Source organism: Pseudomonas sp. GW101-3H06 (assembly GCF_059424605.1).
The window spans coordinates 1,032,091-1,145,482 of sequence record NZ_JBWKZO010000001.1 but is presented as its reverse complement, the minus strand read 5'-3'; the positions used below and the strand labels follow the sequence as shown (position 1 = coordinate 1,145,482).

Annotated in this window: 107 protein-coding genes and 2 pseudogenes (1 of these 109 cut by a window edge); 57 read left to right on the top strand and 52 right to left on the bottom strand. The window is 59.4% G+C overall.

Annotated features, from left to right (window positions below):
• The first annotated feature begins 225 nt into the window (after window positions 1-225).
• A complete protein-coding gene (locus AC07ZE_RS05185) occupies window positions 226-543 on the top strand; it encodes a DUF3509 domain-containing protein (RefSeq protein WP_207261943.1) in 318 nt (105 codons plus the stop codon).
• Here the strand turns inward: AC07ZE_RS05185 and AC07ZE_RS05180 are convergent.
• Window positions 540-1,040 carry a phosphate-starvation-inducible protein PsiE gene (locus AC07ZE_RS05180; protein WP_137806260.1) on the bottom strand — a complete coding sequence of 167 codons (501 nt, stop codon included), beginning with the start codon at window positions 1,038-1,040 and terminating at the stop codon, window positions 540-542. The genes AC07ZE_RS05185 and AC07ZE_RS05180 overlap by 4 nt on opposite strands.
• Before the next feature lie 356 nt (window positions 1,041-1,396).
• Between AC07ZE_RS05180 and AC07ZE_RS05175 the strand changes: the two are divergent.
• A pseudogene (locus AC07ZE_RS05175) lies at window positions 1,397-1,636 on the top strand (YebG family protein); the annotation flags it as partial.
• A 189-nt stretch (window positions 1,637-1,825) separates the two neighbouring features.
• Here the strand turns inward: AC07ZE_RS05175 and AC07ZE_RS05170 are convergent.
• On the bottom strand, window positions 1,826-2,845 hold the full coding sequence (locus AC07ZE_RS05170) for a Glu/Leu/Phe/Val dehydrogenase family protein (protein WP_175389546.1): 1,020 nt from the start codon (window positions 2,843-2,845) through the stop codon (window positions 1,826-1,828).
• A 183-nt stretch (window positions 2,846-3,028) separates the two neighbouring features.
• Between AC07ZE_RS05170 and AC07ZE_RS05165 the strand changes: the two genes are divergently transcribed.
• Window positions 3,029-3,832, top strand: a complete 804-nt coding sequence (locus tag AC07ZE_RS05165; protein ID WP_207261939.1) for a SirB1 family protein — start codon at window positions 3,029-3,031, stop codon at window positions 3,830-3,832.
• A 117-nt stretch (window positions 3,833-3,949) separates the two neighbouring features.
• On the opposite strand, the gene maiA is transcribed toward AC07ZE_RS05165, so the two are convergent.
• Genes maiA through hmgA form a run of 3 tightly spaced genes read right to left on the bottom strand, consistent with a single transcriptional unit; the run spans window position 3,950 to window position 7,210 of the window.
• Entirely contained in the window at window positions 3,950-4,585 is a 636-nt protein-coding gene (gene maiA, locus AC07ZE_RS05160) for a maleylacetoacetate isomerase (RefSeq protein WP_207261937.1), read from the bottom strand.
• A 12-nt stretch (window positions 4,586-4,597) separates the two neighbouring features.
• A complete protein-coding gene (gene fahA, locus AC07ZE_RS05155) occupies window positions 4,598-5,902 on the bottom strand; it encodes a fumarylacetoacetase (RefSeq protein ID WP_207261934.1) in 1,305 nt (434 codons plus the stop codon).
• 3 nt (window positions 5,903-5,905) lie between these two features.
• Complete coding sequence (hmgA, locus tag AC07ZE_RS05150) at window positions 5,906-7,210, bottom strand: homogentisate 1,2-dioxygenase (RefSeq protein ID WP_207261931.1); 1,305 nt, start codon at window positions 7,208-7,210, stop codon at window positions 5,906-5,908.
• Window positions 7,211-7,389: 179 nt separating this feature from the next.
• Between hmgA and AC07ZE_RS05145 the strand changes: the two genes are divergently transcribed.
• Entirely contained in the window at window positions 7,390-8,211 is an 822-nt protein-coding gene (locus tag AC07ZE_RS05145; protein WP_207261929.1) for an IclR family transcriptional regulator, read from the top strand.
• A 10-nt stretch (window positions 8,212-8,221) separates the two neighbouring features.
• Here the strand turns inward: AC07ZE_RS05145 and AC07ZE_RS05140 are convergent, their stop codons facing one another.
• The 7 genes from AC07ZE_RS05140 to AC07ZE_RS05110 form a co-directional block, all read right to left on the bottom strand.
• A complete protein-coding gene (locus AC07ZE_RS05140) occupies window positions 8,222-10,771 on the bottom strand; it encodes a LuxR C-terminal-related transcriptional regulator (RefSeq protein ID WP_207261927.1) in 2,550 nt (849 codons plus the stop codon).
• Between the two features lie 140 nt (window positions 10,772-10,911).
• Entirely contained in the window at window positions 10,912-12,282 is a 1,371-nt protein-coding gene (locus tag AC07ZE_RS05135) for a DUF1329 domain-containing protein (RefSeq protein ID WP_207261925.1), read from the bottom strand.
• Window positions 12,283-12,305: 23 nt separating this feature from the next.
• Entirely contained in the window at window positions 12,306-14,099 is a 1,794-nt protein-coding gene (locus AC07ZE_RS05130) for a DUF1302 domain-containing protein (RefSeq protein WP_207261923.1), read from the bottom strand.
• A gap of 537 nt (window positions 14,100-14,636) precedes the next feature.
• A complete protein-coding gene (locus AC07ZE_RS05125) occupies window positions 14,637-15,548 on the bottom strand; it encodes an SDR family oxidoreductase (protein WP_207261921.1) in 912 nt (303 codons plus the stop codon).
• Window positions 15,549-15,726: 178 nt separating this feature from the next.
• The gene (locus tag AC07ZE_RS05120) at window positions 15,727-16,626 is read right to left on the bottom strand and encodes an alpha/beta fold hydrolase (RefSeq protein ID WP_207261919.1); all 900 of its coding nucleotides are present in this window, start codon (window positions 16,624-16,626) and stop codon (window positions 15,727-15,729) included.
• Window positions 16,626-17,408, bottom strand: a complete 783-nt coding sequence (locus AC07ZE_RS05115) for a class II aldolase/adducin family protein (RefSeq protein ID WP_207261917.1) — start codon at window positions 17,406-17,408, stop codon at window positions 16,626-16,628. The genes AC07ZE_RS05120 and AC07ZE_RS05115 overlap by 1 nt, the downstream gene beginning before the upstream one ends.
• A gap of 232 nt (window positions 17,409-17,640) precedes the next feature.
• Window positions 17,641-18,096 (bottom strand): flavodoxin, encoded by a 456-nt coding sequence (locus tag AC07ZE_RS05110; protein WP_207261915.1) that lies wholly within the window; start codon window positions 18,094-18,096, stop codon window positions 17,641-17,643.
• A gap of 130 nt (window positions 18,097-18,226) precedes the next feature.
• Here AC07ZE_RS05110 and AC07ZE_RS05105 point away from each other — a divergent pair, with 130 nt between their 5' ends.
• Window positions 18,227-18,703, top strand: a complete 477-nt coding sequence (locus AC07ZE_RS05105; RefSeq protein ID WP_207261913.1) for a PAS domain-containing protein — start codon at window positions 18,227-18,229, stop codon at window positions 18,701-18,703.
• 54 nt (window positions 18,704-18,757) lie between these two features.
• Window positions 18,758-19,363 (top strand): hypothetical protein, encoded by a 606-nt coding sequence (locus tag AC07ZE_RS05100; protein ID WP_137806244.1) that lies wholly within the window; start codon window positions 18,758-18,760, stop codon window positions 19,361-19,363.
• A 2-nt stretch (window positions 19,364-19,365) separates the two neighbouring features.
• Here AC07ZE_RS05100 and AC07ZE_RS05095 read toward each other — a convergent pair whose 3' ends face one another.
• Window positions 19,366-20,325, bottom strand: a complete 960-nt coding sequence (locus AC07ZE_RS05095; protein WP_207261911.1) for a MerR family transcriptional regulator — start codon at window positions 20,323-20,325, stop codon at window positions 19,366-19,368.
• A gap of 232 nt (window positions 20,326-20,557) precedes the next feature.
• Here AC07ZE_RS05095 and AC07ZE_RS05090 point away from each other — a divergent pair.
• The 6 genes and pseudogenes from AC07ZE_RS05090 to AC07ZE_RS05065 all read left to right on the top strand — a co-directional run.
• Window positions 20,558-20,707, top strand: a pseudogene (locus AC07ZE_RS05090) (antibiotic biosynthesis monooxygenase); the annotation flags it as partial.
• A gap of 131 nt (window positions 20,708-20,838) precedes the next feature.
• On the top strand, window positions 20,839-21,537 hold the full coding sequence (gene folM, locus AC07ZE_RS05085; RefSeq protein ID WP_207261908.1) for a dihydromonapterin reductase: 699 nt from the start codon (window positions 20,839-20,841) through the stop codon (window positions 21,535-21,537).
• On the top strand, window positions 21,530-22,276 hold the full coding sequence (locus tag AC07ZE_RS05080) for a hypothetical protein (protein WP_207261906.1): 747 nt from the start codon (window positions 21,530-21,532) through the stop codon (window positions 22,274-22,276). Before folM ends, AC07ZE_RS05080 begins: the two co-directional genes overlap by 8 nt.
• 46 nt (window positions 22,277-22,322) lie before the next feature.
• On the top strand, window positions 22,323-22,619 hold the full coding sequence (locus tag AC07ZE_RS05075) for a DUF1244 domain-containing protein (protein WP_207261904.1): 297 nt from the start codon (window positions 22,323-22,325) through the stop codon (window positions 22,617-22,619).
• On the top strand, window positions 22,612-22,950 hold the full coding sequence (locus tag AC07ZE_RS05070; RefSeq protein WP_207261902.1) for a HopJ type III effector protein: 339 nt from the start codon (window positions 22,612-22,614) through the stop codon (window positions 22,948-22,950). The genes AC07ZE_RS05075 and AC07ZE_RS05070 overlap by 8 nt, the downstream gene beginning before the upstream one ends.
• Before the next feature lie 191 nt (window positions 22,951-23,141).
• Entirely contained in the window at window positions 23,142-24,392 is a 1,251-nt protein-coding gene (locus tag AC07ZE_RS05065; RefSeq protein WP_207261901.1) for a 2-aminoadipate transaminase, read from the top strand.
• Window positions 24,393-24,473: 81 nt separating this feature from the next.
• Here the strand turns inward: AC07ZE_RS05065 and trxB are convergent, their stop codons facing one another.
• Window positions 24,474-25,430: a thioredoxin-disulfide reductase gene (trxB, locus tag AC07ZE_RS05060; protein ID WP_095193879.1), complete on the bottom strand. Its 957-nt coding sequence runs from the start codon at window positions 25,428-25,430 to the stop codon at window positions 24,474-24,476.
• 315 nt (window positions 25,431-25,745) lie between these two features.
• On the opposite strand from trxB, the gene cysZ reads away from it, so the two are divergent.
• Window positions 25,746-26,498, top strand: a complete 753-nt coding sequence (gene cysZ, locus AC07ZE_RS05055; RefSeq protein ID WP_207261899.1) for a sulfate transporter CysZ — start codon at window positions 25,746-25,748, stop codon at window positions 26,496-26,498.
• A 40-nt stretch (window positions 26,499-26,538) separates the two neighbouring features.
• Window positions 26,539-27,738: a glycosyltransferase family 4 protein gene (locus AC07ZE_RS05050; RefSeq protein WP_207261897.1), complete on the top strand. Its 1,200-nt coding sequence runs from the start codon at window positions 26,539-26,541 to the stop codon at window positions 27,736-27,738.
• A 60-nt stretch (window positions 27,739-27,798) separates the two neighbouring features.
• Here AC07ZE_RS05050 and AC07ZE_RS05045 read toward each other — a convergent pair whose 3' ends face one another.
• The 3 genes from AC07ZE_RS05045 to AC07ZE_RS05035 all read right to left on the bottom strand — a co-directional run bounded on the left by AC07ZE_RS05045 (window position 27,799) and on the right by AC07ZE_RS05035 (window position 30,198).
• Window positions 27,799-28,902 carry an NADH:flavin oxidoreductase gene (locus AC07ZE_RS05045; protein WP_095193883.1) on the bottom strand — a complete coding sequence of 368 codons (1,104 nt, stop codon included), beginning with the start codon at window positions 28,900-28,902 and terminating at the stop codon, window positions 27,799-27,801.
• Window positions 28,903-29,106: 204 nt separating this feature from the next.
• Complete coding sequence (locus tag AC07ZE_RS05040; protein WP_207261895.1) at window positions 29,107-29,589, bottom strand: glutathione peroxidase; 483 nt, start codon at window positions 29,587-29,589, stop codon at window positions 29,107-29,109.
• A 123-nt stretch (window positions 29,590-29,712) separates the two neighbouring features.
• On the bottom strand, window positions 29,713-30,198 hold the full coding sequence (locus AC07ZE_RS05035) for an FKBP-type peptidyl-prolyl cis-trans isomerase (protein ID WP_095193885.1): 486 nt from the start codon (window positions 30,196-30,198) through the stop codon (window positions 29,713-29,715).
• On the opposite strand from AC07ZE_RS05035, the gene AC07ZE_RS05030 reads away from it, so the two are divergent.
• The 3 genes from AC07ZE_RS05030 to yihG are packed head-to-tail and all read left to right on the top strand — an operon-like array spanning window position 30,167 to window position 33,556.
• Entirely contained in the window at window positions 30,167-30,493 is a 327-nt protein-coding gene (locus AC07ZE_RS05030) for a DUF3565 domain-containing protein (protein WP_095194069.1), read from the top strand. The genes AC07ZE_RS05035 and AC07ZE_RS05030 overlap by 32 nt on opposite strands.
• A gap of 57 nt (window positions 30,494-30,550) precedes the next feature.
• Entirely contained in the window at window positions 30,551-32,650 is a 2,100-nt protein-coding gene (gene pta, locus AC07ZE_RS05025; RefSeq protein WP_207261893.1) for a phosphate acetyltransferase, read from the top strand.
• Window positions 32,651-33,556 (top strand): 1-acylglycerol-3-phosphate O-acyltransferase, YihG family, encoded by a 906-nt coding sequence (gene yihG / locus AC07ZE_RS05020; RefSeq protein WP_207261891.1) that lies wholly within the window; start codon window positions 32,651-32,653, stop codon window positions 33,554-33,556.
• A 98-nt stretch (window positions 33,557-33,654) separates the two neighbouring features.
• Here the strand turns inward: yihG and cysN are convergent, their stop codons facing one another.
• The 3 genes from cysN to AC07ZE_RS05005 form a co-directional block, all read right to left on the bottom strand.
• Window positions 33,655-35,553, bottom strand: a complete 1,899-nt coding sequence (gene cysN / locus AC07ZE_RS05015; protein ID WP_095193888.1) for a sulfate adenylyltransferase subunit CysN — start codon at window positions 35,551-35,553, stop codon at window positions 33,655-33,657.
• Window positions 35,554-35,562: 9 nt separating this feature from the next.
• Window positions 35,563-36,480, bottom strand: a complete 918-nt coding sequence (gene cysD, locus AC07ZE_RS05010; RefSeq protein WP_008054388.1) for a sulfate adenylyltransferase subunit CysD — start codon at window positions 36,478-36,480, stop codon at window positions 35,563-35,565.
• A 253-nt stretch (window positions 36,481-36,733) separates the two neighbouring features.
• The gene (locus AC07ZE_RS05005; RefSeq protein ID WP_207261889.1) at window positions 36,734-37,492 is read right to left on the bottom strand and encodes a Nif3-like dinuclear metal center hexameric protein; all 759 of its coding nucleotides are present in this window, start codon (window positions 37,490-37,492) and stop codon (window positions 36,734-36,736) included.
• 102 nt (window positions 37,493-37,594) lie between these two features.
• Between AC07ZE_RS05005 and algW the strand changes: the two genes are divergently transcribed.
• From algW to AC07ZE_RS04990, 3 genes are all read left to right on the top strand, one after another.
• A complete protein-coding gene (gene algW, locus AC07ZE_RS05000; RefSeq protein ID WP_207261880.1) occupies window positions 37,595-38,755 on the top strand; it encodes a Do family serine endopeptidase AlgW in 1,161 nt (386 codons plus the stop codon).
• Window positions 38,756-38,842: 87 nt separating this feature from the next.
• Window positions 38,843-40,948 (top strand): TonB-dependent siderophore receptor, encoded by a 2,106-nt coding sequence (locus AC07ZE_RS04995; protein ID WP_207261869.1) that lies wholly within the window; start codon window positions 38,843-38,845, stop codon window positions 40,946-40,948.
• A gap of 12 nt (window positions 40,949-40,960) precedes the next feature.
• Complete coding sequence (locus AC07ZE_RS04990) at window positions 40,961-41,680, top strand: DUF4198 domain-containing protein (RefSeq protein ID WP_207261867.1); 720 nt, start codon at window positions 40,961-40,963, stop codon at window positions 41,678-41,680.
• Between the two features lie 121 nt (window positions 41,681-41,801).
• Here the strand turns inward: AC07ZE_RS04990 and hisC are convergent, their stop codons facing one another.
• From hisC to AC07ZE_RS04940, 10 genes are all read right to left on the bottom strand, one after another.
• Window positions 41,802-42,854 (bottom strand): histidinol-phosphate transaminase, encoded by a 1,053-nt coding sequence (hisC, locus tag AC07ZE_RS04985; protein WP_207261859.1) that lies wholly within the window; start codon window positions 42,852-42,854, stop codon window positions 41,802-41,804.
• Window positions 42,855-42,856: 2 nt separating this feature from the next.
• A complete protein-coding gene (hisD, locus tag AC07ZE_RS04980) occupies window positions 42,857-44,182 on the bottom strand; it encodes a histidinol dehydrogenase (RefSeq protein ID WP_207261857.1) in 1,326 nt (441 codons plus the stop codon).
• A gap of 126 nt (window positions 44,183-44,308) precedes the next feature.
• Window positions 44,309-44,944, bottom strand: a complete 636-nt coding sequence (gene hisG, locus AC07ZE_RS04975) for an ATP phosphoribosyltransferase (protein ID WP_095193897.1) — start codon at window positions 44,942-44,944, stop codon at window positions 44,309-44,311.
• Window positions 44,945-45,072: 128 nt separating this feature from the next.
• Window positions 45,073-46,338, bottom strand: a complete 1,266-nt coding sequence (gene murA, locus AC07ZE_RS04970) for a UDP-N-acetylglucosamine 1-carboxyvinyltransferase (protein WP_207261855.1) — start codon at window positions 46,336-46,338, stop codon at window positions 45,073-45,075.
• 22 nt (window positions 46,339-46,360) lie between these two features.
• The gene (locus AC07ZE_RS04965) at window positions 46,361-46,600 is read right to left on the bottom strand and encodes a BolA family protein (RefSeq protein WP_207261847.1); all 240 of its coding nucleotides are present in this window, start codon (window positions 46,598-46,600) and stop codon (window positions 46,361-46,363) included.
• Window positions 46,601-46,714: 114 nt separating this feature from the next.
• Window positions 46,715-47,020, bottom strand: coding sequence for an STAS domain-containing protein (locus tag AC07ZE_RS04960; RefSeq protein WP_207261846.1), 306 nt, complete (start codon window positions 47,018-47,020; stop codon window positions 46,715-46,717).
• Window positions 47,017-47,670: an MlaC/ttg2D family ABC transporter substrate-binding protein gene (locus AC07ZE_RS04955; protein ID WP_207261844.1), complete on the bottom strand. Its 654-nt coding sequence runs from the start codon at window positions 47,668-47,670 to the stop codon at window positions 47,017-47,019. Before AC07ZE_RS04955 ends, AC07ZE_RS04960 begins: the two co-directional genes overlap by 4 nt.
• Window positions 47,671-47,681: 11 nt before the next feature.
• A complete protein-coding gene (gene mlaD / locus AC07ZE_RS04950; protein ID WP_008054374.1) occupies window positions 47,682-48,149 on the bottom strand; it encodes an outer membrane lipid asymmetry maintenance protein MlaD in 468 nt (155 codons plus the stop codon).
• A complete protein-coding gene (mlaE, locus tag AC07ZE_RS04945) occupies window positions 48,149-48,946 on the bottom strand; it encodes a lipid asymmetry maintenance ABC transporter permease subunit MlaE (protein ID WP_095193902.1) in 798 nt (265 codons plus the stop codon). The genes mlaD and mlaE overlap by 1 nt, the downstream gene beginning before the upstream one ends.
• A complete protein-coding gene (locus AC07ZE_RS04940; RefSeq protein WP_207261842.1) occupies window positions 48,946-49,758 on the bottom strand; it encodes an ATP-binding cassette domain-containing protein in 813 nt (270 codons plus the stop codon). Before AC07ZE_RS04940 ends, mlaE begins: the two co-directional genes overlap by 1 nt.
• Window positions 49,759-50,032: 274 nt before the next feature.
• Between AC07ZE_RS04940 and AC07ZE_RS04935 the strand changes: the two genes are divergently transcribed.
• From AC07ZE_RS04935 to AC07ZE_RS04890, 10 genes are all read left to right on the top strand, one after another.
• Window positions 50,033-51,007, top strand: coding sequence for a KpsF/GutQ family sugar-phosphate isomerase (locus AC07ZE_RS04935; protein ID WP_095193904.1), 975 nt, complete (start codon window positions 50,033-50,035; stop codon window positions 51,005-51,007).
• A complete protein-coding gene (locus AC07ZE_RS04930) occupies window positions 51,007-51,531 on the top strand; it encodes a KdsC family phosphatase (protein ID WP_137806219.1) in 525 nt (174 codons plus the stop codon). Before AC07ZE_RS04935 ends, AC07ZE_RS04930 begins: the two co-directional genes overlap by 1 nt.
• Before the next feature lie 7 nt (window positions 51,532-51,538).
• On the top strand, window positions 51,539-52,111 hold the full coding sequence (gene lptC, locus AC07ZE_RS04925; RefSeq protein ID WP_207261833.1) for an LPS export ABC transporter periplasmic protein LptC: 573 nt from the start codon (window positions 51,539-51,541) through the stop codon (window positions 52,109-52,111).
• Window positions 52,098-52,646: a lipopolysaccharide transport periplasmic protein LptA gene (gene lptA, locus AC07ZE_RS04920; protein ID WP_207261831.1), complete on the top strand. Its 549-nt coding sequence runs from the start codon at window positions 52,098-52,100 to the stop codon at window positions 52,644-52,646. The genes lptC and lptA overlap by 14 nt, the downstream gene beginning before the upstream one ends.
• Window positions 52,646-53,371 carry an LPS export ABC transporter ATP-binding protein gene (lptB, locus tag AC07ZE_RS04915; protein ID WP_095193908.1) on the top strand — a complete coding sequence of 242 codons (726 nt, stop codon included), beginning with the start codon at window positions 52,646-52,648 and terminating at the stop codon, window positions 53,369-53,371. Before lptA ends, lptB begins: the two co-directional genes overlap by 1 nt.
• Before the next feature lie 180 nt (window positions 53,372-53,551).
• Window positions 53,552-55,045 (top strand): RNA polymerase factor sigma-54, encoded by a 1,494-nt coding sequence (locus tag AC07ZE_RS04910; protein WP_207261822.1) that lies wholly within the window; start codon window positions 53,552-53,554, stop codon window positions 55,043-55,045.
• Between the two features lie 74 nt (window positions 55,046-55,119).
• Window positions 55,120-55,428, top strand: coding sequence for a ribosome hibernation-promoting factor, HPF/YfiA family (gene hpf / locus AC07ZE_RS04905; protein ID WP_007941242.1), 309 nt, complete (start codon window positions 55,120-55,122; stop codon window positions 55,426-55,428).
• Window positions 55,429-55,440: 12 nt separating this feature from the next.
• Complete coding sequence (gene ptsN, locus AC07ZE_RS04900) at window positions 55,441-55,905, top strand: PTS IIA-like nitrogen regulatory protein PtsN (RefSeq protein ID WP_095193909.1); 465 nt, start codon at window positions 55,441-55,443, stop codon at window positions 55,903-55,905.
• 2 nt (window positions 55,906-55,907) lie between these two features.
• Window positions 55,908-56,765 carry an RNase adapter RapZ gene (rapZ, locus tag AC07ZE_RS04895; RefSeq protein WP_207261820.1) on the top strand — a complete coding sequence of 286 codons (858 nt, stop codon included), beginning with the start codon at window positions 55,908-55,910 and terminating at the stop codon, window positions 56,763-56,765.
• A gap of 15 nt (window positions 56,766-56,780) precedes the next feature.
• The gene (locus AC07ZE_RS04890; RefSeq protein WP_207261818.1) at window positions 56,781-57,056 is read left to right on the top strand and encodes an HPr family phosphocarrier protein; all 276 of its coding nucleotides are present in this window, start codon (window positions 56,781-56,783) and stop codon (window positions 57,054-57,056) included.
• Between the two features lie 148 nt (window positions 57,057-57,204).
• Here AC07ZE_RS04890 and pmbA read toward each other — a convergent pair whose 3' ends face one another.
• Window positions 57,205-58,551 (bottom strand): metalloprotease PmbA, encoded by a 1,347-nt coding sequence (pmbA, locus tag AC07ZE_RS04885; protein WP_207261816.1) that lies wholly within the window; start codon window positions 58,549-58,551, stop codon window positions 57,205-57,207.
• A gap of 108 nt (window positions 58,552-58,659) precedes the next feature.
• On the opposite strand from pmbA, the gene yjgA reads away from it, so the two are divergent.
• Window positions 58,660-59,184, top strand: coding sequence for a ribosome biogenesis factor YjgA (yjgA, locus tag AC07ZE_RS04880; RefSeq protein ID WP_008054354.1), 525 nt, complete (start codon window positions 58,660-58,662; stop codon window positions 59,182-59,184).
• A 47-nt stretch (window positions 59,185-59,231) separates the two neighbouring features.
• Here yjgA and tldD read toward each other — a convergent pair whose 3' ends face one another.
• The 8 genes from tldD to mreB all read right to left on the bottom strand — a co-directional run bounded on the left by tldD (window position 59,232) and on the right by mreB (window position 70,442).
• On the bottom strand, window positions 59,232-60,674 hold the full coding sequence (tldD, locus tag AC07ZE_RS04875; protein WP_207261814.1) for a metalloprotease TldD: 1,443 nt from the start codon (window positions 60,672-60,674) through the stop codon (window positions 59,232-59,234).
• Window positions 60,675-60,686: 12 nt separating this feature from the next.
• On the bottom strand, window positions 60,687-61,541 hold the full coding sequence (locus AC07ZE_RS04870) for a carbon-nitrogen hydrolase family protein (protein ID WP_207261806.1): 855 nt from the start codon (window positions 61,539-61,541) through the stop codon (window positions 60,687-60,689).
• Between the two features lie 82 nt (window positions 61,542-61,623).
• Entirely contained in the window at window positions 61,624-65,427 is a 3,804-nt protein-coding gene (locus tag AC07ZE_RS04865) for a YhdP family protein (RefSeq protein WP_207261804.1), read from the bottom strand.
• 75 nt (window positions 65,428-65,502) lie between these two features.
• Entirely contained in the window at window positions 65,503-66,960 is a 1,458-nt protein-coding gene (gene rng, locus AC07ZE_RS04860; protein ID WP_095193921.1) for a ribonuclease G, read from the bottom strand.
• A gap of 57 nt (window positions 66,961-67,017) precedes the next feature.
• The gene (locus AC07ZE_RS04855; protein ID WP_207261802.1) at window positions 67,018-67,614 is read right to left on the bottom strand and encodes a Maf family protein; all 597 of its coding nucleotides are present in this window, start codon (window positions 67,612-67,614) and stop codon (window positions 67,018-67,020) included.
• Window positions 67,615-67,657: 43 nt separating this feature from the next.
• Complete coding sequence (gene mreD, locus AC07ZE_RS04850) at window positions 67,658-68,149, bottom strand: rod shape-determining protein MreD (RefSeq protein ID WP_207261800.1); 492 nt, start codon at window positions 68,147-68,149, stop codon at window positions 67,658-67,660.
• The gene (mreC, locus tag AC07ZE_RS04845) at window positions 68,149-69,261 is read right to left on the bottom strand and encodes a rod shape-determining protein MreC (RefSeq protein WP_207267762.1); all 1,113 of its coding nucleotides are present in this window, start codon (window positions 69,259-69,261) and stop codon (window positions 68,149-68,151) included. The genes mreD and mreC overlap by 1 nt, the downstream gene beginning before the upstream one ends.
• A 143-nt stretch (window positions 69,262-69,404) precedes the next feature.
• Window positions 69,405-70,442: a rod shape-determining protein MreB gene (mreB, locus tag AC07ZE_RS04840; protein ID WP_002555108.1), complete on the bottom strand. Its 1,038-nt coding sequence runs from the start codon at window positions 70,440-70,442 to the stop codon at window positions 69,405-69,407.
• A gap of 211 nt (window positions 70,443-70,653) precedes the next feature.
• Here mreB and gatC point away from each other — a divergent pair, with 211 nt between their 5' ends.
• The 6 genes from gatC to AC07ZE_RS04810 all read left to right on the top strand — a co-directional run bounded on the left by gatC (window position 70,654) and on the right by AC07ZE_RS04810 (window position 75,875).
• The gene (gatC, locus tag AC07ZE_RS04835) at window positions 70,654-70,941 is read left to right on the top strand and encodes an Asp-tRNA(Asn)/Glu-tRNA(Gln) amidotransferase subunit GatC (RefSeq protein WP_007976465.1); all 288 of its coding nucleotides are present in this window, start codon (window positions 70,654-70,656) and stop codon (window positions 70,939-70,941) included.
• A 16-nt stretch (window positions 70,942-70,957) separates the two neighbouring features.
• Window positions 70,958-72,409 carry an Asp-tRNA(Asn)/Glu-tRNA(Gln) amidotransferase subunit GatA gene (gene gatA / locus AC07ZE_RS04830; RefSeq protein WP_207261798.1) on the top strand — a complete coding sequence of 484 codons (1,452 nt, stop codon included), beginning with the start codon at window positions 70,958-70,960 and terminating at the stop codon, window positions 72,407-72,409.
• Window positions 72,410-72,419: 10 nt separating this feature from the next.
• Complete coding sequence (gene gatB, locus AC07ZE_RS04825) at window positions 72,420-73,865, top strand: Asp-tRNA(Asn)/Glu-tRNA(Gln) amidotransferase subunit GatB (protein WP_207261796.1); 1,446 nt, start codon at window positions 72,420-72,422, stop codon at window positions 73,863-73,865.
• A gap of 149 nt (window positions 73,866-74,014) precedes the next feature.
• Window positions 74,015-74,386, top strand: a complete 372-nt coding sequence (locus AC07ZE_RS04820; protein WP_207261794.1) for a septal ring lytic transglycosylase RlpA family protein — start codon at window positions 74,015-74,017, stop codon at window positions 74,384-74,386.
• Window positions 74,387-74,436: 50 nt separating this feature from the next.
• A complete protein-coding gene (locus AC07ZE_RS04815; protein WP_207261792.1) occupies window positions 74,437-75,498 on the top strand; it encodes a calcium/sodium antiporter in 1,062 nt (353 codons plus the stop codon).
• Window positions 75,495-75,875, top strand: a complete 381-nt coding sequence (locus tag AC07ZE_RS04810) for a carboxymuconolactone decarboxylase family protein (RefSeq protein WP_207261786.1) — start codon at window positions 75,495-75,497, stop codon at window positions 75,873-75,875. Before AC07ZE_RS04815 ends, AC07ZE_RS04810 begins: the two co-directional genes overlap by 4 nt.
• A 109-nt stretch (window positions 75,876-75,984) precedes the next feature.
• Here AC07ZE_RS04810 and AC07ZE_RS04805 read toward each other — a convergent pair whose 3' ends face one another.
• The 5 genes from AC07ZE_RS04805 to kdgD all read right to left on the bottom strand — a co-directional run bounded on the left by AC07ZE_RS04805 (window position 75,985) and on the right by kdgD (window position 82,632).
• On the bottom strand, window positions 75,985-76,926 hold the full coding sequence (locus AC07ZE_RS04805; protein ID WP_095193930.1) for an AEC family transporter: 942 nt from the start codon (window positions 76,924-76,926) through the stop codon (window positions 75,985-75,987).
• Window positions 76,927-77,122: 196 nt separating this feature from the next.
• Window positions 77,123-78,676: a galactarate dehydratase gene (gene garD, locus AC07ZE_RS04800; RefSeq protein WP_207261785.1), complete on the bottom strand. Its 1,554-nt coding sequence runs from the start codon at window positions 78,674-78,676 to the stop codon at window positions 77,123-77,125.
• 11 nt (window positions 78,677-78,687) lie between these two features.
• Complete coding sequence (locus AC07ZE_RS04795; RefSeq protein ID WP_207261784.1) at window positions 78,688-80,052, bottom strand: MFS transporter; 1,365 nt, start codon at window positions 80,050-80,052, stop codon at window positions 78,688-78,690.
• Window positions 80,053-80,206: 154 nt separating this feature from the next.
• Complete coding sequence (locus AC07ZE_RS04790) at window positions 80,207-81,646, bottom strand: aldehyde dehydrogenase family protein (protein WP_207261783.1); 1,440 nt, start codon at window positions 81,644-81,646, stop codon at window positions 80,207-80,209.
• Between the two features lie 74 nt (window positions 81,647-81,720).
• Window positions 81,721-82,632 carry a 5-dehydro-4-deoxyglucarate dehydratase gene (gene kdgD, locus AC07ZE_RS04785; protein ID WP_007976489.1) on the bottom strand — a complete coding sequence of 304 codons (912 nt, stop codon included), beginning with the start codon at window positions 82,630-82,632 and terminating at the stop codon, window positions 81,721-81,723.
• Between the two features lie 532 nt (window positions 82,633-83,164).
• On the opposite strand from kdgD, the gene AC07ZE_RS04780 reads away from it, so the two are divergent.
• Entirely contained in the window at window positions 83,165-83,554 is a 390-nt protein-coding gene (locus AC07ZE_RS04780) for a hypothetical protein (RefSeq protein ID WP_207261782.1), read from the top strand.
• 414 nt (window positions 83,555-83,968) lie between these two features.
• Here the strand turns inward: AC07ZE_RS04780 and AC07ZE_RS04775 are convergent, their stop codons facing one another.
• The 4 genes from AC07ZE_RS04775 to AC07ZE_RS04760 all read right to left on the bottom strand — a co-directional run bounded on the left by AC07ZE_RS04775 (window position 83,969) and on the right by AC07ZE_RS04760 (window position 88,537).
• Window positions 83,969-84,718 (bottom strand): FadR/GntR family transcriptional regulator, encoded by a 750-nt coding sequence (locus AC07ZE_RS04775; RefSeq protein WP_175391458.1) that lies wholly within the window; start codon window positions 84,716-84,718, stop codon window positions 83,969-83,971.
• A 178-nt stretch (window positions 84,719-84,896) separates the two neighbouring features.
• The gene (locus AC07ZE_RS04770; RefSeq protein ID WP_207261781.1) at window positions 84,897-86,624 is read right to left on the bottom strand and encodes an ABC transporter ATP-binding protein/permease; all 1,728 of its coding nucleotides are present in this window, start codon (window positions 86,622-86,624) and stop codon (window positions 84,897-84,899) included.
• Window positions 86,625-86,721: 97 nt separating this feature from the next.
• On the bottom strand, window positions 86,722-87,282 hold the full coding sequence (locus tag AC07ZE_RS04765; protein WP_095193936.1) for a response regulator transcription factor: 561 nt from the start codon (window positions 87,280-87,282) through the stop codon (window positions 86,722-86,724).
• Window positions 87,275-88,537 (bottom strand): ATP-binding protein, encoded by a 1,263-nt coding sequence (locus AC07ZE_RS04760; protein ID WP_207261780.1) that lies wholly within the window; start codon window positions 88,535-88,537, stop codon window positions 87,275-87,277. Before AC07ZE_RS04760 ends, AC07ZE_RS04765 begins: the two co-directional genes overlap by 8 nt.
• A 316-nt stretch (window positions 88,538-88,853) precedes the next feature.
• Between AC07ZE_RS04760 and AC07ZE_RS04755 the strand changes: the two genes are divergently transcribed.
• The 9 genes from AC07ZE_RS04755 to AC07ZE_RS04715 all read left to right on the top strand — a co-directional run bounded on the left by AC07ZE_RS04755 (window position 88,854) and on the right by AC07ZE_RS04715 (window position 100,794).
• On the top strand, window positions 88,854-89,570 hold the full coding sequence (locus AC07ZE_RS04755) for an SIMPL domain-containing protein (RefSeq protein WP_095193938.1): 717 nt from the start codon (window positions 88,854-88,856) through the stop codon (window positions 89,568-89,570).
• 429 nt (window positions 89,571-89,999) lie between these two features.
• Window positions 90,000-91,625 carry an ABC transporter substrate-binding protein gene (locus tag AC07ZE_RS04750; RefSeq protein WP_207261779.1) on the top strand — a complete coding sequence of 542 codons (1,626 nt, stop codon included), beginning with the start codon at window positions 90,000-90,002 and terminating at the stop codon, window positions 91,623-91,625.
• A 303-nt stretch (window positions 91,626-91,928) separates the two neighbouring features.
• Complete coding sequence (locus AC07ZE_RS04745) at window positions 91,929-93,530, top strand: ABC transporter substrate-binding protein (RefSeq protein WP_207261778.1); 1,602 nt, start codon at window positions 91,929-91,931, stop codon at window positions 93,528-93,530.
• Window positions 93,531-93,703: 173 nt separating this feature from the next.
• Window positions 93,704-95,137, top strand: a complete 1,434-nt coding sequence (locus AC07ZE_RS04740) for an OprD family porin (RefSeq protein WP_207261777.1) — start codon at window positions 93,704-93,706, stop codon at window positions 95,135-95,137.
• Window positions 95,138-95,217: 80 nt separating this feature from the next.
• A complete protein-coding gene (locus tag AC07ZE_RS04735; protein ID WP_207261776.1) occupies window positions 95,218-96,813 on the top strand; it encodes an ABC transporter substrate-binding protein in 1,596 nt (531 codons plus the stop codon).
• A gap of 73 nt (window positions 96,814-96,886) precedes the next feature.
• On the top strand, window positions 96,887-97,897 hold the full coding sequence (locus tag AC07ZE_RS04730; RefSeq protein ID WP_095193943.1) for an ABC transporter permease subunit: 1,011 nt from the start codon (window positions 96,887-96,889) through the stop codon (window positions 97,895-97,897).
• Between the two features lie 11 nt (window positions 97,898-97,908).
• Window positions 97,909-98,835 carry an ABC transporter permease subunit gene (locus AC07ZE_RS04725; RefSeq protein WP_095193944.1) on the top strand — a complete coding sequence of 309 codons (927 nt, stop codon included), beginning with the start codon at window positions 97,909-97,911 and terminating at the stop codon, window positions 98,833-98,835.
• Window positions 98,836-98,845: 10 nt separating this feature from the next.
• Window positions 98,846-99,814: an ABC transporter ATP-binding protein gene (locus tag AC07ZE_RS04720; RefSeq protein ID WP_207261773.1), complete on the top strand. Its 969-nt coding sequence runs from the start codon at window positions 98,846-98,848 to the stop codon at window positions 99,812-99,814.
• The gene (locus AC07ZE_RS04715; protein ID WP_207261764.1) at window positions 99,814-100,794 is read left to right on the top strand and encodes a peptide ABC transporter ATP-binding protein; all 981 of its coding nucleotides are present in this window, start codon (window positions 99,814-99,816) and stop codon (window positions 100,792-100,794) included. Before AC07ZE_RS04720 ends, AC07ZE_RS04715 begins: the two co-directional genes overlap by 1 nt.
• Before the next feature lie 179 nt (window positions 100,795-100,973).
• Here the strand turns inward: AC07ZE_RS04715 and AC07ZE_RS04710 are convergent, their stop codons facing one another.
• A complete protein-coding gene (locus AC07ZE_RS04710; RefSeq protein WP_207261762.1) occupies window positions 100,974-101,228 on the bottom strand; it encodes a hypothetical protein in 255 nt (84 codons plus the stop codon).
• A 238-nt stretch (window positions 101,229-101,466) separates the two neighbouring features.
• On the opposite strand from AC07ZE_RS04710, the gene AC07ZE_RS04705 reads away from it, so the two are divergent.
• Both AC07ZE_RS04705 and AC07ZE_RS04700 read left to right on the top strand, forming a co-directional pair.
• Complete coding sequence (locus AC07ZE_RS04705; RefSeq protein ID WP_207261760.1) at window positions 101,467-101,808, top strand: nuclear transport factor 2 family protein; 342 nt, start codon at window positions 101,467-101,469, stop codon at window positions 101,806-101,808.
• A gap of 130 nt (window positions 101,809-101,938) precedes the next feature.
• Window positions 101,939-102,169 carry a DUF6124 family protein gene (locus tag AC07ZE_RS04700; RefSeq protein ID WP_207261758.1) on the top strand — a complete coding sequence of 77 codons (231 nt, stop codon included), beginning with the start codon at window positions 101,939-101,941 and terminating at the stop codon, window positions 102,167-102,169.
• Between the two features lie 131 nt (window positions 102,170-102,300).
• Here AC07ZE_RS04700 and AC07ZE_RS04695 read toward each other — a convergent pair whose 3' ends face one another.
• Window positions 102,301-103,884, bottom strand: coding sequence for a peptide chain release factor 3 (locus tag AC07ZE_RS04695; RefSeq protein ID WP_180204405.1), 1,584 nt, complete (start codon window positions 103,882-103,884; stop codon window positions 102,301-102,303).
• Between the two features lie 294 nt (window positions 103,885-104,178).
• On the opposite strand from AC07ZE_RS04695, the gene AC07ZE_RS04690 reads away from it, so the two are divergent.
• The 7 genes from AC07ZE_RS04690 to AC07ZE_RS04660 all read left to right on the top strand — a co-directional run bounded on the left by AC07ZE_RS04690 (window position 104,179) and on the right by AC07ZE_RS04660 (window position 110,736).
• Window positions 104,179-104,928: an ABC transporter permease gene (locus tag AC07ZE_RS04690; RefSeq protein ID WP_259331930.1), complete on the top strand. Its 750-nt coding sequence runs from the start codon at window positions 104,179-104,181 to the stop codon at window positions 104,926-104,928.
• 20 nt (window positions 104,929-104,948) lie between these two features.
• Entirely contained in the window at window positions 104,949-105,842 is an 894-nt protein-coding gene (locus AC07ZE_RS04685; RefSeq protein ID WP_207261755.1) for a glycine betaine ABC transporter substrate-binding protein, read from the top strand.
• A 12-nt stretch (window positions 105,843-105,854) separates the two neighbouring features.
• Window positions 105,855-106,508: an ABC transporter permease gene (locus AC07ZE_RS04680; protein ID WP_207261753.1), complete on the top strand. Its 654-nt coding sequence runs from the start codon at window positions 105,855-105,857 to the stop codon at window positions 106,506-106,508.
• Window positions 106,505-107,662 carry an osmoprotectant ABC transporter ATP-binding protein OsmV gene (locus tag AC07ZE_RS04675; RefSeq protein ID WP_207261751.1) on the top strand — a complete coding sequence of 386 codons (1,158 nt, stop codon included), beginning with the start codon at window positions 106,505-106,507 and terminating at the stop codon, window positions 107,660-107,662. The genes AC07ZE_RS04680 and AC07ZE_RS04675 overlap by 4 nt, the downstream gene beginning before the upstream one ends.
• A gap of 262 nt (window positions 107,663-107,924) precedes the next feature.
• On the top strand, window positions 107,925-108,290 hold the full coding sequence (locus AC07ZE_RS04670) for a hypothetical protein (RefSeq protein ID WP_207261749.1): 366 nt from the start codon (window positions 107,925-107,927) through the stop codon (window positions 108,288-108,290).
• A gap of 375 nt (window positions 108,291-108,665) precedes the next feature.
• On the top strand, window positions 108,666-109,067 hold the full coding sequence (locus AC07ZE_RS04665; RefSeq protein ID WP_207261747.1) for a hypothetical protein: 402 nt from the start codon (window positions 108,666-108,668) through the stop codon (window positions 109,065-109,067).
• Window positions 109,068-109,572: 505 nt separating this feature from the next.
• The gene (locus AC07ZE_RS04660; RefSeq protein WP_207261745.1) at window positions 109,573-110,736 is read left to right on the top strand and encodes a type III PLP-dependent enzyme; all 1,164 of its coding nucleotides are present in this window, start codon (window positions 109,573-109,575) and stop codon (window positions 110,734-110,736) included.
• 87 nt (window positions 110,737-110,823) lie between these two features.
• Here the strand turns inward: AC07ZE_RS04660 and AC07ZE_RS04655 are convergent, their stop codons facing one another.
• Window positions 110,824-111,570: a tetratricopeptide repeat protein gene (locus AC07ZE_RS04655; RefSeq protein WP_207261743.1), complete on the bottom strand. Its 747-nt coding sequence runs from the start codon at window positions 111,568-111,570 to the stop codon at window positions 110,824-110,826.
• Window positions 111,567-112,247: a Fe2+-dependent dioxygenase gene (locus AC07ZE_RS04650; protein WP_207261741.1), complete on the bottom strand. Its 681-nt coding sequence runs from the start codon at window positions 112,245-112,247 to the stop codon at window positions 111,567-111,569. The genes AC07ZE_RS04655 and AC07ZE_RS04650 overlap by 4 nt, the downstream gene beginning before the upstream one ends.
• A 206-nt stretch (window positions 112,248-112,453) precedes the next feature.
• Between AC07ZE_RS04650 and AC07ZE_RS04645 the strand changes: the two genes are divergently transcribed.
• Window positions 112,454-113,392, top strand: the beginning of a protein-coding gene (locus AC07ZE_RS04645; protein ID WP_207261739.1) for a TonB-dependent receptor. It continues 1,386 nt past the right edge of the window; only the first 939 of its 2,325 coding nucleotides appear in the window; it begins with the start codon at window positions 112,454-112,456; the stop codon falls past the right edge of the window.

Genomic DNA, 113,392 nt, shown 5'->3' with positions numbered 1-113,392 from the left:
TAAATGCAGCTGACAAACCGCCTTCGCGAGCAAGCCCGCTCCCACAACGAGGGGGGCCAGCCTCCCATTTATTGTCCGACAATCCATCCGGCATGCCCCTTGCTACGTCCCTGTTGCAAGCATTGATGACGAAATGGCTATGGAATGGCCGATGGTCTGGTGTTGCGAACTAATCCCGATCTCGACCGGTCAACAACTGCACGTTCAATCAGGCGGTGACGCATCATGGACAACCCCTTTCAGCTCATTACCGATGCCTTTGCAGCGGACTATCAGATCAACCTGAGCATTCAGGGCCTGGACGGCAGCATCATGCTGACCCTGTCCAACGGTGGTCACGTCGTCGCAAAGCGCATGATCAGTGCCGAACAACGCAACGATCCCGAGCGCCTCAAGCGCCTGGTGCAAAGCATTCAGTTCGGCATCGCCATCGAACAGGGCCATAGCGCAGTGGCGATCCTCGAAGCCATGATCGATGGCGGCACACCCAACCCGCCGCCACCAATGGCCAAAGGTAGACCCCGACCTGCCATGGGCCTTTAAATTTCGCCCTTTTCCACTTCAGGATGCTCACTGGAACCCGTACCGATCTTGCGATGCGGGTTTTCAATTTTCACCGATGGAAATTGCGACGAAGCGTAACGCACCACCAGAATCGCAAACGCCAGCAGCAGAATCCCGCCGCACAGGTAAATGATCCCCAGGTCCGGCGGGTTGTGGTGCGACACATTGGAAATCAGCAAGCGTGTCAACGCGGTGATGGCCACGTAAATCAGGAAGCGCACCGGCATGTGATTGGTCTTGAAATAAATCCCGACCATTGCCCCCAGCTCCAGGTAGATGAACAGCAGCAAGATGTCATCGATCTTGATGTGCCCTTCTTCGATCATCCCCAGAAACTCCATCACCGCCGCCCACGCGGTTACGGCACCGATGGCGAACAGCGCCAGGTAGTGAAAGGTCTCGACGAACAGGTTGCCCAGGGACTCCGCCAGTTCATGCACGCTCTGGCGCAGGTTTTCGGCCCAGTTGATTTTCACGATGATGCTTCCTTAGGTCGGTTTGACCGGATAATGCGGGTTGGACTTTACGTTTGTTCTACGCAGAAGCTGTTTTATGCAGAAGCTTTTTATGCAGAAACAGGGCCACGCCATCATGGCGAGCCGCCGCGGATTGCGCTCCGTGGCGTTTGGTCGCACCTTTATTGGCCGACACAAAATCTGTGGGAGCCGGGCTTACCCGCGATTGGGGCGACTCGGTCCCGATGACAAACCCCAAAACCGGTCTACATTAAAAAGCCACTACCCAAACCCCAGCGATTCGCTTATCCTTTTCGCTGTATATAAATACAGTAGTCGAATCAGACAACCCAATGTGAAGGCATGTGAGGTGGTGAATGGCCGTCGAAGTGGTATACCGCAGCAGCCGAGATCTGGAGCGCTTGTTCATGGATAAAGCCGAAGCTGACCGTCATGACAAAATGCTCGAGCTGGCCGAATTGCTGGCTGAAGTGTTGCACAAAGCCGTTCCGTCCCTGACCGAACAGCAAGTGGAAGAAGCCGGGATCTACATGGCGAAAAATCGCGATGTGTTTGCCAAGGCGTTCAAGAGCCAGCCGGACGCCTTGTCCGAGTTGCTCAGCGCGCCTGTAGAGGTTGCGAAAACGGTTGAAGTGGCGGCTCCCGTCGAAGAGGCGGTCGTTGAGCCGGTTGCCCCGGCCAAGCCCGCCAAGGCCGCCAAAGTCGCAAAATAAACAACGCCTGAATTGAACAGGCCCTGAGCCGAATGACTCAGGGCCTTTTTCATTTTCAAAACCCAAGATCTTCTATCGATACAAGACTTTTTCCGCGAGTTCGTCCGCCACCCGCGCCGGCGAACGTTTTTCCGCCTGGGCATGGGCAAACACTTCGGTCAGTCGCGAGCTGATTTTCGACAGGTGCGCGGTGATGGTCGCCAGCTCTTCTCCCCGGTGTTTAAGTGACACATAGATCAGACCGCCGGCATTGATCACATAATCGGGCGCATACAAGATGCCGCGACGTTCCAGTTGATCGGCAACGTCCAGATGGGTCAGCTGGTTGTTCGCCGAACCCGCCACCGCCGAGCAGCGCAGTTGCGTCACGCTGTGACTGTTAAGCACGCCGCCCAGTCCACAGGGTGCAAGAATGTCGCACGGTGTGCTGAGCAGCGCATCGTTGGCAATCGGGTGAGCGCCGAGTTGTTCCATGGCCAGTTGCACCTTGCCGTGGTCGATGTCGCTGACCAGCAGTTCGGCACCTGCGGCATGCAACTGTTCCGCCAGCGCAAAACCAACGTTGCCCAAGCCTTGAATGGCCACGCGCAAGCCTTCGAGATTGTCGCTGCCTAACCGCGCCATGGCAGTGGCGCGAATGCCGGTGAACACGCCCATTGCGGCGTGAGGGGCCGGGTCGCCCGCCGACGTGGTGCTGGTGACGTGCTGGGTTTGCTGGGCGATGCAATCCATGTCTGCCACTGACGTGCCACTGTCGATGGCAGTAATGTAACGACCGTCGAGCTGGTTGATACAGCGCCCGAAGGCTTCGAACAGCGCGGCGCGATCGGCCACGTGAACGGGACGAACGATGACCGCCACGCCGCCGCCCTGGGCCAGGCCGGCCAGTGCGGCCTTGTAGCTCATGCCTTGGGCCAGGCGCACGGCATCCTCGACCGCTGACTCGTCGCTGGGGTAGGCAAGGTAACGACAACCACCCAGGGCGGGCCCCAGGCGACTGTTATGAATGGCAATGACCGCCTTCAGCCCGGTGGCCGGGTCGACGCTAAGATGTAGCGATTCAAGGCGAGTGCTTTGCATGAGAGCGAACATCGTAAGGCTCCCGAATCACTTCTTGTAGTCGCCAGTATAGGCTTGCGCACAAAAATTGCAGAAGCGCACCGGAATAACCGAAGCGCCCAATCAGACATTCGGAAATAACCACTGAGCCCCCTTGAGCTGCACTGGACGAATGGCACAGACGGGGCTAAAACGAGGCATTGCCCGGAGATTTTGATGACCCCGCGCCAATCGTTTTTCGCCTGTCTGCAACGTTCACCGCCCGCGCTGTTCGAGGCGGCGCTTTGGATTGCCGCCGAACATGACAGCGAAGTGAATCCCGAAGCGCTGCTGTTGGATTTCAAGACGCTGCAACAACGTATCAGTGGCAGTCTGCCGATGTTGCCGGTGAGCGAACTGGCGCAACCCCTGCTGCGGCGCATGAATGATCTGGGGTTTGCCCAGGAAGACTTCACCCCCCTGCGTCCGCAAGTGGCGCTGCTCAATCGCGTGCTGGAACGCCGGCGCGGGCAACCCCTGGCCTTGGGGCTGATTGCGCTGGAATTGGCCAGGGGCCTGGAAATCCCTCTGGTCGGCGTCAATTTCCCCGGCCATTTTTTACTGCGCGTTCCGGGTGCCGACCACCTGCTCGATCCGTGCGGCGGCCGTCGCCTTTACCCCAACGATTGCCGGGAATTGCTGCAACGCCAGTACGGCCCGAACATGAAGCTCAGTGCCGAACACCTGGTCACTGCCGAGCCCGTGCAGATGCTGCAACGACTGTCGCGCAACCTGCGCCAGCTGCACCTTTCCAATGACGATTACATCGGTGCCCTGGTCGATGCCGAGCGCGTGCTGGAACTGGGCAACGGCACCGCCGCCGACTACCTGGCCCGGGCCAGCCTCTACCAACGGCTGGATTGCCCCAACGCCGAACGCTTCGACCTGGAGCATGCCCTGTTGCTCAGCGACGACCCGATCCAGCGAATTCGCCTGACGGAGCGGCTGGGGCATCTGCCGCCCAATTCCATCGTCCACTGATCGCAGCCCCTTGTGGGAGCGAGCCTGCTGGCGAAAGCGATTTTCCAGTCACATCGAAGCTGGATTTGCCTCCGTCTTCGCGAGCAGGTTCGCTCCTACAGGGGGTGGTGTGGCGCGCTATGGAGTATCTGGCTGATTCGCCGGATGCGCCTTGATGAACGCCGGGTGCGTAACGGCCAGAGCGGCCACGCGACGAATCCGCGGCCAGGCTTGCAGGGAAACGTTGAAGCGTTCAGCCGCGTACAACTGTGGAATCAGGTACACATCCGCCAGCCCGGGTTGCGGACCAAAACAGTAACCGTCGTCACCGATCAACTGCTCCACGGCGGCCAGTCCCTGACTGATCCAGTGGCCGATCCACTCTCCAACCTGCGTTTCATCATGCCCCAACTGCCGCAGCCGATTGAGCACGCTGACGTTGTGCAGCGGATGCACATCGCAGCCGATCAACGCCGCCACGCCGCGCTCACGGGCGCGGGCAGCGAAGTCTTTGGACAGCAACGGCACCTGTGGATAACGCTCATCCAGGTACTCGATGATCGCCGGTGACTGGATCAGCAGTTCGCCTTCATCGGTGCGCAGGGCCGGCACGCGGCCTTGCGGGTTGATGCCAAGATACGGCGGCTGGCGATGTTCGCCACCGGGCGGCGCGATCAGGTTGACCGGCCGTGCCTGATAATCCAGGCCCTTCAATGCCAGTGCGATACGCACCCGATAGGACGAGGTCGAACGGTAGTAGGTATAGAGTTCCATGCCCCGTTCCCCTCAGCGCGCCGGCAACACTTTGCCACGGCACTCGCCGAAGCCGATGGAGGCAAAGCCCTCGCGGCTGCAACGGCCACGCAGGATAATTTCATCGCCGTCTTCAAGGAACTTGCGCACCTCGCCCGACGCCAGTTCGATCGGCTTTTTACCGCCCTCGGTGATTTCCAGCAGGCTGCCGAACTGACCGTTTTCCGGCCCCGACAAGGTGCCCGAGCCGAACAGGTCGCCGGCCTGCAACTGGCAGCCGTTGACGCTGTGGTGCGCGACCATTTGGGCCACGGTCCAGTACATGTGTTTCGAGTTGCTCAGGGTCAGGCGATGGGCCGGCAGGTTCTGCTCGCGCATGGCTTCGGTCAGCAGCAGCACTTCCAGTTCGATATCAAAGGCACCGGCGGCCTGATCACGTTTATCGAACAGGTACGGTAGCGGCTGCGGATCACCTTCCGGTCGCGCGGGTTGGGCGCGACGGAATGGCTCCAGCGCTTCGGCGGTCACCACCCACGGCGAAATACTGGTGATGAAGCTCTTCGACAGGAACGGACCCAGCGGCTGGTATTCCCAGGCCTGGATGTCCCGCGCCGACCAGTCGTTGAGCAGGCAGAAACCGGCGATGTGATCGGCGGCATCACCAATGGCAATCGAGTCACCCATGTCATTGCCCTGGCCTATCCAGATGCCCAGCTCCAATTCATAGTCCAGGCGCGCGCAGGGACCAAAGGTCGGCTCGGAATGGCCGGCCGGCAAGGTCTGGCCTTTCGGGCGACGCACATCGGTACCGGACGGTCGAATGGTCGAGGCACGGCCGTGGTAGCCGATCGGCACGTACTTGTAGTTAGGCAGCAAAGGATTGTCCGGACGGAACAATTTACCGACGTTCTGCGCGTGTTCGATGCCGACGTAGAAGTCGGTGTAGTCGTTGATTTTCGCCGGCAGGTGCATCTCGCAATCCGCCGCCAGTGGCAGCAATTTAGCGCCTTGGGCCTCGATCTTGCCGTGCAGGGTGCTGCCCTCGCTCAACAATTCCAGCAGACGCTCACGCAGGGCTACGCGCGCTTCACGGCCCAGTTCGAAGAACGCATTCAACTGACCGCCACGGGTGGCTTCGACGGCGGTTTTTGCTGCTCCGTCAAACAGACCGGCATCGAGTGCGGCCTGCAGATCGAAAATATGCTCGCCAATGGCCACGCCGCTGCGCGGTGCCGAACCTTTCACACTGAACACGCCCAGTGGCAGGTTTTGCAGCGGGAAATCCGCATGGCCGTTGGCGGAGGCAACCCAGCTGCGAGTGATGGAAGTCTGCGTCATGGGTTATCTCCGGGTTGGGTCGAAAGTGGCGGGCAACGTGGCCCAGCAAGCGTCGTAGTGGGTTTGCAGTTGCGGACAATCGAGGGCGAATCGGCTCGGACGCAGCACTTGGCTGGTCTCGAACATGAAGGCCATGGTGTTGTCGATTTTCGCCGGTTTGAGGTCCGCGTTGATCGCCTTGGTGCAGGTTTCGCCGTCAGGCCCGTGCGCACTCATGCAGCTGTGCAGCGACGCGCCGCCGGGGACGAAGCCTTCGGCTTTGGCGTCGTACTCGCCCTGGATCAGCCCCATGAATTCGTTCATCAGGTTGCGGTGGAACCACGGTGGACGGAAGGTGTTCTCGGCAACCATCCAGCGTGGCGGGAAGATCACGAAATCGAGGTTGGCCAGACCGTGGACGCTGGTCGGCGAAGTCAACACGGTGAAGATCGACGGATCCGGGTGATCGAAGCTGACGGTGCCGATGGTGTTGAAACGGCGCAGGTCATATTTGTATGGCACGTTGTTGCCATGCCAGGCGACCACGTTCAGCGGCGAATGATCGAGCTCGGTGCCCCACAACTGGCCGAGGAACTTCTGCACCAGGGTGGTGGGTTGCGCGAGGTGTTCGTAACGGGCAACCGGGGTGAGGAAGTCCCGCGGGTTGGCCAGGCCGTTGCTGCCGATCGGCCCCAGATCCGGCAAGCGTAGGGGCGCACCATGGTTCTCGGCGATGTAGCCGCGGGCCTGCGGATCAAGCAGCTCCACGCGGAATTTCAAACCCCGTGGCAGTACGGCGATTTCCAGCGGCTCCAGTTCCAGCACGCCGAGTTCGGTGGCAATCCGCAGTCGCCCCAGTTGCGGCACCAGCAGCATTTCACCGTCGGCGTTGAAGAACACTCGCTCCATGGACCGATTGGCGCGGTACTGCAAGATGCTGATCCCGGCCGGTTTATCCGCGCCGGAGTTGGCGGCCATGCTCACCAGGCCATCAATGAAATCGGTCGGCTCGGCGGGAATATCCAGGGCATTCCAGCGCAGGCGATTGGGGGTTACTTCACCCAGTGGCCCGCCAGCCAGTTGCCGATCGAGTTTGACGAATGCCGGATGATTGGCCGACGGCTGGATACGGTACATCCAGGTCCGTCGCGCTTCGCTGCGGGCCATGGTGAACGCGGTGCCGGAAAACAGTTCGGTGTAGAGGCCGTAAGGGGCTTTCTGTGGCGAGTTCTGGCCGACCGGCAACGCACCGGGCAACGCTTCGCTACTGAATTCGTTGCCGAAGCCTGACTGATAAGCCAGTGCTGGCGTCGATGAATCGAGGTTCATGGAGCCTCCTGAACAGGGAGTGGGTCATGGCCTGTCGCTCTGCGGAAGAGGTCTGGGCACGCCAAAGTTGTTTTTATCGTAATTCAATTACGAATAACGTAATTTGATTGGTATTGACCGTCAAGCTATAAAGACGCCCATTCATCCCCGGAACTCATCCCTTGAAAGACGGCGCCACCATGCAAAAGCCCGCCAGCGACAGCAACGGCAAACAGAAAGTCCGCTCCGCCGAGGTGGGTACCGACATCCTCAAGGCGTTGGCCGAGTTGTCGCCCTCGACATCACTCTCGCGCCTGGCCGAACACGTGCAAATGCCGGCGAGCAAGGTCCACCGCTATTTGCAGGCACTGATCGCCAGCGGCTTCGCCGAACAGAATCCCGCTACCAACCATTACGGGCTGGGTCGTGAAGCCTTGCGTGTCGGGCTGGCGGCACTCAACAGTATGGACGTGCTGAAAGTGGCCGCCCTGCCCTTGGCCGAACTGCGCGACGACTTGAATGAAACCTGTTTTCTGGCGGTATGGGGCAATCAGGGCGCGACCGTGGTGCACATCGAGCCGGCGGTGCGAGCCGTGACGGTAGTGACCCAATTGGGCTCGGTGTTGCCTTTGCTCAGTTCTTCCACAGGTCTGGTGTTTGGCGCCTATCTGCCCAAAAGGGAAACCATCGAGCTGCGTGAGCAGGAACTGCAAGCCCAGACCGCCCACGCCTTGGCAGACGATCAGGTTTATGCCGCCATGTGCGAGCAGATCCGCGCACGCGGCCTGCACCATGTGCATGGGTTGCTGATGCCCGGTGTCGATGCCTTGTCGGCGCCGGTATTCAACGCGATGGGCAATGTGGTGGCGGTATTGACGGTGGTTGGCCCGACATCCCTGTTTCAGGCCGACGAAGATGGTCCGGCAGCGCAACGTTTGCTGGCAGCGGCGCGCGCGGTGAGTTGGCGCATGGGTCATGAGCCGACCACCGGCAATTCTCAGGTTCCACGCAATCTCCTGTAGGGGGAATGCGTCAACCTTGCGCAATCAAGCCCAGCTTCTTCGCCATGGCCACGGCTTGAGTCCGGCGTTCAACACCCAGCTTGCTGTGAATGCGTCGCGCATGGGTTTTCACCGTGTGCAATGAGATAAACAACTGCTCGGCGATCTGTTGGTTGGAATTGCCCTGGGCGATCAGGCCGAGCACCTCCAGCTCTCGCCCGCTCAACGGGTTGGTATCCAGGGGCGCCACCGGCTCGTCGTCCGCACCCAGGCGACTGAGCAATGCCGGCTGACGCAACCGCAGTTCGTTCAACGCCTGCTGCAAATGGCAACGCCTGACCAATTCCAGCCCCGCCTGTAACGCCGACTTCGCCCTGTCAGGCTCGCCGATCAGGTCCGCCACTTCGCAGATTGCAAACTGCAATTCCGTTTCCAGCGCCAGCATCCCATGCTGTTGCGCGCGTTCGAGCAAAACCTTGAGCGGCTCCAGTGGTTGCGTGGCCAGGTGCAGATGGGTTTCGGCCAGTACCAGCAAATACTCGACCCGGGCAATCAGCCCCACCGTGGCCGGGGGGGCCTGTCGGGCATCGGCCCCACGGTAGTGACGGGCCACGCGGGTCAAGGTTTCATGGGCCAATTGCGGTCGACCTTGCTGCAACCAGAAGTGACTGCTGATTTGCAATAGAACGCCGCGATACACCGTATCGGGAATCTGCCGCTGCTGCATCAAGCGCTCGGCCTCGCGCAAGCGGTCAAACGCGTGGGCGTAATTGCGTTGATTGGCCGCCACCTGGGCCTGCCCGAGAAAGCCATACAACGCGCGCTTATCCAGACTGTGCAGACAATCCTGAAGACCATTACTGAAGCACTCGGCGGCCATTTCGTCTTGTCCCTGGCAGAGCGCCAGACGCCCGCGACGCAAGGCGATTCGCCCCAGCAGCGGCGTTGGACGGTCAGCCTGTCGGCACAACATTTCATGAACATCGGCCAGCAGGTTCTCGGCGCGCCGGGGAGCGCCGCGCTGTTCCAGCAATTGCGCGTGATCGAGTTCGAGCAGCCCTTCGAACAGCAACGAGCCTTGCGCCCGAGCCAGGCACAGCGCCTCCCGGTTCAAGGCCTGCGCGGCATCGAGTTCGCCATTGAGCAGCGCCTGTTGAGTCAACCCGGACAGGCATAACAAGCGGGCCGGCCAGGCATCCGCTGCCAACTCGGCCAGCGCATCGACAAAGTGCCCGTGCGCCGCCGCCATGCGCCCCTGCAAATGCATCAACCAGCCTTGTTGCGCCTGCCAGCGTGCCAACAGCTGCCGTTGCAGGGCGGCCGTCGGTTGCGGGGCGAAGCGCGCCATTTGCTCGATGCACAGCGCCGCCTGGTCGAAACGGCCGGCAAACAACAATGCTGCAGTGATCAGACCGACCAATTGCGGCGACCCGAGGGTCATTTCCTGCCCCTGGTGCTCATGCAGATTCAGCAAGAGGCGCACATTCTCGCAGCGGAACAAATGCTCGAAGCTGAAATGCTGCAACAAGCTGACCGCGGCTTCGAACTCCTCGGCCAATAACGCCTGCTCGAATGCCCCCTGCCAATCCTCCTCGGCGCAGAACCACTGGCACGCGCGCCGATGCCACGAGCGACTGGCCGACCCCTGCTCTTCACGCATGGCACGGGCCAGTGGCAGGAAGACGCGCAACCAGTCAGCGGAATCTTCCCAAGGCTCGATGAAACACCCCATGTCCTGCAAGGTCTGCAACGCCTTCGCGCCTTCACCGGCACCGAACAGATGCTCGCACAGCCCGGCATTGAATCGCGGCAAATGGGCCAGCACCTGCCAGACTTCGACCAACTCCGGGGGTAACGTGTTGAACAGTTCATGTTGCAAGTAATCGAGCAGCGTCGCCGAACGCTCCTGCTTGTCTTGCCCGGCTGCCCACTGACAGCCATCGAGCAGGGCGATGCGCACGCCGGCACACCAACCGCCGCTGCGCTGGATGATTCTTCTGGCGACGCTGCTCGCCCGTGACGGTTCTACGTGGCCGAGCAACTGTTCGACGTCTTGCTCGGTAAACGCCAGTGCCTGCCCGTCGCACTCGTACACCTCATCATCGAGCAACAAGCGTGGCCAGTTGCAGGACGGCCGTCGACGCGAGCCCAGCCACCAACTCAATGACGGGCTTCTGACAGCCAGTAAACGGTCAAGCAGGCGGTCGAGTTCAGGGTTGGGGGCGCGGCAATAATCATCGATAAACAGCCAGGTCGGCGTTTGCAAGCGGGCCAGGTGCTCCAGCAATGCAAGCTCGTCCGATGCAGCCAGTCCCAGCGCATGCGCCAGCCGCTGCCGGAAATCGGCCACACTCAACGACTCGCCCGCCAACGGCAACCAATACACCCGACAATGTCCCGACGCCCGCAACAGGCACTCTGTGAGCAGCGCACTCTTGCCGCTGCCAGCCGGCGCACAGAGCAATTTCACCCGTGCCGTGGACGCCAGCAATGGCTCGACCAAGCGTTCGCGGGACAGGTGATGGGAACACAAGCGAGGCAGAAGTCCAGGACGGTCCAGACACGTCGTCATGGCAGTCATAGTGGTGCGCCTATTTATAGTTGTGGCGCCACCCTAGCCCCCTCCCGAGCGCTTGTTGAAGAAGTATTCAGCGGGTTGATTTGCAGCCATAAAAAAGGTGACCGCGAGGTCACCTTTTTGTGTAGGAGCCTGTAGGACGATTACCTCACCCCCGTGCTCCGCAGGGCTGCCGGCGTGTAGTCCCCGGCTTTGGCCGCGATGTTGAATTCGAAGCTGCGCTTCTCTTCGTTTTTCATCCCCAAGGCGATGTAGCGACCGGCAATCAGATCATACAGTGCCTCGACCGTGTAGGCCGGCACCTGATGATCGTAGTAGAACTGCGCATGTCCTTCGGCCACACGCCAGAGCTGACCGCGACCGTCATAGTGGTCAGCCAGCGCCACCTGCCAGGTGTCTTCGTCGAGGTACATGTGACGCTTGGCGTACACATGCCGCTCGTTGGGCTTGACCGTGGCGACGACCTCCCAGACCCGGTGCAATTCATAGCGGGTCAGGTCCTGGTTGATATGGCCGGCCTTGATCACATCGGTGTATTTCAGGTTCGGCGAATCCAGTTTGTAGCTGTTGTACGGAATGTACATTTCTTTCTTGCCGATCAGCTTCCAGTCGTAGCGGTCCGGTGCACCGGAAAACATGTCGAAGTTGTCGGTGGTGCGCAGGCCGTCGGACGAAGTGCCCACGCCGTCATAGGCCACTTGCGGTGCACGCCGCACACGGCGCTGGCCGGCGTTGTAGATCCAGGCCTTGCGCGGTTCCGTGACCTGATCGAGGGTCTCGTGAACCAGCAGCACGTTGCCCGCCAGCCGCGCAGGCGCCGTCACCTCCTGTTTGAAATAGTTGAGTACGTTGTCATCGCTGCCCGGCTTCAGGTCCCCCAACAATGACGGCACGGCCACCTCGTCCTTGAAGCGGATGACGGTGAAATCGCCATTGGATTGCGGCGTTGCTTGAGTAATGGTGCGACGCAGATTGCCACCGTGATAACGGGTGATGTGGTTCCAGATCACTTCAACGCCGTTCTTCGGAATCGGAAAGGCGTAGTAGCGATTGCCGGTGAAATTGGCCAGGCCGTTACCGTCGTTGGTCGGAATGACATTCAACGCGCTGCGCTTGGCCGAGTCGTAGATTTGCGGCGGCAGCGCCGCGGTGCGGTGGCTCGGATAAACCGGAATCTTGTAAGTCTCGGGGTAGCGCTTGAACATCGCGATCTGACCGTCCGAGAGCTTGTCCTTGTACTTGTCCACCGTTGCCGCCGTGATGATGAACAGTGGTTTTTCATTGGCGAACGGATCAGCCAGGAAGCCCTTGCTGTCCACCGCGCCAGCGTTTTTCGGGATGCCGCCGGTCCACGGCGGGATCGAGCCGTCGGCGTTGCCGGCCTTCTCCGCACCCAGCGGTGTGAGGCTGGTGCCCAGTTTGTTCGCTTCCTCCGGTGACACCGCTGCCATCACGTTGACGGCCAGCAGACTCAGGGCCAGGACGGTGCCGAATTGCAGAATCATCTTGCGCATGGAAATCATCCTTCTCAGTCAGATCAGAAGTTCACGCCAAAGCTCAACGCCACGAAGTCGCGGTCTTCGAGCACGTTGTAGTCACCACCGAAGAAGTCGGTGTAACTGAGGCTTGCGGTGTAGGTGTTGCGGTAGTCCGCATCGACGCCGAGGCTGACGGCCTTGGCACCTTCGTTGAACAGCCCGTTGGGGCCGTACCCGGCGACGTCGTGGGACCACGACAGGTTGGGCCGGAAGTTGATCCCGGCGATCACGTTGTTGTAATCGAGGATCGCCCGGGCGCGATAACCCCACGAAGTCGAGGTCACGAAACCGTCGGTATCGCCGCCGAAACCATACTGGCCGTACACCGAGTCGCGGCCATAACGCAGCTTGCTGCGGGCCTCCAGGCCACCGACATGCACCACCGCCGCTTCGCCTACCAGTGTCAGGCGATCCGCGCCGGCGATCTGATCGACAAAGTGCGTCAAGGTGCTCTGGATCTGCGTCACTTCCTTGCGCCGATAGCCTTTGTTGTCGGCGCCAGGGGTGGTGGCGATCGGTGAAGCGGCGCCGCCGGCAATCGGGTTGAGCATCGCCAGGGTCAGGTCGTTGGTGTTGACCTGCACCGGTGCGTTGGGGCGATAGCTGATCTCGCCGGTCCACGCCGTGCCGGTGGGCAAGGTGGTGGAGAAACTCGCGCCGTAGAGGCGAATGTCTTCCGGGTATTCGAGGTAGTATTGACCGCGCCCGAGCATCACGCTTTGCGCCAGGCCCGAGCCGCTGCCGGGCGCGATACGGTTGGCGGCCGCGACGATCCCGGGAATGCTCGCCAGCGTAGAGGGGCCTGCCGTTGTCGTGCCGACGTTCGGTGAGCGGCTGTGGTAGTTCATGAAGTACAGACCGTACTCGGTGTCATCCCCCAACCAGCGTAGCGCCGTACCCCATTGCCCCGAATCCCGCGCATCGCGGTCCTGACCGCGAGGAACGACAACCCCTTCCCGGGTGACCTCGAAACCCTGGCCAAAGGCCGCGGCAATCGGCTGCAACGGCGCAATGGCCGGGCTGGCGACGGTGTAGCCCTTGTCGCACCCGTCCGCCACCACATCGACGCCGAAGAAGGTGCCGCAGTTGTCGACGACAGTCTGGTCCCACTCCAGTTGATAGAAGCCTTCAACCGTCAGCTTGTCCGTCAGGCCCTGTGACGCGAACAACATGTTGACTGGAATCAGACCTTCCTTGATCTCGGCACCGGGACGGCGAAACGCTGAAACGTCGACCGGGTTGATGCTGTTGATCGAGTTGCCGATGAAGGTACTTTCGCCCCAACTGACCACCTGCTTGCCCGCACGCGCCGTGCCCGGCAATTCGCCGATGGAGTAGTTGTGATAGACGAACGCATCGAGGATTTGCCCACCGGAAGACTTGGCGCCTTCCTTGCGATTGTGATCACTGATCGGCTTGAACGGCCGGTCTTCGTCCTTCAGCTCGAAGTCGTACCAGTACTTGCCACGGACAAATACACCGGTGTCGCCATACTTCAGTTCGAGGTCGTGAATGCCCTTGAAAATCTTCGAGAAGGTTTCGCCCTTCCCGAAGTTCTGACGCCCGTCGTCACCGGTCGAAGCCTGCCCGCTGCCGCCGTTGACGGTACCCACCAACGCATCGTCGGCATCACGCATGCCCCAACTTGCACCGACCGACAACGAAGAGTCGAACGTCCCCTCGATTTCCCCGATGTTGAAAGAAACAGCCTGCGCCTGGGCACAGCAACCCAAGGCAACCGCAACGGCCAGCGCCTGCGGTGTGAAGATGGCGCGCATTGTTGTTTTTGTCATGCGTCTTCCCCGGTGAGTGACAGAAGGCCTCACCCTACTGCCGCCTGCCGGGGTCGATAAGCGCACCAAGGAGGTATTCGTGGTGTACCTCCAAAGGATGACTGGCTGCGTGGGACGCGGTATTGCGCGGAGCATGGATCGGCTGGATGGCACGCCATCAGCCACACGCATACGCCAGGGGATGCTGATGCCAGGTAGAACATTCAACTGTTGCGCGCCCCGTAACAGTGCATGTCCGCAATCGCTATTTTTCCTTTGTCGGCAAAGACTTATTCTGATCAGGCTTTCACGGTAAACAGCCTGAAAGCGCGAAGCAAAAGCGTGTAATTCGTCTACGCTATTGCGACAGATCTCAGATGATTTGAAGGTTTCGAGTCATCCCCCCGCGTACACCGACGTTGATTTGTAGCTCCTGGATCCAACGTCTTGCTTTGGCCGCTGCGTTTGCAGCGGCCTTTTTTATGGGCGGGGTTTCAGGCGAAGGGACTTTTAGAAAGGGTGGCAGGAGCCATGAAGGTCCTGCCGGATGAAGCGAGATCAGATCGAATACTTCTGCAAATTCCCCATCATTTCCTTCAGCGCCTCAATGTTGTCCTTCGGATGCGCCGCGCCCTCGAAATCACAGATCTGCTGCCAGTGCGCCGCCACGTCTTCCGGGGAGAAACCGACCCGTGGGTCGAAGCCCGCACCGAGGCTGCGTTCCCAGCGGACTTTGCCCATCCAGCCGCCACCAACTTCGAACAGGCCGGAGGTTTCCTGGCAGTTTTCGCTGGCCAGGTACACCACGAGTGGGCTGACCAGTTCCGGCTTGAGTTGTTCGAACACTTGCGGCGGGATCAGGCCTTCGGTCATGCGGGTGCCGCCGGTGGGGGCGATGGCGTTGACCAGGATGTTGTTCTTGCGGCCTTCGATGGCCAGGGTACGGGTCAGGCCGTAGAGGCCGAGTTTGGCCATGCCGTAGTTGGACTGGCCGAAGTTGCCGTAGATGCCCGACGTGGATGCGGTGAAGATCACCCGGCCGTAGTTTTGCTCGCGCATGTGTGGCCAGGCGGCGCGGGTCACTTTGTAGGCGCCTTCGACGTGAACGCGGTAAACCAGGTCCCAGTCGCCATCGTCCATTTTGTGGAAGGTTTTGTCGCGCAGGATCCCGGCGTTGTTGACCACGACATCGACGCGACCGAAAGCGTCGAGGGCATGTTGAACAAGCTTGTCGCCGTCGGTGACCGAGTCGTGGTTGGCCACGGCGGTGCCGCCGGCCTCGCGGATTTCCGCGACCACGCGATCTGCCGCCGAAGCGTTGGCACCTTCACCTTGCGTTGAGCCGCCAAGGTCATTGACCAGCACTTTGGCGCCCTGTTTGGCGAACAACAACGCATGCGCCCGTCCCAGGCCGCCACCTGCACCGGTGATGATCACGACTTTATCTTCGAAGCGCACAGACTCATTCATGGGGAACTCCAGCAGGCCAGGGACATTGCCTCGGAGTTTCAGGCACGGCGCTGCGGGTCACAATGAACAGGGGGAGGCTGAATGGTGTGCGATAAGGCTGGGGGATGATTGAGGGCACAACAGGTGAACACAAAACCTGTGGCGAGGGGATCCTCGCCACAGATAAACACCTGCTTGATCAGGAACAGGCCACCTTGAGCGGTGATATCAACTGATCGCGAAACGCCAGGTAGTGTTTGAGCACCTGGCACGGCGCTTCAATCTGCGGGTAATGCCCGATGTCGCTCAACAACACCGCATCGGCGTCGGGGATCAGCTCCCGGTAACGCGCGACCATGTGTGCGCCGGAGATCGGGTCGACCTCGCCATCGATCACCCGCAGCGGCACTTCGCCGCGCTGCATTGCACCCACCCAGCGCTCGCGCTGTACGCGTCGCTCGGGAATGTAGGCGATCAATTTATGCATGATGCGCGGGCCGTGATTGTTTTCGATCAGGCTCCAGAAATCATCCATCTCGCTTTCACTGGGGCGTGTGTGTGGACCGAAGATCTTGCGGAAACTCTTCACCAGCCCATCACGACTGAACGCGCGGCCGATCATCCAGCCCAGGGGACTGAGCAGCAGTTTTTGCATCAGGACCGGACGATGGGTTTCCGGAAACAACCCGCCATTGAGGAAGACACAACTTGCGATACTGATCAGCGACTCATAATGCCGGGCCAGCAACTCCTGGGCCACGCTGTCGCCGTAGTCATGGGCCAGCAAGTGCACCGGTTGCCCGATATTCAGATGATCCAGCAGCGCCTGTTGCAGATCGGCCTGTTCCAGCAGGCTGTATTCGTGGTTCACCGGTTTGGCCGAGTCGCCGAAACCGAGCATGTCGCAGGCGATCACCCGATAGCGCTGGGTCAGCGGCTGCCACAGGTAATGCCAGTCCCAACTGGCGCTCGGGAAGCCATGAATGAGCAACAGCGGTTCACCCTGCCCGGCCGTCCAGTAGCGGATGGTCTGGCCACGAAACACAAATGACTGGCTGCGCTTGCGCCAGATACACAGCGGGATCTCGGCAAGGGCCATTAGAGTTTATAACCCGGGTCTTGTTTATCGAGTTTGCGCAGCAGCGCTGGCCAGGCCAGCGCGCCGCCCATGCCTTGAGCACTTTTGGTGACGCCTGCGATCATCGCCTTGGCGCCCGCCAGAATCTGCGGTTCGATGGCGATCAGCTCCGCGCCACCGGTCTGCGCCATGACCTGGATATCGCAGGCGCGCTGGAAGGTGAACATCATCAGGAAGGTGTCGGCGATGCTGCTGCCGCAGGTCAGCAGGCCATGGTTGTGCAGCATCAGGAAATTGTTTTCGCCAAGGTCGGCTTGCAGACGGGCCTTTTCCTCGTGGTTAAGCGCAACACCTTCGTAAGCGTGATACGCCAGGCTAGAAAGGACGAACAGCGACTGCTGGCTGATCGGCAACACGCCCTGTTTCTGCGCTGACACCGCAACACCGGACGCCGTGTGGGTGTGCAGCACGCAGACGACATCGTGACGGACTTCATGCACTGCACTGTGGATGGTGTACCCGGCCGGGTTGATCTCGTAGGGGCTGTCCATCAGTTTGTTGCCGGCCTGATCAACCTTGACCAGACTCGATGCGGTGATCTCATGAAACATCAGCCCGAACGGATTGATGAGGAAGTCTTCGGTACCCGGAACCTTGGCGGAAATATGGGTGAAGATCAGATCATCCCAGCCATGCTGGGCCACCAGGCGATAACAGGCCGCGAGGTCGACACGGGTCTGCCATTCGGCCGGGCTGACCAGGTCTTTGACACTCTGGGGCGATTGGAGGGGCGTTGCGCTCACGGTTAGGAACCTCGGTTTTTATTATGGAGTGTTTCCAATGACTACCGAGTCTAGTCAGCGCTTCGGGTTCGCGTAGTTGCGTTGGCAGCCAGCTTGATGGCCGTAGGAGTCAGTGGGTCAGGAAGTTTGGATCCATGTCAAATGGTCGCCGCCAGAGAAGGTGCGGGGCGTGCTTTGCGCAGCCCCGTCAGAACCATGACGCCCCTCTGGCAGGAACGTCAGGTGGAGTCGATCAGCCGCGCAAAGCGCCCACCAATTGCGCCAGCCAGGGCTCAGCGTCCGCTTCCGGGGTCACGCTTTCACTGGCGTCCAGGCGCAACATCGGCAGAACTTCACGGATGCCCAGTTCACCGAACAACTCTCGCATCAACTCGCCGCCGCCGCAGAACGTATCGCCATAACTCGCATCGCCCAGACCGATCACCGCGCCCGGCAAACCACGCCATGCGGCAGGCAGCTGGTCACGAAGGGCGAAATACAGTGGCTGCAGGTTATCCGGCAACTCGCCCATGCCGGTCGTCGAGGTCACGGCCAGGAAGGCTTCGGGGCCAAAGGCCTGTATATCGGCCAGGCCTGCACGCGGGTTGTGCCAGGTTTCGAAACCGGCGGCGTTCAAAATGCTGGCGGCATGCCGGGCGACTTCTTCAGCCGTGCCGTACACCGAGCCGGAAATGATGGCGACTTTCATCAATCTGATCCTGAAGCTGAGTAAAAGACCGGGATATTAACAGCACGGCCGGGATTGTTCTTTTAGAATGCCTAAGAGGTGTTCTCAATTGAGAACGCCACCTGAAAACCAACAAGGAAGGGTTTGACTGATGATCAACGCAAAACTGCTGCAACTGGCCATCAACGCGTCCAACGACGGCATCGTGATTGCCGAAAAGGAAGGCGATCAAGACAAGATCCTGATTTACGTCAACCCGGCGTTCGAACGCCTGACCGGTTATACCAGCGAAGAAATCCTTTATCAGGATTGCCGTTTCCTGCAATCCGGCGACCGTGATCAGGATGCGCTACCGAAGATTCGTGACGCCTTGAACAGCGAGGGATCGTGCCGGGAAATTCTGCGCAACTATCGCAAGGACGGCACACCGTTCTGGAATGAGCTGTCCGTTTCGACGGTGAAAAACCCGAGCGACGGACAGGTTTATTTCATCGGCGTACAGAAAGACGTGACCGTACAGGTCAAGGCACAGCAGCGGGTAGCGCAGCTTGAAGCGCAATTGGCTGAAGTCCAGGCCGAGCTTGCCGCACTCAAGGCGACGAACGGCATAAACAAATCAGCGAATTAGTTGTCACTTACTACAATCACCAATGACTTTGTAAATATTTCTTTCGAGCTAGCCATGCAACGCGACGCGCTCCTGACCCAGGACGAGCTGGATTTCATCCAGACCATGCAACATAACCCGCAACTCAATGTGCGGGACGCAACGTCGAGCCTGCTCGTTAACGGTGGTTCGCAAATCCGTGACTTGCTCACGCGCCTCGCCGCTCATGAGCAAGTCACTATTCACGCCAATTTCGAAAACCAGCAAATGACCTTTCCACTGCATCTGGTGGAAGACGAATTTCATGCGTTGCATCTGCGTCTGGGTGTGCCGAGTATCTACGAGGACGGGCCACTGGTCCGGCCATGGCGATTGGTACTGGAAGAACCGGTAGCGCTGGAAAACGCCAAGGGTCAGCCAGGTACGATGTGGGTGCACGAAGTGTCGTTCAAAGGGGTTTTGCTGGAAGTTCGCAACAAGACCAAGGCACCGAAGCATTTCGCCTTGTGGTTCAGCCCTTCAGGTTACGAGCGGATCGCCTTGCGCGGCACGCTTGAGAAGGAAACCGAGAACGGCTTCTATGCCTACCAGTTGAGCCAGGATGACACGGATGAAACCGAACGCCTGCGCCAATACATCCTGCAACAGCATCGCTTGACCCATCCCGCCCTGCATCTCTGACTTCAAGTATCCAGGTTACCCGCCAGAAACTGTTTCAGTCGCTGGCGCATGACCAGGCCTTCGTTCCCCAGGCAACCGATCGACGACCCAGCCAGGCTTTCCTGAGCCAGATCGGACAGATCTCCAGCCAGCAGCACCGGACAATCCAGACTCATCGCCAGGCGATTCAAGCGTCGAGGCAAATCGGGAGTCGGTACGTGATTGGAAAACAGCACCAGTGCCTGGGGTTTGATCCTTTCGCAGACCAGCGTTAACTCGTCGAATGGCTGGCCGATGGTCAACACGCGCACACCGGTTTGACCGCTGCTCAGGAACAGCGCGGCAATCAGTAACTCCAGTTCCCGACACTGGCCTGCCAGGGCGCTGACGATGACTCGCCGGGGTTGCTTGTCACGGATCAACAGCAAGCGCTGCAAAACCCGTGACCGCAAAAAACCGTCCAGGAACAGCCACTCGCTGGTCCGACCGAACGAGTCCTGGCGTTGCAACAATTGCTTCCAGAGCGGGACCAGGATGTCCTGAAACACCACCGGCTGGGAGTAAGTGGAAAAGATCTGCCCGTAGACCTGCTCCAGCTGAACGTCGTCAAAAGCACTTACCGCAGCCTGAACCTGCTGCTGCCATTGCGCGTAATCGGCTTGTACGAGGTCTCTGGGGATGATGTGCGACAACGCCTCGAGCGGTGCCGCCTTGGCCAGGATCTTGCCGATCTTGCTGACCGCCACGCCGCGCTCGATCCAGTCGAGAATGCTGCGCACACGCTCGATATCGGCCATGGAATAGAGGCGATGCCCGCTTTCGGTGCGAGTCGGTACGATCAGGCCGTAACGTCGCTCCCATGCACGAAGCGTCACCGGGTTGACGCCGGTCAGCCGCGCCACTTCACGAATGGGGAACAGCTCTTCCCGTTCAAGAGAGAGCGCAGGCGACTCACCGGGAGCAACGTCAGTCGGGACAGGCATCAACGGTTCTACATCCGTGTTTTATTTGGATCCCATTGTACCCCCGCCTCCCCGTCAGGGTTCAAGAAATTGATTGTTACGATGACCACAGACGTCACGGATAGAATCAGGAATAGTTGTTGCGTGCCCCCCCCAAAAAAAACGCAGCCCACCACCCCGGCGCTGCGCCTGGCGAAGTTCCTACCCGGAGCGACGCATTCGTTTACGGAGGTACATGATGCCTACCTCCCCCGTGCTGAGCCGGGTATTCATCAGCCCCCTGTGCCTGACGCCATTAATGGCCTACTTCTTTATTCCGCTTTCGACCGGTGTGCTGGCAGGCTGGCTGCACAAAAATGCGTCGACACCTTCCTTGACTGCTGAAACGGCCAGCGATCACTGACTGCACCGTCGTTCTCGCCTGATAGCAAAGGATCGCTACGGGCGGGAGATGCTCCCCGCGAGCGGGAAAACTTCAGTTATGCTGCACGAACTTAGCCCGTGCATAGACCTACTGAAGCTGATCGCAGAGTTATGAATAGTCCAATCCTTGTCACCGGTACCAGCAAGCGCGTCGGTCTCCAACTTGCCACTACACTGGCCGAGAGTGGCCACACTGTCATCTGCGTCAGTCGCTCCACCAGCCTGGCGACACCCCATCCGAACATGTTGCCATTCCAGGCAAACCTTGAACTGCAGAGCGATCGCGAGGCGCTGATCGCCTATATCAAGACCAACTTCGACAGTTTACGTGCAGTGATCCACAACGCCTCACTGTGGCTCGACGATGGCCTGGAGAACCTGAACACCATGTTCAAACTCCATGTCGAAGCGCCCTACCATTTGAACCTTGAACTGGGAGAGCATCTGCAGCGACTGGAACGATCCGACATCATCCATATCTGCGATGAGACTTCTTCGAGGGGCAGCAAGAACCATATTGGCTATGCCGCCACCAAATCCGCGCTGCAAAACATGGTGCTGTCCTTTGCTGAAAAATACGCACCCGGTGTCAGAGTGAACGCCATCCTTCCCGGTTTGCTCATGCTCAAGGACGACAGTACGCCGGAGTACTCACAGCGAACCCTGAAGAAAGCCCTTCTCGAATTCGAGCCCGGCGCACAACCCCTGATCGACGCTGTCATGTTCTTGCTCAACACCAACTACAGCACTGGAAGCAGCGTCGTCATCAATGGCGGACGTCACATCAAGAAAGGGATCGTGAATGATTGACTCGAAAAAACTGATCTATCTTCCACGAAAAATAAAGTGGTCTCTGATCACGGCATTGTCGATCCTGCTGGTGGCAGCACTTTATGTATCCCTTGCCTTTGTAGGCGTTCCCGATCATAGCGACTGGATCCTGCTGTCCCTGTCAGTGGCACATACGGCCGGCACAGGGCTGGTCATTGCACTGATTCTGGTCTTTGGCGAACGTGAGGCCAACCTGGATTACCTGACCACCAAGACACAACACGTGTTGTTGAAAAATATGCCAGCGACCCTGGGGCACATCGAGGACTCACACGGTCAGAAACTGACCGTAACAGTCTCTGCAATCAACAATATCTTTGGGGCCAACTACACGCTCAAAAACGAAAACATCCAGACTAAAATGTGGATTGGCTTCAACGTCGAACGCATCATCGTGGCCTACTACCTGAAAACCACCGAATCGGTAGACACCATCAAGGACATTTTCCAGTACACCTTTGGTGGTGCCAAATCGGTGGGTTACAAAATCAACTATGAGCCCGCCACCATCAAAAAAACCGGAGAAAAGATTCTATCCATCTGGTGCATATGGCCCGGCGAGCAAGAAGGGAATAATCTTTCCACCGACCTGCTGAACAACCCGGACAAAAAGTTGTTCATCATTCAAGACATCGCAATGATGACGCAGTCGTTCATCCGGACTGCCGAACGCAACTCGGTGAACATCTTCACTGACGCCGACCCCGCGCCTTTGTAACCTTCCTTACAACGACTTTGCCTCATAGCGTGCAAGAGACCCCCATATGAACGATCAACAACGCCTGGAACTTGAAGCCGCCGCTTTTCGACGGCTGGTGGCCCACCTGGACAGCCGCAAGGATGTGCAGAACATCGACCTGATGAACCTTTCGGGTTTCTGCCGCAACTGCCTGTCCAAGTGGTACAAGGCGGCCGCCGACGAACGCCAGATTGAGGTCAGCCTCGACGAAGCCCGCGAAGTGGTTTACGGCATGCCGTACGCGCAGTGGAAAGCCCAATATCAGCAAGAAGCCAGCGCCGACCAGCAAGCGGCGTTCGCCAAAGGAAAAACCCATGAGTGATTTGAACACCCTGCGCGCCAGCCTCAACAGCGGCGAACACGCTTTCGCCGATACCCTGGCATTCATTGCCGCCGGTTACGACTACCAGCCCCAGGCTTTCAACAATGGTGGCGTGGAAAACGCTGCAGGGCAGAACGAAGGTTCGTGCAAGACCCTGGGCCTGGCGCTGCTGGAAGGCCTGAGCGATGACGAAGCCCTGTTGGCGTTCGGCGAGCATTACCGCTCGGTGTTGGCGACGCCTGAAGGCAGCGATCACGGTAATATCCGTGCTCTGATGGCCCACGGTCTGGCCGGTGTGAAGTTCGCGCAGCAACCGCTGACTCGTCGCTGAATCAAACCCGGCTTTGAACCTGAACTGGACCCTGTGGGAGCGAGCCTGCTCGCTCCCACAGGGTCGAGACGCAGGTTTTAACCACATATCCCGACTTTTAAGATTGACCCGGCGACTTTATTTCGTTTGCCCGGTACCTGCGCTCACGGCTTAGATAAAAAGAAGTCCTCCCACTTCCGAGCCGGTCATCCATGAGCAGCGAAACCATCAGTCAGTCGATCAACATCGTTCACCCTGTCACGCTCAGCCACGGCAAAAACGCCGAGGTCTGGGACACTGATGGCAAACGCTACATCGACTTCGTCGGCGGCATCGGTGTACTGAACCTGGGCCATTGTCATGCGCGCATCGTCGAGGCGATTCGCGAGCAAGCGACCCGGCTGACTCATTACGCGTTCAATGCCGCGCCCCATACGCCCTACATCGAACTCATGGGTCGCCTGGCAGCGTTTATACCGGTGACCTACCCGGTCAGCGGCATGCTCACCAACAGCGGTGCCGAAGCGGCCGAGAATGCGTTGAAGATCGTCCGAGGCGCCACCGGCCGCACGGCGGTCATTGCCTTCGATGGCGCCTTCCACGGTCGCACCCTGGCCACCCTCAATCTCAACGGCAAAGTCGCGCCCTACAAACAGAAAGTCGGTGTATTGCCAGGACCGGTGTACCACCTGCCCTTTCCCAGCCAGGACAATGGCGTGACCTGTGCCGAAGCGCTCAAGGCCATGGAGCGCTTGTTCAGCGTCGAAATCGATGTCGAGGACGTGGCCTGCTTTATTGTCGAACCGGTGCAGGGCGAGGCGGGTTTCCTGGCCATGGACGTAGCGTTCGCCCAGGCGCTGCGGCGCTTGTGCGACGAGAAAGGCATTGTGCTGATCGCCGATGAAATCCAGTCCGGTTTCGGTCGTACCGGCCAGCGCTTCGCGTTTTCGCGACTGGGTATCGAACCGGACCTGATCCTGCTTGGCAAAAGTATCGCCGGCGGCGTGCCACTGGGTGCTGTGGTCGGACGCAAGTCGCTGCTCGACAACTTGCCCAAGGGGGGGCTGGGCGGCACCTATTCCGGCAACCCCATCGCCTGTGCCGCCGCACTGGCGACCCTGGACGAAATGACCGATGCCCATCTGCAAGCCTGGGGTACGCAGCAGGAAGAAGCGATTGTCAGCCGCTACCAATCCTGGCGTGATCGCAACCTGTCACCCTACCTCGGGCGCCTGACCGGTGTTGGCGCGATGCGCGGGATTGAGCTGGCAAAGGCCGATGGAACACCGGCTTCGGCGCAGTTGACGCAACTGCTGGCTCTGGCGCGAGAAGCCGGGTTACTGCTGATGCCCAGCGGCAAATCGCGGCACATCATTCGGTTGCTCGCACCGCTGACGACCGAGGCAGCGGTTCTGGAGGAAGGCCTCGACATTCTTGAGGCGTGCCTGGCGAAATTGACCTGAACTAAAAGTCCCACAGGGTTGATTACATTTCTTGTAAGCACAAAAAAACCGGCCGAAGCCGGTTTTTTTGTTTCTACAGAATCAAGCGTTCTGCAGATTGTCGAGATAACGCTCGGCATCCAGTGCCGCCATGCAACCGGCGCCGGCCGAGGTGATGGCTTGACGGTAGACGTGGTCAGCCACGTCACCCGCCGCGAAGATACCTTCGAGGTTGGTGGCCGTCGCGTTGCCGTCACGGCCGCCGTGGACAACCAGGTAACCGTCTTTCAAGGTCAACTGGCCTTCGAACAACGAAGTGTTCGGGGTATGGCCGATGGCGATGAACACGCCGTCGACTTTCACTTCGTCGAAGCTGCCGTCGTTGTTCTTCAGACGAGCACCGGTGACCCCCATGTTGTCGCCCAGGACTTCGTCCAGGGTGGCGTTCAGCTTCAGGATGATCTTGCCTTCGGCAACCCGTGCATTGAGCTTGTCGATCAGGATCTTCTCGGCGCGGAAGGTTTCACGACGGTGAATCAGGGTCACGGTGCTGGCGATGTTGGCCAGGTACAGGGCTTCTTCAACAGCGGTGTTGCCGCCGCCGACCACAGCCACTGGCTTGTTGCGATAGAAGAAACCGTCGCAGGTGGCGCAGGCAGAAACGCCTTTGCCCATGAACGCTTCTTCCGACGGCAGGCCCAGGTAACGAGCGCTGGCGCCGGTGGCGATAATCAGGGCGTCGCAGGTGTAGGTCGCGCTGTCGCCGATCAGGGTGTACGGCTTGGCAGCGAAGTCCACGGCATTGATGTGATCGAAGACGATCTCGGTTTCAAAGCGCTCGGCGTGCTCTTTCATGCGCTCCATCAACGCCGGGCCGGTCAGGCCGTGGACATCGCCCGGCCAGTTGTCGACTTCGGTGGTGGTGGTCAGTTGACCGCCGGCTTGCATGCCGGTGATCAGCAGTGGCTTGAGGTTGGCACGGGCGGCATAGACTGCGGCGCTGTAACCGGCAGGGCCGGAACCGAGAATAATCACTCGCGAATGACGGACTTCAGACATGACCTGCTCCTGTTGACCGGCCCGGAACACCTGGCGCGGAACGCCGGGTTCCCGGCGGGAATAAAAAAGGACCATTGAAAGCACTTGGGGAAGGCTTGAACTCGACAGTCCTGTAAAAAGATTGGGTGCAGCGTATCGAGGGGGCGAAGATTAAGGAAATACGGTTTAACAATCCAGCTCATAGGTGGTCTCTATCCCGTCGGCGTGACGAACAGGACGCCTTTGTTACAGTTAATGTCGATGCCGCTGCCGCGCTTTCGCCCGTCAGGTAAAGCCGGTAAGGTCGGCCCGTTTTCCCTCTGCTCGGAGCACGTTATGCCCGCCCCCGTTCTGTCCGGCCCGCAATACCTGCGTGAGGGCCTGAAACTGGTTCTCAGCCCCAGCTTGCGCCTTTTTGTATTGCTTCCACTGATGATCAACCTGGTGCTGTTCGTCGGATTGATCTATCTGGCCGGCCATCAGTTCAGCCTGTGGGTCGATACGCTGATGCCGTCGCTGCCCGATTGGCTGAGTTTCCTCAGTTATGTGCTGTGGCCGCTGTTTGTGGTGCTGGTGGTGTTGATGGTGTTTTTCACGTTCACCATGCTCGCCAACATCATCGCCGCGCCGTTCAACGGCTTTCTGGCGGAAAAGGTCGAGGTGGTGGTGCGCGGCACCGACGACTTCCCGGCCTTCAGCTGGGGCGAACTGGTCGCCATGATTCCGCGAACCCTGGCCCGGGAAATGCGCAAGCTCGGTTATTTCCTGCCCCGTGCGATCGGTCTGTTCATCCTCTCCTTCATCCCGGTGCTGAACATCATCGCTGCGCCACTCTGGCTGCTGTTCGGGGTGTGGATGATGGCAATCCAGTACATCGACTACCCGGCGGACAACCACAAGCTGGGCTGGAACGAGATGCTCGCCTGGCTGCGGCAGAAGCGCTGGCAGAGCATGAGCTTCGGCGGCAGCGTTTATCTGGTGCTGCTGATTCCGGTGGTGAACATCCTGATGATGCCCGCAGCGGTGGCCGGGGCAACCTTGTTCTGGGTGCGCGAGCGTGGGGCCGAGAACCTGGTGACCCAGCGCTGATCCATTCATAAATGCATCATCTGACCGTCACAACGACGACATGGCTTCAGCTGACACTGGGGCCATGACGACAGCTCTGCATATCACCCTGATCACCGAAACCTTCCCTCCCGAAATCAACGGCGTGGCCAACACCCTTGGTCGCTTGTGCGACGGTTTGCGCGCGCGCGGGCATCAGGTGGAATTGGTGCGACCGCGCCAGGGCTGCGATCAGTCGGCCGGCAGCGACGATGAATTGTTGCTGTGCCGTGGCTGGCCGCTGCCGGGTTATCCCGGCCTGCAATGGGGGCAGTCGTCGATGCACAAACTGCTCAGGCGTTGGAAGCGTCATCGCCCGGATGTCCTGTACATCGCCACCGAGGGGCCGCTCGGCTTGTCAGCTTTACGCGCGGCACGTCGGCTGGGCATTTCGGTGGTCAGCGGCTTTCACACCAACTTCCAGCAGTATTCCAGCCAGTACGGACTTGGTTTGCTGACGCGCCTGCTGACCCACTACCTGCGCTGGTTCCACAATCGCTCGACCCTGACGCTGGTGCCCAGTGTCAGCCAGCGCATGGAGCTGGAGCGACGGCAATTCGAGCGTCTGGCGCTGCTGTCCCGAGGCGTTGACAGCCAGTTGTTTCATCCGGCTAAACGCTTGAATGCGCTGCGCGAACAATGGCGACTGGGCGAGAACGACATTGCCGTCATCCATGTAGGACGTTTGGCACAGGAGAAAAACCTGGGTTTGCTCAAGCGCTGTTTCGACACGCTGAAGGCGACTTATCCACAGCGCACTCTGAAGCTGATCGTGGTGGGCGACGGTCCGCAACGCCTGCTTATGGAAAGCGAAATGCCCGACGCAATTTTCTGTGGCACCCAACGAGGTGAAGCGTTGGCCAGTCATTATGCATCGGGAGATGTGTTTCTGTTTCCGAGCCTGACTGAAACCTTTGGCAATGTGGTGCTCGAGGCTCTGGCGTCCGGGCTGGGGGTGGTGGCTTACGATCAGGCAGCGGCGGCGCAGCATATTCGCCATGGCTACAACGGTGTGTTGGCGATGCCGGGGGACGAAGAAGCCTTCTGCGATGCGGCGGCGTGGATGCTGGAAAAGCGCGAGACCTTGCGCTGCATGAGGCTCAATGCACGTCAACATGCCAGTCGCCAGGGTTGGGCGGCGATTGTCGAGCAGTTCGAGGGGCAGTTGCGCGGGGCTTGTGTGGGGGAGTTGGCGATCCCGAATGCACCGACTGTCCCCTGACATCTTCGGTGATATTGAGTCCGTCATCGCCAGCAGGCTGGCGATGGGGCTTGATCAGGCTTAAACCAGCGTCATCAACGCCTCACGGCTGAACGGCAGGATGTCGTCCTCACGGCCGTCGCGCACTTTCTGCGCCCAGTCCGGATCCACCAGAAGCGCTCGACCGACAGCCACCAGATCGAACTCATCGTTGTTCAAACGCTCCAGCAGTTTTTCCAGGCTGGCCGGTTGGGCGACCTTGTCGGTGTTGACCATGAACTGCAGAAACTCGCCGTCCAGGCCGACACTGCCGACGGTGATGGTTGGCTTGCCGGTGAGTTTGCGGGTCCAGCCGGCCAGGTTCAGTTCGGAACCGTCAAATTCAGGCTCCCAGAAGCGGCGTGTCGAGCAGTGGAAGATATCCACGCCGGCGTCGGACAACGGCTGGAGGAACTCGCCCAACGCTTGCGGTGTTTGCACCAGTCGCGCGGTGTAATCCTGCTGTTTCCACTGGGAGAAGCGGAAAATGATCGGGAAGCCTTCGCCCACGGCCGCGCGCACGGCTTGAATCAACTCGATGGCGAAACGCGAGCGGTTGGCCAGGCTGCCACCGTATTCATCGGTGCGCTGGTTGCTGCCTTCCCAGAAGAACTGGTCGATCAGGTAACCGTGGGCGCCGTGGATTTCCACGCCATCCATGCCGATGCTCCGGGCATCCTTGGCTGCCTGGGCGAACGCCGCGATCACGTCTTGAATATCCTGTTTGGTCATCCCGTGAACCACGACCTGACCGTCCTTCACTTTTTCCGACGGTCCGTAGCCCGGTACGCTGGCGTCCGGCTCGGTGCCGATACGGCGCACACTGCCCACATGCCACAGTTGCGGAACGATCTTGCCACCTTCAGCGTGTACCGCGTCGACGACTTTTTTCCAACCCGCCAGCGCCGCGTCACCGTAGAACTGCGGAACGTTCGGATAGCCATTGGAAGCCTTGTGACCGACGGTGGTGCCTTCGGTGATGATCAGACCAACGCCGGCCGCGGCGCGACGACGGTAGTACTCGATCACTTTGGAATTGGGTACGCCACCCGGCGAAAACGAGCGGGTCATCGGTGCCATGACGACACGGGTCGGCAGTTCGAGGGTGCCGAGGTGGAACGGTTTGAACAGGGCTTTGACGGGCATGGGAACGCTCCACGGGAGATGAACTTTATGACGGTTATAATATGGAGGTCCGCACGCGCTGAACAGCACTATTGATTTGGGTGATAAACGATCAAAAGAGCGTAGGAGCAACGCTTGCCCGCGATAGCGGTGTGTCAGCCTGCATGCAGGTTGAATGGGTCGCCGTCATCGCGAGCAAGTTTTGCTCCTACAAGGGAGGGGATATCAGCTCAGGGCTTTTTCAATGGCCTGGACGACGGCGGGATCATCCGGTGCCGTACGCGGTGAAAACCGCGCCAGCACACGTCCATCCTTGCCCAGCAGGAACTTTTCGAAGTTCCAGGTAATGTCACCGGGGAATTCGGCACCCTCTCCCGCCAGCAGCTTGTACAGCTGATGACGATCGTGACCGTTGACGTCCAGCTTGCTGGACAGCGGGAATGTCACGCCATAGTTGAGGCTGCAAAATGCCTGGATCTCTTGTTCGGAACCCGGTTCCTGCCCGGCAAACTGATTGCACGGCAGGCCCAATACGCTGAAACCCTTGCCCTTGTATTGCTGGTAGAGGTTTTCCAGCGCCGCGTACTGCGGGGTCAAGCCGCATTTGGAGGCAACGTTGACCACCAGCACGACGTGCCCCTTGAAAGGTGCCAGAGGTAGCACCTGACCATCCAGGGCTGTCAAATTAAGGTCGTGAAAAGCACTCATGACGTACTCCAGATTCCCGTGTTCTTCTCGAAACAGCCACTTGGCAGTGTCACATGAGACAGCCGCAGACTAAAAAGGCGCCCTCGGGGCGCCTCTCCAGTCATCTGAGCTTAGCGCAGAAAATCAGTGATGATGGCCACCTTCGCCATGGACGTGACCATGGGCGATTTCTTCCTGGCTGGCATCACGGATGGCGACGATCTTGACCTGGAAGTTCAGGCGCTGACCGGCCAACGGGTGGTTGCCGTCTACGGTGACGTCGTCGCCGTCCAGATCGCGGATGGTCACGATCTGCATCTGGCCGTCCGGAGCGGAAGCGTGGAACTGCATGCCCACTTCCAGCTCGTCGACGCCTTCGAACATACTGCGGCTCAGGGTGCTGACCAGTTCGGCAGCGTATTCGCCGTAAGCATCTTCAGGTTCAACGGCAACGGTCAGTTCTTCGCCGACTGCCTTGCCTTCCAGAGCCTTTTCCAGGCCCGGGATGATGTTGCCTGCGCCTTGCAGGTAGACCAGCGGCGCGCCGCCGGCGGAGCTGTCGATGACCTCACCAGCGTCGTTGGTCAGGGTATAGTCGATGGAGACAGCCTTATTGGCGGCGATCAGCATGGGGCGAGACCTTTTGCAAAAGAATAATGAAAGACCCAGTTTAGCGAAGCAATCGCCCGAAAGCGAACACAACCCGGACAGACGGGACGTGACGATCACCGGTTTCCATCAGGACGAGGACGGCCATTGGGTGGCCGAGCTTTCCTGCGGCCATACCCAACACCTGCGCCACCAGCCACCCTGGCAATCCCGGGCCTGGGTCATGGATCCTGCACGGCGCCTTGAAAAAATAGGCCAGCCCTTTGATTGCGGTTGGTGCGCACAAGGCATGGTTAGCGATAACCTTGGCGACTGAAATTCGGTAGTCGATCAGCCATAGGTCGTCGCCATTGCGCTCCCTTAGAGAATCCGCATGCAAACTTTTTTTATCGCACCCACCGATTTTGGCGTGGGCCTGACCTCCATCAGCCTCGGGCTGGTGCGTACCCTTGAGCGCGCCGGCCTCAAGGTCGGCTTCTTCAAACCGATTGCCCAACCGCATCCGGGTGACACGGGGCCCGAGCGCTCCACCGAACTGGTGGCCCGCACCCACGGACTGAAACCGCCGCAGCCGCTGGGTCTGGCCCATGTCGAACGGATGCTCGGCGACGGTCAGCTGGACGAATTGCTCGAAGAGATCATCACCCTTTATCAGCAGGCCGCCATCGGCAAGGACGTGTTGATCGTCGAGGGCATGGTGCCAACCCGAAGCGCCAGCTATGCCGCGCGGGTCAATCTGCATCTGGCCAAGAGCCTCGACGCCGAAGTGATCCTGGTGTCGGCGCCGGAAAACGAAGTGCTGACCGAACTGTCCGGTCGTGTGGAATTGCAGGCGCAGTTGTTTGGCGGCCCGAAAGATCCGAAAGTCCTCGGCGTGATCCTCAACAAGGTCAAGACCGAGGAGAGCATGGAGGCGTTCGCCGCGCGCCTGAAGGAACATTCGCCGCTATTGCGCAGTGGCGATTTCCGTCTGCTGGGCTGCATCCCGTTCCGGCCGGAACTGAACGCCCCACGCACTCGCGACGTGGCCGACCTGATGGGCGCGCAAGTGCTCAATGCCGGCGACTATGAAACCCGGCGCATGACCAACATCATCATTTGCGCGCGCACCATGCGCAATACCGTGGAACTGCTCAAACCCGGCGTGCTGGTGGTGACCCCGGGCGATCGCGACGACATCATCCTCGCCGTCAGCCTCGCGGCCATGAACGGCGTGCCGTTGGCCGGCCTGCTGCTGACCAGCGACACCCTGCCCGACCCGCGCATCATGGACCTTTGCCGTGGCGCCTTGCAGGCCGGATTACCGGTGTTGTCGGTGAGCACCGGTTCCTACGACACCGCCAACCAGTTGAACGGCCTGAACAAGGAAATCCCGATCGACGACCGCGAACGCGCGGAGATCATCACCGACTTCGTCGCCAGCCATCTGGACGCCAACTGGTTGCACCAACGCTGTGGCACGCCACGGGAGATGCGCCTTTCCCCGGCAGTGTTCCGCTACCAGTTGATCCAACGCGCGCAGAACGCCAACAAGCGCATCGTCCTGCCAGAAGGCAGTGAGCCGTTGACCGTACAAGCTGCGGCGATTTGCCAGGCCCGTGGCATAGCCCGCTGTGTATTGCTCGCCAAGCCAGCCGACGTCGAAGCGGTCGCTCGCGCCCAAGGCATCGAGCTGCCACCGGGGCTGGAGATCCTCGATCCGGACCTGATCCGCGAGCGCTACGTCGAGCCGATGGTTGCACTGCGCAAAAGCAAGAGCCTCAACGCACCGATGGCCGAGCAGCAATTGGAAGACACCGTGGTGATCGGCACCATGATGCTGGCACTGGATGAAGTCGACGGCTTGGTGTCGGGCGTCATTCACTCCACCGCCAATACCATTCGCCCTGCCCTGCAGCTGATCAAGACGGCGCCGGGCTGCACCCTGGTGTCGTCGGTGTTCTTCATGCTGTTTCCCGAAGAAGTGCTGGTCTACGGCGACTGCGTGATGAACCCGCACCCGAGTGCCACTGAACTGGCGGAAATCGCCTTGCAAAGCGCCGACTCGGCGGCGGCATTCGGCATCACCCCACGGGTGGCGATGATCAGCTATTCCAGCGGTGAGTCGGCCAGCGGCGAAGAAGTCGAGAAGGTCCGCGAAGCGACATTGCTCGCCCATGAACAGCAACACTCGCTGCTGATCGACGGGCCGTTGCAGTACGATGCCGCCGCCAACGAAACCGTGGCCCGGCAATTGGCGCCGAACAGCCAGGTGGCCGGTCGCGCGACAGTGTTCGTGTTCCCGGACCTCAACACCGGCAACACCACCCACAAAGCCGTGCAGCGCAGTGCTGATTGCGTCAGCCTCGGGCCGATGCTGCAAGGCTTGCGTAAACCGGTGAACGACTTGCCGCGCGGCGCGCAGGTCGATGACATCGTCTACACCATCGCGCTGACCGCGATCCAGGCTGCCAACCGACCAATGGATGTTTAAATGCTGGATTTTCTACCTGCACCCGTGCGCGGTGTGATCGCCGCGCTGCTGTTGGCGCTGAACACGATGTTGCTCTGCTCGTTTCTGTTTTGTGTGGCGCTGGTCAAAGTGTTGCCGTTTGCCCCCACCCAGCGCTTGGCGCGCTGGCTGATGAGTCATACTCATGAAGCCTGGATCAGTATCAACAAAGGCTGGATGAATCTGGTTTGCCGCACCCGCTGGCACCTCAGCGGCCTGCAAGGCCTCGACTACCAGCACTCCTACCTGATTACCAGCAACCACCAGAGCTGGGTCGACATTCTGGTGCTGCAGTACGTGCTCAATCGGCGTATCCAGCCGCTGAAGTTCTTCCTCAAGCAAGAGCTGATCTGGGTGCCAGTGATTGGACTGGCGTGGTGGGCGCTGGGCTTTCCGTTCATGAAACGCTACTCCAAGGCGTATCTGGAAAAGCACCCGGAAAAGAAAGGCAAAGACCTGGAAACCACTCGCAAGACCTGCGCGAAATTCCGTGATAACCCGGTCGGCATTTTCAATTTCGTTGAAGGCACGCGCTTCACCGAAGGCAAGCATGCCCAGCAGCAGTCATCGTTCAAATATCTGCTCAAACCCAAGGCCGGTGGCATTGCGTTTGTGCTGGATGCGATGGGTGAGCAGCTTGAATCGATCGTCAACGTGACCATCCACTACCCGGCCGGTCGCCCCGGCTTCCGGGACTTGCTGTGCGGGAACGTGAAGGATGTGGTGGTGCATTTCGAAGAACTGAAGATTGCGCCGCAGTTCATCGGCAAGAACTACGACCAGGACGGTGAGTACCGCTTGCAGTTCCAGGGCTGGATCAACCAGTTGTGGCAGGACAAGGATGCGTTGTTGGGGCAGATGCATCGGGAGTATCCAGCTAAGTCCTGAGGCGCCTGTACTGGCCTGCTCGCGAAGGGGCCCTCCCAGACATAAAAAAAACCCGCCGATGATCACTCATCGGCGGGTTTCTTTTTACTGGCCAGAGCTTAGATCGCGCCGCGTTTACGCAACAGTTCCAGCACCTGCTTGACGCCCTCTTCCAGCGACACGGACTGAGTGTCGATCACCAGATCGGCATCCAGCGGCACGTCGTACGGGAAGGATTCGCCCGGGATGTTATCCCCGGCCGCCGCGTACAGGCCTTGCGGATCACGCTCTGCACAGACCGTCGGCGAAGCCTGGACGTAGACCGTCAGCAGACGCTCCTTGCCGATCAGCTCCCTCGCCTGCTCACGCCCTTCAGCACTCGGCGCAACGAAGGCCGCCAGGGTCAGCAGACCGGCTTCGTTGAACTGACGCGCCACGTGCGCGGCACGACGCCAGTTCTCTGTACGCCCGGCGCGATCCTGTGGCAGACCTTTGTTCAGGTCGTGACGCAGGTTCTGGCCATCGAGCACAAACACTGCACGGCCCAGGTCGAACAGCTTGCGTTCAACGGCGTAGGCCAGGGTGCTTTTGCCCGCGCCCGACAAGCCGCTGAACAACACGGTGGCCGGTTGCTGGCCGAAGCGCTGAGCACGTTCTTCGGTGGCAACGTGAGCCAGTTTGCCGTGGTGCGTGCTGGTGCCATGCGCCACCGGTTGCGCAACGATCATGCCCGCGCCGACGGTGCCATTGGTCAAGCGATCGATGATGATGAACGCGCCGGTGGTGCGGTTGCTGTCATAACCGTCGAGGGCAATCGGCGCGTCGAGCGCGATCTTGACCTTGCCGATCTCGTTCAGCTGCAACGCGCTGGCCGGGCCTTCTTCCAGGGTGTTCACGTCGACCTTGTTGACGATGCTGGCGATAGAGCCCGGCACGTAACTGGTGGCGCGTTTGATGTCGTACTTCTTGCCCGGCAGCATCGGTTCTTCAGCCATCCACACCAACATCGCTTCGAAACTGTCGGTGACGGGCGGGACGTTGTCGGCATGGACCAGCAGGTCGCCACGGGAGATGTCGATTTCGTCTTCCATGGTCAGCGTGACTGCCTGACCGGGACCTGCGTGTTCCAGTTCACCTTCGAAGGTGACGATGGATTTCACGCGGCTGCTCTTGCCCGAGGGCAACACCACGACTTCGTCGCCCTTCTTGACGATGCCGCTGGCCAGGGTGCCGGCGAAACCACGGAAGTTCAGGTTCGGACGGTTGACGTATTGCACCGGGAAACGCAGGTCGGTGAAGTTGCGGTCGCCCGCCACTTCCACGGTCTCGAGAATTTCCATCAGCGACTGGCCGGTGTACCACGGCGAACGCTCGGACTTGTTCACCACGTTGTCGCCCTTGAGGGCTGACATCGGCACGAAGTGCATGCTGGTCGGCTTCATCTTCAAGCCTTCGGCGAACTTCAGGTAGTCGGCCTTGATCGACTCGAACACGCCTTGATCGAAGTCCTTGAGGTCCATCTTGTTGATGGCGACGACGATGTGCTTGATACCCAGCAAAGAAGCGATGAAGCTGTGGCGACGGGTCTGGGTCTGCACGCCGTAACGGGCGTCGACCAGGATGATCGCCAGGTCACAGGTGGACGCACCGGTGGCCATGTTGCGGGTGTACTGCTCATGGCCGGGCGTGTCGGCGATGATGAATTTGCGCTTGGCGGTGGAGAAATAGCGGTAGGCGACATCGATGGTGATGCCTTGCTCACGCTCGGCCTGCAGACCGTCGACCAGCAATGCCAGGTCGATATCTTCACCGGTGGTGCCGACTTTTTTCGAGTCGCGGGTAATCGCTTCCAGGTGATCTTCGTAGATCATCTTGGAGTCGTGCAACAGACGCCCGATCAGGGTGCTCTTGCCGTCGTCGACGTTACCGCAGGTCAAAAAGCGCAGCAGCTCTTTACGTTCGTGCTGGCCCAGGTAGGCGAGGATGTCCTCGCTGATCAAATCAGATTGATGCGACATGACAGCCCCTTAGAAATAACCTTGACGTTTTTTGTCTTCCATCGAGCCTGCACCATCGTGGTCGATGACACGGCCCTGGCGCTCGGAAGTTCGCGTCAGGAGCATTTCCTGAATGATGTCCGTGAGGCTTTCGGCCTCGGACTCCACAGCGCCCGTCAACGGGTAGCAGCCAAGGGTACGGAAACGCACTTTCTTTTTGACGATGCGGGCTTTGTCTTCATCGCTCAGGTGTTCGAGGATGCGCTCGTCGTCGATCATGATCAGCGTGCCGTTCTTCTCGATGACTTCACGCTCGGCGGCGAAGTACAGCGGCACGATCGGAATGCCTTCCAGATAGATGTACTGCCAGATGTCCAGCTCGGTCCAGTTCGACAGCGGGAAGACGCGGATCGACTCGCCCTTGTTGACCTTGCCGTTGTAGACGTTCCACAGCTCGGGACGCTGGTTTTTCGGGTCCCAGCGGTGCTTGCTGTCGCGGAACGAGTACACGCGCTCCTTGGCGCGGGATTTCTCTTCATCGCGACGGGCACCACCGAAGGCAGCGTCGAAACCATGCTTGTCCAATGCCTGTTTCAGGCCTTCGGTCTTCATGATGTCGGTGTGCTTGGCACTGCCGTGGGTGAACGGGTTGATGCCTTGCGCAACGCCTTCCGGGTTGACGTGGGTGATCAGGTCCAGGCCCAGCTCGGCAACCATCTTGTCGCGGAAGCTGTACATCTCCTGGAATTTCCACTGGGTGTCGACGTGCATCACCGGAAACGGCAGCTTGCCGGGGAAGAAGGCCTTGCGTGCCAGGTGCAGCATCACGGCGGAGTCTTTACCGATGGAGTACAGCATCACCGGGTTGTCGAACTCGGCGGCCACCTCGCGGATGATGTGGATGCTTTCCGCCTCCAGCTGTTTCAGATGCGTCAGTTTGTCGACCATGGCTACTCACGAAATCTTTCTTATGAACGGCCAGCGGGCCGTGTTCGAGCGAGGAATCCTAGCACAGCGACCGCTTCTAATCAGGGCACCGACTAGATCGAAAGGGTATATGAATATGCCTGCCCGTTTGGGCAGCGCAGGCCACTGTGGGAGCGGGCTTGCTCGCGAAGGCGGTGTGTCAGTCAACACATCCGTTGAATGTTAATCCGCGTTCGCGAGCAAGCCCGCTCCCACATTTGATCCATGGTGTTCTTCAGATCGGATTCGGGCAATCGATAAAGATGTGCTCAAGGGCAAACCGTCGCGCCAGGTAATCGCCCAGCGCCTGCACGCCATAGCGCTCGGTGGCGTGGTGGCCGGCGGCGATAAAGCTGATGTCGTTTTCCCGGGCACTGTGGAAGGTTTGTTCGGAGGCTTCGCCGCTGAGGTACAAATCGACACCCGCCAGGACCGCCTGATCGATGTAGCCCTGGCCGCCACCGGTGCACCAGCCGACGCGGCGAATCATCGCGCTGCCTTCGACCAGCAATGGCTCACGGCCCATGACTTCCTGTACGCGACGGGCGAAATCACGCGGCGTCATGGGATCGTTCAACGAACCGACCAGACCGACGATTTTCAGATTGTCGGGATCGAGCGGGCCTTCGACAGTGATGTCGAGCTGACGCGCCAGTTGCACGTTGTTGCCGACATCCGGGTGCAGATCCAGCGGCAAGTGATAGGACAACAGGCTGATGTCGTGCTTGAGCAGAGTCTTCAAGCGACGTTGCTTCATACCGGTGATGCACGGGTTTTCGCCCTTCCAGAAGTAGCCGTGGTGTACCAGCACCAGATCGGCGTTGGCTTCAACCGCGGCATCGAGCAACGCTTGGCTCGCCGTGACGCCACTGACGATGCGCATTACTTGTGGCCGGCCTTCGACCTGCAGGCCGTTGGGGCAATAATCGGCAATCCTGGCGCTGTTGAGGTAACGGTCGGCTTCTTCGACGAGTGTGCTCAGGGCGACGGCCATAAAAGACTCCTAAATATCCCGTTCAGAGGCGCGCGTGGCCTCGTATAATGCGCGACATTATGGGCGGTCTCTAACCGCCTGCAACCTTTCAGGACGTGCTTAATGCTCAAGGCGCTGCGTTTTTCCGGCTGGCCGTTGTTGGCCGGCGTGCTTGTCGCTCTGTTAATCATCCAGCGTTACCCGCAGTGGGTCGGGCTTCCGAGCCTAGACGTCAACCTGCAACAAGCCCCGCAAACCACCAGCATGCAACAGGGTCCGGTGTCCTACTCCGACGCAGTGACCACCGCCGCGCCCTCGGTGGTGAACCTGTACACCACCAAAGTCATCAACAAACCCAGCCATCCGCTGTTTGAAGACCCGCAGTTCCGCCGTTTCTTCGGCGACAACTCGCCCAAACAGAAACGCATGGAATCGAGCCTCGGCTCCGGTGTGATCATGAGTCCGGAAGGCTACATTCTGACCAATAACCACGTGACCAGCGGCGCCGACCAGATCGTGGTGGCCCTCAAGGACGGACGTGAAACCCTGGCCCGGGTGATTGGCAGCGACCCGGAAACCGACCTGGCAGTGTTGAAGATCGACTTGAAGAATCTTCCTGCGATTACTGTTGGCCGTTCCGACAATATCCGCATCGGCGACGTGGCGCTGGCCATCGGCAACCCCTTCGGCGTCGGCCAGACCGTGACCATGGGCATCATCAGCGCCACCGGGCGCAATCAGTTGGGCCTGAACAACTACGAAGACTTCATTCAGACCGATGCAGCCATCAACCCCGGCAACTCCGGTGGCGCGCTGGTGGACGCCAACGGCAACCTGACCGGCATCAACACCGCGATTTTCTCCAAGTCCGGCGGCTCCCAGGGCATCGGTTTCGCGATTCCGGTAAAACTGGCGATGGAGGTGATGAAGTCGATCATCGAACACGGACAGGTGATTCGCGGCTGGCTGGGCATTGAAGTGCAACCATTGTCCCAGGAACTGGCGGAATCCTTTGGTCTGTCGGGACGTCCAGGTATCGTCGTCGCCGGGATTTTCCGCGACGGCCCGGCGCAGAAGGCCGGCCTGCAATTAGGCGATGTGATCCTCTCCATCGACGGCGAACCGGCCGGCGATGGTCGCCGTTCGATGAACCAGGTCGCACGGATCAAGCCGACCGATAAGGTCACGGTGTTGGTGATGCGCAACGGCAAGGAACTCAAGCTCACGGCAGAAATCGGCCTGCGTCCGCCACCCGCGCCGCTCAAGGAAAAAGAAGAGAACTAAAACTGGCCCGAGAATCTCGGGCTATTGGCAGACATTCTCATTAGACATGTTATATTGTTTCAATTACTGCAATTGGAACAACATAACATGTCGTCTCGAACAAAGGCTTCCCTCGTCGGATTCGCCTTCGGCCTGCTGGGAAATCCGCTCTTGGCCGAAGAATCCCGAACCCTCGAACTGGACGCCATCAGCGTCACTTCCGATTACGAATCCCCCACCGGTCCGGTCAATGGCTATCGCGCCACCCGCTCTTCCAGCGCGACAAAGACCGACACGGCCATCCGCGACATCCCGCAATCGATCAGCGTGATTCCTGCCAGCGTGCTCACGGACCTGGGCAGCACCAGCGTCGAACGCGCACTGGATTTTGCGGGTGGCGTTTCGAAGCAGAACAACTTTGGCGGCCTGACGCTTTACGAATACAGCGTGCGCGGCTTTACCACGTCGGAGTTTTACAAAGACGGTTTCAGCGCCAACCGCGGCTATCCGAGCACGCCGGACGTGGCCAACATCGAACGCATCGAGGTCCTCAAAGGCCCGGCGGCCAGCCTCTATGGGCGGGGCGATCCTGGTGGCACGGTGAACATTGTCACCAAGAAACCACAGGCCGACGCCTTCGCTACGCTGCAAACCAGCGCTGGCAGTTGGGATCGCTACCGAACCGCGCTGGACGTCAACACACCGCTGGATGAAAACGGCAATGTGTTGTCACGGGTCAATCTCGCCGTCGAGGACAACCACAGCTTCCGTGATCACGTCGACAGCCAGCGAGTGTTCGTGGCGCCCTCCTTCAGCTGGCAACTGAATCCCGAGACCAGCCTGTTGGTGGAGAGCGAATTTGTCCGGCACAGCTCCACCTTCGACCGGGGCATCGTCGCGCCGAACAACACCTGGAGCGGCGTTTCCCGTTCGACCTTCCTCGGCGAGCCCAATGACGGTGACATCGACAACCACAACAATCTGCTGCAGGCCGCGCTCGAACATCAGCTCAACGACACCTGGACGTTGCGTCTGGCCAGTCACTACAAGGAAGGCAAGCTCTGGGGTTTCGCTTCCGAGTCGCGCCCGCTGAATGCTGACGGTCATACCGTCAACCGTCGCTACCGCGAGCGTGACAACAACTGGCACGACAGCATCACCCAGCTCGAACTGCGCGGTCTGTTCGACCTCGGTGACTGGCAGCACGAACTGCTGATCGGCAGTGAGTACGAGAACTATCGCAAGGACGAGCGGGTCACGACCATTGCTGGCGGCCCCTATGCCATCGACATCTACAACCCGATCTACGGCCAGCCGAAACCCAACGGCGCGCACTCTGGCACAGACTTCTTCGAACACGTCGAAAGCCGAGCGCTGAACCTGCAGGATCAAATCATCTTCACCGACAAGCTGCGGGGCATGCTTGGTGCGCGCTTCGAACAGTTCGAGCAGCGCATCGACGACCACTCCCGCAGCGCCTCCAGTCGCCAGCGTCACGATGCCCTGACCCAACGGGCCGGGCTGCTCTATCAATTGACACCTGAAGTGGGCCTGTTCGCCAATGCCTCCACCTCGTTCAAACCCAATAACGGCCTGGACGCCGCCGGCAAATCCTTCGACCCGGAAGAAGGCGTCGGCTATGAAGTCGGCATCAAGAGCGAGCTGTTCGATCAGCGCGTGAGCAGCACCCTCGCCGCTTTCCATATCGAGAAGGAAAACGTCCTCGCCCTTGATCCAGGCACCGACACCAGTCGCGCCATGGGCAAGGCGCGCAGCCGCGGTTTCGATTGGCAAGTCGCCGGGCAAGTTACTGATGCGGTAAGGGTGATCGGCGCCTTCGCCTACATCGACGCTGAAGTCACCCAGGGCGACAAGGTCATTCCCACAGGCAGCCGAATTCTCGGCGTGGCCAAACGCAGCGGCAGCCTGTTGGGCGTTTACGAATTTCAGGACGGCCATCTGCGCGGTTCGGACGTCGGCGCAGCCTTCACTTATGTGGGCGACCGCTCGGGCGAAGCCGGTAGCGACTTCGAGCTGCCGGCCTACCACACCGTCGACCTGCTCGCCCATTACAAGGCCAGCGAAAACGTCACGGTGGGGCTGAACCTGAACAATGTTTTCGACGAGAAATACTTCGAGCGCTCGTACAGCAACTACTGGGTAAACCCCGGTGAGCCGCGCAATTTCACCGTCAGTCTGACACTCACTCTGTAAAAGGACGCCCCTATGCACCCTCTCAAACCCCTGGCGCTACTCGGCTTGCTGTTCGCCACTCAGGTCTCGGCCCATGGTCTTTGGACCGAACAACGCCGCGGTAACATCGAAGTGATCTACGGCCATGGCGCTGAAGACAATGCGTTCAAGGCCCAGAAAATCAGCGGCGCCTGGGCCTACGACGGCAATGGAAAAATGATTCCGGTCACGGTGCAGCGCCTGGCCGATCACGCACGCCTGCAACCGCTGAAACCACCCGCCGTCATCGCGGTGGCACTGAACAACGGCATGTGGTCGCAAACCGCTGACAAAAAATGGATCAACGAGGGACGCAGCAAAGTGCCCGGCGCCATCGAGGCCACGGAAACATTCAAGTACAGCCTGGCGATTTATCAGCCGGGGGCGAAGCTGCCGAAACTTGATCAGATCAAGTTGCTGATCCAGCCGGAAGTCGATCCGCTGACCGTCGGACCGGGCCAGTCGTTGCCGGTCCGGGTGTTACTGGATGGCAAACCGGCGGCAGGTGTGAAGCTGGTTGGCGACTATCGGAACGCGCCGAACACCCTGACCACCGAAACCGATAAGGACGGTCGGGCGCAGGTGCTGGTGCGTAATGAAGGGTTGAATGTGATCTCGGCGCAGGTGGAAGTGCCGGTGAAGGACAGCGCGGATGTGAATAGCCGAGGGTTGTTCAGTTCGCTGACGTTCCTGGGCGAGCCGCATCACGAGTAAAGCCATTACAAAAAAACTGTGGGGGCGAGCCTGCTCGCGAAAGCGGTTTAACCGTCAACGATGATGTTGAAGGTTATGGCCTCTTCGCGAGCAGGCTCGCTCCCATAGTTCCTGTACTGGTTTAAAGGTCGCCGAGGCCGTCGATCAAGGCCTGATTCTGCTCCGGCGTACCAATCGAGATCCGCAGGAACTGCGCAATCCGCTCCTGCTTGAAGTGCCGCACGATCACGCCCTGCTCGCGCAGCTTCGCCGCCAGCCCCGCCGCATCGTGCTGCGGGTGACGGGCAAAAATAAAGTTCGCCGCCGACGGCAGCACTTCAAAGCCTTTGGCCTGTAATTGCGCGACCACCCATTCACGGTGCTCGATCACCAGACGACAGGTCTTGTCGAAATACTCACGGTCCTCGAAAGCCGCCGCCGCGCCGACATTCGCCATGCGATCCAATGGATAGGAGTTGAAGCTGTTCTTGATTCGCTCCAGCGCCTCGATCAGGTCCGGATGCCCCACCGCCAGGCCGACACGCAGACCGGCCAGCGAACGGGACTTGGACAAGGTCTGCGTCACCAGCAGATTCGGATAACGGTCAACCAGACTGATCGCCGTTTCCCCACCAAAGTCGATATAAGCCTCGTCCACCACGACCACCGAGTCCGGGCTGGCCTTGAGGATCTGCTCGACAGCGTCCAGCGCCAAGAGGCAACCGGTCGGTGCGTTCGGGTTGGGGAAGATGATCCCGCCGTTCGGTTTGGCGTAATCCGCCGGGTTGATCTGGAATTGCTCATCCAGCGGCACCGCGTCGAACTTGATGCCGTACAACCCGCAGTAAACCGGATAGAAGCTGTAGCTGATGTCCGGGAACAACAGCGGCTGATCGTGCTGCAGCAAGCCGTGGAAGATGTGCGCCAGGACTTCGTCGGAACCGTTGCCGAGGAATACCTGGTTGCTCTGAACGCCGTAGTATTTGGCCACGGCGTTTTTCAGCACGTCACTGTTCGGGTCCGGGTACAGGCGCAGGTTGTCGTTCAGTTCGGTCTGCATCGCAGCCAGGGCCTTGGGCGACGGACCGTACGGGTTTTCGTTGGTGTTGAGTTTCACCAGTTTTGCCAGTTTCGGCTGCTCGCCCGGTACGTAAGGCACCAGATTCTTGACGAACGGGCTCCAGAATTTACTCATGCTCAGTTCCCCTGCTTGTCGTCAATGATGCGGTACTCGGCGCTGCGCGCATGAGCGCTCAGCGATTCGCCACGGGCCAGCACCGAGGCGGTCTTGCCCAGCTCGGAAGCCCCGGCTTCGGAGCAGAAGATGATCGACGAACGCTTCTGGAAATCGTACACACCCAGCGGCGAAGAGAACCGCGCCGTACCGGAAGTCGGCAATACGTGGTTGGGACCTGCGCAGTAGTCGCCCAGGGCTTCGGAGGTGTGGCGGCCCATGAAGATCGCGCCGGCGTGGCGGATCTGCGGCAACCAGGCCTGCGGATCGGCGACCGATAACTCAAGGTGCTCTGGCGCGATGCGGTTGGCCACTTCCATGGCCTGTTCCATGTCACGCACCTGAATCAGCGCGCCACGGCCATTGATCGAGGTTTCGATGATCGCGGCGCGCTCCATGGTCGGCAGCAGTTTGGTAATGCTGGCGGCGACCTGGTCGAGGAATGCGGCATCCGGGCTGACCAGAATCGCCTGGGCGTCCTCGTCGTGCTCGGCCTGGGAGAACAGGTCCATGGCGATCCAGTCCGGATCGGTCTTGCCGTCGCATACCACGAGGATCTCCGACGGGCCGGCGATCATGTCGATACCGACCTGGCCAAACACGTGGCGCTTGGCTGTGGCGACATAGATATTTCCTGGGCCCACCACCTTATCGACCTTCGGCACGCTTTCGGTACCGTAGGCCAATGCAGCGACCGCTTGCGCGCCACCAATGGTGAACACGCGGTCCACACCGGCGATGCAGGCAGCGGCCAGCACCAGTTCGTTGATTTCACCGCGCGGGGTCGGCACCACCATGACCACTTCGGCCACACCGGCAACCTTGGCCGGAATCGCGTTCATCAGTACCGACGACGGGTACGACGCCTTGCCGCCCGGAACGTACAAGCCGGCGCGGTCCAGCGGCGTGACCTTTTGGCCCAGCACGGTACCGTCTGCTTCGGTGTAGCTCCAGGAGTCCTGTTTCTGCTTTTCGTGATAGCTGCGCACGCGGGCCGCGGCTTTTTCCAGGGCCTCGCGCTGCTCAACGGTGATACGTGTGAGCGCCAGCTCCAGACGTTCGCGCGGCAGGATCAGGTCGGCCATGGATTTCACGTCCAGGCCATCGAACTGGCGGGTGAAATCCACCAACGCCGCATCGCCACGCTCGCGCACGGCTTTAATGATGTCCAGCACGCGCTGATTGACCGAGTCGTCAGACACACTTTCCCAGCTCAGCAGATGATCCAGATGATGTGCGAAATCCTGGTCAGCAGCGTTGAGTCGGCGAATTGCAGTCGGTGCGGTCATAGCGTGAGCCTCATAGAATTGGCAAAAACTCAGGCGCCCTAACTTAGCAGTCGTTTCCGCTTGGGCACCTGAGAATTCTGGCTATGAGGCGGATAGACGGGCGCGCCTTGCGGTCGCGCAGGTGAATCAGCCGCGGTGTCGAGACTCCACTGCCTTGCGCAGGGTGTCGATCAACGCCTGGATACGGGCGTGCTGCATTTTCATCGAAGCTTTATTGACGATCAGCCGGGAGCTGATGGCGGCAATGAAATCCTGTGGCTCCAGGCCGTTGGCCCGCAGCGTGTTGCCGGTGTCGACGACGTCGATGATCTTGTCGGCCAGACCGATCAGCGGTGCCAGTTCCATCGAGCCGTACAGCTTGATGATGTCGACCTGGCGGCCCTGTTCGGCGTAGTAACGCTTGGCAACGTTGACGAACTTGGTGGCGATACGCAGGCGGCCCTTGGGCTCGATCGCACCGACCTTGCCGGCGGTCATCAGTTTGCACTGGGCAATCTGCAGGTCCAGCGGCTCGTACAGGCCCTGGCCACCGTATTCCATCAGCACGTCTTTACCGGCGACGCCCAGGTCGGCGGCACCATGCTCGACATACGTCGGCACGTCGGTGGCACGCACGATCAGCAGGCGTACATCTTCCTGGGTCGTGGGGATGATCAGCTTGCGGCTCTTGTCCGGATTCTCGGTCGGCACGATGCCCGCTTCAGCCAAAAGCGGCAGGGTGTCGTCAAGGATGCGGCCCTTGGACAGTGCGATGGTCAACATGGGAAACGTCAGTCCTTATCAGGCTACTGATGCCCGGTCGCAAACGGCGCCGGACACGCATCGAGGCTGTTAAAGCCTCGACTTGAAACAAAACCAACGGGCACATCCATATGCCCATGCCGCAGAAACTAGCCCGGAACGCGACGGATCTTGGCGCCCAGCATCTGCAGTTTCTCTTCGATGCACTCGTAACCACGGTCGATGTGGTAGATGCGGTCGATCAGGGTGTCACCTTCGGCGATGAGCGCCGAGATCACCAGGCTGGCCGAAGCACGCAAGTCGGTGGCCATGACTGGCGCGCCCTTGAGCTTTTCGGTGCCGGTGACAATGGCGGTGTTGCCTTCGACCTGGATCTTGGCGCCCATGCGGTGCAGTTCGTAAACGTGCATAAAGCGGTTTTCGAAGATCGTCTCGATCACAGCGCCGGTGCCTTCGGCAATGGCGTTGAGGGAGATGAACTGCGCCTGCATGTCGGTCGGGAACGCCGGATACGGAGCGGTCCGCACGTTGACGGCTTTAGGCCGCTTGCCGTGCATGTTCAGCTCGATCCAGTCCTCACCGCAGTTGATTTCTGCGCCCGATTCACGAAGTTTTTCCAGCACGGCTTCGAGGATGGTCGGATCGGTGTCCTTGACCTTCACACGACCGCCGGTCACGGCAGCGGCAACCAGGTAGGTGCCGGTTTCGATACGGTCAGGCATCACTTTGTAAGTGGTTGTGTGCAGACGTTCGACGCCATCGATGGTGATGGTGTCGGTGCCCGCGCCGGAAACCTTGGCGCCCATGGCGTTCAGGAAGTTCGCCAGGTCGACCACTTCAGGTTCGCGCGCGGCGTTTGCCAGTACGCTGCGACCCTTGGCCAGCGCGGCGGCCATCATGATGTTTTCGGTACCGGTCACACTGACGGTGTCGAAGAAGAAGTGCGCACCGCGCAGGCCGCCTTCAGGGGCCTTGGCCTTGATGTAGCCGCCTTCGACGTCGATGATCGCGCCCATGGCTTCCAGGCCGCGGATGTGCAGGTCAACCGGACGCGAACCGATGGCGCAACCGCCAGGCAGTGCGACTTCCGCCTCACCGAAACGGGCAACCATCGGGCCCAGTACCAGGATCGACGCACGCATGGTTTTAACCAGTTCGTACGGAGCGATCAGGGTCTTGATGGTGCGTGGATCGATTTCGACGGCCAGTTTTTCGTCGATCACCGGCTCGATCCCCATGCGACCGAACAGTTCGATCATGGTGGTGATGTCGTGCAGGTGCGGCAGGTTGGCAACGGTCACCGGACCATCGCACAGCAGGGTGGCAGCCAGGATCGGCAGGGCAGAGTTCTTTGCCCCGGAGATGCGGATTTCGCCGTCAAGACGAGCACCGCCAGTAATAATCAATTTATCCATAAGAATCTCGACGCCCTTGGGCTCAGGTGCGCTCGGCCCAGGCCGCGCTGCTGAAAAATTTCATAGTGACCGCATGGATGCTGCCATCGGTGATCCATGGGTTCAAATGGGCATAGATCTGCTGCTGACGCTTGACCGGGCTCAACGCCGCCAGTTCATCGCTAATCACATTCAGCTGGAAATTGCAGCCTTCGCCTTCAACTTCCACCCTTGTATTAGGCAGCTTTCCTTCAAGGAAGCTCTTCACTTCTACGGCCTGCATGCTCAACCTCAATCGGCGCCCTGTGCGCGCGGGTCGGACATCATACAAAAAAGCCCCTCGCCTGCGAACCCCGCGAAGCAGGACTCTGACGGGGGGCTTCTTTATCGATGCGGGTTAGGAATGCGCCAATAGCTCGGTCAGCTCACTGACCTGAGCAATTTCGCGCATGTCTTCTGGCATCTCGCGGATGCTCAGCGACTTGCCGGCCGCCTGAGCATCGCGCATGAAACACAGCAACAAGGATAGACCGACGCTGCTGGACTTGGTCACCGCTGAACAATCGACCACCAGAGACGCGGCCTTGCTCGCCTTGATCAACGCCTGCCCCTGCTCTCGCAAGCCTGGGCCGGTGCGGTAATCCAGCACGCCGCTGAGCCGCAGCTCGCCGGCTTCGTCCATCAGGACTGCCGACTCACTCATTGGGTTTGTTTCTCGGTGGATTGTTCAGCGGTTTCCTTGGCCTTGGCGACTTCCCCGGCCCAACCGTTGATGGTCTTGTCCAGGTCATTGCCATTGCGCTGCATCGCATCGGCGAACTGATCGCGGAACAATTTGCCGATGTTGATGCCGTTGATGATGACGTTACGCAGTTTCCACTCGCCACCGACCTTTTCCAGGGTGTAGGACACCGGATAGACCGCGCCATTGCTGCCTTTGACGGTCATGCCGACGCTGGTGCGCTCGCCCGACTCGTCCTTGGCAGGATCAACGGTGATGCCCTGATTGTTGTATTCGAGCAAGGCATTGCCATAGAACTGAAACAGACCCTTTTTGAAGTTTTCTTCAAAGGTCTTCATTTGCTCAGGCGTGGCCTTGCGCGAGTATTTGACCGTCATGATGCTCTTGGAAATACCCTCGGCATCCACGACAGGCCCGACAATGCTGTTGAGCGCCGCATAGAAATCCTGCGGATCCTGCTTGTACTTTTCTTTGTTTGCAGCCAGATCGGCCAGCAAACGGTTGGTGGTGTCCTGTACCAGTTCGTGCGCGGAAGGCGCCGCCGCGGCGTTAGCCATCAACGGCAAGGCCGCGAGTAATACCAACAGGCCACGTCGCAAGGTAGAGATCATTTAAACATTCCTCATTTGGCGTCTTTGCTAACGGTATTGAGAAGGAACTTGCCGATCAGGTCCTCGAGTACCAGCGACGACTGGGTATCGTGGATGGTCCCGCCATCCTTGAGCAGGGCTTCTTCCCCGCCCACGCTGATACCGATGTACTTCTCGCCCAGCAGGCCAGCGGTCAGGATAGATGCAGTGGAGTCGGCAGGCAGGTTATCTACGCGCTTTTCCAGTTGCATGGTCACTCGACCGGTGAAGCTGTCGCGGTCCAGATCGATTGCCGTGACCTTGCCGATGGTCACTCCGGCCATGGTCACTTTAGCTCTGACAGTCAAACCGGCGATATTGTCGAAATACGCATAAAGTTTATAAGTTTCGGTGCTCGGGCTCGGGGACAGGCCGCTGACCCGCAGCGCCAGCAACAGCAAAGCCAGGATGCCAGCCAGCAAGAAAAGGCCGACACCGATTTCCAGGGTGCGGTTTTGCATCAGAAATCTCCAAACATCAAGGCGGTCAAAATAAAGTCCAGGCCGAGGATTGCCAGAGAGGCATACACCACGGTCTTGGTAGTGGCACGACTGATCCCTTCGGAAGTGGGCTCGCAGTCATAGCCTTGGAATACGGCAATCCAGGTCACGACGAAGGCAAACACCATGCTTTTGATGATGCCGTTGAGCACATCGTCAGCAAAGGTCACGCTGTTTTGCATGTTCGACCAGTAGGAGCCTTCATAAACGCCCAGCCAGTCGACGGCTACCCACGAACCGCCCCAGATGCCCACCACGCTGAAGATCATCGCCAGCACCGGCAGGGAAATGAAGCCGGCCCACAGGCGTGGGGCAATGATGTACTTGAGCGGGTCGACCCCGATCATTTCCAGGCTGGACAACTGTTCGGTGGACTTCATGTTGCCGATCTCGGCGGTCAACGCCGAACCGGCACGCCCGGCAAACAGCAAGGCCGTCACCACCGGACCCAATTCGCGCAACAGGGTCAGCGCAACCATCTGCCCTACCGCCTGCTCCGAACCGTAGCTGGACAGGATATTGAAGCCCTGCAGCGCCAGCACCATACCGATGAAAATCCCGGAAACCACGATGATCACCAGCGACATCACGCCGACGGAATGAAGCTGCTTGACCAGCAGGCCGAAACCACCGCCGATGCCGCCGCGGCCGAGCAATGCGTGAAACAGGAACAGGGTCGAGCGACCGAACACCGCAACGGTGTCGATTCCGGCCAGACCGAACCGACGTACGCGTTCTATTAATGAAATTCTGCGCATCAGCGGCGCTTCCCCAGGAGATCTGCGCGGTAATCCGGCGCTGGAAAGTGGTACGGAACCGGGCCGTCGGGATCGCCAGTCATGAACTGACGGATGCGCGGGTCGTCCGATTTCATCAGTTCATCAGGCGTGCCCTGCCCCAATACCTGCCCATCACCCACCACATAGATGTAATCGGCAATGCTCGCCGTCTCGGCCAAGTCGTGGGAAACCACGATACTGGTGATCCCCAGCGCATCGTTGAGCAGGCGGATCAGGCGCACCAGCACCCCCATGGCGATAGGGTCCTGGCCGACGAAGGGCTCGTCATACATGAGAATCTGCGGATCAAGCGCAATCGCCCGCGCCAGCGCCACACGACGCTTCATGCCGCCGGACAGTTCGTCGGGCATCAGCTCGATGGCGCCACGCAAGCCAACGGCCTGCAATTTGAGCAGGACGATATCGCGGATCATCTCTTCCGGCAGCTGGGTATGAATGCGCAGCGGAAAGGCCACGTTCTCGAACACATCGAGATCGGTAAACAGCGCACCACTCTGAAATAGCACGCCCATGTGCTTGCGGGCATCGAACAGGTCGCTGCGCGAGAGCTTCGGCAGGTTCTGACCGTTGACCCAGACTTCGCCCTTGGTAGGTCGCAACTGCGCGCCCATCAACCGCAGCAGCGTAGTCTTGCCACACCCTGAAGGCCCCATGATGCCGGTGACCTTGCCGCGGGGAATACGGATATCGACGTTATTGAAAATGCTGCGCGCACCGCGCTTGAAGGTCAGTCCCTTCAGCTCGACCGCGTAGGCGTTATCGGCACTCATCTAAACTCCTTGCGATGCAGCCTCTCACTCGGACGCCTGACTTCCTGACGAAAGCACATACTCCCGGGCGGGCCGAACTGGCGGCGAACTATATCACTGCAAACGCCACGCGCCCAAGGTCATTGCCCGACCAAGTTCAGCAATATGAACAGCCAAACGCTTCATTTAGACGGATTAAGCAATAAGGAATGACAATGCGCGACGAACTTGCGTGAGGGTTTCGATCATAACCGCTATAATCGCCGCCTTTTCATCAGGCTAAACGATTTCCGACATGAGCCAATCCAGCGACCTGATTCAATCCGCCCAACGTACCATCCGCCTCGAAGTGGAAGCCGTACAAGGCTTGCTGCCGCACATCGACGCAGATTTCGTACGCGCTTGCGAAATGATTCTGGCCAGCAAAGGCCGCGTAGTCGTGGTCGGCATGGGCAAGTCCGGGCATATCGGCAGCAAGATCGCTGCAACCCTGGCCAGCACCGGCACCACGGCATTTTTTGTTCACCCGGCGGAAGCCAGTCACGGTGACATGGGCATGATCACACGCGACGACATCATCCTCGCGCTGTCGAACTCCGGCTCCACCAATGAAATCATCACCCTGCTGCCACTGATAAAGCGCCTGGGCATCCAACTGATCAGCGTGACAGGCAATCCCGATTCGCCGCTGGCCAAGGCCGCCGAGGTCAACCTCAATGTGCATGTCGAGCATGAAGCCTGCCCACTGAACCTGGCGCCCACCTCTTCGACTACCGCCGCGCTGGTCATGGGCGATGCCCTGGCCGTGGCCCTGCTGGAAGCCCGTGGGTTTACTGCCGAAGACTTCGCCTTTTCCCATCCCGGCGGCGCATTGGGCCGCCGCCTGCTGCTGAAAGTGGAAAACGTCATGCACGCCGGGCAAGAGCTGCCACAGGTTCAGCGCGGTACCCTGCTCAAGGATGCCCTGATGGAAATGACCCGAAAGGGACTGGGCATGACTGTAATCCTTGAAGCAGACGGCAAACTGGCCGGGATCTTCACCGACGGTGATTTGCGCCGCACCCTGGATCGCACAATCGATATCCACAGCGTCACCATCGATCAGGTCATGACCGCCCACGGCAAGACCGCCCGCGCCGAAATGCTCGCCGCCGAGGCCCTGAAAATCATGGAAGACCATAAAATCAACGCGCTGGTGGTGGTCGATGGCGAGGACCGCCCAGTCGGCGCCTTGAACATGCACGACTTGCTGCGCGCGGGAGTAATGTAATGAACACGGACCTGCTGAAGCGCGGCCAACAGATCAAACTGGCGGTGTTCGATGTCGACGGCGTCCTCACCGACGGACGCCTGTACTTCCTCGAAGACGGCAGCGAATTCAAGACGTTCAACACCCTCGATGGCCAGGGCATCAAGATGCTGATGGCCGCCGGCGTCCAGACAGCCATTATCAGCGGCCGCAAGACCCCGGTGGTCGAGCGGCGAGCGAAGAACCTCGGCATTCCACACCTGTACCAGGGACGCGAAGACAAATTGGTGGTGCTTGACGAGCTACTTGGCCAACTCAACCTAAGCTATGAACAGGTTGCCTACCTTGGCGACGACCTGCCTGATCTGCCGGTGATTCGCCGCGTAGGCTTGGGAATGGCAGTCGCCAATGCCGCCAGTTTCGTGCGCGAACACGCCCATGGCATCACCCAGGCCCGCGGCGGCGAAGGTGCCGCCCGCGAATTCTGCGAATTGATCCTGCGCGCCCAGGGCCGCCTCGATGCGGCCAATGCCGCGTACCTGTGAGCCAGACATGCTGAGCAAAAAGATTCGCAACATCCTGGTATTCGGTTGCATCGCGGCGATTTTCGCCGCGGTCGGCTACTGGAACATCAGCCCGGAACGCTTCCTCGACAAGCCTGCTGTGCAAGTCGACAACAGCGCAATCGACTATTACGCCATCAATGCCCACAGCGTGCAGTTCCTGCCAGATGGCAAACTGCAATACGAAATGACGTCGGACAAGGTCGAACACCTCAAAGCCACCCAAGTGACCTTGCTGACCAATCCCGACCTGAACATGTTCCGCGGTACCGAGTTCCCGTGGCACGTCCAGAGCGAAAAGGGTGAAGTCAACCCCGATGGCACACAGGTCGAACTGATCGATTCGGTACGCATCACGCGTTTCGACGAGAAAAACCGCAGGACCCTGATTACCACCACTCGCATGACAGTGTTCCCGCAGCAGCAATATGCGCAGACCGAGCAACCCGTTAGAATCGACGGCGCTGGTGGCGTATCGACAGGCAACGGAATGAAAGCGTACTTGAAAGAAAGCAGGATACACCTGCTCTCGAACGTAAGAGGACAGTATGAGGCTCGTTAAAACCCTCCCTATTTTGCTCAGTCTGGGCGCGGCACTGGGAAGCGTGAGCGCCTGGGCTCTGCCGGATGACCAACAGCAGCCTATCCGCATTCAGGCCGACGACGCCCAGCTGGACGACAAGAACGGTATCGCCACCTACACGGGCGACGTGATCATCACCCAAGGCTCGATGAAGGTCACAGGCAACAAAGTGACCATGACCCGCGCATCTAACGGCGATATCGATGTGGTGACGTCGGTGGGCAACCTCGCCTACTTCGAACAAGTGCAAACCGCGGGCGATGCCAAGCCTGTTCAAGGCTGGGGCGTGACCATCCAGTATCATGCAACGCAAAACCGCGTTGTGCTGATCGATCGCGCCAAAGTCGTCGACAAGGACAACAACGTCACCCAGGGCGAAAAAATCGTCTACGACACCGTTAAAAAGCTGGCCAGCGCCGGTCGCGCCACAGGCAGCAAAGTCACCGAAGCGCGCCCACGCATCGACATGGTGATCCAGCCGAAAAAGAAAACCGACGAGCAAAAGGCCCAGTAATGGCAACTCTGAAAGCTCAGCATCTGGCCAAGAGCTACAAGAGCCGCCAGGTCGTGCGTGACGTGAGCCTGTCCATCGACAGCGGTCAGATCGTCGGCCTGCTTGGCCCCAACGGCGCCGGCAAGACCACCTGCTTCTACATGATCGTAGGCCTGGTAAGGGCCGATCAGGGCCGCGTCCTGATCGACGACCTGGACGTCAGCCACCAGCCTATGCACGGTCGCGCGAAGGCCGGTATCGGCTATCTGCCGCAAGAAGCGTCGATCTTCCGCAAACTGTCGGTGGCCGACAACATCATGGCCATCCTCGAGACCCGCAAGGAACTCGACAAGGCCGATCGTCGCCAGGAGTTGGAAAGCCTGCTGCAGGAGTTCCACATCAGCCACATCCGCGACAACCTCGGCATGAGCCTGTCCGGTGGCGAACGCCGCCGCGTGGAAATCGCCCGCGCACTGGCCACCAACCCGAAATTCATCCTGCTCGACGAACCCTTCGCCGGCGTGGACCCGATTTCGGTGGGCGACATCAAACAGATCATCCACCACCTCAAGGCCAAGGGCATTGGCGTGCTGATCACTGACCACAACGTCCGTGAAACCCTGGATATCTGCGAAACAGCCTATATCGTCAACGATGGCCAACTGATCGCCGAAGGCGACTCCGACACCATCCTGGCCAACGATCTGGTCAAGGAAGTGTACCTGGGCCATGAGTTCCGCCTGTAAGCACTGAGCTGGCTAGTCGACCGAGCGCTTGTCTCGATAAAAATCAATACTTTTTTATTGTTACAGCGCTCTAGGCAAGCACCGCAACTTCGGGCATATAATTTGCTTATGTTTGGCGCTCCGGCGCCCCTGTAGTGGATGGCGCATGTGCGCCGGCGAATAAGGTGTTAAGCCCCTGCCATGAAACCATCGCTAGTCTTGAGAATGGGCCAGCAGCTGACGATGACACCGCAGCTGCAACAGGCCATCCGCCTGCTCCAATTGTCGACCCTGGACCTGCAGCAGGAAATCCAGGAGGCCCTGGAGTCCAATCCGATGCTCGAGCGCCAGGAAGAAGGCGACGACTTCGACAACACCGACCCCTTGGCCGACAACGCCGAACAGAAGCCCAACACCGACATCCAGGAACCCTCCTACCAGGAAAGCGCGCCGACGGTTGATAACCTCGACGAAGGCGACTGGAACGAACGCATCCCCAACGAACTTCCTGTCGATACGGCATGGGAAGACGTCTACCAGACCAGCGCCAGCAACCTTCCCAGCAACGATGATGACGAGTGGGACTTCACCACCCGCACATCAGCCGGTGAAAGCCTTCAAAGCCACTTGCTCTGGCAGCTGAACCTGGCCCCGATGTCCGACACTGACCGGCTGATTGCCGTGACCCTGATCGACTGCATCAACAATCAGGGCTATCTGGACGAAACGCTCGAGGAAATCCTCGAAGCCTTCGATCCGGAACTGGACATCGAACTGGACGAGATCGAAGCCGTCCTGCACCGCATCCAGCAATTCGAACCCGCCGGCATCGGCGCCCGTAACCTGGGTGAATGCCTGTTGCTGCAATTGCGCCAGCTGCCTGCCAAAACACCCTGGCTGGCCGAGGCCAAACGCCTGGTCACCGATTACATCGACTTGCTCGGCAGCCGTGACTACAGCCAGCTGATGCGCCGCATGAAGCTCAAGGAAGACGAACTGCGCCAGGTCATCGAACTGGTCCAGAGCCTCAATCCGCGCCCGGGCTCGCAGATCGAGTCCACCGAAGCCGAATATGTGGTCCCGGACGTGATCGTGCGCAAGGACAACGAGCGCTGGCTGGTAGAGCTCAACCAGGAGTCTGTGCCACGACTGCGGGTCAACGCCCAGTACGCAGGCTTCGTGCGCCGCGCCGATACCAGTGCCGACAACACCTTCATGCGCAATCAGCTGCAGGAAGCCCGCTGGTTCATCAAGAGCCTGCAAAGCCGCAACGAAACCCTGATGAAAGTAGCCACCCAGATCGTCGAGCATCAGCGCGGCTTCCTGGAGTATGGCGACGAGGCGATGAAGCCGTTGGTCCTGCATGACATCGCTGAAGCGGTCGGCATGCACGAGTCGACGATCTCACGGGTGACCACGCAGAAATTCATGCATACCCCCCGGGGTATTTATGAACTGAAATACTTTTTCTCCAGTCACGTCAGCACCTCCGAAGGCGGCGAATGCTCGTCCACGGCGATCCGCGCGATCATCAAAAAACTGGTTGCCGCGGAAAATCAGAAAAAGCCGTTGAGTGACAGCAAGATCGCTGGTTTACTGGAGGCACAAGGCATTCAGGTGGCTCGCCGCACCGTCGCCAAGTACCGCGAATCCCTCGGGATCGCGCCTTCGAGCGAACGCAAGCGATTGATGTAGAGCCACGCCACAGCGTTCCAGTGGCAGATCATCTGATCTGCCGCTTTATGCACTGGCAACGAAGGAGAAGCTGTATGCAAGTCAACATCAGTGGACACCAACTGGAAGTGACCGAACCTCTTCGCACCTACATCGGCGAAAAACTCGAACGATTGGAGCGACATTTCGACAAGATCACCAACGTGCAGGTCACGATGACGGTCGAAAAGCTGAAGCAGAAAATCGAAGCCACGCTGCATATTCCCGGCAATGAAGTGGTCGCGAACGCGGAACATACCGATATGTACGCGGCGATCGACGCCTTGACCGACAAGCTGGATAAACAACTCAAAAAGCATAAGGAAAAGACCCAGAGCCTCCTCCAGGGCGCTACCGGTCGTTAACACTCCCAACCCATGATCCGACTTGAAAGCATCCTGACCCCCGGCCGTTCCCTGGTGAACGTGCCGGGCGGCAGTAAAAAGAAAGCCCTAGAGCAAATTGCCAACCTTATCCATCGCGAAGTGCCGGATCTGGAGATGCAAGATGTCTTCGAGGCTTTGATCGCCCGCGAAAAACTCGGCTCGACCGGTTTTGGCAACGGCATCGCCATTCCTCATTGCCGCCTCAAGGGATGCAATGCGCCCATCAGCGCCTTGATGCACCTGGATGCCCCTATAGATTTCGACGCCATCGACGGCGCGCCGGTTGACCTGCTGTTTGTGCTACTGGTCCCGGAAGCCGCCACCGATGCGCACCTTGAGTTGTTGCGCCAGATTGCCAGCATGCTCGACCGCAAGGACGTGCGCGACAAACTGCGCAGCGCCCCGAGCAATCAAGCCTTGTATCAGGTTGTCCTGGACGAGCAAAACGGGCAGTAATCATGCGCTTGATCATCGTCAGCGGCCGATCCGGCTCAGGTAAAAGCACCGCCCTCGATGTGCTCGAGGACAACGGCTACTACTGCATCGACAACCTGCCTGCCGGGTTGCTGCCGGAACTGGCCGAACGTGCGTTGATTCATACCGAGCTGTCACAGCCGCTGGTTGCCGTATCCATCGATGCGCGCAACCTGCCAAGCCATCTATCGCGGTTTCCCGAGCTGCTGGAAGAAGTACGCAGCCGTCACATCCAGTGCGATGTGCTGTATCTGGATGCCGACGAAGAAACCCTGCTCAAACGCTTCTCGGAAACCCGCCGTCGCCACCCGCTGAGCAGCGCCAATCGCTCGCTGGCCGAAGCAATCACCGACGAAACGAGCCTGCTCGGCCCCATTGCCGACCTGGCCGATCTCAAGATCAATACCACCAACCTGAACCTGTATCAGCTGCGCGATACCATCAAGCTGCGCCTGCTGAACCAGCCGGAGCCAGGAACAGCGTTCCTGGTGGAGTCTTTCGGCTTCAAGCGCGGCATGCCGGTCGACGCCGACCTGGTGTTCGATGTGCGCTGCTTGCCCAACCCTTACTGGAAACCGGAGTTACGCGCGCAGTCCGGACTTGATCAGCCGGTGGCCGAGTACCTGGCGGCACAGCCGGATGTCGAAGAGATGTTCCAGGACATCTCCACGTACCTGCTCAAATGGCTACCCCGCTTTGCTGCCAGCAACCGCGCGTATGTCACCATTGCCATCGGTTGCACCGGCGGGCATCACCGCTCTGTCTACCTGACCGAACGTCTGGGCAAGACCCTGCAGCAATCCCTGAAGAACGTCCAGGTCCGCCACCGCGACCTCAGCTAAAGGATTCACATCGCGATGCCTGCTCTGGAAATCGAAATCATCAATAAGCTGGGCTTGCATGCCCGGGCGTCTGCAAAGTTCGTTGGGGTTGCCGGCCAATTCAAGGAATGCACGATCAGGGTTGGACGCACACCAGAATCCACCGTCGACGGCAAAAGCATCATGGCCATGATGATGCTCGCCGCCGGCAAGGGCACCAAAATCCATCTGAGCACGGAAGGCGAACAGGCACAGGAGGCGATGGAAGCACTGGTGGCCTTGATCAACAATTACTTCGACGAAGGCGAGTAAACGCCGCGGCTTTGTGGCGAGCGCCGCATCCATCACCTTCATCAAGCAAAACAGCGCTCTTGTTTCTGTGTTGCCCGGGATTGCGTGAAGAACCAAAAAAAGGCGTGCCACCCATTGGGTGGCACGCCTTTTTGTATCACGGGAAGAATTAACTGCCCGCTACGGTCATCCGCTCGATCAACACCGAACCGGTGCGGATGTTGCTGCGAAGTTCGAGATCATTACCGACCGCGACAATCTGTTTGAACATGTCACGCATGTTGCCGGCGATAGTCACCTCCTGGACCGCGAACTGGATTTCACCGTTCTCGACCCAGTAACCCGCCGCGCCACGGGAATAATCGCCGGTGACCATGTTCAAGCCCTGGCCCATCAGCTCGGTCACCAACAGCCCGCGGCCCATGCGTCGCAGCAAGGCCGCCTGATCTTCATCTCCATGGGTGACGAACAGATTATGCACGCCGCCGGCATTCGCGGTGCTCGGCATGCCGAGTTTGCGACCGGAGTAGGTGCCCAGCACGTAAGACACCAACTCGCCTTTTTCGACGAACGGCTTGGCGTAGGTTGCCAGGCCATCACCATCGAACGCCGCACTGCCCAAGGCACGCATCAGGTGCGGACGTTCATCGATGGTCAACCACTCCGGAAACAGCTTCTGCCCCAGGGTGCCTTCGAGGAACGAGGATTTGCGGTACAGGCTGCCACCGGAAATCGCCGACAGGAAACTGCCGAACAGGCCACCGGCCAGCTCGGCAGAAAACAGCACCGGTACTTCGCAGGTGGGTACCGGACGCGCGCCCAGGCGACTCGCCGCCCGTTGCGCGGCACGCTGGCCGATGCTCACCGGATCCGTCAGCAAATTGCCCTGACGGTTCACGTCGTACCAGTAATCACGCTGCATCTGGCCATCGGCCTCGGCGATCATCACGCAGCTCAGGCTGTGCCGGGTCGATGCATAACCGCCGATAAACCCGTGGCTGTTGCCGTACACACGGCAGCCTTGATGCGTACTCAGGGTAGTGCCATCGGCGTTCTTGATCCGTGCGTCGGCATCGAATGCCGCCGCTTCGCAGAGCAAGGCTTTTTCGATGGCTTGCTCCGGGGTGATGTCCCATTCGTGGAAAAGATCGAAATCCTGCAGGTCCCTGGCCATCAGTGCCGCATCGGCCAGGCCCGAGGCTTCGTCTTCAGAGGTGTGTTTGGCGATGGCCAGTGCCGCCGCGACGGTTTCACGAATCGCCTCCGGACCACTGGCCGAAGTGCTGGCCGAGCCCTTGCGCTGGCCGACGTACAAGGTGATGCCGAAGCCCTGATCGCGGTTGAATTCAACGGTTTCGACTTCACGCTGGCGCACCGAGGTCGACAGGCCCTGCTCCAGGGATACCGCCACCTCACAGGCACTGGCGCCCTGGCGCTTGGCTTCAGCGATGATCTGCTCGACCTGTTCTTGCAGTGCCGGCAATGCTTGTGGGCCGACGCTTTCAACTGCACTCATGCTGTTCTCCACTCAAATTCTGCTTTCGGTGACGGTCATCGAGCGACCGGGCCGGACAAGCGGCCCCCGACTGGTTATCATGGCGGCGTTTCTTTGCGGACGGCCACCATGGTTGATTCTTACGACGACTCCCTCGATACGGGAGAAAAAAGCAAATCCCAGGTCAAACGCGAGCTGCATGCTCTGGTTGACCTCGGCGAGCGCCTCACAACACTCAAGCCTGACTTGCTGGCAAAACTGCCCTTGACCGACGCCTTGCGCCGGGCCCTGGCCGATGCGCCCAAGCACACTGCGAACATCGCGCGTAAACGGCACCTTCAGTTCATCGGCAAACTGATGCGCGATCAGGACACTGACGCCATTCTGGTTTTGCTCGATCAACTCGATGCCTCCACTCGCCAGTACAACGAGCGCTTCCATAACCTGGAGCGCTGGCGTGATCGCCTGATAGCCGGTGACGATGCCGTTCTGGAAAAATTCGTCGTCGACTACCCTGACGCCGATCGCCAGCAACTGCGTTCACTGATCCGTCAGGCACAGCACGAGGTTGCACAAAACAAGCCTCCTGCTTCCAGCCGTAAAATCTTCAAGTACATCCGTGAGCTGGACGAGACTCAACGCGGCCTGCGTTGAATCCCGGACCGGGTGAGTCGCCGCGCGACTCACCCGCAGCTCCATCCTTACGAGCCCGTGCCACCCACGGTAATCGCATCAATCTTCAGCGTTGGCTGGCCGACACCCACCGGCACCGACTGCCCATCCTTGCCGCATGTCCCCACGCCGCTGTCCAGCGCCAGATCGTTGCCGACCATCGACACTTTGCTCATGGCTTCCGGGCCGTTGCCGATCAAGGTCGCTCCTTTGACTGGGGCGGTGATCTTGCCATCTTCGATCAGGTACGCCTCGCTGGTGGAAAACACGAACTTGCCGCTGGTGATATCGACCTGACCACCGCCGAGGTTCGCGCAGTAGATGCCCCTCTTCACCGAAGCGATGATTTCCGCCGGGTCGCTTTCGCCGGCCAGCATGTAGGTGTTGGTCATGCGTGGCATCGGCAAATGCGCATAGGATTCGCGACGCCCGTTACCGGTGCGGGCCACGCCCATCAGCCGTGCATTGAGCTTGTCCTGCATATAACCCTTGAGCACACCGTTTTCGATCAGTGTGGTGCACTCGGTCGGGGTGCCTTCATCATCAACGCTCAATGAGCCACGACGCCCGGACAAGGTGCCGTCGTCGACAATGGTGCAAAGTTTGGAGGCAACCCTCTCGCCCATGCGCCCGCTATAAGCCGAGCTGCCCTTGCGATTGAAGTCGCCTTCCAGGCCATGTCCAACCGCTTCGTGCAACAGCACGCCCGACCAACCGGAGCCGAGTACCACCGGCAAGGTACCGGCCGGCGCAGGAATGGCTTCCAGATTGACCAGCGCCTGACGCAACGCTTCACGGGCATAGCTCATGGCGCGGTCTTCGGCGAGGAAGTAACGGTAATCGGTACGACCGCCACCACCATGGCCACCGCGCTCGCGACGGCCATTCTGCTCGACGATCACGCTGACGTTGAAACGCACCAGTGGCCGCACATCCGCCGCCAGACCACCATCGGTAGACGCCACCAGAATTCGTTCCCAGACACCGGCCATGCTCACGGTGACTTGCTGGATACGCGGATCGAGCGCGCGAGTGGCGGCATCGATGCGCTTGAGCAGATCGACTTTCTCGGCACGGCTCAGCACTTCCAGGGGATTGTCCGGCGCGTACAACTGCGCGACATCCTGGGAGGTGAATGCTTGCACCGTGCCGTTCTGCCCGGCTCGGGAGATTGAGCGGGCCGCACGGGACGCAGCGCCCAGGGCTTCCAGGGTGATCGCATTGCTGTAGGCAAAACCGGTTTTTTCACCCGATTGCGCCCGCACTCCTACACCCTGATCAAGGTTGAAGTTGCCTTCCTTGACGATGCCGTCTTCCAGCGCCCAGGACTCGGAAATCTGCCCCTGGAAATACAGGTCGGCGGCATCGATACCCGGCCCGGCCAGATCACCGAGCACACTTTGCAGGTTTTCGATCGTTACGCCACCAGGCGCCAGGAGGTGTTCACTGACTGAGGACAACAACTCGCTCATATGTTTTACGCCTTAAATTCGTCGTTCTGATGCAGGTCGCTGCGCGCCCTGCGAGAAAAAGCGCCGGTGACTGGACACCGGCATCCGCGCCCTGATGGACGCCTGTTCGCTGCTGTCACGTTCGGCCAGCAGCACGGCCTCGCCTTGATCCTGTTGCGCCAGCACTCGACCCCATGGATCGACAATGGCCGCATGCCCCCAGGTTTCCCGAGGCCCCGGATGCGTCCCACCCTGGGCAGCCGCTAGCACATAACACTGGGTTTCGATGGCCCTTGCGCGAATCAGCACATCCCAGTGCGCGGCGCCAGTCACGGCGGTAAAGGCCGACGGCGCGGTAATCAGTTCCGCGCCGGCAGCGCGTAATTCACTGTAGAGCTCCGGAAAGCGCAAGTCATAACAAACCGTCAGACCGACTCGCCCCACCGGCGTGTCCGCCACCACGACCCCACTGCCATAAGCATAGTCATCGGATTCGCGATAACGGCCGCGATTGTCCGCCACGTCCACGTCGAACAGGTGCAGTTTGTCGTAGCGCGCCACCGTTTCGCCTTGATCATTCACCAGCAACGAACAGGCGTGCACTTTGGCCGTCGGTTGATCCACCGGCGGTAACGGCAAAGTACCGGCCACTATCCATAATTTGAGGTCACGGGCGGTCTGTTTCAACCAAGGCAGGATCAGGCCTTCGCCCAACGCCTCGGCGCGACCGATGTCGGCGATATCACGGCGGCCCATGGCGGCGAAGTTTTCCGGCAGCACAGCCAGCACGGCACCCGCCGCCGCTGCCTGTTCAAGCAGGCGACGCGCCTGAACGAGGTTGGCCGGCACATCGCTCTGGCTGACCATTTGAATCACCGCTACAGACATGGCGTGCTCCAACTTCGCTTTTCACAAGGGCAGGCCGCCATGCTACTCCATAGCCTCGGTGAGTGGCTGTGCAAAAAAGAACTCAAAAAGGCTTGTCGTAGGTGATTTTCGGATCTTTCCATGGCCCTTTGACGGTGTATTTCACGCTGGCGAAACGGGCGACGCGATCGCCGATCAACTTGTCGATCAGGAACAGCGCCCCGCCAATGGCAGGTGCACCGACGATCAGGGCGGCAATCGGCAAGTTGTTGGTCACCGGCAAGGTCACCAGCAATTTGGCATCGATCTGATCACCGACCAGGTTCAGGGTACCGTTGAGTTCAACATTGCTCGATGGCCCCGTCATCTGGATCGGTTCGCGGGTCACGTACACGCCGTTGGTCGCCACCAGCAGCCCTTTGACCCGGTCATAGCTCAAGCCTTTGCCAAACAGGTCGGAGAAGTCCAGGCGCAAACGCCGGCCAATGGAGTTGAAGTTGAGCAAGCCAAACACCCGCAACGCCTGGGCACCGCCTTCGACTTCAACAAACTGACCTTCCTTCATCGAAGCATCGAGGGTGCCGGAAAAACGCTTGGACGCCAGCCAGGCCGGTGAGCCGGGCCAACGGCCATCGACATCCATATGGAACTCCTGACTGGTGACACTTGGCGCAAAGCCCCAGCCCTTGAGCACGTCCGCGAGGTTCTTGCCGCTGATCCGCCCCTTGTACCAGCTTGTGCTGGAGCCGGGTACACCTTCCCAGCCGCCGCTGCCCTGCAACAGAATGCCTTTGAGGCCCATGTCCAGTGAGTTCAGAGCAATGCCCTTGGCCGTCGGGCGCACTTTCAGCGACCAGGCTCCCACCAGGTCATTGCCTTGGTACAGCTGATTGATGGTGATATCCATCGCCGGGATCTTGGTCGGGTCAACCGAGGCCAGCGGGTCCGGCGAGTTCTCATCGGCCAGCACCGTCGGGTCCGGTGCCGGCAGACGCACGGTTTGCAGGTTGATCACCATCGGTGCGGCTTTCGCATCAGGGAAGCTGGCGTTGCCCTTGACCTGCTGGCTGTCGAGCTGCAGGGCCCAGGCGGTCGGTTTACGGGTCAACTGCACCGATGCCTGATCCAGCGTGGTGCCGAGAGCACTGAGCTTGCCGACCTTGATATCCGCGCCGCTGAGCAACTGTTTGGCACTGCCGCCGGGATCTTGCCCGGCATACTTGTTCACCAGATCCTGCCACGGCCCGACGTCCAGTTCCGACAGCACACCGCGCACTCGCAGCCCCTTGGCACCGGGCAACACCGCATTGCCGTTGCCCAGAAACAACTCACCACGACCGTTGGCGATGTTGCCGGTCGGTGCGGCAAAGGTGAAGTTCGCCAGTTCGCCGTAGTTCACCCAATAGCGTCGCTCCGCGCCTTGCAGCGTCATGCGGAACGTCGTGTCACGCCCCGCATCCGCCGTCAGGCCGAATGGCGCTGGCAAGTCCACGGTCACGCCCTTGAGACTGGAGTTGACCATCAGCTGGCTATCAGCGCCATCGAGGGTCAGTTGCAACTGGTAGGGGATCACGCCGCTGACCGGCAACGGCTGGGTAACACTCAGCCACTCCGTGAGTTTTTTGACTTCGACCTGCCCCGAAGCGTTGACCCGGGTGTTGAGCTTGCCTTCGCGTCCATCGGCGAAAATCTGCGCGCTTACCGGTTTGTCGAACGCTCGGGCGGTGATGTTTTGCCCACTCAAACCTTTGGTACTGTCGAAGCGGAAATCGCCCTTGAGCTGCGTCAGCTCCAGGGAAGGCTCGGCCAGTTTCAAGCGGGCCTTGGCCGTCTTGAAGTCCACCAGGATCTTCGGTTGCTCGCCCTTGGCCAACGGAATGTCAAGCTTGAGTTTGCCTTGCAGATCACCCTCGCCTTCCCAGCCGGCAAAGGTCTCGGCTGTGCCGATCGGCGCTGTTTGAAGAATTTTCAGACCGTCGCCCAAACCTCCGGCAAACGTCCCGTCGAGAAACAGGTGGGAGCTTTGACCTTGCGGCACATGGGGAATGTTGACGTAAATATCGCGGACCTGGGTATCGAGCAGTTGTCCCTTGCTGGCCAGGATCCGTACACCGCTGTCTTCAACGAACACGTCACCGGAAACCTTGCTGACATGGGGCCAGCCCGGCTGGAAGGCCAACTCGGCATCGTGCACCTTGAAAAACAGACTGATACTGCGCGCTGTCTCGGCTGCGCCGTGGTTCAACGACCCCTGGTACTGGAAGAAGCCCTGATCCACCGCACCTTTGAGAATCGCCGTGCGCAACCATTCGTCCAGCGCCGGGCTGAGGACCGCCGGCAGGTACTTGGCGGTGTAACGACCGTCACCCTCCACCAGACCGACCCGCAGGTCCATGTAGTCTTCCTGTGTGTGGTCGAAATGCAGGCGGATCAGGAAATCGCCGGCGATCTTGCCCTCTTCGCCCAGCACTTTCAGGTACGGCGCGATCAGGGTGAAGCCTTCTTTGTCGAGCTTCCAGGTCAGGCGGGCATTGGCCTGAATGTACTGCCATGGCTTGGCGAAAATCGGATCCAGGTGCAGCATGAAATCCTTGCTGGCCATGCGCAACTCGCCCTGCCCAAGGTCACCGCTGATGCTGCCCGTGACGTTTCGCGCCGCTGGCGCGCCGTGATAGGCGTCGAAACCGACCCGGTCGAGGTTGGCGGCAAAGCTGAATTTTCTGTCATCCGTGGCATTGGGCCGCACATCGATCAGGACATTGCGCAGCCCGCCGGTGACCTTGAGTCGCTCGACCACCGTGGCAAGGCCTTCAGGCAGTGGCGCCAGGGCATTGAGCAGCGGCGTGAGCGGGGTCAGTTCGAGGCGGTCCGCCTGCAAATGCCAGAGCGGCTCTGAATTGTCAGTGGCTGTGGTTTGCTTGAACTGCAGGCGCGATTCCCAACGGGTCTCGCCAAGGTTCATCGCCAGGGAATCCACCGTCACCAGCATGCCTTCGGCGTTGCGCTGAAAATAGCCATTGAGCGCCAGATTGTTGATCTGGACCGGTTTGCGTTCGGCATAGGCGCCCTTGAGTTGCGGCGCATTCAAACGCACCGCAGCGCTTTGCAGCTCGCCCTTGCCCCAGGTCGCCCACAGCTCACCGCCGGCCTTGATCTCGGAAAAATTCCATTGCTGGCTGATGCTCTCGGGCAGCCATTTCGACCAGTCGCTTTGCGGCAGGCTCAGGTAAACCTGGGCTTCAGCCTCCTTCCATTGGCTGGCGCGTATGCGCGTGCGCAGGCTCATGGCCAGCGGTTGCCCATCAGGCAACGTCAGGCGCGCATCGAGTCGCTGACGCGTGACACCGGTTTTCAGATTCAGGCCGACGTAGGTCAGCGTCAGTGGCGACGCCCCCCATGGTTGCAAGGTGATCTGGCTGTCGAGCACCGACAACTGCTGGAGCATCTGCATGCGATTGAGCAACTGCTGCGGGTCAAGGGGCTGATCGTCCTTCACCGGCAAGCCTTCCAGCGCCCACTGGCCATCATCGCCTTGCTTGAGGCTGATCTTCAGGCCGTTGAGTTCCAGATGGGCGATGCGCACTTCGCGCGCCAATACACTGCCCCAAAGATCCGGCACTACCCGTACATGCTCCAGGTGCAGGGCGTTCGCGCCCTCGCCCACTGTGACATCGTGAACCGACAAAATAGGCGCGAAACCACTCCAGCTGCCTTTCAACTCGCCGATTTGCAGTGGCATACCCAAGGCCTCACTGGCCCTGGTTTCGATTTCGACACGGTATTCGGCCACCAGCGGCGCCAGTTCCCGGCCAAGGCTGACGTACAACGCCATCAATACCAAAACCAACGCGCACAGGCCCAGACCCCAGCGGGTCAATGCGGCCAAAATGCGTGTCAGACGCTCCATGTCAGTTGGCTCCCATGGCAAAAGTTCTGCGAAAAGCTGAGGCCAGCCGTTGAGGAAAAATCAGGACGTAGCGGTTCAGAGCAGCACCACGTCGTATTGTTCCTGGGAATACATGGTTTCCACCTGGAACCGAATGGTGCGCCCGATGAACCCTTCAAGCTCGGCGACGTTGCCCGACTCTTCATCGAGCAGGCGATCGACAACTTTCTGGTTCGCCAATACACGATAGCCTTCCGCCTGATAGGCGCGAGCCTCGCGGAGAATTTCGCGGAAGATTTCGTAGCAAACGGTTTCCGGGGTCTTCAACTTGCCGCGGCCCTGGCAACTGGTACACGGTTCGCACAACACTTGCTCGAGGCTTTCACGGGTGCGCTTGCGCGTCATCTGTACCAGGCCCAACTCGGTGATGCCGATGATGTTGGTTTTGGCGTGATCACGCTCCAATTGCTTCTCCAGCGTACGCAGCACCTGACGCTGGTGTTCTTCATCTTCCATGTCGATGAAGTCGATGATGATGATCCCGCCCAGGTTGCGCAGTCGCAGTTGGCGAGCGATGGCGGTCGCGGCTTCGAGGTTGGTCTTGAAGATGGTTTCTTCCAGGTTGCGATGACCGACGAACGCCCCGGTGTTGACGTCGATGGTACTCATGGCTTCCGCCGGATCCACCACCAGGTAACCACCGGACTTGAGCGGAACTTTACGTTCCAGGGCTTTCTGGATTTCGTCTTCGACGCCGTACAGGTCGAAAATCGGCCGCTCGCCGGGGTAGTGCTCCAGACGATCGGCGATCTCCGGCATCAGTTCGGCGACGAATTGCGTGGTTTTCTGGAAGGTTTCCCGTGAGTCGATGCGAATCTTCTCGATTTTCGGGCTCACCAGATCACGCAGGGTGCGCAACGCCAGACCGAGATCCTCATAGATCACGCTTGGTGCGCTGATGGTCAAAATCTGGGCATTGATCTGATCCCAGAGCCTGCGCAGGTAGCGGATGTCCATGAGGATTTCGTCGGCCCCGGCACCTTCGGCCGCCGTACGAAGGATAAAACCGCCGGCCTCCTTGATGCCTTCCTTGGCGACGCAATCGCTGACCACTTGCTTGAGGCGCTCGCGCTCGGCTTCGTCTTCGATCTTCAGCGATATGCCGACATGCGCGGTGCGCGGCATGTACACCAGATAGCGCGACGGGATCGACAACTGGGTCGTCAACCGCGCGCCCTTGGAGCCGATCGGGTCCTTGGTGACTTGCACCACCAGGCTCTGACCTTCATGCACCAGGGCGCTGATGCTCTCCACCGCCGGACCTTCACGCAGGGAAATTTCCGAAGCATGAATGAACGCGGCACGATCCAGGCCGATATCGACAAATGCCGCCTGCATGCCCGGCAATACCCGCACGACTTTGCCTTTATAGATGTTGCCGACGATCCCGCGCTTTTGCGTGCGCTCGACATGGACCTCTTGCAGGACACCGTTTTCGACCACCGCCACGCGTGATTCCATCGGCGTGATGTTGATCAGAATCTCTTCACTCATGGCAGGATCTCGTTCAGGCATTTTCACGATAATGGCCGCATCTGGTCAGTACGACGCTTAACGCGCGTTATGGGTTTGCCAACAGGGTATGCCGAAATGGCCGAGCAGTTCCGCGGTTTCGCACAGCGGCAGTCCAACCACCGCCGAGTAACTTCCATCGAGCCCGGCGACAAACACCGCACCCAAACCTTGAATTCCATACCCACCTGCCTTGTCCCGCGGCTCGCCGCTGGCCCAGTAGGCCACCGCCTCGTTGCTGTCGATGGGGCGAAACCGCACCACACTGCGCACCACCCGCGACTCGCAACGCGCACCTTCGAGCAGTGCAATCGCCGTCAGGACTTCATGTTCTTTACCGGACAACATGTTCAGCATGGCGCAAGCGTCAGCTTCATCAACCGGTTTGCCGAGAATTTTGCCGTCAAGCACGACAGCGGTATCGGCGCCCAGCACGCAGAAAGGCGCGTTGGACACCACCGAATCGCGCCCGGCCGCAGCCTTGCCGCGCGCGAGACGCTCGACATAGGCCGAAGGCGATTCATGAGTCAGAGGGGTTTCATCGATGTCCGCACTGATGGCGGTGAAAGGCACGCCGATCTGCGTGAGCAGTTCACGCCGACGCGGCGAGTTAGAGGCGAGGTACAGCCGTTTCATCAAGACATCTCCCTGTCAAATTGGAGGCAAATGCCTGACCGAATTAGTTGATTTTGTAGCGTCGGCGCAATCCGCGCAAAGCGAAGCTGATCCACGGCCAAAGTAATGCGCTGACCAGTGCCGGCAATACCAGCGCCAGCGTTGGCTGACGGTTGCCGGTCAGCGCGCTGAGCCATAGTTGAACAAGCTGCGCGAGGCCGAAGATCACCAGGATCACCAGGCTCTGCTGCCACATCGGGAACATCCGCAGACGTTGTTGCAGTGCCAGCACCAGGTAGGTGATGAGTGTCAGGATCAAAGCGTTCTGGCCCAGCAGCGTGCCATACAGCACGTCTTCAGCCAGGCCCAGGCACCACGCGGTGACCATACCGATTTTCTGCGGCAGGGCCAACGCCCAGAACGCCAGCAGCAGGGCCAGCCACAGCGGGCGAAGGATTTCCATGAATTGCGGCAGCGGCGAAACGCTGAGCAGCAGGCCGATGGCGAACGTCAGCCAGACCATCCAGCCGTTTCGTGAAGCTTTGACACCGACCATTATTCTCGTCCCCCAGTGGTAGCCGGCGCGGAGACAGGCGGTTTGGCAGCAGGCTTCACGGCAGCGGGTTGAGCCGCCGGAGGCTTGGCAGCGGCGGGATGGGTGGCGACAGGCTTGGCCGCAGTGGCGGCAGCAGGAGCCGTTGTCGGGGCTACCGGTGCAGCCGGCGCCGCAACGGCGGCCGGAACAATGGCGGGTTTCGGCACGGTCGCCGGAATAATCGGCCCGCCGCCCTGAGCATCCAGAGACTCTTGAGCCTGTGCCGCATCATTGGCACGCTCTTCAGCGGTACGGTTGTCGCTGAACACCAACAGCAGGTAACGGCTGCGATTCAAGGCTGCGGTCGGCACCGCGCGGACAATGGCGAACGGCTGGCCGGAGTCGTGGATGACTTCCTTGACCGTGGCCACCGGGTAACCCGCAGGGAAACGCTGCCCCAGGCCGGAGCTGACCAGCAAATCGCCTTCCTTGATGTCAGCGGTATCCGCCACGTGACGCAGTTCGAGGCGTTCCGGGTTGCCGGTGCCGCTGGCGATCGCCCGCAGGCCGTTGCGGTTGACCTGCACTGGAATGCTGTGGGTGGAATCGGTCAGCAGCAGGACGCGGGAGGTATAGGGCATCAACTCGACCACCTGCCCCATCAGGCCGCGGGCATCGAGTACCGGCTGACCGAGGACTACACCGTCACGCTCACCTTTGTTGATGATGATGCGGTGGGTAAACGGGTTAGGGTCCATGCCGATCAATTCGGCCACTTCGACCTTTTCATTGACCAGTGCCGAGGAGTTGAGCAACTCGCGCAGCCGAACATTCTGCTCGGTCAGGGAAGCAAGCTTTTGCATGCGCCCCTGCAACAGCAGGTTTTCGCTCTTGAGTTTCTCGTTTTCGGCGACGAGCTCGGTCCGGCTGCCAAACTGGCTGGCCACACCCTGCCATAGCCGCTGCGGCAGGTCGGTGATCCAGTAAGACTGCATCAGCACCAGCGACATCTGGCTACGCACTGGCTTGAGCAGTGTGAAGCGGGCATCGAACACCATCAGCGCGACCGAAAGCACGACCAGCACCAACAAGCGCACGCCCAGTGAGGGACCCTTGGTGAAAAGCGGTTTAATAAGCCGCTCCTCCCAGGCAAATATTCTCTTTATTCATACGGCATCAAACCGGCCTGGATACAGACTGACAGAAGATAAACGCGAACAGGCAGCACTGCAAAGTGCCGCCTGCGCGCTAAACAGCATGAAGGCAATCCGGCGACTTATTCGCTGGAGAGCAGATCCATGGTGTGTTTATCCATCATTTCCAATGCACGGCCACCGCCGCGAGCAACGCAGGTCAACGGGTCTTCGGCGACGATCACCGGCAGGCCGGTTTCCTGGGCCAGCAACTTGTCGAGGTCACGCAGCAAGGCGCCACCACCGGTCAGTACCAGGCCACGCTCGGCGATGTCGGAAGCCAGTTCCGGTGGCGATTGCTCCAGGGCGCTTTTCACGGCCTGAACGATGGTCGCCAGGGACTCTTGCAGAGCTTCCAGCACTTCATTGGAGTTCAGGGTGAATGCGCGTGGAACGCCTTCAGCCAGGTTACGGCCACGCACGTCAACTTCACGTACTTCGCCGCCCGGGTAGGCCGTACCGATTTCCTGTTTGATGCGCTCGGCGGTGGACTCGCCGATCAGGCTGCCGTAGTTGCGACGCACGTAGGTGATGATCGCTTCGTCGAAGCGGTCGCCGCCAACCCGTACGGATTCAGCGTAAACCACACCGTTCAGGGAGATCAGCGCGATTTCGGTGGTACCGCCACCGATATCGACCACCATCGAGCCGCGCGCTTCTTCAACCGGCAGGCCGGCACCGATCGCAGCGGCCATTGGCTCTTCGATCAGGAATACTTCACGGGCACCGGCACCGAGGGCCGATTCACGGATGGCGCGACGCTCAACCTGGGTGGACTTGCAAGGAACGCAGATCAGCACGCGAGGGCTAGGCTGCAGGAAGCTGTTTTCATGAACCTTGTTGATGAAGTACTGCAGCATCTTTTCGCAGACGCTGAAGTCGGCGATCACGCCGTCCTTCATCGGACGAATGGCAGCAATGTTGCCCGGCGTACGGCCCAACATGCGCTTGGCTTCGGTGCCGACAGCAACGACACTTTTCTGGTTACCGTGTGTCCGAATGGCCACAACCGATGGCTCATTCAGGACGATACCGCGCTCGCGCACGTAAATAAGGGTGTTGGCAGTGCCCAGGTCAATGGAAAGATCGCTGGAAAACATGCCACGCAGTTTCTTGAACATGGGAAAGGGACCCTAGGCAACGCGTGGGTAAAAAAGTGCGGCAAACTCTAACAACGACAGGGATTTTGGGCAAGGCGCCAATATGTTAAATTGGCCGCTTTTCTGTGCACCAAGCCCCACAATCGCGGCCTTATGACCGTAGAAGTGCGGTAGTGTTCCGACAATCTAACACACGGACGCCGTCCGTTTTGTTTTCCACTGGAGAATCCCAATGGCGCTTGAACGCTCCGACGTGGAAAAAATCGCTCATCTGGCCTGCCTTGGCCTTAATGATGCCGATCTTCCACACATCACTTCGGCCCTCAACAGCATTCTGGGGCTGGTCGACGAAATGCAAGCGGTCAATACCGACGGTATCGAGCCGCTGGCCCACCCACTGGAAGCCAGCCAGCGCCTGCGTGCAGACGTCGTGACCGAGACCAATAACCGCGAGGCCTACCAGTCCATCGCACCAGCGGTCGAAAACGGCCTGTACCTGGTTCCGAAAGTCATCGACTAAAGGGAAAGAGCCTGCAATGCATCAATTGACTCTGGCCGAGATCGCCCGCGGACTCGCCGATAAAAAGTTTTCCTCCGAAGAGCTGACAAAAGTCTTGCTGGCGCGCATCACCCAGCTCGATCCACAGCTCAACAGTTTCATCAGCCTCACCGAAGACCTGGCGCTGCAGCAGGCGAAAGCCGCCGACGCACGCCGCGCCAACGGTGAGAGCGGCGCCCTGCTCGGGGCACCGATCGCCCACAAGGATCTGTTCTGCACCCAGGGCATCCGCACCAGCTGCGGCTCGAAGATGCTCGACAACTTCAAGGCTCCGTACGACGCCACCGTCGTCGCCAAGCTGGCCGCTGCCGGGGCCGTGACCCTGGGCAAGACCAACATGGACGAATTCGCCATGGGCTCGGCCAACGAGTCGAGCTACTACGGCGCAGTGAAAAACCCGTGGAACCTGGAACACGTGCCGGGCGGTTCATCCGGTGGTTCGGCGGCCGCGGTGGCCGCTCGCCTGTTGCCTGCGGCCACCGGCACCGATACGGGCGGTTCGATCCGACAGCCAGCGGCGCTGACCAACCTCACCGGCCTGAAACCGACGTACGGTCGTGTCTCGCGCTGGGGCATGATCGCTTACGCCTCCAGCCTCGATCAGGGCGGCCCGTTGGCACGCACCGCCGAAGACTGTGCAATATTGTTGCAAGGCATGGCCGGCTTCGATCCGAACGACTCCACCAGCATCGATGAACCTGTGCCGGACTACAGCGCCAGCCTGAACGGTTCGCTGCAAGGCCTGCGTATCGGTGTGCCGAAGGAGTACTTCAGCGCCGGTCTCGACCCACGCATCGCCGATCTGGTCATGGCTAGCGTCGAAGCGTTGAAAAAGCTTGGCGCCGTGGTCAAGGAAATCAGCCTGCCGAACATGCAGCACGCCATACCTGCGTACTACGTGATCGCTCCGGCCGAAGCCTCTTCCAACCTGTCGCGCTTCGACGGCGTGCGTTTCGGCTACCGTTGCGCAGACCCGAAAAACCTCGAGGACCTGTACAAGCGTTCCCGTGGCGAAGGTTTCGGGGCTGAAGTGCAGCGCCGCATCATGGTCGGTGCCTACGCGCTTTCAGCCGGCTACTACGACGCCTACTACCTGAAGGCACAGAAGATCCGTCGCCTGATCAAGAACGACTTCATGGCGGCCTTCAATGAGGTCGACATCATCCTCGGCCCAACCACGCCGAACCCGGCCTGGAAGCTCGGCGCCAAGAACAGCGACCCAGTCGCTGCCTACCTGGAAGACGTCTACACCATCACCGCCAACCTCGCAGGTCTGCCGGGCTTGTCCATGCCAGCAGGTTTTGTCGATGGCCTGCCGGTCGGCGTGCAACTGCTCGCCCCGTATTTCCAGGAAGGTCGCCTGTTGAACGTTGCCCACCAGTATCAGCTCAACACTGACTGGCACACCCGCACCCCAACCGGCTTCTGAGGAGACACACATGCAATGGGAAGTCGTGATCGGGCTGGAGATTCACACCCAGCTCACCACCCGGTCGAAAATCTTTTCCGGTAGTTCCACCACCTTCGGTTCCGAGCCGAACACCCAGGCCAGCCTGATCGATCTCGGCATGCCAGGCGTATTGCCAGTGCTGAACCAGGAAGCGGTGCGCATGGCGGTGATGTTCGGTCTGGCGATTGACGCCGAGATTGGCCAGCACAACGTGTTCGCCCGTAAAAACTACTTCTATCCGGACCTGCCCAAGGGCTACCAGATCAGCCAGATGGAATTGCCGATCGTCGGCAAGGGCCACCTGGACATCGCCCTGGAAGACGGCACGGTCAAACGTGTCGGCATCACCCGCGCGCACCTTGAAGAAGACGCCGGCAAGAGCCTGCACGAAGAATTCAGCGGCGCCAGTGGCATCGACCTGAACCGTGCCGGCACGCCACTGCTGGAAATCGTCTCCGAGCCGGACATGCGCAGTGCCAAGGAAGCCGTGGCCTACGTCAAGGCGATCCACGCCCTGGTGCGTTACCTGGGCATCTGCGACGGCAACATGGCCGAAGGCTCGCTGCGTTGCGACTGCAACGTGTCGATCCGTCCCAAAGGCCAGGCCGAGTTCGGCACCCGCTGCGAAATCAAGAACGTCAACTCGTTCCGCTTCATCGAGAAGGCGATCAACAGCGAAGTCCAGCGTCAGATCGAATTGATCGAAGACGGCGGCAAGGTGATCCAGCAGACCCGCCTGTACGACCCGAACAAAGACGAAACCCGTCCGATGCGCAGCAAGGAGGAAGCCAACGACTACCGTTACTTCCCCGATCCGGACCTGTTGCCAGTGGTCATCGAAAACGCGTTCCTCGATGACGTGCGTGCCACCCTGCCTGAGTTGCCACCGCAGAAACGCGAGCGTTTCCAGGAGCAGTTCGGTTTGTCGGTCTACGACGCCAGCGTCCTGGCCACCAGCCGTGAGCAAGCCGACTACTTCGAGAAAGTCGCGAGCATCGGCGGCGACGCCAAGCTGGCGGCGAACTGGGTAATGGTTGAACTGGGCAGCCTGCTCAACAAGCAAGGCCTGGATATCGAACAATCGCCGGTTTCGGCCGAGCAACTGGGCGGCATGCTGCTGCGTATCAAGGACAACACCATCTCCGGCAAGATCGCCAAGGTTGTGTTCGAAGCCATGGCCAATGGCGAAGGCAGCGCGGACGAGATCATCGACAAGCGCGGCCTCAAGCAAGTGACCGACACCGGCGCAATCTCGGCGGTGCTGGACGAAATGCTCGCCGCCAACGCCGAACAGGTTGAACAGTACCGCGCGGCAGACGAAGCAAAACGCGGCAAGATGTTCGGCTTCTTCGTCGGCCAGGCCATGAAAGCCTCCAAAGGCAAGGCCAACCCGCAACAGGTCAACGAACTGCTCAAAAGCAAGCTCGAAGGCTGACCGCAATGGAGCCAGCATTCAAACCTGGCTCCATTTTTCTGTGGGAGCGAGTCTGCTCGCGAATGGGGTTTGGCACTCAATACAAAGTTGACTGTCAGATTGGCATTCGCGAGCAGGCTCGCTCCCACTTTTGTTTCGGGAAAACTTCTATGAAGCGTCTACTCGGCATCTGCGCCCTGTTCTCCCTGCTGGCTGGTTGCGCCAGCACCGATACCGTCGACCCACACGGCTACGACAAAACCGGTGTGGCCTCGTACTACGGCGCCCGGCACCAGGGCAAACGCACTGCCAGTGGCGAGCGTTTCGACAAGAATTCAATGACCGCCGCCCACCGCCAGCTACCCTTCGGCACGCGGGTGAAGGTCACCAATCTGAAAAACGACAGATCCTGCATAGTACGCATCAACGATCGCGGGCCACATACCCGCGGGCGCCTGATCGACCTGTCCCATGAAGCTGCTGAACGCCTGGGCATGCTCAAGAGCGGCACCGCACGGGTTCGCGTGCAAGCCCTCGACTGAACCACGGAGCCCCGACCATTTTCGGACTAGCCGACTTACCCCTGATCAGCGTGATCGAATTGCTCAGCGGGCTGGTGCTATTGATCGCCGGCGCCGAACTGATGGTGCGTGGGGCGGTGCGCCTGGCCGCGCGCCTGCATGTGCGACCGCTGATCATCGGCCTGACCATTGTTGCCCTCGGCAGCAGTGCACCGCAGATGGCCGTGAGCCTGCAAGCGACCCTGGCGCATAACGCCGACATCGCCGTTGGCAGCGTGATCGGCAGCAGCATTTTCAACATCCTCGTCACCCTAGGGTTGTCGGCGCTGATCATCCCGTTGCGGGTATCACGGCAACTGGTGCGCCTGGATATTCCGCTGATGATCGGCGCCAGCCTGCTGGTGTTCGTGCTGGCATGGAACGAAGAACTGACCCGCGCCGACGGTGTGATGCTGCTGGCGGCGCTGGTGCTGTACCTGGGTTTGCTGCTGCGCCAGTCGCGGCACTCGGCTCGCCCGCATTCGATCAATCCCGAAGGCACCCAGGCGCCGTGGGTCAGCAGCCTGCTGATGATCGTCAGCGGCCTGGCGATGCTGGTGTACGCCGGACATTTGCTGCTGGGCGCGGCGGTATCGGTGGCCACCGACCTCGGGCTGTCGGAGCGGATCATCGGCCTGACCATCGTCGCTGTCAGCACGTCGCTGCCGGAACTCGCCACCTCGTTGATCGCCGCGTTGCGGGGTGAACGGGAGATCGCCGTAGGCAACGTGATCGGCAGCAACCTGTTCAACCTCCTGGGCGTGCTGGGCCTGACCGCATTGATTGCGCCTGCGCCGCTGTCGGTGTCGCCCAACGCGCTGGATTTCGACCTGCCGGTGATGCTCGGCGTCGCCGTGTTATGCCTGCCGATGTTCTATTCCGGCTACCGCGTAACCCGCGTCGAGGGCCTGCTGTTTTTGGGCTTGTACCTGGCTTACGGGCTGCACGTGGTGTCGTTCACCACCGGCATGCCGCTGGCGGGCAAGCTTGAACACCTGATGCTGTTTTTCGTCCTGCCGGCGCTGGTGGCGTTCTTGCTGTTCACGTCGCTGCGCGCCTGGCGCCGCCAACATCACAAGAGGGAGTTGCCATGACCGAAAATAAAAAAACCGGCGTTGAAGTACGTCGCCAAGTAATGGGCGACGCCTTCGTCGACCGCGCGCTGGGCAACGCCACACAATTCACCCAGCCGCTGCAGGACTTCGTCAACGAACACGCCTGGGGCGGCGTGTGGAACCGTGAAGGCTTGCCATTGAAAACCCGCAGCCTGATCACCCTCGCCGCGCTGACCGCACTGAAGTGCCCGCAAGAGTTGAAAGGTCATGTACGTGGTGCTTTGAACAACGGTTGCACGGTGGATGAGATCCGTGAAGCGCTGCTCCATTGCGCGGTGTATGCCGGCGTACCGGCGGCGATCGATGCGTTTCGGGCGGCGCAGGAAGTGATCGATAGCTACCAGAAGCCTGAGTAAGCAGGTCCATAGTTTTCGCGAGCAGGCTCGCTCCCACAGTTGGAACGCATTCCCCTGTGGGAGCGAGCCTGCTAGCGAATGGATCTGAAAACCACCGCAAGTCCCAAGGCTAAATCCACCCACCCCACTGCAATAAAAAGATCCCGATGTTGGTGGTAACCGCCGCCATCAGCGTGGTGATGACGATAATCGCCGCCGCCAACTCATGATTACCGTCCGCCGCCCGGGCCATGACGAAACTGGCGGCCGCGGTCGGGCTGCCGAAATACAGAAACAGAATCCCCAGCTCCGCCCCACGAAACCCCCAGAGCCATGCACCCAGCGTCGCCAGTATGGGCAGGCCGAGCATTTTCACCAGGCTTGAACTGAGTGCCATTGAACCGCTTTTACGCATCGCCGCGAGCGACAGCGTGCCGCCGATGCAGATCAGTGCCAGTGGCAAGGTGGTTTGCGCCAGATACTGGCCTGACGTTTCCAGCCACCCCGGCAGGCTGATCTTAAAGTAGGCAAAGGGCGCCGCCGCGATCACGCTGATGATCAGCGGGTTGCTGACCACGCTTTTGCAGATGCTCCACGGGTCGGACTTGATCACCGGGCTGTACACCGCCAGCACGATGGTCGACAGCGTGTTGTAGAACAGAATCACCAGCGCCGCGAGGATCGCCCCGAGAGAAATCCCGTAGTCGCCATACATGCTTGCCGCCAGCGCCAGTCCGATCACCCCGTTGTTACCGCGAAAGGCGCCCTGGGTGTAGATCCCGCGGTCTTCGCGCGGACATTTGAGAATCGCCCAGCCCCAGGCAATGGCAAAACACGCCAGGGTCGCGAGGGAGAAATAGATCAGCAGCGCCGGTTGCAGCGCGGCATGCAAGTCGGCATGCAAAATGCCCAGAAACAGCAACGCCGGCATGGTGACGTTGAACACCAGGGCCGACGCAGTGTGGATGAAGTTATCGTTGATCCAGTCGATGCGCTTGAGCAACACCCCCAGAAACAGCATGGCGAACACCGGTGCGGTGATGTTCAGGGTTTCGAGGAAAATTGCCAGCATGCCGGAGAAGACCTTGAGGTGGGCGTCGTTAGGGGGCTAATGATAAGCCACCGAAGACATCGGCGTCTGGTTGACCACTATTCTGGCAGGCGATAAGTAATCTGTGGTGAGGGAGCTTGTTCCCGTTGGGTCGCGAATCGGCCCCAAAAGAGGGGACTCTACGCAGTCCAACGGGAGCAAGCTCCCTCGCCACAACTCAGGTGATCGGCGCCGGATTGAACAAGGTGATGTCATTGTGCAGTTTGTGTCGCTCCGACCAGGTCTGCTTCTTGCCGCTGGCCACGTCCAGGTAGTAGTGGAACAGCTCCCAGCCGAGGTCTTCGATTGAAGCGCGCCCGGTAGCGATGCGCCCGGCGTCGATATCGATCAAGTCCGGCCAGCGTTGCGCCAGTTCGGTCCGGGTCGACACTTTCACCACCGGCGCCATGGCCAGCCCGTAAGGCGTGCCGCGACCGGTGGTGAACACGTGCAGGTTCATCCCCGCCGCCAGCTGCAACGTCCCGCAGACAAAGTCGCTGGCCGGAGTCGCGCAGAAGATCAGGCCTTTTTCCTTGAACCGCTCACCAGGACCGAGCACGCCGCTGATCGCGCTGCTGCCGGACTTGACGATCGAGCCCAGAGACTTCTCGACAATGTTCGACAACCCGCCCTTCTTGTTGCCCGGTGTGGTGTTGGCGCTGCGGTCAGCTTCCCCCTTGGCCAGGTAACGGTCGTACCAGTCCATTTCCCGCACCAGTTGCTGCGCGACTTCCTTGGTTTGCGCGCGGGAGGTCAATAGGTAGATCGCGTCGCGCACTTCGGTCACTTCGGAGAACATCACCGTCGCACCGGCGCGCAGCAACAAGTCAGAGGCATAGCCCAGGGCCGGGTTGGCGGTGATTCCGGAAAACGCATCGCTACCGCCGCACTGCATGCCCAGGATCAGCTCGGACGCCGGCACCGTTTCCCGACGGCGTTGATCGAGCTTCTTCAGACGTACTTCAGCCAGCGCCATGATCTGCTCGATCATCTCGGTAAAACCGTGACTGGCATCCTGCAAGCGATACAGCCATGGCTCGCTCAGATCCACCGAGCTGTCGTCCTCGTGCATCACCTGTCCGGCCTGCAATTTCTCGCAACCCAGGCTGATCACCAACGCCTCGCCCCCCAGGTTCGGGTTGCGCGCAAGATTGCGCACGGTGCGGATCGGGATGTACGCGTCAGTGGCGGTGATCGCCACGCCACAGCCGTAACTATGGGTCAACGCCACCACGTCATCGACGTGCGGGTAGTTGGGCAACAGCTCATCCTTGATGCGCTTGACCGCGTGATCCAGCACGCCGGTCACGCATTGCACCGTGGTGGTAATACCAAGAATGTTGCGCGTGCCGACGGTGCCGTCGGCATTGCGATAACCCTCGAAGGTGAAGCCTTCCAGCGGTGCCTGTGCGGCCGGCACCTCGGTGGACATCGGCAGGCTGTCCAGCGGTGGCGCGGTCGGCATGCGCAGTTGATCTTCCTTGACCCAGCTGCCGCGCGGAATCGGCTGCAACGCATAGCCAATGGTCTGGCCATAACGGATGACCTGCCCACCCTCGGGAATGTCTTGCAGGGTGACCTTGTGACTCTGCGGCACGAAGTCCACGGTGACCAGCCCATCGGCGAACGCGGTGCCGGCCGGTACGCCCTGGTCGTTGACCACGATCACGACGTTGTCCCGCTCGTGCAGGCGGATGTAGCGCGGCGAGTCGGAATGTTCTATCAACTGCATGACGCCGCTCCTCAGGAATGCGCTTGAGACATTTTGCTGTTGGTTTCAGGGCCGCTGACCGGCGGTTCCTTGAGTACCACGCGTTTGATCGGACCGACGATGACCAGATAGCTGAACACCGCGACCAGTGCGTTGCAACCGACGAACACCAGTGCCCATTTGAACGAACCAGTGGAGCTGATGATGTAGCCAATGACGATCGGCGTGGTAATCGACGCCAGGTTACCGAAGGTGTTGAACAGGCCACCGCTCAGACCCGCAATCTGTTTTGGCGAGGTATCGGATACCACGGCCCAGCCCAGTGCGCCCACGCCTTTGCCGAAGAACGCCAGGGCCATGAAGCCAACGACCATCCATTCAACGTCCACATAGTTGCAAGCCACAATGCTGCTCGAAACCAGCAGGCCGACAATGATCGGCGCCTTGCGGGCGAAGGTCAGGGAATGCCCATTGCGCAGCAGGTAATCAGAAATCACCCCACCGAGCACCCCACCGATAAAGCCGCAGATCGCCGGCAACGAGGCAATGAAACCGGCTTTGAGGATGGTCATTCCACGCTCTTGCACCAGGTACACCGGGAACCAGGTCAGGAAGAAGTAAGTAATGCCGTTGATGCAATACTGGCCCAGATACACGCCCAGCATCATGCGGTTGGTCAGCAACTGGCGGATGTAGTCCCACTTCGGACCATCGGATTTTTTGCCCTTGGCCTGATCCATGTCGACCATGCCGCCGTTATCGGCGATGTGCTTGAACTCGGCGTCATTGATCATCGGGTGTTCGCGCGGACCGTAGATCACCTTCAGCCAGATCAGCGAGAAGACGATACCGAGGATACCCATGACAATGAACACGTGCTTCCAACCGAAGGCATAGACGATCCAGCCCATCAACGGTGCGAACAACACGGTGGCGAAGTATTGCGCCGAGTTGAAGATCGCCGAGGCGGTGCCGCGTTCAGCGGTAGGAAACCAGGCTGCGACAATGCGGGCGTTGCCGGGAAAGGACGGCGCTTCGGCCAGGCCCACCAGGAAGCGCAGCATGAACAGCGCCACCACTGCCGTGGACATGCCGAACTCACCGACAAAGCCTTGCAGCACGGTGAACAGCGACCAGGTGAAAATGCTCAGTGCATAGATTTTTTTCGAACCGAAACGGTCCAGCAACCAGCCGCCGGGAATTTGCCCGGCCACGTAGGCCCAACCGAATGCAGAGAAGATATAGCCGAGAGTGACCGCGTCAATGCCGAGGTCTTTTTGCAGGCTGGAGCCGGCGATTGCGATGGTAGCCCGGTCGGCGTAGTTGATCGTGGTCACCAGAAACAGCATGAGCAGGATCAAATAGCGGACGTGAGTCGGCTTCTGGGTCGATTGCATGTAGATGTACTCCCACAAATTATTTTTATGCGCGGGTGAATCTTCTTCAGTCTTTTGGGGGAGCTGGCTTGCCAGCGATGCGGGCACCCGGTCGTTCAGTCGCACCGCAGTGATGTCATCGCTGGCAAGCCAGCTCCCACAGGTATTGCCTGGATCAGGAGCCGATGTAGCTGGTCTTCACGACCGTATAGAACTCTTGCGCATAGCGGCCTTGCTCACGTGATCCATAGGATGAACCTTTACGCCCACCGAACGGAACGTGGTAATCCACGCCGGCGGTCGGCAGGTTGACCATCACCATCCCGGCCTGGGAGTGGCGCTTGAAGTGGTTGGCGTACTTCAACGACGTCGTGGCAATGCCCGCTGACAGACCGAACTCGGTGTCGTTGGCCATGGCCAGCGCAGCGTCGTAATCGGCCACGCGGACGATGTTGGCCACCGGACCAAAGATCTCTTCGCGACTGATACGCATCGACGCTTCGCTGTCGGCAAACAGGGTCGGCGCGAGGAAGTAACCCTCAGTGTCGCAGGTCACCAGAGCACCGCCACTGACCAGACGCGCGCCTTCGGACTGGCCGATGTCGATGTACTTCATGTCCTGTTCAAGCTGCGCCTGGGAAACCACCGGACCGATGTCGGTGCCAGCCTTCAACGCATGGCCGACCTTGATCGACTTCATGCGCTCGGCCATGGCTTCGACGAACTTGTCGTGAATCCCGGCGGTGACGATCAAGCGGCTGGAGGCCGTGCAACGCTGGCCGGTGGAGTAGAACGCACTCTGCACGGACAGCTCGACCGCTTGTTTGAGGTCGGCGTCGTCAAGAATGATCTGCGGGTTCTTGCCGCCCATTTCCAACTGGACTTTTGCCTGACGCGAGACGCAGCTGACAGCGATCTGACGACCGACACCCACCGAGCCGGTGAAGCTGATGCCGTCGACTTTCGGGTTGTTGACCAGCGCTTCGCCCACCACGCGGCCACTGCCCATCACCAGGTTGAACACACCGGCCGGGAAGCCTGCGCGGGAAATGATTTCCGCCAGCGCCCAGGCGCAACCTGGCACCAGGTCCGCAGGCTTGAGTACCACGCAGTTGCCGTAGGCCAGGGCCGGGGCGATTTTCCACGACGGGATGGCGATCGGGAAGTTCCACGGCGTGATCAAGCCAACCACACCCAGGGCTTCGCGAGTGACTTCAACGTTGACACCCGGACGGACCGACGGCACGTAGTCGCCAGACAGGCGCAGGCACTCACCAGCGAAGAATTTGAAGATGTTGCCGGCGCGGGTCACTTCGCCGATGGCTTCCGGCAGGGTCTTGCCCTCTTCCCGGGCCAGCAGGGTGCCGAGTTCCTCGCGACGAGCGAGAATTTCAGTGCCGACTTTATCCAGGGAATCGTGACGCGCCTGAATACCGGACGTGGACCACGCTGGGAATGCGGCACGGGCGGCGTCGATGGCGGCGTTGACCTGGGCCAGGTCAGCCTTGGCGTAGTCGCCGATGTTGTCGCTCAGTTCGGATGGGTTGATGTTGGCCGAGTAATCGGCACCGGCGACCCATTCACCGTTGATGTAGTTGTCGTAGCGCTTTGTCACTGGACGGCCCTCGAAACGAAAAGCTTCACGCAAAAGGCCGCTGAATACTCAGCGGCCTCGTTTAATCGGTTGTGTTACTGCGCACCTTGCTTGTCGATCAGCGCGGCGAGCATTTCGTACTCTTCGCCGGTCAGGTCGGTCAGCGGTGCACGCACAGGACCTGCGTCATAGCCGGCAATTTTTGCCCCGGCCTTGACGATGCTCACGGCGTAACCGGCCTTGCGGTTACGGATATCCAGGTACGGCAGGAAGAAGTCGTCGATGATCTTGCCGACAGTGGCGTGATCTTCACGGGCAATGGCGTGGTAGAAGTCCATCGCGGTTTTCGGGATGAAGTTGAACACCGCCGAGGAGTAGACCGGTACGCCCAGCGCCTTGTAAGCCGCGGCGTAGACTTCAGCGGTCGGCAAACCACCCAGGTAGCTGAAGCGATCACCGAGGCGGCGACGGATCGATACCATCAACTCGATATCGCCCAGGCCATCCTTGTAACCGATCAGGTTCGGGCAGCGCTCGGCCAGACGTTCCAGCAGCGGTGCGGTCAGGCGGCAGACATTTCGGTTGTACACCACGACGCCGATGTTGACCGATTTGCACACCGCTTCAACGTGCGCGGCAACGCCGTCCTGGCTGGCTTCGGTCAAGTAGTGCGGCAGCAGCAACAGACCTTTGGCGCCCAGGCGCTCGGCTTCCTGCGCGTACTCGATGGCCTGGCGTGTCGAACCACCGACACCCGCCAGAATCGGCACGCTGGTAGCGCAAGTGTCGACGGCAGTCTTGATGATTTCCGAGTATTCACTGGCCGCCAGGGAGAAGAACTCACCGGTGCCGCCCGCGGCGAACAGAGCCGAGGCGCCGTAAGGGGCCAGCCATTCCAGACGCTTGATGTAGCCAGCGCGGTTGAAATCGCCCTGGGCATTGAAATCGGTGACCGGGAAAGACAGCAGACCGGAAGAAAGGATGGACTTCAGTTCTTGTGGATTCATTATTCGAACACCCAGGGTTGCGACGTTGTGTGAGAAGACCGTTCAGCTCTGCGCTGAAGTTGTAGGTCATCGTACAACTTAAAATACAACCGTCAACTGCATTTCATCGCAGATGGGGTAAATTGTTGGACAAGGCGGATTAAGAGCCCAGTTTCATGGGCCCTCTGCCCAAGAAATTTGTGTCTTGCTAGAGATACGTTGTCGGAAGATTGAGTCTGGTAACCCGGGATTGACTGAAAATTTTGTGGCGTCACTTGCGATCCTTTCGCGAACAAGCTCGCTCCCACATTGGATCACCGGCGAACACAACAGTGCGAACCACCACGATCAACTATGGGAGCGAGCCTGCTCGCGAAGAGTGCCTGACCGGCAATGGATCACTCCAGCCAACGTCTTCTAGAGGGAAGTGCCGCTTATCGGAACTGTTATTTTTAACAGTTCCCGACATCGCTGCCTCGGTGGATAAGTATTTCACAAGCCAGGGGCCGGCCTCTGCCGTACTCATCATGGCCTTATAGAAGGAGCTTTTGTCATGGCCAATCCAGCGCCGATGTTGAATGTCCCAACCACCGGCTCTCCTGCACAAGCGGAAATAGATATCTCCACCTTCAGTGGGCCGCTGGTGCTCACCATCTCAGATAACGCAACGCTCCCTCCGGAAGGAAGGGTGTACGCAATCCTGGGCGATCCGGAAAATCCCGATTTGACCGGTGACGAGGTCCGCGCAGGCAGCTATGTACAGCCACCGCCGCCGGCAGAACCGGATGAGGGCGAATTTAAACAAGACAAAAACCTGACGGTCGAGATTTCCAAAGCACAACTGCAAAAGTTTGCCGGCCGAACAGTGGAATTACGCTACCAAGGAACAGGAGAGTCTGGCCTTGCCTATAACTCGGAGCATATTTTACTGACGATCAAGTGAGCCAGCACGCTGTCGTGCACTGGGGCCGGCCACCCGGCTCCGCGTCACAGTCTGGTTACGACGCCTTATAGGGAGATTCAGTCATGCCTTTACCCCGCACCTAATCTCGACCCCAATGCCACGAGCTCCACGACTCAACCTTTTGAGGTGAAGCTGTCCCAACTCAAGGGCAATCTGAAAGCCACCGTTCCGTCTTCGAACTATCTGCCGCCCGGTAATAAATCAAGGCGAGCATAAAAGCCACCGGCAAACTTCTTGGCGAACAGACGTGAATACAGCCCCCCCAAATTATCTGTTCCCCCTTGCGGTGCTCATACAGAACGTGAACAGCGAGATAAAACTGGGTTACATCGTGCCTGATGAAAGCGGCGAAAATTCGTCAGAACCGATCACCATCAAGGTCATCGTCTAGTCTCAGCCCCGCTGCGCCTCAGCCTCTTCATGGGCATGACGCAACCGCTCACGGCTGTTGGTCAGGTGCAGGCGCATCGCCGCGCGGGCGGCGTCGGAGTCCTGGCGGGCGATGGCATCGTAGATTTCTTCGTGCTCGCGGCTCAGGCGATTCATGTAGTGCTGCTGATCGTCATGGGCCAGTCGCGCGGAGTTGAGGCGGGTGCGCGGAATGATGCTGGTGCCCAGGTGGGTCATGATGTCAGTGAAGTAGCGGTTGCCGGTGGCCAGCGCAATCTGCAGGTGGAACTGGAAGTCCGAGGCCACGGCATCACTGGCGTGGGAGACACTTTCATTCAACGCATCCAGCGCGGCACGCATCAACGCCAACTGCTCGGGGCTGCGACGCTGCGCGGCCAGACCGGCGGACTCCACTTCCAGGCTGATGCGCAGCTCCAGAATGGCCAGCACGTCACGCAAGGTGACCACGGTGGCCGGGTCGATGCGGAAACCGCTCGGGCTCGGCGTGTCGAGCACGAAGGTGCCGATGCCGTGGCGGGTTTCCACCTGCCCCGCCGCCTGCAATCGGGAAATCGCTTCGCGCACCACCGTGCGGCTGACACCATGGGCATCCATGATCGCCGACTCGGTGGGCAACTTGTCGCCCCGCTTGAGGTGACCGTCGCGGATCTGCTCGGACAGCACCGTCACCAGTTCCTGAGCGAGGCTGCGGCGCTTGCGAGGGAGGCGTGGTGCGTCGTTCGGGTTTTCCATGGTGAACATCTGTCTCGAAAAATTCGGCTGAAACCGCATCATAGCTCAACGCGGTTGTACGATCACCCCACTCCCTGCAGGAGCAAAGCTTGCCCGCGATGGCCGTTACGCGGTCTCCGACTGAGGACCGCGTCATCGTTCATCGCGAGCAAGCTTTGCTCCTGCAGGATTGTGGTGCTCAGGCAGTCACGGCCTGGTCCACCAAATGCCCGTTCTCGATACGAACGTGCCGCGGATGGAAGCGTTTGAGGCTGCTGCGATGGCCGACGCTGACGATGCTCAACCCCGGCAACTCATCGATCAGCGCCTGATACAGCGACGCTTCGTCTTCCTCATCCATCGCCGAGGTCGCTTCGTCCATGTACAACCACTGCGGCGCATACAGCAGGGCGCGGGCAAAGGCCAGGCGTTGCTGCTCACCAGGCGAGAGCATGCGCTGCCAGTGATTGGCCTCATCGAGACGTGCCACCAAATGCGGTAAACGGCAGGTTTCCAGGACGTGCACATAGCGCTCGTTCGTGTAGGTATCACCGGCTTGTGGATAACTCAGCGCCTCACGCAGGGAACCGATCGGCAGATATGGTTTCTGCGGCAGGAACAGGTAACGCGCGGCGGGCAGGCGAATGCTGCCGTGCCCCGCCGGCCACAGATGCCCCATCGCCCGCAGCAGGGTCGACTTGCCGCTGCCGGAACGACCGCTGAGCATGACACGTTCGCCTTTCTCCACGTTCATGTCGGCATTGGTCAGCAGATGGCGTCCGTCAGACAGATCCAGGCCCAGGTTGTGGATATTCAAGGCATCCCCCTGGTTCTGCACATCGATGGCCAACACTCGCTGCTCGTTATCATCCATGGCCTGGCGAAAACTCAACAGGCGATCACAGGTGGCGCGCCAAGAAGCAAGGTTCTGGTACGCCGTGATAAACCAGCTGAAGCTTTCCTGCACGTTGCCAAACGCTGAGCTGATTTGAATCAGCTCACCGAGTTCGATTTTTCCTGCGAAAAAACGCGGCGCGGCCACCATGAAGGGAAAGATGATGGCAGCCTGATTGTATCCCGAGGTAAAGAATGTCAGACGCTTGGACACCTTCATGATGTCCCAGAAGTTGTGCCAGACCATTGCGAAGCGACCGCTCAACCGACGATTTTCATTGGGCTCGCCGTTGTACAAGGCAATGCTTTCGGCATTCTCGCGGATCCGCACCATCGAGAAACGCAGGTCAGCTTCAAAACGTTGTTGTTGGTTGTTCAGACCGATCAAGCGGCGACCAATCAGATGCGTCAGCCAACTGCCCACCACGGCATAAACCAGTACGCACCAGAACATGTAGCCGGGAATGGTAAAACCGAATACTTCGAGGCTACCCGACACCCCCCACAGAATGATCGAGAACGACACCAGGCTGACTATGTTGCGCAGCAAACCAATCCCCAGCTCCAACGTGTTCGACGTGAAACTGTTGAGATCTTCGGAAATCCGCTGGTCCGGGTTATCGGTGTACCCGCCCTGCTCCAACTGGTAGTAATTCTTGCTGCCAAGCCAACGGGTGAAATGCTTTTCCGTGAGCCAGGCTCGCCAGCGAATCGTTAACATCTGAGTCAGGTAGAGCCGATACACGGCCCCCACAATAGCCAACGCCGCAATCCCGCAGAAATATAAGATCAGCCGCCAGAATGCGGCTTCGTCCTTTTGCTGCAAGGCGTTGTAAAAATCCTTGTACCAACTGTTGAACCACACAGAGAGCCCTACGCTCAACAGCGATAGCGCGATCACGGCGATCAATAGCGTCCAGGCCTTGCCCTTCTCCTCGCTACGCCAGTAAGGCGTGGTCATCGCCCAGACCTTGCGAAAAAACTGCCCGCGCACGGCATCGTTGACCGCGGAATATTCAGCGTTCTGATTCATGGAAAAGGCTCGATAAAGAAAAGTACAGGCACGAACCGATCATAGATGATCGGTCCGGTTTGTCGCGAGGAGTGGCCCGCATTCGTTCAGCGCAGGTTCAGCGGCGAACGGGACGCTTCTGCAGTTTGCGCTGCAGTGTGCGGCGATGCATGCCCAAGGCGCGGGCGGTGGCGGAGATATTGCCTTCGTGTTCGGTCAACACACGCTGAATGTGTTCCCACTGCAAGCGGTCCACGGACATCGGGTTTTCCGGCACCAGGCTATCGAGGTCAGCGTGCTCGGACAGCAGCGCGGCCAATACGTCGTCAGCGTCGGCCGGCTTGCACAGGTAGTTGCAGGCGCCGCGCTTGATCGCTTCGACGGCGGTGGCGATGCTCGAATAGCCGGTCAGGATCACCACGCGCATTTCCGGATCCATTTCCAGCAGTTTGGGCAGCAGCACCAGGCCGGAATCGCCGTCCATTTTCAGGTCCAGCGCGGCGTAGTCCGGCAGATCGTTCTGGGCGATGGTCAGCCCTTCTTCGGCGGAGCCGGCGGTGCTGACGCGAAAGCCGCGGCGAGCCATGGCGCGTGCCATCACCCGGGTAAAGGTCGCGTCGTCGTCGACCAGCAGCAAATGCGGCAGCTCTTCGCCTTCAACCTGGATTTCGTCACTCATGTTGGTCTCCTCGGGCGCCAAGGGGCAGGCGCAGCTCGGTGAGCGTGCCGCCTTCTTCATGACTATAGAGTTTCACTGAGCCGCCGGCGCGTGTCACGCTGGCCTTGCTCAAAAACAGGCCCAGGCCGAAACCTTTGCCCTTGGTGGTAAAAAACGGTTTGCCGATCTGTTCGGCGATGGCCAGCGGTACTCCGGCACCGTGGTCGCGGATACTGATAGTCAAGTCCTCGGTATTCCAGTCCAGGGTCACTTGCAACCCTTCGGGACAGGCATCCGCCGCGTTATTCAGCAAATTCAGCAGCGCCTGGGTCAGGTCCGGCGGCGGTGCCATGCGCGGCACCGTGCCTTGACCAAGGCGCTGGAAACGATAACTGGCTTCCGGGCGCATCAGGTGCCAGCGGTTGAGCGCTTCATCGAGCCAATCGGTGACGTCCTGCATCTCCACCGCCAAACGACGATTGGCCTCCGCCGCCCGAACAAGCTGCTGCAACGTTTCCTTGCACAGTTTGACTTGATCCTGCAGTACGCTCAGGTCGTCCTGCAACAGGGGATCGTGGTGATCCTGGCGCATTTCCTTGAGCAGCACGCTCATCGTTGCCAGCGGTGTACCCAGCTCATGGGCGGCGCCTGCGGCCTGGGTGGCCACGGCCAGCAATTGTTGATCGCGCAGCCCCTCTTCGCGGCGGATCGCCCGCAACTCCTCCTGACGGCGCAACTCTTCAGCCATGCGTGCGGCGAAGAAGGTGATGACCGCAGCGGCGAGGGCGAAACTCAGCCACATCCCGTACACCTGCAGGTTTTCCCGGGCGATCGGGAAGGTTTGCAACGGATAGAACCGCGCCAGTAGCAGGGTATACATCGTCAGCGCGATGCCCGACAGAATCACCGAATAACGCCACGGCAAGGTCACCGCGGCGATGGTCAACGGCACCAGATAGTAAGAGACGAAGGGATTGGTCGAACCGCCTGAGAAATACAGCAAGGCGCTGTGGATAAACAGGTCGCAAGCCAATTGCACGGCATATTCAAGCTCGGTGACCGGCCACGAGGTGCGCAGGCGAATGGCCGTGAAGGCACACAGCAGCATCGAGCAACCAAGGGTCGCGGCCAGCTGGAACCAGGGCAGCGGCAGCAGTTCGAGCCAATAGGCCAAGCCCACGGAACCGGCTTGGGCAGCCAGCACCAAGGTGCGGATGAAGGTCAGCCGCCAGAGGTTCTGGCGAGTGGCGGAAGTGATTTGAACGGGGGCGAGCATGAGCTCTCCTGATGAGCGCTCCAGGCGGATCGCAGGGAGTATAACCAAGCGTGGGGGTTGGCAGGCAAACGTGCGGCAAACGGCCACATGGCAGGCAAGTTTGTTGTGTCCATGAGGCCGCTTTCGCGAGCGGGCTCGCTCCCTCAGGTGAATGCATTCCAAAGTGGGCGCGAGCCTGCTCGCGAATGGTCGCGAAGCGGCCCCTGCCATACATCTGTATAGAAGTTGTAACTGTGCGAACCGGATCATTAAAGCTAGAGTCTGATGGTTTCACGCAGGTCCGGACCATGCCCTGCGCACCACCTTAGGAGCTTTCATGCACACATTCCGCCGCAGCGCCGCCCTCCTCGCCCTGAGCGTTGGCACCCTTGCCAGCCTCCCGGCCGTGGCTGCCGACGAACTTCATTACAATCAGATTTCCCTGCGCGCCGAAGTCAGCCAGGAAGTGGCTCGCGACCTGATGATCGTGACCCTCTACACCGAAGCACAAAACACCGACTCGGCCAAACTCGCCGCCGAGGTCAGCACCACCATGAACAAGGCGCTGGCCCAGGCCAAGCAGGTCAAGGACATCACCCTGCGCCAGGGCAGCCGCAACAGCTACCCGATCTACGATGCCAAGGGCCAGAAAATCACCGGCTGGCGTGAACGCTCCGAGCTGCGCCTGGAGAGTACGGATTTCGCCGCACTGTCGAAGCTGACCGGCGAACTGCTCACCGACCTGAAGATGGGCGGCATGGACTTCGCGATCGCCACGCCGACCCGCAAGGCCAGTGAAGACACCCTGCTCAAGGAAGCCGTCACCGCCTTCAAGGCTCGCGCCCAACTTGCCACCGATGCCCTGGGTGGCAAGGGCTACAAGATCGTCAACATGAACCTCAACAGCAGCGGCTTCCCGCAGCCATACATGCGTGCACCGATGATGATGAAGGCCGCCAGCATGGACGGCGCACCGGTAACTCCGGAAGTTGAAGCCGGCACCAGCCAGGTCACCATGACGGCCGATGGCGCGATTGAAGTGCTGATGCCTTGAGTCGATAACCCTGAAAAAATACGGCGATCACCAAAGTGATCGCCGTTGTTTTTTGCGCTTCATTCCAGCAGGCGAAGTTGCACCTGGTGGCACCCACGGCCACTGATCCAATCCAGTGCAACAATAACCACTCCCATTCAGCCCCACAGGACTGGGTATAAATAGGTAACACCTGCGCCCAACCACTGGGCAACCCAACCCTTGCGCGCACCATAAACGTGCGCCAGATGCACTGCAAAAATGCCGCGCAAACGGTCAAATGCGTCAAAATTTATACCAATGCGACATTAAGGTACGTTCGTGCCACCGTTTAAGGCTTGTAGCCGCTCTGGATCTTGCATTGGGTATGGCCCCTGCATAAGTATCCGCAGGCACGACTCACGAGGTCGTCCTCAAAATTAAAAAATGACAACAAATCATGAGGCCACCATGCTTAAACACGCGGTCATTCCGTTTTTAGTCGGCGCCAGCCTTTTGGCTGCCGCACCGTTCGCCCAAGCTGCGACTAACCTGGTGTTCTGCTCCGAAGGGAGCCCGGCCGGTTTCGATCCAGGTCAATACACCACCGGAACCGACTTCGACGCCTCTGCCGAAACCATGTTCAACCGCCTGACTCAATTCGAGCGCGGCGGTACCGCCGTTATTCCTGGCCTGGCGACCAGCTGGGACGTCTCCGCTGACGGCCTGACCTACACCTTCCACCTGCGTGAAGGCGTCAAGTTCCACACCACTCCGTACTTCAAGCCAACGCGTAACTTCAACGCCGACGACGTGCTGTTCACCTTTAATCGCATGATTAACAAGGATGACCCGTTCCGTAAGGCGTACCCGACCGAATTCCCGTACTTCACCGACATGGGGATGGATACCAACATCACCAAGATCGATAAAGTCGACGACAAAACCGTCAAGTTCACCCTCAAAGATGTTGATGCCGCGTTCATCCAGAACATGGCCATGAGCTTCGCCTCGATCCAGTCCGCCGAGTACGCTGCCCAGCTGCTCAAGGAAGGCAAGGCCGCCGATATCAACCAGAAGCCGGTCGGCACTGGCCCGTTCGTGTTCAAGAGCTACCAGAAGGACTCCAACATCCGCTACACCGGGAACAAGGACTACTGGAAGCCTGAAGACGTCAAGATCGACAACCTGATCTTCGCCATCACCACCGACCCGTCGGTTCGCATCCAGAAGCTGAAGAAGAACGAGTGCCAGGTCACCCTGTTCCCTCGTCCGGCTGACCTGAAAGCGCTGCGCGAAGACAAGACCCTGAAGCTGCCTGACCAGGCTGGCTTCAACTTGGGTTACATCGCCTACAACGTGATGCCACAGGTCAAAGGTCAAACTGTTCCGAACCCGTTGTCCCAACTGAAAGTGCGTCAGGCACTGGACATGGCCGTCAACAAGCAACAGATCATCGATTCCGTGTATCAGGGCGCCGGCCAACTGGCCGTCAACGCCATGCCTCCGACCCAGTGGTCCTACGACACCACGATCAAGGATGCGCCGTACAACCCTGAGAAAGCCAAAGAGCTGCTCAAGGAAGCTGGCGTGAAAGAAGGCACCGAAATCGTTCTCTGGGCGATGCCGGTACAGCGTCCATACAACCCGAACGCCAAGCTGATGGCAGAAATGCTGCAGTCCGACTGGGCGAAGATCGGCCTGAAGGTCAAGATCCAGAGCTACGAGTGGGGCGAGTACATCAAGCGCTCCAAAGGCGGCGAAAACCAGGGGATGCTGATTGGCTGGAGCGGCGACAATGGTGATCCGGACAACTGGCTGAACGTGCTGTTCGGTTGCGATTCGCTGGAAGGCAACAACTTCTCCAAGTGGTGCGATCCGAAGTTTGACGGCATCGTCAAGGAAGCCAAGCGCACCACCGATCAGGCCAAGCGCACCGAACTGTACAAGCAGGCGCAACACGTCCTCAAAGATGCTGTGCCAATGACACCTATCGCTCACTCGACGGTGTTCCAACCCATGCGCGCCAATGTGCAGGACTTCAAGATCAGCCCGTTTGGCTTGAACTCCTTCTACGGCGTCAGCGTCAGCAAGTAAGGTTTGGCAACGGCGACGTTTTTGACGTCGCCGTTGCTTTATCGACTGAGAAAGCAGGAAATCGCCTACATCCAGATCGTCTGCTGACTACAGCAGAGTGCTAGGACGCGTCGTCTTTTCCCACGAGTCTTTCGGACTTTACGCATTTACTGCCGGACCCACGGTTCATACCGTCGGGATCCGACCAGCTCACGCGTGGGTCATCGGTTTTTTGCTGTCCGTCATGGCTTGAAACCAGTGAAGCCTCCACGCCTGCGCACGGGCGAAGGTTCACTGCCAAAACTTCGAATAAGAGGGAGCGTCATGCGCCATACCTTGATTTTATCCGCATTGCTGGGCACCGGCTTGTTAGCCGCCACTTCCATGAGCCAGGCCGCCAACAACAGCCTGGTGTTTTGCTCCGAAGGCAGTCCTGCCGGTTTCGATACCGCGCAGTACACGACCGCGACCGACAACGATGCCGCCGAGCCGCTGTACAACCGACTGGCAGAGTTTGAAAAAGGCGCGACCAATGTCGTTCCAGGCCTGGCCACGAACTGGGATATTTCCGAGGACGGCCTCAAGTACACCTTTCACCTGCGCCCTGGAGTGAAGTTTCATACCACCAAGTACTTCACACCGACCCGCGATTTCAACGCCGATGACGTGCTGTTCACGTTCAATCGCATGCTCGATCCGCAGCAACCTTTCCGTAAGGCTTACCCGACCGAATTCCCGTATTTCAACGGTATGAGCCTGAACAAGAACATCGCCAAGGTCGAAAAGACCGGGCCACTGACCGTGGTCATGACGCTCAACAGCGTGGATGCCGCGTTCATCCAGAACATCGCCATGAGTTTCGCCTCCATTCTCTCCGCCGAGTACGCCGACAAGCTGCTGGCCGAGGGCAAGCCGAGCGATATCAACCAGAAGCCGATCGGCACCGGGCCGTTCGTATTCAAGAGCTACCAGAAAGATTCCAACATCCGTTACACCGGCAACAAACATTACTGGGACCCGAGCCGCGTGAAGCTCGACAACCTGATTTTTGCCATCAACACCGACGCCTCGGTGCGTGTGCAGAAACTCAAGGCTGACGAGTGCCAGATTACCCTGCACCCCCGCCCTGCCGACGTGACCGCGCTGAAGAACGACCCGGCATTGCAACTGATCGAAAAGCCCGGCTTCAACCTCGGCTACATCGCCTACAACGTGCGCCACAAGCCTTTCGACCAGCTCGAAGTGCGTCAGGCGCTGGACATGGCGGTGAACAAGCAAGGCATTCTCAACGCCGTGTACCAGGGTGCCGGTCAACTGGCGGTCAACGCCATGCCGCCGACCCAATGGTCCTACGATGACACGATCAAGGACGCGGCCTATAACCCGGAAAAAGCCAAGGAACTGCTCAAGGCCGCCGGCGTGAAGGATGGCACCGAAATCACCCTGTGGGCCATGCCGGTGCAGCGCCCGTACAACCCCAACGCCAAGTTGATGGCCGAAATGCTCCAGGCTGACTGGGCGAAAATCGGCCTCAAGGTCAAGATCGTCAGCTACGAATGGGGCGAGTACATCAAGCGCACCAAGAACGGCGAACACGACATCAGCCTGATTGGCTGGACCGGTGACAACGGTGACCCGGACAACTGGCTCGGCACACTCTACAGCTGCGATGCCATTGGCGGTAACAACTACTCCATGTGGTGCGATCCGGCTTACGACAAGCTGATCAAGCAGGCCAAGGTCGTGACCGATCGCGACCAGCGCACCGTGCTCTACAAACAGGCGCAGCAGTACCTCAAGCAGCAGGTACCGATCACGCCGGTCGCCCACTCGACGGTCAACCAGCCGTTGAGCGCCAAAATCGAAGGGTTCAAGGTCAGCCCCTTCGGTCGCAACGTGTTCTCGGGTGTCAGCATCGAAAAATAACACCGTGTAGCTAAAACGTTGGGGGCGCATTGCGCCCCCACGCAAGCGTATTGCCGAAATTCGCCAATTCAGCGCCAGGCAAACGTTTGCAAGACGTGATTGAGTTCCAAAGCAAATAGCCGGATCACCCAAAAAAGACCGGCATTAATAATAGAAACCAAGGAGCTTCACCCATGAAACTGAGCAGCACCGCAATACTGGCGTTGGCCATCAGCAGCGTAACCGCCACGGCTTACGCTGAAACCCAAAGCCAGGCGTTCACCCCGGTTACCGTGAATGAAAAGAGCGCCCAGAGCGAAGCCACCGGCTTCCTTGAAGGCCAGTCGATCAGCGGCACTACCCGTAACTGGTACGCCAACGAGCAACTGAAACGTGGCGGTAATTTCGCCTACAAGAAAGACGGTGTATCGACCCCGACTGACCGTCGTATCAACTGGGTGCAGGGTACGATCGTCAAGTACAACTCGGGCTTCACCGAAGGCTCTGTCGGTTTCAGCACTGAAGTAGCGGCCTACAACGCCATCGCACTGGACCAGGACCGCAAGGATCTGGCGTCGAACAACGGCGGCGCACCGGGTACCCGTCCAGGCGCGGGTAACAACCGTACCCTGACCGAAGAAGGCGGCGACGCGGTCGGCCAGTGGAGCAAACTGGGCTTGGCCAACGTCAAGGCCCGTATTTCCAACACCACCCTGACCGCCGGTCGTCAGAACTTCAGCAGCCCAATGGTCGACGTGATCGGTAACCGTGCGCTGCCTTCGAGCTTCCAGGGTGTGGCGATCCACAGCGAAGAGCTGAATAACCTGCAATTCGACCTGGCCACTTTCGACCGCAACTCACCGCGTACCGAACAAAGCCAGCGTAAATTCCGCACTGAATACGCCAACGGCATCGTTGAATCCGATCACGTCTACACCGGTGGCATCACCTACACTCCATTCGCCAGCCTGACCACCAGCTTGTGGGCGACCCAAGCCGAAGACATCTGGAACCAGTACTACTTCGGCGCCACTCACGTGCTGGGCGACAGCCAGGTGCTGAGCCTGACCACCGGCTTGAACTACTACAAAACCCAGGAAGAAGGTAAGGCGCTGATCGGCGACATCGACAACGATACCTACTCCCTGTCGTTCGGCCTGACTCACCAGGCCCACAGCCTGACCTTCTCGTACCAGGAAGTGAACGGTAACGAGTACTTCGACTACCTGCACGAAACCAACGGCATCTACCTGGCCAACTCCCTGCTGTCGGACTTCAACGGACCGAACGAGAAATCCTTCCAGGTTGCCTACGGTCTGAACATGGCCGAATACGGCGTGCCGGGCCTGAAGTTCAACATCTACCAGGCGCGTGGCTGGGGTATCGACGGTACTCACTACACCGGCAACAAAGGCGTGGCTGACAAAGGCTACGACGGCATCCAGTCGCAAGACGGCGAACACCATTACGAATACGGCATTGGTGCCTCCTACGCTGTACAGAGCGGCCCGTTCAAGGCCACCACTGTTCGCGCGACCTACACCGCTCACCGCGCCAGTGAAAACCAGGCTGACGGCAGCATCAACGAGTTCCGTCTCGTGACCACTGTTCCGTTCAACATTCTGTAAATACACCGGCCGCACGGCTGATTCTGTAACGAATCGGCCGAGCGGCTTTTGTCCATTCAACCGATTGCAGAGGGTCCTTGATGAAAATGCTTCCCCTACGTGCGGCTATCGCAGCCGCGTTGTTGAGTGTCGCGGTTGGCGTATCGGCCAAACCCCTGGTGGTCTGCACCGAAGCCAGTCCGGAAGGCTTCGACATGGTCCAGTACACGACTGCAGTCACCGCCGATGCGGTGGCCGAAACCATCTTCAATCGACTGGCGGACTTCAAGCCCGGTACCACGGATGTGATTCCGGCCCTGGCCGAATCCTGGGACATCAGCGGAGACGGTCTGACCTACACGTTCCACCTGCGCAAAGGCGTCAAGTTCCACACCACCGAATACTTCAAGCCGACCCGCGACATGAATGCCGACGATGTGGTCTGGAGTTTCCAGCGCCAGCTGGACCCGAACCACCCATGGCACAAACTGTCGAGCGTGGGCTTCCCGTACTTTGAAAGCATGGGCTTCAAGGAATTGCTCAAAAGCGTCGAAAAAGTCGACGACAACACGGTCAAATTCACTCTGACCCGCCGCGAAGCGCCGTTCCTGGCCGACATTGCCATGGCCTTCTCCTCGATCTACTCCGCCGAGTACGCCGACCAGCTGCTCAAGGCCAACAAGACCGGCGACCTGAACAGCAAGCCGGTCGGTACCGGTCCGTTCATCTTCCAGCGCTACAACAAAGATGCCCAGGTTCGCTTCAAGGCCAACCCGGACTACTTCCGTGGCAAGGCACCGGCCGACTCGTTGATCCTGGCCATCGCCACCGACAACAACGTGCGCCTGCAGAAGCTGAAAGCCAACGAATGCCAGATCGCGCTGTATCCGAAACCGGATGACATTCCGAGCATCAAGAAAGACTCGAACCTGAAGGTCGACGAGCTGAACGCGATGACCGTCTCGTACATCGCCATGAACACCCAGCACAAGTACATGAGCGACGTGCGGGTGCGCAAAGCCATCGACATTGCCTTCGACAAGGAAGCCTACGTCAACGCGCTGTTCGGCAAGGGCAACGCAACCGTGGGCGTCAACCCGTTCCCGGACACCCTGCTGGGCTACAACCACCAGCTGAAGAACCCGGCCCGCGACCTGGACAAGGCCCGCGCCCTGCTCAAGGAAGCCGGCGTACCGGAAGGCACCACCTTCACCCTGTTCACCCGCAACGGTGGCGGCCCGACCAACCCCAATCCGATGCTCGGCGCGCAGATGATGCAGGCCGACCTGGCCAAGGTCGGCATCAAGATCGACATCCGCGTGATGGAATGGGGCGAAATGCTCAAGCGCGCGAAAAACGGCGAGCACGATATGGTTTCCGCCGGATGGGCGGGCGATAACGGCGACCCGGATAACTTCCTGACGCCTATGCTCAGTTGCGAAGCGGCCAGGAACGGCGAAAACTATGCACGCTGGTGCAATGACAAGTTCCAGGCCCTGATCGACCAGGCCCGTGAAAAAACCGACCCGGCCGAACGTGCAGCACTGTACGAACAGGCTCAGGTTATCTTTAACCAGGACCAGCCATGGATCAGCATGGCGCACACTAGAATGTTCACCGCAATGCGCAACAACGTAGAGGGCTACCAAATCAGCCCGCTCACCACAAATAACTTCGCCACCACCCAGGTGAAGTAGATAAGAAACTCCCGGCATTCCTGACCCCAGGCATGCCGGGCACGCCTAACCGGCTGATGAGGTACACCACACGATGTTTAGTTTTATTGCCCGCCGACTGGGGTTATTGATCCCCACGTTCTTCGGCATCACCTTGCTGACTTTCGCGTTGATTCGCATGATCCCCGGCGACCCCGTGGAAGTGATGATGGGCGAACGTCGGGTCGACCCCGAGATGCATGCTCAGGCAATGGAACGCCTAGGTCTGAACAAACCCCTGTATGCCCAGTACCTGGATTACATCGGGAAACTGGCCCACGGCGATCTGGGGGAATCCCTTCGTACCCGTGAAAGCGTCTGGAGCGAGTTCACCTCCCTATTCCCCGCGACCCTGGAATTGTCCATGGCCGCCCTGTTGTTCGCCGGTATCCTGGGCCTGCTGGCCGGGGTGATCGCGGCACTCAAGCGAGGATCCCTGTTCGACCATGGGGTAATGGGTGTCTCCCTGGCGGGCTACTCGATGCCGATCTTCTGGTGGGGCCTGATCCTGATCATGTTCTTCTCGGTGTCCCTGGGCTGGACCCCGGTGTCCGGGCGGATCGACCTGCTGTATGACATCGAGCCGCGCACCGGCTTCATGCTCATCGATACGCTGCTGGCCGATGATGTCGGCGCGTTCCTCGACGCCCTGCACCACCTGATCCTGCCGGCCATCGTGCTCGGCACCATCCCGCTGGCGGTGATCGCACGGATGACCCGTTCGTCAATGCTCGAAGTGCTGCGTGAGGATTACATCCGTACCGCCAAGGCCAAAGGCCTGTCGCCATCGCGCGTGGTGTTCGTGCACGGTTTGCGTAACGCGCTGATTCCGGTGCTGACCGTGGTCGGCTTGCAAGTCGGCACCCTGTTGGCCGGTGCGGTCCTGACCGAGACCATCTTCTCCTGGCCGGGCATCGGCAAATGGCTGATCGAAGCCATTGGCGCCCGTGACTATCCAGTCGTACAAAACGGCATCCTGTTAATCGCCTGCCTGGTGATTCTGGTCAACTTCGTAGTGGACATCCTCTACGGCTTTGCCAACCCACGCATCCGTCATCAGCGCTGAGGTCAATACCCATGAGCACTCCAACTTCCTCAGTAGCCGCCGCCACCTCCGTCGTGGATCAAAGCCTGCTGTACCCATCGCCGTACAAAGAATTCTGGCACGCCTTCTCCCGGAACAAGGGCGCCGTTGCCGGCCTGATGTTCATGCTGCTGGTGATTTTCTGCGCGATCTTCGCGCCGTGGGTCGCCCCGCATGACCCGAGCGAGCAATACCGCGACTTCCTGCTGACCCCGCCAGCCTGGCTCGAAGGTGGGCAGATACAGTTCCTGCTGGGTACCGATGAACTGGGTCGCGACCTGCTGTCGCGTCTGATCCAGGGTTCGCGCCTGTCGCTGCTGATCGGCTTGTCGTCGGTGGTGATGTCGCTGATCCCCGGCATCCTGCTGGGCCTGTTCGCCGGGTTCTTCCCGAAAATGATCGGCCCGACCATCATGCGCCTGATGGACATCATGCTGGCCCTGCCGTCCCTGCTGCTGGCCGTGGCGATTGTCGCCATCCTCGGCCCAGGCCTGATCAACACCGTAATCGCCATCGCCGTGGTGTCCCTGCCGTCCTACGTTCGTCTGACCCGCGCCGCGGTGATGGGCGAACTGAACCGCGACTACGTGACCGCCGCGCGCCTGGCCGGTGCCGGCCTGCCACGCCTGATGTTCGTGACCGTGTTGCCCAACTGCATGGCACCGCTGATCGTTCAGGCCACCCTGAGCTTCTCCTCGGCGATTCTCGATGCTGCCGCCCTGGGCTTCCTCGGCCTTGGCGTACAACCGCCAACCCCTGAGTGGGGCACCATGCTGGCCTCGGCCCGCGACTACATCGAACGCGCCTGGTGGGTCGTCAGTCTGCCTGGTTTGACCATTTTGCTCAGCGTGCTGGCAATCAACTTGATGGGCGACGGCCTGCGCGATGCGCTGGACCCGAAACTCAAGAACGCCGCCTGAGGAGATTCCCATGTCACTGCTAGAAATCAAGAATCTCAACGTTCGCTTCGGCGACAAGAACGCCACACCGGTCGTCGACGGCCTCGATCTGAAGGTGGACAAAGGCGAAGTACTGGCCATCGTTGGCGAGTCCGGCTCCGGCAAGTCCGTGACCATGATGGCGTTGATGGGCCTGATCGAGCACCCGGGGATCGTCACCGCCGACGCCCTGAGCTTCGACGGCCAGAACATGCTCAAGCTCAATAACCGCCAGCGTCGGCAGATCGTCGGCAAAGACCTGGCCATGGTCTTCCAGGACCCGATGACCGCGTTGAACCCCAGCTACACCGTCGGGTTCCAGATCGAAGAAGTGCTGCGCCTGCACCTGAAAATGTCCGGCAAGGCCGCGCGCAAACGCGCCATCGAACTGCTGGAAAAAGTTGAAATCCCGGGGGCGGCCAGCCGCATGGACGCCTACCCGCATCAACTGTCCGGTGGTATGAGCCAGCGTGTCGCGATCGCCATGGCGATCGCCGGCGAGCCGAAACTGCTGATCGCCGACGAACCGACCACCGCCCTGGACGTAACGATTCAGGCACAGATCATGGACCTGCTTCTGGCGTTGCAGAAAGAGCAGAACATGGGCCTGGTGCTGATCACCCACGACCTCGCGGTCGTGGCCGAAACCGCCCAGCGCGTGTGCGTGATGTACGCCGGTCAAGCCGTCGAAGTCGGCCAGGTGCCGCAACTGTTCGACATCCCGGCGCACCCGTACAGCGAAGCGCTGCTCAAGGCGATTCCGGAGCACAGCCTGGGCGCCTCGCGCCTGTCGACCCTGCCGGGTATCGTCCCTGGTCGTTACGACCGGCCGCAGGGTTGCCTGCTGTCACCGCGCTGCCCATACGTGCAGGACAACTGCCGCGCGCAACGTCCGGCCCTTGACCCGAAAAGCAACAGCCTCGCCCGCTGCTTCTACCCGCTGAACCAGGAGGTGGCGTAATGGCCGTCGTACTTACTGCCCGCGACCTGACCCGTCACTACGAAGTGTCCCGTGGCATGTTCAAGGGACACGCGACTGTGCGCGCCCTCAACGGCGTGTCCTTCGAGCTGGAAGCCGGCAAGACCCTCGCCGTTGTGGGTGAGTCGGGTTGCGGCAAATCCACCCTGGCCCGTGCCCTGACCCTGATCGAAGAGCCGTCCTCGGGTTCCCTGAAAATCGCCGGCCAGGAAGTGGCCGGCGCCGACAAGGCCCAGCGCAAGCAACTGCGCAAAGACGTGCAGATGGTGTTCCAGAGCCCCTACGCGTCGCTGAACCCACGGCAGAAAATCGGTGATCAACTGGCCGAGCCGCTGCTGATCAACACCAACCTGTCCGCCACCGAACGCCGGGAGAAAGTCCAGGCGATGATGAAGCAGGTGGGTTTGCGTCCCGAGCACTACCAGCGTTATCCGCACATGTTCTCCGGCGGTCAGCGCCAGCGGATCGCCCTGGCCCGCGCCATGATGCTGCAACCGAAAGTGCTGGTGGCGGACGAACCGACCTCCGCGCTGGACGTGTCGATCCAGGCCCAGGTGCTGAACCTGTTCATGGACCTGCAGCAGGAGTTCAACACTGCCTACGTATTCATCTCCCACAACCTGGCGGTGGTGCGTCACGTCGCCGACCACGTGATGGTGATGTACCTCGGTCGACCGGTGGAAATGGGCCCGAAAGAAGACATCTACACCCGTCCTCTGCACCCTTACACCCAGGCCTTGTTGTCGGCCACTCCGACCATCCACCCGGATCCGGACAAGCCGAAAATCAAGATCGTCGGCGAACTGCCCAACCCGCTGAACCCGCCGCCAGGCTGCGCCTTCCACAAGCGCTGCCCGTACGCCACCGAGCGTTGCAGCACTGAAGAGCCGGCCTTGCGCCTGCTCGACAGCCGCCAGGTGGCTTGCCATTACGCCGAGCAGTTCGTGCACGGCGCGGTATAAAAAACGGGCTGAAAATGTGGGAGCGAGCGTGCTCGCGAAAGCGGTCTGTCAACAATGTTGTGACTGACATGGCGCCTTCGCGAGCAGGCTCGCTCCCACAGGGATTTTGCCTTCTCCCAACCCCTTCTACTTCGATTGCGTATCAATCGAAAGAGAAGGGGTTTTATTTTGTCTGCACGTTACGTCTGGCTATCGCCCTCTTCCTCATCAGAGTCCGGCTCATCAGTGGTCGAGTCATCATCACCCGCACTACCACCCTGCCCCTTGTCGCCCGGCTCCGATTCGGACGCGGCGATCATCAACTCACCATGACCCGCCTGACCGCTTGACGCCTGCGTCTCATGGTCCTTGCACTCGGCCCAGACTGTCGTACTGCCGAGGGCCAGCATCACCACCACCTTCAACATCAACAACACACGCAGCAACCTGTTCATAGCCGAATCCTTCCTGTCTCGAAGTGCCTGTCTGGCGCTGAATCTAATCTAGTTCCGATCAGCCCGGTTCTCCAGATAGGACGCTAATGAACCGATGGAAATGCCGTCGATGTAGAGATTGGTTTTGAATAACTGTTATGCCGAAAAAATCAAAAGATCGCAGCCTTCGGCAGCTCCTACTGCCCTTGAAGGAGCTGCCGAAGGCTGCGATCTTTTGACCTTTGGAAAGGACAACATAATGGAACTGTTACAGATACTCCTGGATCTCGAGCGAAGCCTCCTTTCTCAGGCTTTCCGCCAGAATCTCGAAGAAATCTCTCGCCTGATTGCCGACGACTTCATCGAATTTGGCGCGAGCGGTAACGCTTGGACCAAAGCGGACCTGATCGATCAATTACCCGATGAAGCCTTCATCCAACGCACCATCAGCGAGTTCGCAGTCAAACCGCTGTCTGAACACATCGCGCTGGCGACCTATCAATGTCATACCGAAACCAGCAGAAGCTTGCGCAGCTCAATTTGGCGCAAGCAGAACGAACAATGGCAGATGCTCTTCCATCAGGGCACGCCAATTCCGTAGGAGCGCGCTCGCCATGGATGCAACGCACTTGAGGGATTCATACGACCCGGTCTACTAACCTGCGCACAGCTGCCACCCTCATGAAGAAACGCGATTCGGGGTTGGCGCCCACTCTTCAAGGACCTGAATCATGGCCCCCCCCCGCCAACCCAGCAGTCTTTTTCTCATCTCCCCCAACGCCGACAACCACACCCTGCTCGAATACGCCTGCGTCTCCCTGGCCTCCGCCAGCGCCATGGCCAGCGACTTCGCCCGGAATCTGAAAGGCCCCGAGGGCCACCTGCTGCTGGGCATTCAGCAATCCATCATGCTTGGAGAAATGGCAGTCAATCGAGCACTGGACAACCTCGATCCCCCGTAACACTGCCCCTCGTGCGAGCGAGCTTCCTTGCAATGAAAAATATCGCGAGCAGGCGCCCACAGGTGTAAGTGAATGCCAGTAAAAAGCCCCGGAACTTTCGGACCGGGGCTTTTGGTGTTTCAACTCAGCGTTTAATGATGCTCACGGGTCGCACGGAATTTCACGTCCGGCCAGCGCTCTTCCATCAATGCCAGGTTGACCCGGGTCGGGGCGAGGTAGGTCAGGTGACCGCCGCCGTCCAGTGCCAGGTTTTCCACGGCCTTGTTGGTGAATTCCTCAAGCTTCTTCTTGTCGCTGCATTCGATCCAGCGCGCGGAATAAACGGTGATCGGCTCGTAGGAGCACTCGACCTTGTATTCCTCTTTCAGGCGGCTGGCGACCACATCGAACTGCAGCACACCCACGGCGCCGAGGATGATGTCGTTGCTGCGCTCGGGGAAGAACACCTGGGTTGCGCCTTCTTCGGCCAGCTGTTGCAGGCCTTGGCGCAGTTGCTTGGATTTCAGCGGATCGCGCAGGCGTACGCGGCGGAACAGCTCCGGGGCGAAGTGCGGGATGCCGGTGAAGCCCAGGACTTCGCCTTCGGTGAAGGTGTCGCCGATCTGGATGGTGCCATGGTTGTGCAAACCGATGATGTCGCCGGCAAAGGCTTCTTCCAGTTGCTCACGCTCCGAGGAGAAGAACGTCAGGGCATCGCCGATCCGCACGTCCTTACCGGTGCGCACGTGGCGCATCTTCATGCCTTTTTCGTATTTGCCGGAGCAGATACGCATGAAGGCGATACGGTCGCGGTGTTTCGGGTCCATGTTTGCCTGGATCTTGAAGATGAAGCCCGAAAACTTCTCTTCCACCGGCTCCACGGTGCGTTCGTTGGCTACGCGCGCCAACGGGCGCGGTGCCCAGTCGACTACGGCGTCGAGCACATGATCGACTCCGAAGTTGCCCAACGCGGTACCGAAGAACACTGGAGTCAGCTGACCGTCGAGGAATTCCTGCTGGTTGAACTCGTGGCAGGCACCCTGCACCAGTTCCAACTGTTCGATGAAACGCTCGTACTCGTCGCCCAGATGCGCGCGGGCTTCGTCGGAATCGAGCTTCTCGATGATTTTGGTTTCGGTGCGCTCGTGACCGTGACCGGCGGTGTAAACAATGATGTAGTCGTCGGCGAGGTGGTACACGCCTTTGAAATCACGGTAGCAACCAATCGGCCAGGTGATCGGCGCAGCCTTGATCTTGAGGACGGCTTCGATTTCGTCGAGCAGTTCGATCGGGTCGCGGATGTCACGGTCGAGTTTGTTGATGAAGCTGACGATCGGCGTGTCACGCAGGCGGCAGACGTCCATCAGGGCAATGGTCCGAGGCTCTACGCCCTTACCGCCGTCGAGCACCATCAACGCCGAGTCCACCGCAGTCAGGGTGCGATAGGTGTCTTCGGAGAAGTCTTCGTGGCCCGGGGTGTCGAGCAGGTTGATCATGTGCTCGCGATACGGGAACTGCATGACCGACGTGGTAATCGAGATACCCCGCTGCTTTTCCATTTCCATCCAGTCGGACGTGGCATGGCGGTCGGATTTACGGGATTTCACCGTGCCGGCCACCGCAATCGCCTTGCCCATCAGCAAGAGCTTTTCGGTGATGGTGGTTTTACCGGCATCGGGGTGGGAAATAATGGCGAAAGTGCGGCGTTTCGCGACTTCGGCGGCCTGTTTGGTCATGGGAAATCGCCTGGCAGGTGATTCAAAAAAGGGCGCAGATTATAGCCCAAGTTGATCGAAGAACCGAACCGTTGAGCACATCCAGGGTGGCCAAATGGTGCTTCAGATGGGAACCTTTTAAAGCACGGAGACGTCCACTCCCCTGTTACGACCACTCGTCGGGGGCTGAAAAATCAGCAAGTCAGCCTGACGAGGCTGCGCTCATGGCTCGCTTTCACACCGTTTCGGTGATGAAAAACAGCTGCTTCTCGCGATCACTTTTTCGGCAGCCAAGTAAGGCGTAGCCACACGAGAATGTGTTCGCCGACTGAAAAAAGGAGTCCGCCTGTGGCTATCCACCATGGCAAAGGGCTGATAGGAGGCGCACTGGTAATCGCCCTCCTGGCCCTGCTGATCCACTGGATCGGCATCAACACGATCGAACACTACCGCGACGATTTGTTGTTTTACCTGCAAGCTCATCTGATTCTCGTCCTCGCTTCCATGCTGGCCGCCCTTGTCGTGGGCCTCCCCGCCGGCATCTTCCTCAGCCGCCCGACCCGGGTCGCGCGTGCCGAACGCTTCATGCAGATCTTCAACATCGGTAACACCATTCCACCGCTGGCGGTGCTGGCCATTGCTCTGGGCGTACTCGGGATCGGCAGTGGTCCTGCGATTTTCGCCCTGTTCCTCGCCTCATTGCTGCCGATTGTGCGCAACACCTATGAAGGCCTGAAAAACGTTCAGGGCTCACTCAAGGAAGCCGCTGTCGGCATCGGCATGACGCCGCGCCAGGTGCTGTGGAAAGTCGAATTGCCGAACGCCGTGCCGATCATCATCGGTGGTGTGCGCGTGGCGCTGGCGATCAATGTCGGGACCGCACCGCTGGCGTTCCTGATCGGCGCCAACAGCCTCGGCAGCCTGATTTTCCCGGGCATTGCCCTGAACAATCAGCCGCAACTGCTGCTCGGCGCGGCCTGCACGGCGCTGCTGGCCTTGTTGCTCGACGGTCTGGTCACGGCCGCCAGCCGCCTCTGGCTCGAACGCGGCTTGCGCCCGTCCTAAGCCTCGACCAAGGAATTCTCATGAAGACTTCAAGCTTTTTACTAGGCTGCGTCCTGTTGTGCGCAGGATTTGCCCAGGCGGCTGAAAAACCGCTGATCCGCATCGGCGCCCGGGTGTTCACCGAACAGACCCTGTTGGCGGAAATTACTTCGCAATACCTGCGCGCCAAGGGATACGACGCCCAAGTCACGGGCGGCCTGGGCAGCAATCTGGCCCGCAGCGCCCACGAAAGCGGGCAACTGGACATGCTCTGGGAATACACCGGCGTGTCGCTGGTGGCTTACAACCATGTGACTGAAAAGCTCGACAGCGAGCAGTCCTACGCCCGGGTGAAAGCCCTCGACGCGAAAAAAGGCCTGGTCTGGCTCACCCCGTCGAAATTCAGCAATACGTACGCCCTCGCGCTGCCAAAAAACGTCGCTGACAACTACCCGCAGATCAACAACATCAGCCAGCTGAACAATGTGCTGCGCGACGAGGCGAAAACCAATCATCTGGTCGCGCTGGACACCGAATTCGCCAACCGCTCCGACGGCTTGGACGGCATGGTGCAGCTGTATGACATGAACCTGACCCGCCAAAACATCCGCCAGATGGACGCCGGCCTGGTCTACACCGCGTTGCGCAACGGCCAGGTGTTTGCCGGTCTGGTCTACACCACCGACGGTCGTTTGAATGCCTTCAAGCTCAAGTTGCTGGAAGACGACAAGCACTACTTCCCGGACTACACCGCAGCGCCCGTGGTGCGCCGCGCGTTTCTCGATGCCCACCCAAAACTCGCCGAAGAACTCAAGCCGCTGGCCGAACTGTTCGATGACGACACCATGCGCCAGCTCAATGCGCGGGTCGATGTTGATCATGAAAGTCCATCCACCGTGGCCGCTGATTTTCTGCGCCAGCACCCCATCAATTAAGGAGGAAAAGTCATGGAATTCTTGAACGCCTTTTCCCATCTCGACTGGCATCAGGTGATCCATCTGACCTGGCAACACATCACCCTGGTCGGCATCGCCGTCACCCTGGCGATTGTGGTCGGCGTGCCGCTGGGCATCCTGATGACACGCTTCCCGACCCTAGCCGGGCCGTTGCAGGCCAGCGCCACGGTGCTGCTGACCGTGCCGTCGATCGCGCTGTTCGGTCTGCTGCTGCCGTTCTATTCGAAATTCGGCCAGGGCCTGGGGCCGATGCCGGCGATCACGGCGGTGTTTTTGTATTCGCTGCTACCGATCATGCGTAACACCTACCTGGCGCTGACCGGCGTCGAACCCGGCATCCGCGAAGCCGCGCGTGGCATCGGCATGACCTTCGGCCAGCGCCTGCGGATGGTCGAGTTGCCCATCGCCGTGCCGGTGATCCTCGCCGGCGTGCGCACCGCCGTGGTGATGAACATCGGCGTCATGACCATCGCCGCCACCATCGGCGCCGGAGGCCTCGGCGTACTCATCCTCGCTTCCATCAGCCGCAGCGACATGTCGATGCTGATCGTCGGCGCCGTGCTGGTCAGCCTGCTGGCCATCTTCGCCGACCTGCTTCTGCAATGGTTACAACGCTCGTTGACTCCAAAAGGACTGCTCAAATGATCGAACTTCAAAACCTCAGCAAGACCTTCCAAAGCAACGGCAAAGACGTCAAAGCCGTGGACTCGGTGAGCCTGACCGTCAACGAAGGCGAGATCTGCGTGTTCCTCGGGCCGTCGGGTTGCGGCAAAAGCACCACCCTGAAAATGATCAACCGTCTGATCAAACCCTCCTCGGGCAAGATCCTGATCAACGGCGAAGACACCACCGACCTCGATGAAGTGCCCCTGCGACGCAACATTGGCTATGTGATCCAGCAGATCGGCCTGTTCCCCAACATGACCATCGAAGAGAACATTGTGGTGGTACCGAAACTGCTCGGCTGGGACAAACAGAAGTGCCACGACCGCGCCCGCGAGCTGATGAGCATGATCAAGCTTGAGCCCAAGCAGTATCTGCACCGCTATCCCCGTGAACTGTCTGGCGGACAGCAGCAGCGCATCGGCGTGATCCGGGCACTGGCGGCCGATGCCCCCCTGTTGCTGATGGACGAACCGTTCGGCGCGGTCGACCCGATCAACCGCGAAATGATCCAGAACGAATTCTTCGAGATGCAACGGGCGCTGAACAAGACGGTGATCATGGTCAGCCATGACATTGATGAAGCGATCAAGCTCGGCGACAAGATCGCGATCTTCCGCGCCGGCAAGCTGCTGCAGATCGACCATCCGGACACCCTGCTCGCCCATCCCGTGGATGATTTCGTCAGCAACTTCGTCGGTCAGGACAGCACCCTCAAGCGCCTGTTGCTGGTCAAGGCCGAAGATGCGGCGGACAACGCACCGTCCGTCAGCCCGCAAACCTCGGTGGCCGAGGCGCTGGAATTGATGGACGAACATGACCGGCGTTACGTGGTGGTCACCGACGCGCAGAACAAAGCGCTGGGTTATGTACGACGTCGCGACCTGCACCGTCAGACCGGGACGTGCGGGCAATACCTGCGCGAATTCAATGCCACGGCAGCGTACGACGAGCATCTGCGCATCCTGCTGTCACGCATGTACGAGTTCAACCGCGCCTGGCTGCCGGTGATGGATGCCGAGCGGGTGTTTTTGGGTGAGGTGACTCAGGAGTCGATTGCCGAGTACTTAAGCTCGGGTAAGTCTCGCGGAGCCAAGACACGTATTGTATCGCCGGCCGATATGGCGCTGATTTAATACATTCCTTTTCACCGCTGAAACAATTGATTCAGCGGTGAAACCGCATCAATCATCACATAACATTTCACCGCAACTTCACACCCTTTCGATAAGCATTCAATCGTTACAAATCAACATTAAATATTCTTAAAGTAATAGGTCCATTTTCCGATAAAAGGCATTTAACTAATGACGCACCATCGCTCGACACTTGCACTCCATGGCAACTTGCCAAGCGCCATTAATTAAATACGATACTTATCAGACCAAGGAATCTTAAATGGATACCACCCATGTGATTTCAGAACGAACCGCCCCCTCCACTCACGCGGGTCCAGCCGTTCAACTACGCCTCAGCGTGACGGGGAACCCGAATAAAGTACGGCGCGGGAATAGCTTCACAAAGCTACCGCTTGGCGACCTGTTGGACGCCAATGGAAAAACCGTTCCAGGCTCAGGAAACTGGACATTAGTCAGTGTTTCACCTTCTACACCTGGAGTAAGAGTAAGCAACAACCCAGGATATTTGAACGGAAAAATATATGTCCCCAGAGTGACAAACAACATGACCATCACCGCCAGGCTCACACCTTCGCAATATCCCGCCCTGGCAAAAAATTATGTGCTGCAAATTCAAGTAATCTAATTTATCCGTAAACCGTAGCTCATGCTCGGCATACCCTGCTCCCTCCACGATGAGACAGCAAAGCCAAGGTAGGCAACGCTTCCCTTGGCCTCTGCTGCGTTTGGCAACATGACTTGGAAGTGGGGCAAACTCTGTAGCTTTGTGAGGACTGTCTTAATCCAGGCATGCATCCTACAACCGCCACAACCAATAAAAAACAATATAAAAACAATCTCGATTACTGCAAAAATAGCTAAAACCTAGTACAAGTGACAGGTGTGCGCTTTCGGTGAATGCTATCTAATTGATCGCGCAACATTCAATGACACTGCACACTAACAATGATGAGAAACAATTTTTCCAAAGTATGCACACAATTAATATCAGGAGTGCGAAATGAGTGAATCCGACGAAAAAAATACAACAGCACCAACCATCAGAGTCACCCCGACCACCGAGACCATATCTCGCCCCTCTGGAACGGTGATCAAGAGGTATCCAATTGCTGACATATATGATGGCGATAAAATTATCCCCCACGACGGAACTTTTGCTCTTGTATCCGCCACGCCCCATCCGCCAGGGCTGATAGTAAGAACCAATCCTGGCGAGAGGATGAACGGATATATTGAATTCACACTAACATCTTCTACAAAGATCATCGCCGAATTCACCCCTTTCCACCCGTACGGTCATCTTAAAGGTCGACACACATTGAACGTTACAATGAACAAAGAAGCGGAGGATGACGATGTCGACCTTCCATGGGCATCAGAAGATCATTACAACAGAACATAGACCAGAAGGGCTTTAAACTTCGGTAGGCTGCATAAGAAGCTCGACCAAGGGAAAATCTGGGCTGCTCGCGGTGGCGAAGTCATCAGGCAAAGAAATAATGGCGGTACAACGCTATCACGAGCAAACCCGCTTCCAAATTTGAATCTCCGGGTTTCAGAAATTGCGCCTGATTAGCTCCATTCGGGGGAACATCAATCCGTCATACCTGTCGGTTACATAGTTAGCTGCACGCCGCTCCGCGACGAACGCGTGCAAAAACGCGACATTTTTTGTTGATCTCAAGCCCCTCACGCCCTAAAGTTCGCGCCGAACGTCCATGCTGGAAACGATCCATCCGGCTCAAGTACTGACGACGAGACAGCAAGGCCAAGGGAAAGCAGCGCTTCCCATGGCCTTTTTGCTTTCGGCGACATGCCTTGGGAAGTAGGCGAACCAAAGTGGGGATACGGAGGACGTTCATTTGCACCCATTGTTTTTACCCGTTTGCCAATAGGAGCTCCCAAGCATGTCGATCCAGGTCGAAGACTATTTCGCGCGCGATACCTTTCAGAAAATGAAAGCGTTCGCCGACAAGCAAGAAACCCCGTTCGTGGTGATCGACACCGCGATGATCAGCCAGGCCTACGACGACCTGCGCGCCGGTTTCGAATTCGCCAAGGTCTACTACGCGGTCAAGGCCAACCCGGCCGTGGAAATCATCGACCTGCTCAAAGAGAAAGGTTCGAGCTTCGATATCGCCTCGATCTACGAGCTGGACAAAGTGCTGAGCCGTGGCGTCAGCGCCGACCAGATCAGCTATGGCAACACCATCAAGAAATCCAAGGACATCCGCTACTTCTACGACAAGGGCGTGCGTCTCTACGCCACCGACTCCGAAGCCGACCTGCGCAACATCGCCAAGGCCGCGCCGGGCTCGAAAGTCTACGTACGCATCCTGACCGAAGGCTCGACCACTGCCGACTGGCCGTTGTCGCGCAAATTCGGCTGCCAGACCGACATGGCCATGGACCTGTTGATCCTCGCTCGCGACCTGGGCCTGGTGCCTTACGGCATTTCATTCCACGTCGGCTCGCAACAGCGCGACATCAGTGTCTGGGACGCGGCGATCGCCAAGGTCAAAGTGATCTTCGAACGCCTGAAGGAAGAAGACGGCATCGAACTCAAGCTGATTAACATGGGCGGTGGCTTCCCGGCCAACTACATTACCCGTACCAACAGCCTGGAAACCTATGCCGAAGAAATCATTCGCTTCCTCAAGGAAGACTTCGGCGACGACCTGCCGGAAATCATCCTCGAGCCAGGCCGCTCGCTGATCGCCAACGCTGGCATCCTGGTCAGTGAAGTCGTACTGGTCGCACGTAAATCCCGTACCGCCGTCGAGCGTTGGGTGTACACGGATGTGGGCAAATTCTCCGGTCTGATCGAAACCATGGACGAAGCCATCAAGTTCCCGATCTGGACCGAAAAGAAAGGCGAAGTGGAAGAAGTGGTCATTGCCGGCCCGACCTGCGACAGCGCCGACATCATGTACGAAAACTACAAGTACGGCCTGCCGCTGAACCTGGCGATCGGTGACCGCCTGTACTGGCTGTCGACCGGTGCGTACACCACCAGCTACAGCGCCGTTGAATTCAATGGCTTCCCGCCGCTGAAGTCCTTCTACGTGTAAACGCTATACGCAGCAAGCAAAAAGCCCATGACGTGTCATGGGCTTTTTTGTGCCTGAGAATCGCGATCTTTCTGACACACCAAACGCCTACCGTTCGGTGCAGCGCCTGGCATAGTCGTCCGCCAATGCCTGGATGCGTGGATCGGTCGCGGCCCTTAGGGCCTGAGTCGCCACCTGCAGAAAATTCACATTCCCCCCGTCCAACGCCTTGCGCAGCCAGACCAGCGCTTCATCGATGTCGCCCTCATCCGCCAACACTGCCGCATGACTGAACTGCCCACGAAAATCTCCACCGACCGCCGAGCGTCGATACCAGTCGCGGGCAGCGTTTGCGTCCGCCGGACAAATGCGTCCTTCTTCCAGATACCGCCCCAGCAGGTTCATCGATTTCGCATGACCAAGTTCGGCGGCGCGGCGATAGAAACTGAGCGCTTGCCGCTGATCCTCAACGACACCACGCCCGGTCGCCAGCAGATTGGCGTAGTTGTACATCGCCCAGTCGAGCCCGGCGTCTGCCGCGGCCCGATAATGTCGTGCAGCGGCCGAAGCATCAGCAACGCAACCCCAACCATGCTCATGACAACGCCCCAGCATATTGCGCGCCATCAGGTGCCCTCGTCGGGCGGCGATGTTGAACCAGCGCAGTGCCAACGGCTGATCCTGCGCAATCCCTCGCCCGTCCAGCAGAATCTGCCCGAGCAACGCCTGGGCATCGACAACACCTTCACCGGCAGCCATGAGAATTGCCTGGGCAGCACGCGCCGGGCTTTCGTCGAGCATGGATGTGAGCTGATCGCCGTCGAGTACTTCTTCGCGGCGCAATTGAAAACTCATACCTCGACCCAACGGCGCAAAAGGTTGTGATAAGTGCCGGTCAGGCGGATCAACGAAGGATGGTCCGGCACATCCTGGGCCAATTGGCGGATCGCGCCGTCCATCTCGAACAGCAGGGCACGCTGGCTGTCTTCGCGCACCAGGCTTTGGGTCCAGAAGAACGAGGCGTAGCGTGCGCCACGAGTCACCGCGTTGACCTTGTGCAAACTGGTGCCGGGGTACAGCACCATGTCGCCCGCGGGCAACTTCACCCGCTGGGTCCCGAAGGTGTCCTGGATTTCCAGTTCACCGCCGTCGTAATCCTGCGGCTCACTGAAAAACAGGGTCGCCGACAAATCGGTGCGCACCCGCTCGACGCTGCCCTTGGGCTGTCGCACGGCATTGTCGATGTGGAAGTCGAAACTGCCGCCGGCCGTGTAACAGTTCAGTAACGGAGGAAAGACTTTGTGCGGCAGTGCCGCCGACATGAACTGCGGATTTTTCCACAATCGCTCCAGCATGGCCGCGCCGATCTCCTTGGCCAGCGGATGACCTTCGGGCAACTGCAGATTGTGCTTGGCCTTGGCCGACTGATAGCCGGCGGTGATCTTGCCGTCGGCCCAATCGGCCTGTTCCAGAGCCTCGCGAATGCGCCGCACTTCTTCTTTGTCGAACAAGCCGGGAATGTGCAGCAGCATGGGAAGGACGCCTGAAAGCCAAGGGGTGTCAATGGTATTGATTCTTATTGACTGTGTAAAACCCGCAAGACGAACGAAACAGTAAAAACCGTAAGGTTAAATTGTAAAGAATGTAAATTCATCGCGAATAGTAACGTTTCGCAATTGATACAAAGACGCGTCTACCCTATATTCCGCCGCCTCAAATCCTTGGGGAGGGGAATCAAATGTCACGTCAGCACCCAACATTACCGGTCAGTTCACCACGTCTGCTCGCTTCTGCAATTGGCGTGGCAATCACGGCCGGCTCTGCGGGCCACATGGTTTTGGCGGCTGAAAAAGCCGACGAGAAAGCGCCGGGCAACACCCTTTCGCTGGGTGCTACCGCGATTACCGGAGAAGCCCGGGACGAGACCTCCTACAACGTCGAGAAAGCCTCCTCGCCCAAGTACACTGCACCGCTGGTCGATACACCGCGCTCGATCACGGTCATCCCGCAACAAGTCTTGAAGGACACTGGCGCCCTGAACATGCAGGACGCGCTGCGCACCGTTCCAGGCATCACCTTCGGCGCCGGTGAAGGCGGCAACCCACAGGGTGACCGTCCGTTCATTCGCGGTTTCGATGCCCAGGGCGACACCTACCTCGATGGCGTGCGCGATACCGGTTCGCAGAGCCGTGAAATATTCGCCGTAGAGTCGATCGAAGTCAGCAAAGGCCCGAACTCGGCCATCGGCGGTCGTGGCGCGGCGGGCGGCAGCATCAATCTGGTGAGCAAGAAAGCGCACCTGGGCAACGCGTTCGACGGCGGCTTTACCTGGGGTTCGGACCAGACCCAGCGTTACACCCTGGACGGCAACTACCAGTTCTCCGACACCGCTGCCGGCCGCCTGAACCTGATGAGCCACGAAAGCAATGTCGCCGGTCGCGACAGTGTCGACTACGATCGCTGGGGCGTTGCACCATCGCTGGCCTTCGGCCTGGGCACTGACACCCGCGTCAACCTCGATTACTACCATCTGGAAAGCAACGACACGCCGGACTCGGGTATTCCGTACTCGATCCCGACCGCAGGTTCGGCTGCACGTACCAAGTCCAACCCGGACAAGCCTGAAGATGGCGGCGACAGCAGCAACTTCTACGGCCTGGACAACCGCGACTTCCGC

Excerpts from the sequence above, each read along its gene's own strand:
- AC07ZE_RS05185 (WP_207261943.1), top strand. The coding sequence starts at position 226 with ATGGACAACCCCTTTCAGCTCATTACCGATGCCTTTGCAGCGGACTAT.
- AC07ZE_RS05170 (WP_175389546.1), bottom strand. The coding sequence starts at position 2,845 with ATGTTCGCTCTCATGCAAAGCACTCGCCTTGAATCGCTACATCTTAGC.
- AC07ZE_RS05165 (WP_207261939.1), top strand. The coding sequence starts at position 3,029 with ATGACCCCGCGCCAATCGTTTTTCGCCTGTCTGCAACGTTCACCGCCC.
- maiA (WP_207261937.1), bottom strand. The coding sequence starts at position 4,585 with ATGGAACTCTATACCTACTACCGTTCGACCTCGTCCTATCGGGTGCGT.
- fahA (WP_207261934.1), bottom strand. The coding sequence starts at position 5,902 with ATGACGCAGACTTCCATCACTCGCAGCTGGGTTGCCTCCGCCAACGGC.
- hmgA (WP_207261931.1), bottom strand. The coding sequence starts at position 7,210 with ATGAACCTCGATTCATCGACGCCAGCACTGGCTTATCAGTCAGGCTTC.
- AC07ZE_RS05145 (WP_207261929.1), top strand. The coding sequence starts at position 7,390 with ATGCAAAAGCCCGCCAGCGACAGCAACGGCAAACAGAAAGTCCGCTCC.
- AC07ZE_RS05140 (WP_207261927.1), bottom strand. The coding sequence starts at position 10,771 with ATGACTGCCATGACGACGTGTCTGGACCGTCCTGGACTTCTGCCTCGC.
- AC07ZE_RS05135 (WP_207261925.1), bottom strand. The coding sequence starts at position 12,282 with ATGCGCAAGATGATTCTGCAATTCGGCACCGTCCTGGCCCTGAGTCTG.
- AC07ZE_RS05130 (WP_207261923.1), bottom strand. The coding sequence starts at position 14,099 with ATGACAAAAACAACAATGCGCGCCATCTTCACACCGCAGGCGCTGGCC.
- AC07ZE_RS05125 (WP_207261921.1), bottom strand. The coding sequence starts at position 15,548 with ATGAATGAGTCTGTGCGCTTCGAAGATAAAGTCGTGATCATCACCGGT.
- AC07ZE_RS05120 (WP_207261919.1), bottom strand. The coding sequence starts at position 16,626 with ATGGCCCTTGCCGAGATCCCGCTGTGTATCTGGCGCAAGCGCAGCCAG.
- AC07ZE_RS05110 (WP_207261915.1), bottom strand. The coding sequence starts at position 18,096 with ATGAAAGTCGCCATCATTTCCGGCTCGGTGTACGGCACGGCTGAAGAA.
- AC07ZE_RS05105 (WP_207261913.1), top strand. The coding sequence starts at position 18,227 with ATGATCAACGCAAAACTGCTGCAACTGGCCATCAACGCGTCCAACGAC.
- AC07ZE_RS05100 (WP_137806244.1), top strand. The coding sequence starts at position 18,758 with ATGCAACGCGACGCGCTCCTGACCCAGGACGAGCTGGATTTCATCCAG.
- AC07ZE_RS05095 (WP_207261911.1), bottom strand. The coding sequence starts at position 20,325 with ATGCCTGTCCCGACTGACGTTGCTCCCGGTGAGTCGCCTGCGCTCTCT.
- folM (WP_207261908.1), top strand. The coding sequence starts at position 20,839 with ATGAATAGTCCAATCCTTGTCACCGGTACCAGCAAGCGCGTCGGTCTC.
- AC07ZE_RS05080 (WP_207261906.1), top strand. The coding sequence starts at position 21,530 with ATGATTGACTCGAAAAAACTGATCTATCTTCCACGAAAAATAAAGTGG.
- AC07ZE_RS05075 (WP_207261904.1), top strand. The coding sequence starts at position 22,323 with ATGAACGATCAACAACGCCTGGAACTTGAAGCCGCCGCTTTTCGACGG.
- AC07ZE_RS05070 (WP_207261902.1), top strand. The coding sequence starts at position 22,612 with ATGAGTGATTTGAACACCCTGCGCGCCAGCCTCAACAGCGGCGAACAC.
- AC07ZE_RS05065 (WP_207261901.1), top strand. The coding sequence starts at position 23,142 with ATGAGCAGCGAAACCATCAGTCAGTCGATCAACATCGTTCACCCTGTC.
- trxB (WP_095193879.1), bottom strand. The coding sequence starts at position 25,430 with ATGTCTGAAGTCCGTCATTCGCGAGTGATTATTCTCGGTTCCGGCCCT.
- cysZ (WP_207261899.1), top strand. The coding sequence starts at position 25,746 with ATGCCCGCCCCCGTTCTGTCCGGCCCGCAATACCTGCGTGAGGGCCTG.
- AC07ZE_RS05050 (WP_207261897.1), top strand. The coding sequence starts at position 26,539 with ATGGCTTCAGCTGACACTGGGGCCATGACGACAGCTCTGCATATCACC.
- AC07ZE_RS05045 (WP_095193883.1), bottom strand. The coding sequence starts at position 28,902 with ATGCCCGTCAAAGCCCTGTTCAAACCGTTCCACCTCGGCACCCTCGAA.
- AC07ZE_RS05040 (WP_207261895.1), bottom strand. The coding sequence starts at position 29,589 with ATGAGTGCTTTTCACGACCTTAATTTGACAGCCCTGGATGGTCAGGTG.
- AC07ZE_RS05030 (WP_095194069.1), top strand. The coding sequence starts at position 30,167 with ATGGAGACAGCCTTATTGGCGGCGATCAGCATGGGGCGAGACCTTTTG.
- AC07ZE_RS05035 (WP_095193885.1), bottom strand. The coding sequence starts at position 30,198 with ATGCTGATCGCCGCCAATAAGGCTGTCTCCATCGACTATACCCTGACC.
- pta (WP_207261893.1), top strand. The coding sequence starts at position 30,551 with ATGCAAACTTTTTTTATCGCACCCACCGATTTTGGCGTGGGCCTGACC.
- yihG (WP_207261891.1), top strand. The coding sequence starts at position 32,651 with ATGCTGGATTTTCTACCTGCACCCGTGCGCGGTGTGATCGCCGCGCTG.
- cysN (WP_095193888.1), bottom strand. The coding sequence starts at position 35,553 with ATGTCGCATCAATCTGATTTGATCAGCGAGGACATCCTCGCCTACCTG.
- cysD (WP_008054388.1), bottom strand. The coding sequence starts at position 36,480 with ATGGTCGACAAACTGACGCATCTGAAACAGCTGGAGGCGGAAAGCATC.
- AC07ZE_RS05005 (WP_207261889.1), bottom strand. The coding sequence starts at position 37,492 with ATGGCCGTCGCCCTGAGCACACTCGTCGAAGAAGCCGACCGTTACCTC.
- algW (WP_207261880.1), top strand. The coding sequence starts at position 37,595 with ATGCTCAAGGCGCTGCGTTTTTCCGGCTGGCCGTTGTTGGCCGGCGTG.
- AC07ZE_RS04995 (WP_207261869.1), top strand. The coding sequence starts at position 38,843 with ATGTCGTCTCGAACAAAGGCTTCCCTCGTCGGATTCGCCTTCGGCCTG.
- AC07ZE_RS04990 (WP_207261867.1), top strand. The coding sequence starts at position 40,961 with ATGCACCCTCTCAAACCCCTGGCGCTACTCGGCTTGCTGTTCGCCACT.
- hisC (WP_207261859.1), bottom strand. The coding sequence starts at position 42,854 with ATGAGTAAATTCTGGAGCCCGTTCGTCAAGAATCTGGTGCCTTACGTA.
- hisD (WP_207261857.1), bottom strand. The coding sequence starts at position 44,182 with ATGACCGCACCGACTGCAATTCGCCGACTCAACGCTGCTGACCAGGAT.
- hisG (WP_095193897.1), bottom strand. The coding sequence starts at position 44,944 with ATGTTGACCATCGCACTGTCCAAGGGCCGCATCCTTGACGACACCCTG.
- murA (WP_207261855.1), bottom strand. The coding sequence starts at position 46,338 with ATGGATAAATTGATTATTACTGGCGGTGCTCGTCTTGACGGCGAAATC.
- AC07ZE_RS04965 (WP_207261847.1), bottom strand. The coding sequence starts at position 46,600 with ATGCAGGCCGTAGAAGTGAAGAGCTTCCTTGAAGGAAAGCTGCCTAAT.
- AC07ZE_RS04960 (WP_207261846.1), bottom strand. The coding sequence starts at position 47,020 with ATGAGTGAGTCGGCAGTCCTGATGGACGAAGCCGGCGAGCTGCGGCTC.
- AC07ZE_RS04955 (WP_207261844.1), bottom strand. The coding sequence starts at position 47,670 with ATGATCTCTACCTTGCGACGTGGCCTGTTGGTATTACTCGCGGCCTTG.
- mlaD (WP_008054374.1), bottom strand. The coding sequence starts at position 48,149 with ATGCAAAACCGCACCCTGGAAATCGGTGTCGGCCTTTTCTTGCTGGCT.
- mlaE (WP_095193902.1), bottom strand. The coding sequence starts at position 48,946 with ATGCGCAGAATTTCATTAATAGAACGCGTACGTCGGTTCGGTCTGGCC.
- AC07ZE_RS04940 (WP_207261842.1), bottom strand. The coding sequence starts at position 49,758 with ATGAGTGCCGATAACGCCTACGCGGTCGAGCTGAAGGGACTGACCTTC.
- AC07ZE_RS04935 (WP_095193904.1), top strand. The coding sequence starts at position 50,033 with ATGAGCCAATCCAGCGACCTGATTCAATCCGCCCAACGTACCATCCGC.
- AC07ZE_RS04930 (WP_137806219.1), top strand. The coding sequence starts at position 51,007 with ATGAACACGGACCTGCTGAAGCGCGGCCAACAGATCAAACTGGCGGTG.
- lptC (WP_207261833.1), top strand. The coding sequence starts at position 51,539 with ATGCTGAGCAAAAAGATTCGCAACATCCTGGTATTCGGTTGCATCGCG.
- lptA (WP_207261831.1), top strand. The coding sequence starts at position 52,098 with ATGAGGCTCGTTAAAACCCTCCCTATTTTGCTCAGTCTGGGCGCGGCA.
- lptB (WP_095193908.1), top strand. The coding sequence starts at position 52,646 with ATGGCAACTCTGAAAGCTCAGCATCTGGCCAAGAGCTACAAGAGCCGC.
- AC07ZE_RS04910 (WP_207261822.1), top strand. The coding sequence starts at position 53,552 with ATGAAACCATCGCTAGTCTTGAGAATGGGCCAGCAGCTGACGATGACA.
- hpf (WP_007941242.1), top strand. The coding sequence starts at position 55,120 with ATGCAAGTCAACATCAGTGGACACCAACTGGAAGTGACCGAACCTCTT.
- ptsN (WP_095193909.1), top strand. The coding sequence starts at position 55,441 with ATGATCCGACTTGAAAGCATCCTGACCCCCGGCCGTTCCCTGGTGAAC.
- rapZ (WP_207261820.1), top strand. The coding sequence starts at position 55,908 with ATGCGCTTGATCATCGTCAGCGGCCGATCCGGCTCAGGTAAAAGCACC.
- AC07ZE_RS04890 (WP_207261818.1), top strand. The coding sequence starts at position 56,781 with ATGCCTGCTCTGGAAATCGAAATCATCAATAAGCTGGGCTTGCATGCC.
- pmbA (WP_207261816.1), bottom strand. The coding sequence starts at position 58,551 with ATGAGTGCAGTTGAAAGCGTCGGCCCACAAGCATTGCCGGCACTGCAA.
- yjgA (WP_008054354.1), top strand. The coding sequence starts at position 58,660 with ATGGTTGATTCTTACGACGACTCCCTCGATACGGGAGAAAAAAGCAAA.
- tldD (WP_207261814.1), bottom strand. The coding sequence starts at position 60,674 with ATGAGCGAGTTGTTGTCCTCAGTCAGTGAACACCTCCTGGCGCCTGGT.
- AC07ZE_RS04870 (WP_207261806.1), bottom strand. The coding sequence starts at position 61,541 with ATGTCTGTAGCGGTGATTCAAATGGTCAGCCAGAGCGATGTGCCGGCC.
- AC07ZE_RS04865 (WP_207261804.1), bottom strand. The coding sequence starts at position 65,427 with ATGGAGCGTCTGACACGCATTTTGGCCGCATTGACCCGCTGGGGTCTG.
- rng (WP_095193921.1), bottom strand. The coding sequence starts at position 66,960 with ATGAGTGAAGAGATTCTGATCAACATCACGCCGATGGAATCACGCGTG.
- AC07ZE_RS04855 (WP_207261802.1), bottom strand. The coding sequence starts at position 67,614 with ATGAAACGGCTGTACCTCGCCTCTAACTCGCCGCGTCGGCGTGAACTG.
- mreD (WP_207261800.1), bottom strand. The coding sequence starts at position 68,149 with ATGGTCGGTGTCAAAGCTTCACGAAACGGCTGGATGGTCTGGCTGACG.
- mreB (WP_002555108.1), bottom strand. The coding sequence starts at position 70,442 with ATGTTCAAGAAACTGCGTGGCATGTTTTCCAGCGATCTTTCCATTGAC.
- gatC (WP_007976465.1), top strand. The coding sequence starts at position 70,654 with ATGGCGCTTGAACGCTCCGACGTGGAAAAAATCGCTCATCTGGCCTGC.
- gatA (WP_207261798.1), top strand. The coding sequence starts at position 70,958 with ATGCATCAATTGACTCTGGCCGAGATCGCCCGCGGACTCGCCGATAAA.
- gatB (WP_207261796.1), top strand. The coding sequence starts at position 72,420 with ATGCAATGGGAAGTCGTGATCGGGCTGGAGATTCACACCCAGCTCACC.
- AC07ZE_RS04820 (WP_207261794.1), top strand. The coding sequence starts at position 74,015 with ATGAAGCGTCTACTCGGCATCTGCGCCCTGTTCTCCCTGCTGGCTGGT.
- AC07ZE_RS04810 (WP_207261786.1), top strand. The coding sequence starts at position 75,495 with ATGACCGAAAATAAAAAAACCGGCGTTGAAGTACGTCGCCAAGTAATG.
- AC07ZE_RS04805 (WP_095193930.1), bottom strand. The coding sequence starts at position 76,926 with ATGCTGGCAATTTTCCTCGAAACCCTGAACATCACCGCACCGGTGTTC.
- garD (WP_207261785.1), bottom strand. The coding sequence starts at position 78,676 with ATGCAGTTGATAGAACATTCCGACTCGCCGCGCTACATCCGCCTGCAC.
- AC07ZE_RS04795 (WP_207261784.1), bottom strand. The coding sequence starts at position 80,052 with ATGCAATCGACCCAGAAGCCGACTCACGTCCGCTATTTGATCCTGCTC.
- kdgD (WP_007976489.1), bottom strand. The coding sequence starts at position 82,632 with ATGAATCCACAAGAACTGAAGTCCATCCTTTCTTCCGGTCTGCTGTCT.
- AC07ZE_RS04780 (WP_207261782.1), top strand. The coding sequence starts at position 83,165 with ATGGCCAATCCAGCGCCGATGTTGAATGTCCCAACCACCGGCTCTCCT.
- AC07ZE_RS04775 (WP_175391458.1), bottom strand. The coding sequence starts at position 84,718 with ATGGAAAACCCGAACGACGCACCACGCCTCCCTCGCAAGCGCCGCAGC.
- AC07ZE_RS04770 (WP_207261781.1), bottom strand. The coding sequence starts at position 86,624 with ATGAATCAGAACGCTGAATATTCCGCGGTCAACGATGCCGTGCGCGGG.
- AC07ZE_RS04765 (WP_095193936.1), bottom strand. The coding sequence starts at position 87,282 with ATGAGTGACGAAATCCAGGTTGAAGGCGAAGAGCTGCCGCATTTGCTG.
- AC07ZE_RS04760 (WP_207261780.1), bottom strand. The coding sequence starts at position 88,537 with ATGCTCGCCCCCGTTCAAATCACTTCCGCCACTCGCCAGAACCTCTGG.
- AC07ZE_RS04755 (WP_095193938.1), top strand. The coding sequence starts at position 88,854 with ATGCACACATTCCGCCGCAGCGCCGCCCTCCTCGCCCTGAGCGTTGGC.
- AC07ZE_RS04750 (WP_207261779.1), top strand. The coding sequence starts at position 90,000 with ATGCTTAAACACGCGGTCATTCCGTTTTTAGTCGGCGCCAGCCTTTTG.
- AC07ZE_RS04745 (WP_207261778.1), top strand. The coding sequence starts at position 91,929 with ATGCGCCATACCTTGATTTTATCCGCATTGCTGGGCACCGGCTTGTTA.
- AC07ZE_RS04740 (WP_207261777.1), top strand. The coding sequence starts at position 93,704 with ATGAAACTGAGCAGCACCGCAATACTGGCGTTGGCCATCAGCAGCGTA.
- AC07ZE_RS04735 (WP_207261776.1), top strand. The coding sequence starts at position 95,218 with ATGAAAATGCTTCCCCTACGTGCGGCTATCGCAGCCGCGTTGTTGAGT.
- AC07ZE_RS04730 (WP_095193943.1), top strand. The coding sequence starts at position 96,887 with ATGTTTAGTTTTATTGCCCGCCGACTGGGGTTATTGATCCCCACGTTC.
- AC07ZE_RS04725 (WP_095193944.1), top strand. The coding sequence starts at position 97,909 with ATGAGCACTCCAACTTCCTCAGTAGCCGCCGCCACCTCCGTCGTGGAT.
- AC07ZE_RS04720 (WP_207261773.1), top strand. The coding sequence starts at position 98,846 with ATGTCACTGCTAGAAATCAAGAATCTCAACGTTCGCTTCGGCGACAAG.
- AC07ZE_RS04715 (WP_207261764.1), top strand. The coding sequence starts at position 99,814 with ATGGCCGTCGTACTTACTGCCCGCGACCTGACCCGTCACTACGAAGTG.
- AC07ZE_RS04710 (WP_207261762.1), bottom strand. The coding sequence starts at position 101,228 with ATGAACAGGTTGCTGCGTGTGTTGTTGATGTTGAAGGTGGTGGTGATG.
- AC07ZE_RS04705 (WP_207261760.1), top strand. The coding sequence starts at position 101,467 with ATGGAACTGTTACAGATACTCCTGGATCTCGAGCGAAGCCTCCTTTCT.
- AC07ZE_RS04700 (WP_207261758.1), top strand. The coding sequence starts at position 101,939 with ATGGCCCCCCCCCGCCAACCCAGCAGTCTTTTTCTCATCTCCCCCAAC.
- AC07ZE_RS04695 (WP_180204405.1), bottom strand. The coding sequence starts at position 103,884 with ATGACCAAACAGGCCGCCGAAGTCGCGAAACGCCGCACTTTCGCCATT.
- AC07ZE_RS04690 (WP_259331930.1), top strand. The coding sequence starts at position 104,179 with ATGTGTTCGCCGACTGAAAAAAGGAGTCCGCCTGTGGCTATCCACCAT.
- AC07ZE_RS04685 (WP_207261755.1), top strand. The coding sequence starts at position 104,949 with ATGAAGACTTCAAGCTTTTTACTAGGCTGCGTCCTGTTGTGCGCAGGA.
- AC07ZE_RS04680 (WP_207261753.1), top strand. The coding sequence starts at position 105,855 with ATGGAATTCTTGAACGCCTTTTCCCATCTCGACTGGCATCAGGTGATC.
- AC07ZE_RS04675 (WP_207261751.1), top strand. The coding sequence starts at position 106,505 with ATGATCGAACTTCAAAACCTCAGCAAGACCTTCCAAAGCAACGGCAAA.
- AC07ZE_RS04670 (WP_207261749.1), top strand. The coding sequence starts at position 107,925 with ATGGATACCACCCATGTGATTTCAGAACGAACCGCCCCCTCCACTCAC.
- AC07ZE_RS04665 (WP_207261747.1), top strand. The coding sequence starts at position 108,666 with ATGAGTGAATCCGACGAAAAAAATACAACAGCACCAACCATCAGAGTC.
- AC07ZE_RS04660 (WP_207261745.1), top strand. The coding sequence starts at position 109,573 with ATGTCGATCCAGGTCGAAGACTATTTCGCGCGCGATACCTTTCAGAAA.
- AC07ZE_RS04655 (WP_207261743.1), bottom strand. The coding sequence starts at position 111,570 with ATGAGTTTTCAATTGCGCCGCGAAGAAGTACTCGACGGCGATCAGCTC.
- AC07ZE_RS04650 (WP_207261741.1), bottom strand. The coding sequence starts at position 112,247 with ATGCTGCTGCACATTCCCGGCTTGTTCGACAAAGAAGAAGTGCGGCGC.